Source organism: Staphylococcus sp. Z5-21 (genome assembly GCF_056529615.1).
On record NZ_CP096462.1, the window covers coordinates 1,557,130 to 1,672,472 of the forward strand.

General features: G+C 33.3%; 99 protein-coding genes, 1 pseudogene and 1 riboswitch (2 of these 101 only partly in view). Of the genes and pseudogenes, 9 read left to right on the top strand and 91 right to left on the bottom strand.

The genetic code is table 11. From position 1 onward, the window contains the following. The 20 genes from M1D64_RS07670 to ylqF form a co-directional block, all read right to left on the bottom strand. On the bottom strand, positions 1-1,834 hold the 5' end (the start) of the coding sequence (locus M1D64_RS07670; protein WP_069838010.1) for a PolC-type DNA polymerase III. Its footprint begins 2,483 nt before the window's first position; only the first 1,834 of its 4,317 coding nucleotides appear in the window; the start codon lies at positions 1,832-1,834; the stop codon falls past the left edge of the window. A gap of 406 nt (positions 1,835-2,240) precedes the next feature. Then, positions 2,241-3,941, bottom strand: a complete 1,701-nt coding sequence (locus M1D64_RS07675) for a proline--tRNA ligase (RefSeq protein ID WP_002483460.1) — start codon at positions 3,939-3,941, stop codon at positions 2,241-2,243. A 19-nt stretch (positions 3,942-3,960) separates the two neighbouring features. Then, the gene (gene rseP, locus M1D64_RS07680; RefSeq protein WP_037538541.1) at positions 3,961-5,247 is read right to left on the bottom strand and encodes an RIP metalloprotease RseP; all 1,287 of its coding nucleotides are present in this window, start codon (positions 5,245-5,247) and stop codon (positions 3,961-3,963) included. Positions 5,248-5,570: 323 nt separating this feature from the next. Further along, entirely contained in the window at positions 5,571-6,353 is a 783-nt protein-coding gene (locus M1D64_RS07685) for a phosphatidate cytidylyltransferase (protein WP_002483462.1), read from the bottom strand. A gap of 17 nt (positions 6,354-6,370) precedes the next feature. Further along, on the bottom strand, positions 6,371-7,135 hold the full coding sequence (locus M1D64_RS07690; protein WP_011303261.1) for an isoprenyl transferase: 765 nt from the start codon (positions 7,133-7,135) through the stop codon (positions 6,371-6,373). 229 nt (positions 7,136-7,364) lie between these two features. Continuing rightward, positions 7,365-7,919 carry a ribosome recycling factor gene (gene frr, locus M1D64_RS07695; RefSeq protein ID WP_002483464.1) on the bottom strand — a complete coding sequence of 185 codons (555 nt, stop codon included), beginning with the start codon at positions 7,917-7,919 and terminating at the stop codon, positions 7,365-7,367. 16 nt (positions 7,920-7,935) lie between these two features. Continuing rightward, a complete protein-coding gene (gene pyrH / locus M1D64_RS07700; RefSeq protein WP_002483465.1) occupies positions 7,936-8,658 on the bottom strand; it encodes a UMP kinase in 723 nt (240 codons plus the stop codon). A 134-nt stretch (positions 8,659-8,792) separates the two neighbouring features. After that, the gene (gene tsf / locus M1D64_RS07705) at positions 8,793-9,671 is read right to left on the bottom strand and encodes a translation elongation factor Ts (protein WP_037538543.1); all 879 of its coding nucleotides are present in this window, start codon (positions 9,669-9,671) and stop codon (positions 8,793-8,795) included. 93 nt (positions 9,672-9,764) lie between these two features. Further along, positions 9,765-10,553, bottom strand: coding sequence for a 30S ribosomal protein S2 (gene rpsB / locus M1D64_RS07710; protein ID WP_002483467.1), 789 nt, complete (start codon positions 10,551-10,553; stop codon positions 9,765-9,767). Between the two features lie 237 nt (positions 10,554-10,790). Continuing rightward, entirely contained in the window at positions 10,791-11,564 is a 774-nt protein-coding gene (gene codY, locus M1D64_RS07715; RefSeq protein WP_002483468.1) for a GTP-sensing pleiotropic transcriptional regulator CodY, read from the bottom strand. A 23-nt stretch (positions 11,565-11,587) separates the two neighbouring features. Next, the gene (gene hslU / locus M1D64_RS07720) at positions 11,588-13,000 is read right to left on the bottom strand and encodes an ATP-dependent protease ATPase subunit HslU (RefSeq protein WP_002483469.1); all 1,413 of its coding nucleotides are present in this window, start codon (positions 12,998-13,000) and stop codon (positions 11,588-11,590) included. Between the two features lie 112 nt (positions 13,001-13,112). Then, positions 13,113-13,655: an ATP-dependent protease subunit HslV gene (hslV, locus tag M1D64_RS07725; RefSeq protein WP_041080451.1), complete on the bottom strand. Its 543-nt coding sequence runs from the start codon at positions 13,653-13,655 to the stop codon at positions 13,113-13,115. A 3-nt stretch (positions 13,656-13,658) separates the two neighbouring features. Continuing rightward, on the bottom strand, positions 13,659-14,549 hold the full coding sequence (gene xerC, locus M1D64_RS07730; protein ID WP_037538546.1) for a tyrosine recombinase XerC: 891 nt from the start codon (positions 14,547-14,549) through the stop codon (positions 13,659-13,661). A 118-nt stretch (positions 14,550-14,667) separates the two neighbouring features. Next, positions 14,668-15,975, bottom strand: a complete 1,308-nt coding sequence (gene trmFO / locus M1D64_RS07735) for an FADH(2)-oxidizing methylenetetrahydrofolate--tRNA-(uracil(54)-C(5))-methyltransferase TrmFO (protein WP_041080450.1) — start codon at positions 15,973-15,975, stop codon at positions 14,668-14,670. 154 nt (positions 15,976-16,129) lie between these two features. Next, on the bottom strand, positions 16,130-18,196 hold the full coding sequence (gene topA / locus M1D64_RS07740; protein WP_002483473.1) for a type I DNA topoisomerase: 2,067 nt from the start codon (positions 18,194-18,196) through the stop codon (positions 16,130-16,132). 205 nt (positions 18,197-18,401) lie between these two features. After that, the gene (gene dprA, locus M1D64_RS07745) at positions 18,402-19,277 is read right to left on the bottom strand and encodes a DNA-processing protein DprA (protein ID WP_069821932.1); all 876 of its coding nucleotides are present in this window, start codon (positions 19,275-19,277) and stop codon (positions 18,402-18,404) included. A gap of 307 nt (positions 19,278-19,584) precedes the next feature. Continuing rightward, positions 19,585-20,490: a succinate--CoA ligase subunit alpha gene (gene sucD, locus M1D64_RS07750; protein WP_002483475.1), complete on the bottom strand. Its 906-nt coding sequence runs from the start codon at positions 20,488-20,490 to the stop codon at positions 19,585-19,587. Between the two features lie 21 nt (positions 20,491-20,511). Next, on the bottom strand, positions 20,512-21,678 hold the full coding sequence (gene sucC / locus M1D64_RS07755) for an ADP-forming succinate--CoA ligase subunit beta (protein WP_002483476.1): 1,167 nt from the start codon (positions 21,676-21,678) through the stop codon (positions 20,512-20,514). 107 nt (positions 21,679-21,785) lie between these two features. After that, the gene (locus M1D64_RS07760; RefSeq protein WP_037538550.1) at positions 21,786-22,556 is read right to left on the bottom strand and encodes a ribonuclease HII; all 771 of its coding nucleotides are present in this window, start codon (positions 22,554-22,556) and stop codon (positions 21,786-21,788) included. A 6-nt stretch (positions 22,557-22,562) separates the two neighbouring features. Then, on the bottom strand, positions 22,563-23,423 hold the full coding sequence (gene ylqF / locus M1D64_RS07765; protein WP_069795372.1) for a ribosome biogenesis GTPase YlqF: 861 nt from the start codon (positions 23,421-23,423) through the stop codon (positions 22,563-22,565). 367 nt (positions 23,424-23,790) lie between these two features. Between ylqF and M1D64_RS07770 the strand changes: the two genes are divergently transcribed. Both M1D64_RS07770 and M1D64_RS07775 read left to right on the top strand, forming a co-directional pair. Next, positions 23,791-26,370 carry a YfhO family protein gene (locus tag M1D64_RS07770; protein WP_129303516.1) on the top strand — a complete coding sequence of 860 codons (2,580 nt, stop codon included), beginning with the start codon at positions 23,791-23,793 and terminating at the stop codon, positions 26,368-26,370. Positions 26,371-26,412: 42 nt separating this feature from the next. After that, complete coding sequence (locus tag M1D64_RS07775; protein WP_129303515.1) at positions 26,413-29,034, top strand: YfhO family protein; 2,622 nt, start codon at positions 26,413-26,415, stop codon at positions 29,032-29,034. A 138-nt stretch (positions 29,035-29,172) separates the two neighbouring features. On the opposite strand, the gene rplS is transcribed toward M1D64_RS07775, so the two are convergent. The 4 genes from rplS to rpsP form a co-directional block, all read right to left on the bottom strand. After that, the gene (gene rplS, locus M1D64_RS07780; protein ID WP_002483481.1) at positions 29,173-29,523 is read right to left on the bottom strand and encodes a 50S ribosomal protein L19; all 351 of its coding nucleotides are present in this window, start codon (positions 29,521-29,523) and stop codon (positions 29,173-29,175) included. A gap of 103 nt (positions 29,524-29,626) precedes the next feature. Then, entirely contained in the window at positions 29,627-30,364 is a 738-nt protein-coding gene (trmD, locus tag M1D64_RS07785; RefSeq protein ID WP_115347418.1) for a tRNA (guanosine(37)-N1)-methyltransferase TrmD, read from the bottom strand. Continuing rightward, positions 30,364-30,870 (bottom strand): ribosome maturation factor RimM, encoded by a 507-nt coding sequence (rimM, locus tag M1D64_RS07790; protein WP_002483483.1) that lies wholly within the window; start codon positions 30,868-30,870, stop codon positions 30,364-30,366. The genes trmD and rimM overlap by 1 nt, the downstream gene beginning before the upstream one ends. 225 nt (positions 30,871-31,095) lie before the next feature. After that, complete coding sequence (rpsP, locus tag M1D64_RS07795) at positions 31,096-31,362, bottom strand: 30S ribosomal protein S16 (RefSeq protein WP_002483484.1); 267 nt, start codon at positions 31,360-31,362, stop codon at positions 31,096-31,098. A gap of 213 nt (positions 31,363-31,575) precedes the next feature. Beyond that, a riboswitch (TPP riboswitch) is annotated at positions 31,576-31,674 on the top strand. Positions 31,675-31,780: 106 nt separating this feature from the next. On the opposite strand from rpsP, the gene M1D64_RS07800 reads away from it, so the two are divergent. Beyond that, positions 31,781-32,533, top strand: coding sequence for a 3-oxoacyl-ACP reductase (locus M1D64_RS07800; RefSeq protein ID WP_041080443.1), 753 nt, complete (start codon positions 31,781-31,783; stop codon positions 32,531-32,533). Between the two features lie 21 nt (positions 32,534-32,554). After that, positions 32,555-33,853, top strand: a complete 1,299-nt coding sequence (locus M1D64_RS07805) for an LLM class flavin-dependent oxidoreductase (RefSeq protein WP_041080442.1) — start codon at positions 32,555-32,557, stop codon at positions 33,851-33,853. Positions 33,854-33,978: 125 nt separating this feature from the next. Here M1D64_RS07805 and ffh read toward each other — a convergent pair whose 3' ends face one another. The 10 genes from ffh to fapR form a co-directional block, all read right to left on the bottom strand. After that, complete coding sequence (ffh, locus tag M1D64_RS07810; RefSeq protein WP_041080441.1) at positions 33,979-35,346, bottom strand: signal recognition particle protein; 1,368 nt, start codon at positions 35,344-35,346, stop codon at positions 33,979-33,981. 28 nt (positions 35,347-35,374) lie between these two features. After that, positions 35,375-35,707 (bottom strand): putative DNA-binding protein, encoded by a 333-nt coding sequence (locus M1D64_RS07815; protein ID WP_011303280.1) that lies wholly within the window; start codon positions 35,705-35,707, stop codon positions 35,375-35,377. Then, positions 35,694-36,914, bottom strand: a complete 1,221-nt coding sequence (gene ftsY, locus M1D64_RS07820; protein WP_069825850.1) for a signal recognition particle-docking protein FtsY — start codon at positions 36,912-36,914, stop codon at positions 35,694-35,696. The genes M1D64_RS07815 and ftsY overlap by 14 nt, the downstream gene beginning before the upstream one ends. After that, entirely contained in the window at positions 36,911-40,480 is a 3,570-nt protein-coding gene (smc, locus tag M1D64_RS07825; protein WP_069825849.1) for a chromosome segregation protein SMC, read from the bottom strand. The genes ftsY and smc overlap by 4 nt, the downstream gene beginning before the upstream one ends. 244 nt (positions 40,481-40,724) lie before the next feature. Further along, on the bottom strand, positions 40,725-41,459 hold the full coding sequence (gene rnc / locus M1D64_RS07830; RefSeq protein WP_069825848.1) for a ribonuclease III: 735 nt from the start codon (positions 41,457-41,459) through the stop codon (positions 40,725-40,727). 227 nt (positions 41,460-41,686) lie between these two features. Beyond that, positions 41,687-41,920 (bottom strand): acyl carrier protein, encoded by a 234-nt coding sequence (locus M1D64_RS07835; RefSeq protein WP_002483492.1) that lies wholly within the window; start codon positions 41,918-41,920, stop codon positions 41,687-41,689. Between the two features lie 243 nt (positions 41,921-42,163). Further along, on the bottom strand, positions 42,164-42,898 hold the full coding sequence (fabG, locus tag M1D64_RS07840; RefSeq protein ID WP_002483493.1) for a 3-oxoacyl-[acyl-carrier-protein] reductase: 735 nt from the start codon (positions 42,896-42,898) through the stop codon (positions 42,164-42,166). Continuing rightward, entirely contained in the window at positions 42,891-43,817 is a 927-nt protein-coding gene (gene fabD / locus M1D64_RS07845; protein WP_069825847.1) for an ACP S-malonyltransferase, read from the bottom strand. Before fabD ends, fabG begins: the two co-directional genes overlap by 8 nt. Beyond that, positions 43,810-44,796: a phosphate acyltransferase PlsX gene (gene plsX / locus M1D64_RS07850; RefSeq protein ID WP_069825846.1), complete on the bottom strand. Its 987-nt coding sequence runs from the start codon at positions 44,794-44,796 to the stop codon at positions 43,810-43,812. The genes fabD and plsX overlap by 8 nt, the downstream gene beginning before the upstream one ends. Then, positions 44,789-45,358, bottom strand: coding sequence for a transcription factor FapR (gene fapR, locus M1D64_RS07855; protein WP_002483496.1), 570 nt, complete (start codon positions 45,356-45,358; stop codon positions 44,789-44,791). The genes plsX and fapR overlap by 8 nt, the downstream gene beginning before the upstream one ends. Positions 45,359-45,714: 356 nt before the next feature. Here fapR and M1D64_RS07860 point away from each other — a divergent pair, with 356 nt between their 5' ends. Then, the gene (locus tag M1D64_RS07860) at positions 45,715-47,277 is read left to right on the top strand and encodes a M4 family metallopeptidase (protein ID WP_041080434.1); all 1,563 of its coding nucleotides are present in this window, start codon (positions 45,715-45,717) and stop codon (positions 47,275-47,277) included. Positions 47,278-47,440: 163 nt separating this feature from the next. Here the strand turns inward: M1D64_RS07860 and recG are convergent, their stop codons facing one another. The 5 genes from recG to M1D64_RS07885 form a co-directional block, all read right to left on the bottom strand. Continuing rightward, on the bottom strand, positions 47,441-49,486 hold the full coding sequence (gene recG / locus M1D64_RS07865; protein ID WP_002483498.1) for an ATP-dependent DNA helicase RecG: 2,046 nt from the start codon (positions 49,484-49,486) through the stop codon (positions 47,441-47,443). Between the two features lie 2 nt (positions 49,487-49,488). Further along, on the bottom strand, positions 49,489-50,358 hold the full coding sequence (gene sdaAA / locus M1D64_RS07870; protein WP_041080433.1) for an L-serine ammonia-lyase, iron-sulfur-dependent, subunit alpha: 870 nt from the start codon (positions 50,356-50,358) through the stop codon (positions 49,489-49,491). A 12-nt stretch (positions 50,359-50,370) separates the two neighbouring features. Further along, positions 50,371-51,036, bottom strand: coding sequence for an L-serine ammonia-lyase, iron-sulfur-dependent subunit beta (gene sdaAB, locus M1D64_RS07875; RefSeq protein WP_002483500.1), 666 nt, complete (start codon positions 51,034-51,036; stop codon positions 50,371-50,373). Between the two features lie 333 nt (positions 51,037-51,369). Then, complete coding sequence (fakA, locus tag M1D64_RS07880) at positions 51,370-53,028, bottom strand: fatty acid kinase catalytic subunit FakA (RefSeq protein WP_002483501.1); 1,659 nt, start codon at positions 53,026-53,028, stop codon at positions 51,370-51,372. Positions 53,029-53,042: 14 nt separating this feature from the next. Then, a complete protein-coding gene (locus tag M1D64_RS07885) occupies positions 53,043-53,414 on the bottom strand; it encodes an Asp23/Gls24 family envelope stress response protein (protein WP_002483502.1) in 372 nt (123 codons plus the stop codon). A gap of 250 nt (positions 53,415-53,664) precedes the next feature. Between M1D64_RS07885 and rpmB the strand changes: the two genes are divergently transcribed. Then, the gene (rpmB, locus tag M1D64_RS07890; RefSeq protein WP_002483503.1) at positions 53,665-53,853 is read left to right on the top strand and encodes a 50S ribosomal protein L28; all 189 of its coding nucleotides are present in this window, start codon (positions 53,665-53,667) and stop codon (positions 53,851-53,853) included. Between the two features lie 98 nt (positions 53,854-53,951). On the opposite strand, the gene M1D64_RS07895 is transcribed toward rpmB, so the two are convergent. The 15 genes from M1D64_RS07895 to gmk form a co-directional block, all read right to left on the bottom strand. Then, on the bottom strand, positions 53,952-54,587 hold the full coding sequence (locus M1D64_RS07895; protein WP_037538558.1) for a thiamine diphosphokinase: 636 nt from the start codon (positions 54,585-54,587) through the stop codon (positions 53,952-53,954). A 5-nt stretch (positions 54,588-54,592) separates the two neighbouring features. Then, positions 54,593-55,237 (bottom strand): ribulose-phosphate 3-epimerase, encoded by a 645-nt coding sequence (rpe, locus tag M1D64_RS07900; protein ID WP_002483505.1) that lies wholly within the window; start codon positions 55,235-55,237, stop codon positions 54,593-54,595. Then, positions 55,238-56,113 (bottom strand): ribosome small subunit-dependent GTPase A, encoded by an 876-nt coding sequence (gene rsgA / locus M1D64_RS07905; protein WP_002483506.1) that lies wholly within the window; start codon positions 56,111-56,113, stop codon positions 55,238-55,240. It lies immediately after the preceding gene. Positions 56,114-56,399: 286 nt separating this feature from the next. Then, positions 56,400-58,454: a Stk1 family PASTA domain-containing Ser/Thr kinase gene (gene pknB, locus M1D64_RS07910; RefSeq protein ID WP_069838018.1), complete on the bottom strand. Its 2,055-nt coding sequence runs from the start codon at positions 58,452-58,454 to the stop codon at positions 56,400-56,402. Continuing rightward, a complete protein-coding gene (locus M1D64_RS07915) occupies positions 58,451-59,194 on the bottom strand; it encodes a Stp1/IreP family PP2C-type Ser/Thr phosphatase (RefSeq protein WP_002483508.1) in 744 nt (247 codons plus the stop codon). The genes pknB and M1D64_RS07915 overlap by 4 nt, the downstream gene beginning before the upstream one ends. Before the next feature lie 4 nt (positions 59,195-59,198). After that, on the bottom strand, positions 59,199-60,293 hold the full coding sequence (rlmN, locus tag M1D64_RS07920; protein ID WP_037538561.1) for a dual-specificity RNA methyltransferase RlmN: 1,095 nt from the start codon (positions 60,291-60,293) through the stop codon (positions 59,199-59,201). Positions 60,294-60,296: 3 nt separating this feature from the next. Then, entirely contained in the window at positions 60,297-61,604 is a 1,308-nt protein-coding gene (rsmB, locus tag M1D64_RS07925) for a 16S rRNA (cytosine(967)-C(5))-methyltransferase RsmB (RefSeq protein WP_232010403.1), read from the bottom strand. 2 nt (positions 61,605-61,606) lie between these two features. Further along, positions 61,607-62,539 (bottom strand): methionyl-tRNA formyltransferase, encoded by a 933-nt coding sequence (gene fmt / locus M1D64_RS07930; protein ID WP_002483511.1) that lies wholly within the window; start codon positions 62,537-62,539, stop codon positions 61,607-61,609. Then, positions 62,532-63,020 carry a peptide deformylase gene (locus tag M1D64_RS07935; protein ID WP_002483512.1) on the bottom strand — a complete coding sequence of 163 codons (489 nt, stop codon included), beginning with the start codon at positions 63,018-63,020 and terminating at the stop codon, positions 62,532-62,534. The genes fmt and M1D64_RS07935 overlap by 8 nt, the downstream gene beginning before the upstream one ends. Before the next feature lie 299 nt (positions 63,021-63,319). Next, the gene (locus tag M1D64_RS07940; RefSeq protein ID WP_069838020.1) at positions 63,320-64,015 is read right to left on the bottom strand and encodes a GNAT family N-acetyltransferase; all 696 of its coding nucleotides are present in this window, start codon (positions 64,013-64,015) and stop codon (positions 63,320-63,322) included. Next, on the bottom strand, positions 63,940-64,278 hold the full coding sequence (locus M1D64_RS07945) for a hypothetical protein (protein WP_228481169.1): 339 nt from the start codon (positions 64,276-64,278) through the stop codon (positions 63,940-63,942). Before M1D64_RS07945 ends, M1D64_RS07940 begins: the two co-directional genes overlap by 76 nt. Before the next feature lie 376 nt (positions 64,279-64,654). After that, positions 64,655-67,063, bottom strand: coding sequence for a primosomal protein N' (priA, locus tag M1D64_RS07950; protein ID WP_037538565.1), 2,409 nt, complete (start codon positions 67,061-67,063; stop codon positions 64,655-64,657). A gap of 1 nt (position 67,064) precedes the next feature. Continuing rightward, positions 67,065-68,273 carry a bifunctional phosphopantothenoylcysteine decarboxylase/phosphopantothenate--cysteine ligase CoaBC gene (coaBC, locus tag M1D64_RS07955; protein ID WP_041080427.1) on the bottom strand — a complete coding sequence of 403 codons (1,209 nt, stop codon included), beginning with the start codon at positions 68,271-68,273 and terminating at the stop codon, positions 67,065-67,067. A gap of 236 nt (positions 68,274-68,509) precedes the next feature. Then, positions 68,510-68,722: a DNA-directed RNA polymerase subunit omega gene (gene rpoZ, locus M1D64_RS07960; protein ID WP_002483517.1), complete on the bottom strand. Its 213-nt coding sequence runs from the start codon at positions 68,720-68,722 to the stop codon at positions 68,510-68,512. Continuing rightward, positions 68,722-69,345, bottom strand: coding sequence for a guanylate kinase (gene gmk / locus M1D64_RS07965; RefSeq protein WP_002483518.1), 624 nt, complete (start codon positions 69,343-69,345; stop codon positions 68,722-68,724). Before gmk ends, rpoZ begins: the two co-directional genes overlap by 1 nt. Positions 69,346-69,504: 159 nt before the next feature. Here gmk and M1D64_RS07970 point away from each other — a divergent pair, with 159 nt between their 5' ends. Continuing rightward, a complete protein-coding gene (locus M1D64_RS07970) occupies positions 69,505-71,202 on the top strand; it encodes an Rqc2 family fibronectin-binding protein (protein ID WP_011303305.1) in 1,698 nt (565 codons plus the stop codon). Between the two features lie 102 nt (positions 71,203-71,304). Here the strand turns inward: M1D64_RS07970 and M1D64_RS07975 are convergent, their stop codons facing one another. From M1D64_RS07975 to bshC, 31 genes and pseudogenes are all read right to left on the bottom strand, one after another. Continuing rightward, complete coding sequence (locus tag M1D64_RS07975) at positions 71,305-71,712, bottom strand: VOC family protein (protein ID WP_011303306.1); 408 nt, start codon at positions 71,710-71,712, stop codon at positions 71,305-71,307. A 92-nt stretch (positions 71,713-71,804) separates the two neighbouring features. Then, a complete protein-coding gene (locus tag M1D64_RS07980; protein ID WP_002483521.1) occupies positions 71,805-72,659 on the bottom strand; it encodes a YitT family protein in 855 nt (284 codons plus the stop codon). Between the two features lie 521 nt (positions 72,660-73,180). Beyond that, positions 73,181-73,366 (bottom strand): hypothetical protein, encoded by a 186-nt coding sequence (locus M1D64_RS07985; RefSeq protein ID WP_002483522.1) that lies wholly within the window; start codon positions 73,364-73,366, stop codon positions 73,181-73,183. 22 nt (positions 73,367-73,388) lie between these two features. Beyond that, the gene (pyrE, locus tag M1D64_RS07990) at positions 73,389-74,000 is read right to left on the bottom strand and encodes an orotate phosphoribosyltransferase (RefSeq protein ID WP_002483523.1); all 612 of its coding nucleotides are present in this window, start codon (positions 73,998-74,000) and stop codon (positions 73,389-73,391) included. 1 nt (position 74,001) lies between these two features. After that, positions 74,002-74,694, bottom strand: coding sequence for an orotidine-5'-phosphate decarboxylase (pyrF, locus tag M1D64_RS07995; RefSeq protein ID WP_002483524.1), 693 nt, complete (start codon positions 74,692-74,694; stop codon positions 74,002-74,004). A 97-nt stretch (positions 74,695-74,791) separates the two neighbouring features. Continuing rightward, on the bottom strand, positions 74,792-77,965 hold the full coding sequence (gene carB / locus M1D64_RS08000; protein ID WP_129303511.1) for a carbamoyl-phosphate synthase large subunit: 3,174 nt from the start codon (positions 77,963-77,965) through the stop codon (positions 74,792-74,794). Further along, positions 77,958-79,058, bottom strand: coding sequence for a carbamoyl phosphate synthase small subunit (locus M1D64_RS08005; RefSeq protein WP_002483526.1), 1,101 nt, complete (start codon positions 79,056-79,058; stop codon positions 77,958-77,960). The genes carB and M1D64_RS08005 overlap by 8 nt, the downstream gene beginning before the upstream one ends. After that, a complete protein-coding gene (locus M1D64_RS08010) occupies positions 79,058-80,332 on the bottom strand; it encodes a dihydroorotase (protein WP_069821924.1) in 1,275 nt (424 codons plus the stop codon). The genes M1D64_RS08005 and M1D64_RS08010 overlap by 1 nt, the downstream gene beginning before the upstream one ends. Next, entirely contained in the window at positions 80,329-81,231 is a 903-nt protein-coding gene (locus M1D64_RS08015; protein ID WP_069821923.1) for an aspartate carbamoyltransferase catalytic subunit, read from the bottom strand. Before M1D64_RS08015 ends, M1D64_RS08010 begins: the two co-directional genes overlap by 4 nt. Before the next feature lie 33 nt (positions 81,232-81,264). Then, positions 81,265-82,572: a uracil-xanthine permease family protein gene (locus M1D64_RS08020; RefSeq protein ID WP_002483529.1), complete on the bottom strand. Its 1,308-nt coding sequence runs from the start codon at positions 82,570-82,572 to the stop codon at positions 81,265-81,267. A 273-nt stretch (positions 82,573-82,845) separates the two neighbouring features. Further along, positions 82,846-83,373: a bifunctional pyr operon transcriptional regulator/uracil phosphoribosyltransferase PyrR gene (gene pyrR, locus M1D64_RS08025; protein WP_002483530.1), complete on the bottom strand. Its 528-nt coding sequence runs from the start codon at positions 83,371-83,373 to the stop codon at positions 82,846-82,848. Positions 83,374-83,857: 484 nt separating this feature from the next. Beyond that, positions 83,858-84,775 (bottom strand): RluA family pseudouridine synthase, encoded by a 918-nt coding sequence (locus M1D64_RS08030; RefSeq protein WP_002483531.1) that lies wholly within the window; start codon positions 84,773-84,775, stop codon positions 83,858-83,860. A gap of 12 nt (positions 84,776-84,787) precedes the next feature. Continuing rightward, a complete protein-coding gene (lspA, locus tag M1D64_RS08035) occupies positions 84,788-85,264 on the bottom strand; it encodes a signal peptidase II (RefSeq protein WP_011303317.1) in 477 nt (158 codons plus the stop codon). Between the two features lie 195 nt (positions 85,265-85,459). Further along, positions 85,460-86,254 carry a VOC family protein gene (locus M1D64_RS08040; protein ID WP_002483533.1) on the bottom strand — a complete coding sequence of 265 codons (795 nt, stop codon included), beginning with the start codon at positions 86,252-86,254 and terminating at the stop codon, positions 85,460-85,462. A 251-nt stretch (positions 86,255-86,505) separates the two neighbouring features. Beyond that, complete coding sequence (gene ileS, locus M1D64_RS08045; RefSeq protein WP_129303510.1) at positions 86,506-89,256, bottom strand: isoleucine--tRNA ligase; 2,751 nt, start codon at positions 89,254-89,256, stop codon at positions 86,506-86,508. A 242-nt stretch (positions 89,257-89,498) separates the two neighbouring features. Beyond that, entirely contained in the window at positions 89,499-90,101 is a 603-nt protein-coding gene (locus M1D64_RS08050; protein ID WP_069825833.1) for a DivIVA domain-containing protein, read from the bottom strand. A 139-nt stretch (positions 90,102-90,240) separates the two neighbouring features. After that, a complete protein-coding gene (locus M1D64_RS08055; RefSeq protein ID WP_046199697.1) occupies positions 90,241-91,071 on the bottom strand; it encodes a YlmH family RNA-binding protein in 831 nt (276 codons plus the stop codon). Between the two features lie 56 nt (positions 91,072-91,127). Beyond that, positions 91,128-91,418 (bottom strand): YggT family protein, encoded by a 291-nt coding sequence (locus M1D64_RS08060; RefSeq protein ID WP_002483537.1) that lies wholly within the window; start codon positions 91,416-91,418, stop codon positions 91,128-91,130. 13 nt (positions 91,419-91,431) lie between these two features. Further along, complete coding sequence (locus M1D64_RS08065; RefSeq protein ID WP_041080414.1) at positions 91,432-92,037, bottom strand: cell division protein SepF; 606 nt, start codon at positions 92,035-92,037, stop codon at positions 91,432-91,434. 5 nt (positions 92,038-92,042) lie between these two features. Continuing rightward, positions 92,043-92,717 (bottom strand): YggS family pyridoxal phosphate-dependent enzyme, encoded by a 675-nt coding sequence (locus M1D64_RS08070; protein WP_075339740.1) that lies wholly within the window; start codon positions 92,715-92,717, stop codon positions 92,043-92,045. 17 nt (positions 92,718-92,734) lie between these two features. Next, entirely contained in the window at positions 92,735-93,523 is a 789-nt protein-coding gene (pgeF, locus tag M1D64_RS08075; protein WP_041080412.1) for a peptidoglycan editing factor PgeF, read from the bottom strand. Positions 93,524-93,971: 448 nt separating this feature from the next. Then, positions 93,972-95,144 carry a cell division protein FtsZ gene (gene ftsZ / locus M1D64_RS08080; protein ID WP_002483541.1) on the bottom strand — a complete coding sequence of 391 codons (1,173 nt, stop codon included), beginning with the start codon at positions 95,142-95,144 and terminating at the stop codon, positions 93,972-93,974. Positions 95,145-95,173: 29 nt separating this feature from the next. Continuing rightward, the gene (ftsA, locus tag M1D64_RS08085; protein WP_037538572.1) at positions 95,174-96,604 is read right to left on the bottom strand and encodes a cell division protein FtsA; all 1,431 of its coding nucleotides are present in this window, start codon (positions 96,602-96,604) and stop codon (positions 95,174-95,176) included. Positions 96,605-96,708: 104 nt separating this feature from the next. Further along, positions 96,709-97,596, bottom strand: coding sequence for a cell division protein FtsQ/DivIB (locus M1D64_RS08090; protein WP_002483543.1), 888 nt, complete (start codon positions 97,594-97,596; stop codon positions 96,709-96,711). A gap of 15 nt (positions 97,597-97,611) precedes the next feature. Beyond that, on the bottom strand, positions 97,612-98,961 hold the full coding sequence (gene murD, locus M1D64_RS08095; RefSeq protein WP_002483544.1) for a UDP-N-acetylmuramoyl-L-alanine--D-glutamate ligase: 1,350 nt from the start codon (positions 98,959-98,961) through the stop codon (positions 97,612-97,614). A gap of 1 nt (position 98,962) precedes the next feature. Then, positions 98,963-99,928, bottom strand: coding sequence for a phospho-N-acetylmuramoyl-pentapeptide-transferase (mraY, locus tag M1D64_RS08100; protein ID WP_041080411.1), 966 nt, complete (start codon positions 99,926-99,928; stop codon positions 98,963-98,965). Between the two features lie 193 nt (positions 99,929-100,121). Next, a complete protein-coding gene (locus M1D64_RS08105) occupies positions 100,122-102,356 on the bottom strand; it encodes a penicillin-binding protein (RefSeq protein WP_041080410.1) in 2,235 nt (744 codons plus the stop codon). Continuing rightward, positions 102,337-102,729 carry a cell division protein FtsL gene (ftsL, locus tag M1D64_RS08110; protein ID WP_037538581.1) on the bottom strand — a complete coding sequence of 131 codons (393 nt, stop codon included), beginning with the start codon at positions 102,727-102,729 and terminating at the stop codon, positions 102,337-102,339. The genes M1D64_RS08105 and ftsL overlap by 20 nt, the downstream gene beginning before the upstream one ends. A gap of 14 nt (positions 102,730-102,743) precedes the next feature. Beyond that, positions 102,744-103,679 carry a 16S rRNA (cytosine(1402)-N(4))-methyltransferase RsmH gene (gene rsmH / locus M1D64_RS08115; RefSeq protein WP_069825831.1) on the bottom strand — a complete coding sequence of 312 codons (936 nt, stop codon included), beginning with the start codon at positions 103,677-103,679 and terminating at the stop codon, positions 102,744-102,746. A gap of 14 nt (positions 103,680-103,693) precedes the next feature. Next, positions 103,694-104,125 carry a division/cell wall cluster transcriptional repressor MraZ gene (mraZ, locus tag M1D64_RS08120; RefSeq protein WP_069825830.1) on the bottom strand — a complete coding sequence of 144 codons (432 nt, stop codon included), beginning with the start codon at positions 104,123-104,125 and terminating at the stop codon, positions 103,694-103,696. A 149-nt stretch (positions 104,126-104,274) separates the two neighbouring features. After that, positions 104,275-105,887, bottom strand: a pseudogene (gene bshC / locus M1D64_RS08125) (bacillithiol biosynthesis cysteine-adding enzyme BshC). 263 nt (positions 105,888-106,150) lie between these two features. Between bshC and M1D64_RS08130 the strand changes: the two are divergent. After that, on the top strand, positions 106,151-106,591 hold the full coding sequence (locus M1D64_RS08130; RefSeq protein ID WP_037538588.1) for an N-acetyltransferase: 441 nt from the start codon (positions 106,151-106,153) through the stop codon (positions 106,589-106,591). A gap of 114 nt (positions 106,592-106,705) precedes the next feature. On the opposite strand, the gene M1D64_RS08135 is transcribed toward M1D64_RS08130, so the two are convergent. From M1D64_RS08135 to M1D64_RS08150, 4 genes are all read right to left on the bottom strand, one after another. Then, complete coding sequence (locus M1D64_RS08135; RefSeq protein ID WP_041080405.1) at positions 106,706-107,389, bottom strand: YjjG family noncanonical pyrimidine nucleotidase; 684 nt, start codon at positions 107,387-107,389, stop codon at positions 106,706-106,708. A 134-nt stretch (positions 107,390-107,523) separates the two neighbouring features. After that, positions 107,524-107,658 carry a beta-class phenol-soluble modulin gene (locus tag M1D64_RS08140; RefSeq protein ID WP_002483553.1) on the bottom strand — a complete coding sequence of 45 codons (135 nt, stop codon included), beginning with the start codon at positions 107,656-107,658 and terminating at the stop codon, positions 107,524-107,526. Between the two features lie 597 nt (positions 107,659-108,255). Continuing rightward, a complete protein-coding gene (locus M1D64_RS08145) occupies positions 108,256-110,139 on the bottom strand; it encodes a glycosyltransferase family 2 protein (RefSeq protein WP_041080404.1) in 1,884 nt (627 codons plus the stop codon). A 277-nt stretch (positions 110,140-110,416) separates the two neighbouring features. After that, entirely contained in the window at positions 110,417-110,920 is a 504-nt protein-coding gene (locus M1D64_RS08150; RefSeq protein WP_002483555.1) for a DNA topology modulation protein, read from the bottom strand. Between the two features lie 636 nt (positions 110,921-111,556). Between M1D64_RS08150 and M1D64_RS08155 the strand changes: the two genes are divergently transcribed. Then, positions 111,557-111,925: a LysE family translocator gene (locus tag M1D64_RS08155; protein WP_239466228.1), complete on the top strand. Its 369-nt coding sequence runs from the start codon at positions 111,557-111,559 to the stop codon at positions 111,923-111,925. A gap of 558 nt (positions 111,926-112,483) precedes the next feature. On the opposite strand, the gene M1D64_RS08160 is transcribed toward M1D64_RS08155, so the two are convergent. Together M1D64_RS08160 and M1D64_RS08165 are read right to left on the bottom strand one after the other, a co-directional pair. After that, positions 112,484-115,015 carry a heavy metal translocating P-type ATPase gene (locus tag M1D64_RS08160; RefSeq protein WP_480977437.1) on the bottom strand — a complete coding sequence of 844 codons (2,532 nt, stop codon included), beginning with the start codon at positions 115,013-115,015 and terminating at the stop codon, positions 112,484-112,486. Positions 115,016-115,033: 18 nt separating this feature from the next. Further along, positions 115,034-115,343: the 3' portion of an ArsR/SmtB family transcription factor gene (locus M1D64_RS08165; protein ID WP_011303341.1), read on the bottom strand. The gene runs 5 nt beyond the window's last position; the window shows 310 of its 315 coding nt (coding positions 6-315); its start codon lies beyond the right edge, outside the window; the stop codon is at positions 115,034-115,036.

The following is a 115,343-nucleotide window of genomic DNA, read 5'->3' on the forward strand; positions in this document are numbered from 1 at the left end:
TTGGTCGTGCACGCTTATACGCATCTTCATTTGACAATGACGTATTGATATCTTGATGGTTGTGAACACCAAGCGCTTCTAGTTGCTTAAGCATTTTTATGAACATATAGGCCGTTGCTTCTGTATCATATATCGCTCTATGGTGTTGCGTTAATTCAACTCCGTATTTTTTAGCTAAGAAATTTAAGCCATGCTTACCATATTCTGTATTAATTGTTCTAGATAATTCTAATGTATCAATGACACCGTTCGTGGAAGCACCAATGCCAACGTGTTCATAGCCTGTATCGATGAAACCCATATCAAATGATGCATTATGCGCTACAAAAATGGCGTCGCCTACCCATGATTTAAACTCAGTGAGCACTTCTTCTATTTCAGGGGCATCTACTAACATGTCATCTGAAATATGCGTTAAGTTTTTAATTGTTTCTGACAATCGTTCATGAGGATTACTGAATCGTTCAAATTTATCAATAATTTCGCCATCTTTTACTTTAACAGCTGCAAGTTCAATAATTTTATCGTATTGATTTGAAAGTCCCGTTGTCTCAACGTCAAATACTACATAAGTAGCTGTTTTCAGGTCACAATCTTTTGGTTTATATGCGATTGGTACACCATCATCTACCAGCATACCTTCCATGCCATAAATCATTTTAATTCCTTTTTTTTCGGCAGCACTATGTGCATCTGGGAATGCTTGCACAACATTATGGTCTGTTACCGCAATGGCTTTATGTCCCCACTTCGCAGCTTGATCTACATAATCTGATATGTTTGGAATACCATCCATTTGACTCATTGACGTATGTAAATGGAATTCAACACGTTTGTCTTCAGCTTTATCTTGTTTTGTAGCTTTTTTTATTTCTTCGATATCTGACATCATCATAACTAGGTCACGTACAAATGTATCTTCCTCAATACGCCCTTGTGCACGAACCCATTTACCTACACTTAAAGCTTTAAAATGCGCTAAATCATCTTTATTTTTACGTGTGAACATTTTCAAGACAAGAGAATCTGTATAATCTGTTACTTTTAATTCTACAATATGACGCCCACTCTTCAATTCTTTTAAATTGATATCGAAAATAACACCTTCTACAGCAGCTTTAAATTCTTCTTCGATAATTGAGTCAATTTGACGTACATTTTCAACTTGGATTGGTTTACCAATTTGACATTTTGAAACATCACTTTCGTTATTGTCCTGTTGTTTTGCTTTTTCAGCCTTCATTTTCTCTAATTTTTCTGTTGCTTCACGCGCACTTTTCTCATCTTCTTCTTGAATATGTGCTTCTAATGACGCTAAATCCCCATGGTTAACTGCACTATCTGTTTCGAAAACGACTTTACTTATATTAAACCCACACTGTTGGTATGCTGCAATCAAACTACCATTACACGCTTTATCAAAGTGATCTCGTTCAACATCGTTTTGGCACATGACTTTTAATACATCACCTGACATAATTAAGCGTTTTTGTTTTAATTGTCCTTTTACTTTGGGTGATAATTTTGTTTGATCAATACAGTGGCTAAAATATTTTATTGCAAATTCATCTTGATTTGTTTTATCTTTTACCGTGAAATTACATTTTACATCTGCAATCGTTTTAAATTCTTCAATGATTGCACCTGTAAAAAGCAAATAATTTTCAATTGTTAAAAAATGTGGGAATGTAATTTGAAATACCCAAGTTCGATTTGATGTTTTGACATCAACACGTGTTAATTCACTATTTTCCAATATTTCTGAATCTAAATGCTCAGCAATTTTGATTTGGTCAGCTAGTATTTTAAATTTTTCCTCATTTGTCATTGCCATGACGATAACCACCTTACTATTAATTACACTACTTTTCTTATATATAGATACTTATATTTTATGACGGTGTATGTATGAATTTACATGTTCTATACTATAACGGAATATCTAAAAATTTCTATTAGTTCAACTTGTCGCACTATGATATTACTTTACATGAATAACAAAAGAGTCTGAGACACAAATAGATGTCTCAGACTTTTTTGTCAATTGGCAGTAGATGTAAAGTCTCACTCTTATACATGAGCTTCAATTCAAGTAATCATCTACCCTAGTCATAATTGTCAAGCTGGGACAATGAAACCTTTTGAAAAATTCGGTTTCTACCTATCTCCCATATTTATACTTTTTAACGCACAGTTTACTTTGTATATTATAACAAATTATCCTAGTTCCTGCTCTAAAATTAGATATTAGAATACAATGTGTTTACATAATTAATTAAATTATCCACATAGACCTCTTCACTTTCACCTGTATCACGACGTTTCACTTCTACTATACCCTCTGCTGCATTTTTACCAACAACCACACGCACTGGCAATCCAATTAAATCAGCATCATTAAATTTAACACCTGCACGTTCTTTACGATCGTCATATAAAACATCGTAGTTTTCTTTTAACTGGGTATATAATTGATCTGCTAATTCACGTTGATCATCTTTTTTAGGATTAATCGTAATTAAGTGTAAATCAAATGGTGTTACAGATTTTGGCCAAATGATGCCATTTTCATCATTGTTTTGTTCAACAATCGCACTTAATGTTCTTGATACGCCAATTCCATAACAACCCATTAATAGTGGCTGTGCTTTACCTTGATTATCTAAAAATGTTGCATTCATTGATTCAGAGTATTTCGTTCCTAATTTAAATACCTGTCCAACTTCAATGCCCTCTGCAAAGCGAGCTGGTCCGGAGCCATCTGATAATGGTTCACCTTCTAATATAAATCTAAAGTCTCCGAAAGCATCAACTTCGAAATCACGACCAATATTAGCATTTAATAAATGATAGCCATCTTCGTTTGCACCAACGACAATATTATTTAAATCTTGAATGAAATTATCGGCATAGACTTTAATCTCTTTATCAAAAACTGGACCTAGCGAGCCAGGTTTCGCACCTAAAAGATTAACAATTTCGTCTTCAGAAGCTAATTCAATATTATCCGTACCAAAGTATGCTTTTAACTTAATATCATTCAATTCATGGTGACCACGAACTAAGACCATAATAAATTCTCCATCTATTTTAAATACCATAGATTTAGTAATTTCGTCTAAGGGTTTGTCTAAGAATGTAGCCAGTTCTTGCGCAGTATGAATATTTGGTGTTTCTATTTTTGTTAATGGTTGTAAATCTTCATGTTTTTCATTGGCTTGATAGACTACTTCCGCTTTTTCAATATTTGCAGCATAGTCACTCTGTTCACTATACACAATCGTATCTTCGCCGATTTCACTTAGTGCCATAAATTCATGTGTGTGACTGCCACCAATTGCTCCTGAATCTGCAACAACTGGTCGCGCATTAATACCAACACGTTTAAATATGCGACCGTATGCGTTATACATGTCTTGATAAGATGCATCTAGAGAGTCCTCATCCGCATGGAACGAATAAGCATCTTTCATGATAAATTCTCTACCACGTAACAAACCGAAGCGTGGACGCTTTTCATCTCTGTATTTAGATTGTATTTGGAATAACGTAAGTGGTAATTGTTTGTATGACTTCAATTCATCTCTAACGATGGACGTTACAACTTCCTCATGTGTTGGTCCTAATGCAAATTCACGTCCGTTACGATCTTGTAAACGCATCAGTTCTGGACCGTAAGCACTCCAGCGACCTGACTCTTCCCATAATTCTGCTTGTTGTAATGCAGGCATTAAGATTTCAACCGCATCTATGCGTTCCATTTCTTCACGCACAATTGCTTCAATATTATTCAGTACGCGTGCAGCTAAAGGTAAATAACTATAGATCCCACTTGTACTTTGTTTAATTAAACCAGCTTTCAGTAATAAACGATGGCTCAGTGCTTCTGCTCCTGCTGGTACTTCTTTCATTGTTGGAATAAATACCTTTGATTGTTTCATTTAACTACCTCTCTCCCTTTTATAAGAAATAACGTTGAATATCGTTCCATGTCACTAAGACCATTATAATAAGTACAAAAACAGCACCAATCGCAATAATTGTTGTTTCGGCTTTCTTATTAACCGGTTTTCTAAATATCGCTTCATATATGACGAATAAAATACGGCCACCGTCTAGTGCAGGTATTGGTAACAAGTTCATTAAGCCTAGATTAACACTTAATAGTGCCGTCCAAGAAATTAAATTAATGATACCTGTTTTAACTACTGAATCCACAGTGTGATATATACCAACTGGTCCGTTTAGCATATCGAAAGAAAAATGACCAGTAAATATGCTGGCAATCATACTTACAATAGCTGTAAATATTAATTTACCCGCCTCTAGTGATCGTTCAACACCAGCTGCAATTGGTTTAAATATTGTATGTTCGGTACTTGCACTATAGCCTAATAAATATCTAGTTTGTGTATTAGTTTTCGTTACTTTTTGTTCTACTTTTTTAGGCTTGATATCCATCGTATGTGTTTTTCCATCACGTTCAACCGTAACTTCTGTCTTATTATCTTTAATATTTTTTACAACACTATCTATATCACCTTTATTTTCAATTTTTTTATCATCTAATTTAACAATTTTATCACCAGATTTAAGACCAGCTTGTTGTGCCGGTGAATCTTTCATGACTTCATCAATGCCATTTGTCGGTGTCCCTTGATAATACGCAAGACCGATAAATAATACCAATGTAAGTAAGAAGTTAAATAGTGGTCCAGCAAATAATGTTAAAAACTTTTGATAAGGCTTTTTATACGTGAATTGTCTATCTTTTGGTGCAATTTGAATTAAGCTACCATTTTCAACAAAATATGATTTTTTAGCAATATTATACCTATGACGTTCTTGATCATAAGGCGTTACACCTTCGATATACAAGCCATCTTTAAAATCACATTGTTTCACTTCTATCGCTTCAATTTGTTGGAATTTATGTTGGTCATCCAAAATGATATGTGTAATTTCATCTTTATCATTCAATTTTATTTTAACATGCATACCTGGTTGTACCGGCGGTTCTTCCAAACCATCACCAGCCATACGCACATAACCACCAACTGGTAATAGTCGTATCGTATATAATGTTTCATTTTTTCTAAAACTAAATATTTTAGGTCCCATACCAATAGCAAATTCTGGACACATAATTCCTGCGCGTTTAGCAAAAAACATATGCCCATATTCATGTACGGTTACGAGGACACCAAAAACAATGATAAAAGAAATAATTGTTACTAGAAAACTCAATTTGATACACCTCATATTTTCTTAATAAATTAACTGCATGTTGGATAACATGCAATGTGTCAGTAATGTATACTACCAACTTTAAGTTATAAAAGTATACCACAACTATACTTTGTCATACACGTAACTCTAATCATTTTTATTCAACAGTTATCAACATGCTAACTTATAAATATTGAAAATTTAATTTAGCATTGTGAAATCTTTCGACCTTGTCAAAAGGAGTTAAGAATATCATTAACTGTTATTAAATAACCAGTTATTTCAATCCATTAACTCCTTTCGCATTTTTATAAAATTATAAAAGTCATATCGTAAATGTATTATATTTGAATTAATAAAATATTTAATAATGGTAAGACAAACATAAAACTATCAAAACGATCTAAAATGCCACCGTGACCTGGTAAAATTCTTCCAGAATCTTTTACGCCAAAGTGACGCTTGAACCCTGACTCTACTAAGTCACCCAATTGACCAAACATGCTTAAAATAATCGTAATGATTAGCAATAACCATAGTGCGATATTGAAATCTACAAAGATCATCATTACTAGCGGTACGATTAAACTACAAATCAAACCACCTACAAAGCCTTCAACAGTTTTGTTAGGGCTAATGACTGGCCATAATTTGTGTTTACCCATCAATCTACCAAAAATATACGCACCTGTATCAGTTAACCAAACCACTAAAAACGCAAATAATATGTAATGTAAACCCTCTGAGCGTGTTTCATATAAATACATAAATCCGATACCTACATATGCGATGGACATTAGACAAAATGCCGCATCCATAAAGCTGAATCTATTTTTAGAAAGTACTGTATAACTTAATAAAATAAAACTCATTGCTATTAACGATTTTAATTGAAGGTCGTTAACCCAGCTCCCCGCGTCTTGAGGTAACATAATGATTAAAATACCTAATGCACTAATTATCCCTGGTATTGATAAGAACTTAATCATATTCATATTAAGCAATTCTTTTAAAGCGATGAATGCCAATAAATATGAAAATAGCATTAGAATAAGGCCACCCTTAAGTAAAACTGGGAGGAAAACGATAAGTGCTATAATTGCCGTTAAAGTTCTAACTTTCATACTATTCTCCTAACTATTTATAATCCACCAAATCGGCGCTGCCTTGATTGATAAATTTTAATACAATTTATTAATTCTTCTTTATCGAAATCTGGCCATAGCTTTTCATTGAAAATAAATTCACTGTAAGATACTTGCCAAATAAGGAAATTGCTTATTCTTTGTTCACCTGATGTTCTTATCAAAAGATCTGGGTCAGGATAGGCATGTGTCATCAAATGATCATCAATCATCTGTTCTGTAATGTCATCACTAGTTAATCCTTTAGCAGTTAGTTCATCATAGATTGTTTTCACACTGTTTAATATTTCAGCACGACCACCATAATTAATCGCGAAGATTAATTTTAAACCTGTATTATCTTTAGTATCTTCTTTGGCTTTAGCGATTGCTTTGAGTGTAGATGATGGCAAATATTCCATAAAACCAATTGTCTCGACTTTTACATTATTTTCTATCAACTCTGGTAGAAATGTTTTTAAAAAGTTAACTGGCAAGTTCATGATATAATTGACTTCATTTTCAGGTCTAGTCCAATTTTCTGTAGAAAATGCATACAATGTTAAATATTTAATTCCAATATCACTAGCAACTTTTGTGATTTTTTTAACTGTTTGCATACCTTGATAGTGACCTTTAATTCTAGGCAATTTTCTTTGTTTTGCCCAGCGACCATTACCGTCCATGATTATAGCAACATGTTCAGGTATGTTATGTAAGTCCAAGCCAAACTCTGATTGGATTGGCTGATTTTTATTTTTTTTAATTAACTTTTTAAACATGGTATTTCCTCCGAGCGTGATCATCTATGTTTATTATAATAGGTTCTAGATGCAATTATCTACCATTTTATCATACTAGATTGTTGCATTGAATAAACAAATAAAAAAACTGTACCAAAGTCTGATTTGATACAGTTCAGATAAGAATATGATTAGCCTCTTAATCAGCAACAATATAAGTTCAATTATATCGCCTTAATGATTGAAGCCATTATCATCATTACCATGTTTATACTGACATAATATCTTGTTCTTTTTCTTCTAACAATTTTTCAACTTCTTTAATTGAATCGTCAGTTAATTTTTGTACATCATCTGTTTGTGTTCTTAAATCATCTTCAGTGATGTCAGAATTTTTTTGTTGTTTTTTAAGCTCATCGTTTGAGTCACGACGCACATTTCTTACTGCAACTTTAGCGTCTTCGCCAATTTTTTTAACATCTTTAACAAGCTCTTTACGACGTTCTTCAGTTAATGCTGGTACACTGATACGGATAACTTCTCCATCACTTGAAGGATTAACACCTAAGTTAGCTGCATTGATTGCTTTTTCAATATTGCCAACTGATGATTTATCATATGGAGAAATGACTAATAAACGTGCTTCTGGCACACTAATACTAGCAAGTTGTTGAACTGGTGTTGGCGCACCGTAATAATCAACATTTACACCATTTAATAAGTTTGAATTCGCTCTACCAGCACTGATATTAGCTAATTCTCTTGAAAGATTGTCTATTGATTTTTGCATTTTTGATTTCGTTTCATTAATAATGTCACTCATAGTCATACACCTCTAATTATTTTGTAATCAATGTTCCTATTTTTTCACCCATGACAGCGCGTTTAATATTACCTTCTTCAGTTATTGAAAATACATTTAATGGAATATTATTATCCATGCAGAATGATGAAGCTGTTGAATCCATAACTTGTAAACCTTCTTGTAACATTTGGATATGCGTTAGGTGCTCATATTTGATTGCATTTGGATCTACTTTCGGATCAGCAGAATAAACACCGTCGACATTATTTTTGCCCATTAAGATAACATCAGCTTCAACTTCAGCTGCACGCAATGCTGCAGTTGTGTCAGTAGAGAAGTAAGGGTTACCTATACCGGCTGCAAAGATGACCACACGATTTTTTTCTAAATGTCTGATTGCACGACGACGAATATAAGGTTCTGCAACTTGTTTCATTTCTATTGAAGTTAAAACACGTGTGTCACATTCTAATTGTTCGAGGCTATCTTGTAAAGCTAATGCATTCATTACTGTAGCTAACATACCCATGTAGTCTGCTGTACCACGATCCATGCCTAAATCGCTACCAGTTTTACCTCTCCAAATATTACCGCCACCAACGATAACTGCAATTTCACAGTCCAATTTAGCTACTTCAGCTACTTGTTCTGCAATACTTTTGATTATAATTGGGTTAATTCCAAATCCATCGTCACCTGCGAGTGCTTCGCCACTTAATTTTAATACAACACGTTCGTATTTAGAAGTTTGAGCCATTGTCTTATCCTCTCTATTGTAAAAATATGTAAATTATACAAGTAAAGAAGACACAATAGGTCTTCCAATACAAAAGTGAATCTTTCATACGGAGCACAAAAGGTGTCTTCTTCCTTGTTTTAACTTATGAAAAATTATTTCATTTGTCCTTTAACTTCGTCAGCAAAGTTTTCTTCACGTTTTTCCATGCCTTCGCCTACTTCATAACGTACGAAGTCAACTAGTTTACCACCTTTAGATTTTAAGAAAGCTTCAACTGTTTGATCAGGATCTTTTACAAAGTTTTGGTCAACTGCACAAATTTCTTGTAGATATTTACGTAAACGACCTTCAACCATTTTTTCAACGATATTTTCTGGTTTACCTTCATTTAGAGCTTGTTGTTTTAAAACATCTCTTTCATGAGCGATTTCATCTTCGCTTACTTGTTCAGATGAAACATATTTAGGGTTGATTGCAGCAATGTGCATTGCAACATCTTTAGCTGCTTCAGCATCAGTAGAACCTTCAACTACAGTTAATACACCAATACGTCCACCCATGTGTAAATAAGCACCGAATGAATCGTTGTCTGTTTTAGTTCTAACAGCAAAACGACGGATACTTAATTTTTCACCGATAGTTGAGATAGCTTCTTTAACACGTTGGTCAACTGATTTACCATCTGGTAAGTTAGTTTCTAAAAGTGCTTCAACTGTTTCTGCTTTAGTATCTAATACTTGGATAGCAATTTCTTTCACTAATTGTTGGAAACCTTCATTACGAGCAACGAAGTCAGTTTCAGAATTGATTTCAACAATTGCTGCTTCGTTTCCTCTTTCTTCAACGTGTACTAAACCTTCTGCCGCAATACGGTCAGATTTTTTAGCAGCTTTAGCGATACCTTTTTCACGTAGGAAGTCTACCGCTTTATCGATGTCACCATCAGTTTCTGTTAACGCTTTTTTACAGTCCATCATACCAGCGCCAGTTTTTTCACGTAATTCTTTTACAAGTTTAGCTGAAATTGCCATTTCAAATTCCTCCATTATTTAATGAATTTTATTTTATTTATTTTAAAAAAAGGTGATAAGCTTCAATATCTTATCACCCATTTTACATTATTCTTAGTTTGATTCAACAGAAGTGTTTTCTTCAGTTGTTTCTGCTTCAGTAGCTTCTTTTGATTCATCTAAATCAATATTTTGTTCAGCTGCTACTTCTTCATTTGATACACCTTGTTGACCTTCTAAGATTGCATCTGCCATTTTACCAGTTAATAATTTAACGGCACGGATAGCATCATCGTTTGCAGGGATAACGTAATCAATTTCATCTGGATCACAGTTAGTATCTACAATACCAACGATTGGGATGTGTAATTTACGTGCTTCAGCAATTGCGTTGCGCTCTTTACGAGGGTCAACAACGAACAATGCTTGAGGCATAGATTTCATATCACGAATTCCGCCTAAGAATTTAATTAAACGGTCATATTCTTTTTTAAGTTCTACAACTTCTTTTTTAGGTAATACTTCGAATAAGCCATCTTCTTCCATTTTTTCAATTTCAGAGATACGTTTAATACGTTTAGAAATTGTTTTATAGTTAGTTAAGATTCCACCTAACCATCTTTGGTTTACATAGAATTGACCAGCACGTTCTGCTTCAGCTTTAACTGAATCTTGTGCTTGTTTTTTCGTACCAACGAATAAAACTTTTCCGCCATCTTCTGATACTTGTTTAATGAAGTTATAAGCTTCTTCTACTTTTTTCACTGTTTTTTGTAAATCGATAATGTAAATACCGTTTCTCTCAGTGAAAATGTATCTTTTCATTTTTGGGTTCCAACGGCGTGTTTGGTGACCGAAGTGAACACCTGCTTCTAGCAATTGTTTCATTGAAATTACTGCCATAATAAATTCCTCCTATTGGTTTATTACCTCCACAAAAAGCTCATATAAACACGACAATTAAATATCGCACCCTTTATACTTTAACTTTCTGTGTGTGTATTGGCTTCATAGCCGTCAATAAATATATCATATTTACCTATGCAAATCAATAGTTTTTGTCCATTAATTTACACATTATAAAGAACGACTAAGCCCATCTATTAGTCGTTCTCAATTAAGTCGTTACGCAATAAAATTTTATTTGATTCTTTCTAGTTCATCTAAGAACTTGTCTTTTTTAACTTTAATAAATGTACCCTTCATACCTAATGAACGAGATTCGATTACACCCGCACTTTCTAGTTTACGCAAGGCATTTACAATAACTGAACGTGTAATGCCGACTCTATCTGCAACTTTTGAAGCGATTAGTAAGCCTTCTTTACCACCTAGTTCTTCAAATATATGTTCAATCGCTTCACTTTCAGAATATGATAATGAGTTGATCGCCATACTAATAGCTGCTTTATCTCTTGCCTCTTGTTCTACTTCATTATGTTTTTCACGTAATATTTCCATACCGATAACTGTAGCTGCGTATTCACCTAATACCAAGTCGTTTTCAGAAAAATCTTCTGTCACACGTCCTAGAACTAATGTACCAAGTCTTTCGCCACCACCTAAAATTGGGAAAATTGTTGTTCTGCTATCACCGAATAAATCATTATTTTCAGGTGGGAAAACAGTTAGTACATTATCAATACCAATATTGGATTGTGTTTCTTTCACATCCATCAATTGATCTGTATATTCTACAGGGATATGTCTATTTTCTAACATTTCGATGATACGTTCATTTTTTAATAATTCATTTAAATTCGAACCTAAAATTTTACCTTTTCTTGAAACTATAAAAACATTTGTTATTGTCACACTACTTATCGTTTGTGCTACATCTTTAAAATCTACCGCAATACCTTTATGCTTTTGCAAAAGTGTATTTAATTCTCTCGTTTTTGATAATAAGCTCATATTCCTACTCCTTTATATTTATATTATAAAATAAATGCACTTAAATCTTTGTTTGTTGAAATTGATTTCAACTTATCATCAACATATTGTGGTGTAATATCTACAACCGCATCGGGCATACTTGGTGCTTCGAATGATAAATCTTCTAGCATTTTTTCAAGTATAGTATGCAATCGACGTGCACCAATGTTATCAGTATCTTGGTTTACTTGGAATGCAATTTCTGCTAATCGTTTAATTGCTTCATCTGTAAATTTAACCGTTACTTGTTCTGTTTGTAGTAACGCTTCATACTGTTTGATAAGTGATAATTTAGGTTCCGTCAAGATTCGAACAAAATCTTCAACTGAAAGACTTTCTAGTTCAACGCGAATTGGAAAACGGCCTTGCAACTCTGGAATTAAATCACTTGGTTTAGACACGTGGAATGCTCCAGCACCAATAAATAGCATATGTTCAGTGTTAACAGTACCATACTTTGTTTGAACCATGCTACCTTCAAGAATTGGTAATATATCTCTTTGAACACCTTGGCGAGATACATCTTGCCCTGAATTTTGATTATTTGTCGCAACCTTATCTATTTCATCAATAAATATAATGCCCATTTGTTCAGCTAATTCAATAGCTTCTTGGTTAGCTGTTTCTTGATCAATCAATTCATCAGCAAATTCATCAGTTAATATCTTACGTGCAGTTTTAACTGGAACTTCTCTTTCAACTTTTTTCTTAGGCATTAATTGGTTCATCATGTCTTGCATTTGTTGGTTTTGGTTCGTACCTAACATGCCCATAGCAGCTGGATCTTGTTCAACTTTTAAGCGTACCTTCTCATCTTCTAATTGACCATTTAATAATTGTTGCTTAATTTCTGCACGTTTCGTTTTCACTTCATCAGTAGGTGTTTCTTCTTCGTCATCATTATTTTGACCAAAATTAGGGATTGAACCACCAAATAAAGATTCCAATGGGTTATTACTGTTCGTATTGTTATTAGCTTTTTTCTTCATACTAGGTACTAACAATTTCACTAACTTTTCATTCGCTTTATCTTGGGCTTCATCTTGTACCAATGCCTTTTTTTGATCTTTTACAAGTCTAACAGCAACATCTACAAGGTCTCTAACCATGCTTTCTACATCACGTCCAACATAACCTACTTCTGTAAATTTAGTTGCTTCAACTTTAATAAATGGAGCGCCAACTACTCTAGCCATACGTCTTGCAATTTCCGTTTTACCTACACCCGTAGGTCCAATCATCAAAATATTTTTAGGTGCGACCTCTTGTTTTTCTTCTTCAGTTAATAGACTTCTTCTATATCTATTTCTTAATGCAATTGCAACCTTACGTTTAGCATCGTCTTGACCAACAATATATTCATTAAGTTTTGATACAATATCTCTAGGTGTTAATTTTATTCCATTTGTCTCCATATGATACGTTACCTCCATTAATTTTGTGCTTTAAAACAACTTATAATTTATACATGTTTACTATTGCCAATTAATTCTAAATTTAGACATTTTCATTAATTTATTTACTCAGCTATAAATTCTCAACTATAATTTGGTCATTTGTAAATACACAAATATCTGAAGCAACTTTCAAACTTTCATAAGCCATTTCGCTCGCAGACAAATGTGTTGCATTACGTTTTAGCGCTCTACCTGCACTTAACGCATAGTTACCACCTGATCCAATTGCAATCAAATTATCATCTGGTGCGATTACTTCTCCTGTACCGCTAACTACTAAGATTGATGTTTCATCCATTACAATCAACATAGCTTCTAGCTGACGTAATTGTTTATCGCCTCTCCACTCTTGTGCTAATTCCACTGCAGCTCTTTCTAAATTCCCACTAAATTGTTGTAATTTTGTTTCGAATTTTTCAAATAGAGTGAACGCATCTGCTACACTTCCAGCAAAACCAGCTAATACTTTATCATTATATAAACGTCTCACTTTTCTCGCTGTTTGTTTCATGATGACTTGTTCACCTAGAGTAACTTGACCATCTCCAGCCATTGCTGCATGTCCATTATGTTGTACTGCAAATATTGTTGTTGCATGTATAGATGTACTCATTATTTAATTCTCCTTTTTTGCACGAGGATGTGCATTTAAATATACTTTTCTTAATTGTTCATTTGTCACATGTGTATATCGACCAGTTGTTGACAGATTAACGTGACCGAGCAAAGATTGCACTGTTCTTAAATCTGCACCTTGGTTTAACATGTGTGTCGCAAATGTATGTCTAAGTTTATGAGGATGTATCTCTGTAACACCGGCCGTTCGTTTCACTACGTCGTTCAATACATAACGAACGCCACGTTCAGTGATAGGATCGCCTTTCATATTAACTAATAAATAATCGTGATCACTATTTAATTTAGGTTTGAATGACGCTAAATATCGTTCCATACTTTGTTTACAAAACTCGCCAAAGGGGATAAAACGTTCTTTGCCACCCTTACCTAATACCTTTACACCTGGCGACGTCATATCTATGTCTTGTTCTTTTATATGCACTAACTCTGAAACTCTAATACCAGTAGAATAAAGTAGTTCTAAGATTACCCTATCTCGCAAGCCTTTTTTTGCATCATTTTCAACCGTGTCAAATAATGCTTCCATTTCCTCTTCATAGAAAAAATGTGGTAAATAATGTTCTTTTTTCGGATGTACCAATTGTATGAACGGATTTACCACCGCTTCATCTTGTGTCATCCAATATTCATAAAAACTTCTCAGCGTAGAAATTTTACGTGAAACTGAGGTTCTTTTCAAGTTTTTTGAATATAAGTAACTGAGATAGTTCCTAGCATCTTTGTATTCAAACGCATTCAAATCTAAATGTTCTTGAGCTAAGAAAACATTAAATTGTTCTAAATCATCATGATAGGATTTTAAAGTGTGCTCTGAAAATTGTTTTTCTACTTTTAGCATATATAAATACGCTTGTTGGATTTTTTCCAATAAAAACCCCTCCATCAACATAAATTGTAGCATATTGATAGAGGGGTCTGCGAAAAATAACTATTAAATTGAGTAAAACTTTCAAAATTTTCGGAAAGAATTATAAAAATACAATATTTTATAGCGTTTGTTTATAATTATCTAAATATGTTAAAGCACGATCTGCTAATTTTTCATAACGTAATTTTTTATCTTTTAATTTCTTTTCCAATGTTGGTAGTAAACCAAAGTTAGCATTCATTGGTTGGAAGTTTTTTTCATTTTTGGCATGTGAAATATAATATGCCATGCTACCTATCATTGTTTCTCTAGGGAAAATGACTTCTCCCTTGTTAAGCATTTTATGTGCTACATTGATACCTGCAACGAGTCCACTAGCGGCACTCTCTACGTATCCTTCAACACCAGTCATTTGACCTGCGAAATAAAGTTCTTCTCTTCCTTTTAATTCATAAGTTTCAGTTAAAACATCAGGCGAATTGATGAATGTGTTACGGTGCATGACACCATATCTAACTATTTCAACATTTTCTAATCCTGGAATTAATCTGATGACATCTTTTTGAGCTCCCCATTTTAAATGTGTTTGGAAACCTACAATGTTGTATAGTGTTCCTGCAGCATCATCCTGGCGTAGTTGTACGACAGCATATGGTCTTTCGCCTGTTTTAGGATCTTCGAGACCCACGGGTTTCATTGGACCGAACAATAATGTTTTTCTACCACGTTCAGCCATTACTTCAAATGGCATACAACCTTCAAAGTATTTTTCTTTTTCAAATTCATTTACAGGTGCAACTTCAGCTTCCATGAGCGCATCGTAAAATGTATTAAACTCATCTTCTGTCATAGGACAATTCAAATATGCGGCTTCACCTTTATCATAGCGGGATTTCAAATACACTTTATTCATATCAATACTGTCTTTTTCAATAATTGGTGCCGCAGCGTCATAGAAATACAACTGATCTTTTCCAGTTGCCTCCACAATTTCGTTTGCTAACTTGTCTGTCGTTAGAGGACCTGTTGCAATAATCGTATATCCTTCAGGTATGCTATTAATTTCTTCATTTAAAACTGTGATATTTGGATGATTTTTTAATGTTTCAGTCACATAGCCAGCAAAATCATGTCGATCGACTGCTAGAGCGCCACCGGCAGGCACACGCGCTTTATCCGCTGCACTGATAATTAAAGAATCTAACTGTCTCATTTCTTCTTTAAGTACACCGACAGCATTTGTTAAAGCATTGCCTCGTAGTGAATTCGAACATACGAGTTCTGCAAATTTATCGGTATGATGTGCAGGTGTCTGTTTCACCGGCCTCATTTCTATAAGATTTACTTTTACGCCTCGTTGCGCTAATTGATATGCTGCTTCTGAACCAGCCAAACCAGCACCTACTACATTTACAACTTGAGTCATTCGATTTCCTCCCATAATTAAAAAGCAACTTAGACATCGTATCATAAATATAAATACATGCATCTACATTATATATATGTGTCATAAGTTGCTGTTATTGTTTAAACTATTTCTTTCATAAATACGATTGCAAGCGTAAATTCGCTATACTATATTACTTTTGCTCTTCTTCTTTGTAATCACAATTTGAACATACTACTTGGCTCTTACGTCCTTGTTTTTTCTCAACTAAGTAATGCTCACATTTAGGACAATCTCTTCCTATCGGTTTATCCCAAGTTACAAAATCACACTCTGGATATTTAGAACAACCATAAAAAATACGATTCTTTTTAGATTTACGTTCTACAACGTCGCCTTCTTTACACTTAGGACAAGTCACACCAATTGTCTTAACAATAGCTTTTGTATTTCGACAATCTGGGAAATTTGAACAAGCCATGAATTTACCATAACGACCCATTTTAATAACCATAGGTGAACCACAGACTTCACAGTCTTCACCAGCAGGTTCATCTTTTATTTCTATTTTTTCCATTTCTTCTTCTGCGCGTTCTACATCCTGTTTGAAACTACTGTAAAAATCTGAAATCACTTTTTTCCAGCCAATCTCACCATCGGCAACTTTATCCAATAATGTTTCCATGTTTACTGTAAAGTCAACATCGATAATTTCTGGGAAGTAATCTTTAACTTGTTCATGAACAATTTCGCCCAATTCAGTTGGCACAAAACGTTTACTTTCATTTTTCACATAATTTCTTTTCTGGATTGTATCGATTGTTGGTGCATATGTGGAAGGACGTCCAATTTTCAATTCTTCCATTGTTTTCACTAAACGCGCTTCAGTATAGCGTGGTGGTGGTTGAGTAAAATGTTGTGATGGTTCAATGTTCGTAGCTGTAACCATTTCACCTTCACCAATATTTGGTAATTTGTTATCTTTACCATCTTCACTGTCATCTTTGGTTTCAACATATAAAGTCATAAAACCTTTAAATTTGATTGTCTGTCCATTTGCTCGGAATTTGATGTCATTTTGCGTCAAATCCATTGCAACTGTATCTAAAATTGCAGGTGCCATTTGACTGGCAACAAAACGTTCCCAAATTAATTTATATAATCTATGTTGATCTCTAGTTAAGAAATTTTTCATTTCATTTGGTGTACGTAAAGTACTAGACGGTCTGATAGCTTCATGGGCATCTTGATCGCCTTGACCTTTTGATTTTCGATTAGATGTATAGTCATTACCATATGTTTCTTGAATGTAATTTTTCGCTTCTGATTTCGCTTGGTCTGAGATTCTTGTTGAATCTGTACGCATATAAGTGATTAAACCAACTGTACCTTGCTTTTTCAAATCTATACCTTCATATAGTTGTTGGGCTAACATCATTGTTTTACGTGCTTTGAAATTCAATTTACGAGCTGCTTCTTGTTGAAGTGTTGACGTTGTAAAAGGATTAGCTGGATAACGCGTTTTTTCCTTTTTAGTCACTTTAGTCACTTCAAACTGATCGCCATCTAACTGCGTAGTAATTTTTTCAACATCTGCTTTTTCAGTTAATTTAAATGGTTTATTTTTAAAATGAAGAAATTTAGCTGTGAATTTTGTTTTCTTATATCTAAATTCGCCTTCAATTTTCCAATATTCTTCTGGTTTGAAATTTCTAATTTCATTTTCACGATCTATAACTAGTCTTAATGCCACAGATTGTACACGACCAGCAGATAACCCTTTTTTAACTTTTTTCCATAATACAGGTGAGATATTATAACCGACTAAACGATCTAGAATACGTCGTGCTTGTTGCGCATCAACGAGTTCCATTTCGATGCCTCTTGGATGTTTAAAACTATCTTTTACTGCATCTTTTGTTATTTCATTAAACACTACTCTATTTTCTGTTGAATCTTCCAAGTTTAATATATTCGCTAAATGCCAAGCAATAGCTTCACCTTCACGGTCGGGGTCACTCGCTAAGAATACTTTTTTCGCTTTCTTAGCATGTTTTTTCAATTCTTTTACAACTGGACCTTTACCACGTATCGTAATATATTTGGGTTCATAATCATTTTCAGCATCTACACCCATTTGACTACGAGGCAAGTCTCTAACGTGCCCCATTGATGCGATTACTTTATATTTTTTACCTAAATATTTTTCAATGGTTTTAGCTTTTGCAGGCGATTCAACTATGACTAAATTTTCTGCCAAAGTAGTTACCCCCTTGCATTTTCTAATTACAAAGATAAATGATAAACGGTGTATTTTGTTTTTGTCAATGTTTTTAATTTTGACTTGATTAAATTTATACCGTTATTTCATCCCAAACTTTATCAATCAGCAGTATTTTTTCATATATTATTAAAAAACAAAGCGTTAAATAAAATCTGTTTTAAAGTTGTGTGTTATTTACTTTTCATATAATAAAATCTTCTAATATATCATCCGCATTCAATACAATTTTCGCACCTTCTTGAGCACTACGCAAATTGCCTAATGTCATTTTATTAAATATTGTACCAGGTAAGACATACACATCTCTATTTTGTTCTAATGCAAATCGCGTCGTGATACTTGTGCCACTATTTTCTGCAGATTCTGTGATAAAGATACCTTTAGAAAGTCCACTAATCAATCTATTCCTTTCTGGGAAATGGTATCTTTTGGGCTTTTCGAGAGGGAGATATTCACTTATAACTATTCCATCTTTTTCAATTTGCTGTCTTATCTCTTTAGTTTCTTTCGGATAATGATGCATATGTCCAAATCCTAATACCGCAATTGTAGGTAACTTAAATAACAAAGCATGTTGATGCGCCATCATATCTGCACCTTTTGCAAGCCCTGATATTATCGTCAAATGATGTTTTTTAAATGAAGGAAAAAATGTTTGAAGTGATTGCCATGTATATTGTGTCGCTTGTCTAGATCCAATAATAGCTAGGGTACGAGGAGATTGCATTAAAGTGAGCTTACCGCGATAAAATAGGATTAGGGGTGGATCATAAATTTCTCGCAATAACTGTGGATATAAACGGTGATTAATTGTTATGAAATGAACTTTCCATGCTTTTAATTGTTTGAATAGTACTTCAAAATTAGTTGTCACATATAATCGGTATACATTTTCATTTTTTGCAGTTATTTTTACTGTTCCCAAAAATTGTTTGAGTATGTATTGTTTATCTACCTTACTATATTTCATAAAAGAGGGAGAAAATCTTAATAATCGATGTATTTGTTGTGTAGATAGTCCAGCAAATCGAAGCTTTAAAAGGTCTAAATCGTTCATTTATCATACTCCTTTATATCTCATATTATACGATAAAATATATATGCTGCGTATTACAAAATTTTGTCAAATGATCGTAATAAGTCATATGATTTTAAAGAGTAATTTTAAATTTCTAAATTGACAACATCTGATGTTTCAATTGGAGATATTAATTTTATTTATCTTTAATTTAGCGGTCGCATTTCTACTATATAAAGTACTTTATCAAATGCATTTTTTTAATTTTAATATCGGCTCATACAACCTAAAAAAGCACAAACTCCGACATACTATCGGAATTTGCGCTGACTTTTAATAAATAAAATTATTTTACAGTCAATAATTGTTCATAGATGCCAGCTTCTTTAGCTGCATCAATTAAAGTTGTACCAATTTCAGAAGGTGTGTCTGCTGTTTTTACACCACAACTGTTAAGTGTTTTAATTTTCTCTTCTGCAGTTCCTTTACCACCTGAGATAATCGCACCAGCATGGCCCATACGTTTACCAGGAGGAGCTGTTTGACCGCCTACGAAGCCTACAACAGGTTTCGTCATATTAGCTTTAATCCATTCAGCAGCTTCTTCTTCTGCAGTACCCCCGATTTCACCAATCATAACGACAGCCTTAGTTTCATCATCTTCATTAAATGCTTTTAATACATCTATAAAGTTTGTACCATTAACTGGGTCGCCACCAATACCAACCGCAGTCGTTTGACCGATACCTTCTTCAGTTAATTGATGTACCGCTTCATATGTTAATGTACCAGAGCGTGATACAACGCCTACATGACCTTTTTTATGGATGTATCCTGGCATAATACCAATTTTACATTCATCAGCAGTAATGACACCTGGACAGTTAGGTCCTACTACACGTGTTTTCTTACCTTCTGAATAACGTTTTACTTTAACCATATCAATTACAGGAATATGTTCTGTGATACAAATAGCTAAATCTAGTTCAGCTTCGATACATTCTAAAATTGCATCAGCAGCAAATGGTGCTGGTACATAAATAACTGATACTGTTGCACCTGTTTCTTTTTGTGCTTCTTCAACTGTATTGAATACTGGAACGCCTTCAACAACTTGTCCGCCTTTACCTGGAGTTACCCCAGCAACAATTTGTGTACCATATTCAAGCATTTGTTTTGTATGGAAAAGGGCAGTTGACCCTGTGATACCTTGTACAATTACTTTTGTATTTTTATCAATAAATACGCTCATCTTCGTGCTCCCATCCTTTCCTTATGCTTCTTTAACAAGTTTTACGATTTTTTGTGCGCCTTCAGCCATTGTAGCTGCTGGTTCAATTGCTAATCCAGATTCTTTAAGAATTTCTTTACCTCTTTCAACATTTGTACCTTCTAAACGTACGACAAGTGGTAAAGTAAGCTCGACTTCTTTAACTGCAGCAACAATACCTTCAGCGATAATGTCACATTTCATAATGCCACCAAAGATATTTACAAAGATACCTTTTACATTTTCATCACCTAAGATAATTTTAAATGCTTCAGTAACTTTTTCTTTAGTTGCGCCGCCCCCTACGTCAAGGAAGTTAGCCGGATTACCGCCAAAGTGATTGATTGTATCCATAGTTGCCATTGCTAAACCAGCGCCGTTAACCATACAACCAATATCACCATCTAAAGCGATATATGATAAATCGTATTTAGAAGCTTCGGTTTCTTTTGGATCTTCTTCTTCTAAATCACGTAATTCTTGAATATCTTTATGTTTAAATAATGCGTTATCATCAAAATTAACTTTAGCATCTAATGCTAAAACTTCACCCTCACCCGTAGTAACAAGTGGGTTGATTTCAACGATTGAGCAATCTTTTTCGATGAAAACATTATAAAGTGATACTAAAAATTTAGCTGCTTTATTTATAGATTCTTTAGGAATATTAATGTTAAAAGCAATTCTTCTAGCTTGATATGGTGCCAATCCTACAACAGGATCAATTGTTTCTTTGAATATTTTTTCAGGTGTTTTAGCAGCAACCTCTTCAATTTCAGTACCGCCTTCTTCTGAAGCCATCAAAGTAACTCTATCTGTCGCACGATCGATGACAAAACCAACATAATATTCTTTTTGAATATCGCAGCCCTCTTCTATGTAAAGGCGTTTAATTTCTTTACCTTCTGGACCAGTTTGATGTGTAACAAGTGTTTTACCTAACAATTCTTTAGCATAAGTTTCAACTTCAGAAAGAGATTTAGCGATTTTAACACCGCCTGCTTTCCCTCTGCCCCCTGCGTGAATCTGTGCTTTAACCACGTAAACTTTTGAATCTAATTCTTTTGCTTTTTCTACTGCTTCTTCAGCAGTATATGCTACGCGTCCTTCTGGGACAGCAACGCCCATAGAACGAAATATTGCTTTACCTTGATACTCGTGGATATTCATTCTCCATCCTCCTGTTTCTTAGGTTAAGTTCATATTCAATTATAAGAAATGAAAGCGCTATTGTAAACTCATTTATCCTACTTAATCCAATTATTTTATTTTAACTATTAATTTACCAAAGATTTAATTGGTTCAAATGTTTTTCGATGTTCATTTAAAATGCCATATTTTTTAATTCCATCTAAATGTTGTTGCGTACCATATCCAACATTGTTTTCAAAACCATAACCTGGATATTTTCTACCTAAATCTCGCATATATTGATCTCTGTGTTCTTTAGCTAAGACACTAGCAGCAGCTATCGAAACACTTCTAGCGTCACCTTTAATTAAAGATGTTTGCGGTATATCAATATCCAATGTCATAGCATCTACAAGTAGATGTGTTGGTTTAATTCTCAATCCTTCAATCGCTCTGTGCATTGCTAATTTCGTTGCCTCATAAATATTTATTTCATCTATTTCTTCCACCGAAGCATATCCATATGCATAAGCATACACATCATTCAGTAATTGACCTTCGATTGAATGCCTTTGTTTTGCTGAAAGTTTTTTAGAATCATTTAACCCTGTGAAATGATGATTTTTATTTAAAATAACTGCACATGTAACAACTGGACCTACTAATGGACCACGCCCCACCTCATCTATACCACAAATAAGCGCGTCTGGATTTTCTGCTAAGATGCTATTTTCAAATTCTGTCATTTTCACATAATTATCTAATAACACTTGTTCTTTTTCTAATTGTTTACGTCTTTGTATCATTGCATTTTGCACACCTTTGCGTGCATCATTATTATATTCACTTCGCTCTAATTCACTTATTGACAGCATATGCTGTAACTTACTTTTAATGTCCTTTATCGTTTCGCTCATAATCCATTACACGTCCATTTCGGAAATAATATCAAATGTATACGTACCGATTTTAGCGTTTCTCACTTCGTGTATAATTAAATCTATGACCGCTTCGTAATCAATTTCATTACCTCGTCTTAACAATCCTCTTCTACGGCCTATCGCATCAAACCACTCTATATTTTCTGCTTCTTTTGAAACATCTATTTTATAGTGCTGTATTAAACCGTCATAATCATGTGCTTTCATAAAGTCTAACGCATAGATTGCCACTTCATCTAAGTGAACAATACTATCTTTGATTGCACCCGTAACACTTAGTTTTTTTCCAACCAATTGATCCTCAAATTTTGGCCATAATATACCTGGTGTGTCTAATAATTGTAGCGATTGACCTACTTTAATCCACTGTTGTTGCTTTGTAACACCAGGCGTGTTACCCGTTTTTGCAATTGATTTATTAGCTAATTTATTAATCAATGTTGATTTACCTACATTGGGTATCCCTACTATCATTGCTCTAATCGCACGTGGTTTTAATCCTTTTTGTTTTTCTTTTTCAAATTTTTCTTTGGTTGCTTTGATAGCAGTTTGTTCAACTTGTTTTAGACCTTTACCATGCTTCGCATCAATTGCAACTGGATAAAAGCCTTTTTCTTTAAAATATGATTCCCATTTCTCTAATTCTTTTAAATTTGCCATATCTTTTTTATTTAAAATAACGACTCTAGGCTTTTGTTGTATAACCTCATCAATCATTGGATTTCTAGAACTATAAGGTATGCGCGCATCTACAAGTTCAAATACAACATCTACTTTTTTTAATTGCTCTGAAACTTCTCTTTTTGCTTTGGCCATATGACCTGGATACCACTGAATTACCATATATCTCACCCTTCTATTACTTATGACTTTTATCAATTTTGTTTATTATTTTATTCGTTCATACCGTTTAGTTTGCTTTAGCATCATAACACGTTGGTGCATGTGTTATAAACAAATTAATTAGATAATCACTGTTCATTCTTAATTTTATAACAAAAAAAACAGCAAGTGCATGATATTTTCATTTTTATTTACAATACCAATAATTCATTAAACAATAACTTGAATTTCTAACCTTTCTTTGTAAAAATTAAAAACCTAACATTCAAAATTAAAATTTTTCTAAATAATAATAGTTATTTTTATCTAAATACTAAAAATGTAGATACAATAGAATTATATTAAACAAATAAATAGGAGATTGCCTATGAAACAAAAATTATTATATCTTTGTTTATTCGTAACATTGGCAGTCGTTGGCCATAGTTACATCATATATAGATTTATTCATGATGGTGTTTTATTCACGGGTCCTAATGATGGTATGGAACAAATGGTGCCGATACAAATGTATCTATTTGATAACTGGCATCATGGTAATTTCTTTTATGCTTCAGATTTTGGACTCGGTGGTGATTTTTTTAGTGACTTAAGCTATTACTTCTCCACAAATATTATTTTTATCATAAATGTGATTGTAATTGTTTTATTAAAGACGTTTATAACACTGGATACTACTCATATTATGTTTTGGATGACCAATGCACTCATTGTTTCTATTTTTAAATCTGCGCTTGCAATGCTTGCGACTTATCTATATGTCCGTTATATAGCTTTAAATAAAAAAATTGCCGTTCTAGCTGCGTTCATTTTTGTAATTTCACCAATCTATTTCAGGTTCACAGTATATTGGCCATTTTTCAGTGATGTTTTTATTTGGTTACCGTTGTTATTGTGGTCAATCGAACGTTTTTTAAAAAGTGGGAAGATTGGTTTCTTTATCATTATAGTAGCCATTACATTAATCAATAATTTTTATTTTGCATATTATCAATTATTAACTGGATTAATTTATTTAACTATCAGACTAGTGTTTAGACATCAAGCTGATATCATTCCTAGGTTCAAGTCTTTCATGTCTTTATTTATTGCATCAGTTATTGGATTAGGATGTAGTCTTCCATTCTTTTTCCCAGCAATTCAAAGTTTCTTTAATAATAGACGCACACCTTTTGACGGTAATGTAGATTTATTTGAGCCATTCAATCAAAATACCAATGTTTTTTATGATAATTATTTAATCGTAATATTATTTATCACTGGTCAGGCGTTATTATCATTCAAATTATACAAACATTATTATTTCAAATTATTTGCAATTTCTACGCTTATATTAATTTGTGCTAGTTTTGTTCCTTTTATCGATCAGATATTTAATGGCTTTTCAGCGCCACAAAAACGTTGGCATTATTTAATAGCATTTAATTCTGCAGTTTTAATTGGCTTATATGTAAAATATTTTCGGACAATTTCTATACCAAACTATATTTTTTCATCCGTTATCTCATTAAGTATTATTGGCTTAAGTGCATGGTATTATGATGATGTTGTAGCATGGGTTTGGTTCGCACCCATAGTGAGTTTAATTGGCTTTTTAATTCTATTAATCAATGAATCTCATATCAAACTTAAACTTACACATTTATTTGTTTTATCAATAATGATTTTAACAGTCTTAGTTTCTACTGTATTTATACGAAATCAAATTTATTTTGAAGACCATGTCAAACGTGCTAATGCTTATTTTGTGAATGCAAGCCTTTTTAACACACCATTACAACAGCAATTAGTTAAAGATATGAATACACATAAACTTGAAGATGAGCGCATAGATTGGCGTGTCAATGAACAAGACAATACGCCCATGTATCAACAATTTAAAGGACTAAGTATCTATTCTAGTATATTTGATCATCACATATTAGATTTTTACTATGATGAGCTAAAAATCAATATGCAAGAAGAATCAGTGAGTAGATATCAATCAACCAATGGGCGTCAAAATATGAGCAGTTTATTTTCTATTAAATATCTAATGGTCAAGCGCTATCAACATAATATTCCTGCATACTTCAAAAAGATTAAAAACGATGGTCAATATGAAATTTATGAAAACACTTTAAATTTACCATCTGTACGTGTTTCTAATAAAAAGTATAATTCAAATGATTTACATAACCCTATTGATAAAGAACATGCAATGATGGATGGCGTTATTTTAAATAATAAAGGTGCATCTTATACGGCAAAGGCACCAAATTTATTAAATCAAACTCGTATCACGTACAAAGATATAGATAACAAACGCAATCATCAAATACATGCTTCTAAAAACGATAGCCATGTACAAATTCATATACCTAAACATTTAAGACAACGTTATCATGACTTTTATTTAACGATTAAAGTCAAACGTGGTCTACCAGATAGTAATTTTTCAGTCCAAATAAATAACTATACAAATAACCGCTTGTACAACAATTCGACTTATCGAACAGGTGTGGATACACAACTTTATAGAACACAACCTGATAAAAATGGTAATATAAATGTTGGGCTAAGCCCAACAGGTAATTACTATCTAGATATTCAAAGTTTGCATGGTGAAAACTACAATCATTTAAAATCAGCATATGCAAAGCAAAATAACGATGGACATTATACAGATATTAAAAATGGCGTGAAGGTTAAGTTAGGTCCTCACGAAAAAGGAATCGCTACGATTAATATACCGTATCGTGAAGGCATGACTGCATATGTCGACAACAAAAAAATTAAACCATTAAATGTGAATTATATGATGACTGGCGTGCCAGTTTCAAAAGATAGCAAAGAAATCATAATCAAATATCGTCCAAAATATTGGTATACGGTTACTGCTATTTCAATTATTTTCATTATAGGATCGCTATCATGGTTTATGAGAAAGAGATATAAAAACAAATAAATTCATAATTTAAAAGGAGTTTGTCGGAGATGAGGTATAACCATGTTTCGTAAACTTTGGTCTCACAAAGTTTCAAGATTATTTTGTATTATAGCAATGGGCATTTTAGTTGCACTATTAACATTTACACCGTACATCTATCGATATATAACGCAAGGTAATGTATTTAGTGGATCAGGTGACGGTTTTAGGCAAATGATGCCCTTTCAAATGTACCTTTATGAACACTTTAGCCAATTCAAACAACTTTATGATCACTCATTTGGGCTAGGTGGCGATTATGTTAAAGACTTATCATATTATTATTCGACCTCACCTTTAACATGGATTAACTTCATTTTTGTTTGGTTTTCAGAGATTTTATTTAATAGTCATCCTAACCAAATAAGTTATTGGGCAAGCAATCAAATTATTGTTGCTTTTGTCAAAGGTGTTGTCACGTTTGTCATTTCATTTTACTTTTTTAAATATTTAAAATTTAAAAATTATGCTACGTTGCTTGCTGCAATGCTTTATGCTTCATCAACGACTGTGATTTATTTTAATTTCACTTGGTCGTATTACGGTGATTTACTTATTTTCCTTCCTTTATCATTACTAGGTGTTGAACGATTTTATAAAGAAAAGAAAATTGGTTTATTCATATTCGCCATTGCACTAACCTTATTTTCAAATTTTTATTTTAGTTATTACGAAGCGATTGTCCTCCTAGCATACGTCGCTTATAGGTTTATCTTTCTACATCCAACTGATTTGGTTTCTCGGAAACAACAACTTATTTTGATTCCTATTGCAGTTATTTTAAGTACTTTAATAGGCATCTGGGGCTTTTATACGGGCGTTACTTCATTTTTCAATAACGATCGAGTTAGTAACCCGTATTTTAAAATTCCACTGTTCACTGATTTCGCACGTCAAAAGCATTTTTTCACAAATGGTTTTTATATTACAGTGTCTATAATAACTGTGGTCGCTTTATTATCTTTTAAACTATACAAACATTATTATTATAGATTATTTGCAATTGCTACGTGGATCATGTTGATTGGGTCACTTACACCACATTTCGATAGCATGTTCAATGGATTTTCAACTCCAGAACGTAGATGGGTATACATATTTGCAATCATGTCTGCTGGCTTAATCGCCCTATTTATCCAGCACCTATCGGAATTAACTCTGAAACCCTATATCTTAACCTGCATTCCAGTATGTATCATCATGCTAGTCATGAATATTATCGTTACAGATCAAAAAATGTCATGGATGATTATTTGTTTCATACTTATGGTATTTATCGCTTTATTATTATTTAAGAAAAACTTATTACAAAATCATTGGTTTAAGGTATCCATAATAGTTTTATTTGTAATTCAACAAGCATTCATATTATCTAATGATTACTATAATAATGTGAAAAGATATGAATCTACAAAACAAGCCATACAGGACTCTGATTATCATAGCCCAGCTTTAGCCAAAAAAATAAATGCAATCAACCACCAGCAAGATGATCCATTACATCGTATCGATTATATGTCTCAATATGGATTAAATTCACCAATGATTTACCATTTTAATGGCATTGCTTTATATTCAAGTATTTTCGATGGCGATATTTTAAAATATTATGATAAAACACTACAAATCAATATGCATACAGATAAAAACAGCACGTATCGTTTATTATCTAATCGCGCCAACTTAATGGCTTTATGGCATGTAGAAGACCGTATTCGTCGGCCTGATGATTTAAATATGCCCTATGGATTTACACAGAAAGATATAGTTCATCATTCTAAAAAAGAATCATTTATACATTCAGTTAATCAAATCCATTATCCAAGTGCACACATTACAGATAAGGTTTATAATGCGAATGATTTAAAATCACCCTTAGATAAAGAACAAGCCATGCTACAAGGTGTCGTTTTTGACAATAATACAGAAGCCAATCAATCGTTCAAGCCGAATAAAAACTTATTATCCGATGCTTCTGCAACACTAAAAGATGCACATAGATTAGATAATCATCAACTGATTATAGAAAAAGACAATGGTGGTATAAGTTACCAATTGCCTTCGTCTATTGCTAATAAATATAAAGATATGTACGTTGAAATGGATGTTGAATTACTTTCTCCAGATAAGGAACATGACGTTGGTATTAACGAATACAATCAACATCGTAATGAGTTATCTTATAAATATAGACGTTTTGTAACACCAGTCACAATGAGGGTTAAAGCAAACGAAAAACTTAATCTTAAATTGTCTAAAGGTAAGTATCGAGTGAATGTTAAAGGCATATATGGCGAAGATTATCATACCTTGCGCCATGCATCTAGTTCATTAGACGCTGTTAAAGTCACACAACAACGTAATGGCTATACGATTCATAAGCATAAAAATGATGCAGGCTACTTAGTCTTGCCAATGGCGTATAGAGATGGGATGCAAGCCTATGAAGGAGATAAAAAAGTCACTGTAAAGCAAGGTAATGGTATAATGACTGTCATTCCTGTTGATAAAGGACAAGAAATAATCAAACTCAAATATGCACCACCTTACCATAAAACATTAATTATTTTGACGGTGATAGGTATCATCTCAAATATTATTTTTACAAAGCGCATTTCAAAATCTTCAAAAAGAGAAATTTAAGGACATATTTTTTTAGTCCCTATTTGGTCATATTAAAAGCCCACGACTTTGCCATTTACTAATCGTCGTGGGCTATATATTTAAATAAAAAAGCGATTCTCATAATGAGAACCGCTTTTTATATGCTTAATATGCTGATTAACGAATTTCTTTAATTCTAGCAGCTTTACCACGTAATTCACGTAGGTAGTATAATTTAGCACGACGAACTTTACCACGACGTGGAACTTCGATTTTTTCGATTTTTGGTGTGTGTAATGGGAAAGTACGTTCCACACCTACACCTGAAGAAATCTTACGAACAGTGAAAGTTTCTGAAATACCTCCACCACGGCGTTTGATTACTACACCTTCGAATACTTGGATACGTTCACGTGTACCTTCAATAATACGTACGTGCACTTTTAAAGTGTCACCTGGACGGAATGAAGGTAAATCTGTGCGTAATTGCGATTGAGTTACTGCTTCGATTAATTTGTGATTACTCATTATTTTTTCTCTCCTTCAACCTATGTTCTTGCCTCGACAAAATATAGCAGCGGATCATAGTGATTTTTCGTGTGTCGCACACTTAAAATATGTTAGCACATTGCTAGTCTTTTTTCAATTGCTTTTTGTATCTTTCTACAATATCTTTTTCTTCAACTGTCATTGGATACCGTTCTAATAAATCTGGTCGTTTTACAAATGTACGTAGAATTTTTTGTTCATGTCGCCATCGATCAATATGAGCATGATTACCTGAAAGTAATACATCCGGTACACTCATCCCTTTATATTCTCGTGGTCTTGTATATTGTGGGAATTCTAATAAGCCATCTTGGAATGAATCATCTTCATGAGATTGTTGGTTACCTAAAACACCTGGTAATAATCTCACTATGGCGTCTGTCATCACCATTGCAGGTAATTCGCCTCCCGTTAATACATAGTCTCCCATAGAAATCTCGTCTGTAACTAAGTGTTCACGTATTCTTTCGTCATAGCCTTCGTAATGACCACAAATAAACACTACATGTTCTGATTGGCTTAGTTCATTTGCTATCGCTTGTGTAAATGGTTTGCCTTGCGGACACATTAAAATCACTCTTGTGTCATCTGTTTTTTCAATACTTTTCATTGCATTAAAAATGGGTTCAGGCTTTAATACCATGCCTTGACCACCACCAAAAGGATAATCATCCACTTGATTATGTTTATTTTCTGCAAAATGTCTAAAATCAACTGTATTGACTGTTAACATATTTTTATCTTGTGCACGCTTTAAAATGGATTGGTTTAAAACACCATTAAACATTTCTGGAAATAAAGTTAGAAAATCAATCTTCATTAATCCAACAATCCTTCCATTGGTGTAATTTGAATACGTCTACCCTCTACATCAATATCCTTAACAACATCAGCGATATATGGAATCAAGTACTCTTTGTCACCTTTAACTACCCACACGTCATTTGCGCCTGTTTCGAAAATTTCTGTAACGCGTCCAATTGGTGTATCATCGTCATCAAATACAGTGCAACCAATGATATCTGAATAATAAAATTCATGTTCACCGAGTTCTATTTCTTCATGATCTCGTTCTTGCATAATGGTTTCACCTTTTAAATATTCAATATCATTAATATTATTAATGCCTTCAAATGTCAACATATGAAGACCTTTATGCATACGATAAGAAGCAATTGTGAATTCTAATGGCTCTTTATTTTTACGTTCAATAATTACAAGCTCCCCAGGCTGAAAGCGTGTTTCTGTAAAATCTGAATTTGATTTTACTTTTATTTCTCCTTTAATACCATGTGTATTAACAATTTTACCTATCTCTACCTTCATATACGTGCCTCCACTATTATTTATCTATTAAAATTGATTATGTATGCTATGATTTGTCTTATTATTATAACATGTGAAGTTATAAGCAGTGACACAAATACAATATTCATGTAATGACATTTTTAAAATATCAACTTGCTTATATTATTATCGATAATGTCTATAAAAAAAGAGTACCCTTCAAGGTACCCTTACAAATCATATATTTGTTTATTTGTCGAAATCCTATTTTTGATCGTCAAATTTCTTCAAGATGCCTTCTCTTGATAAGATATTATGAACTGTATCAGTTGGTTTCGCACCATTTTTTAACCATTTAAGTGCTAATTCTTCGTCGATTTTAACTTCAGCTGCATTCACATTGTTTGGGTTGTAAGTACCGATTTGTTCGATATTACGACCGTCACGTGGTGCACGAGCATCAGCTGCTACGATACGATAGAATGGATTTCTTTTTGAACCTAAACGTGTTAAACGTAATTTAACTGCCATTTATATTCGCTCCTTTTGTTTTCATAGTTTTTATTTTCTACAAGAAATAATAATAACAGTAATTCAATAATTTGTAAAGAGTTTCTTCTTTACCAATTTCATTATTACGCAAAATTCTTTTTCTACTTTAATTCTTGGGAAGCCACATCTCCTTAATCACCCTTAACTTGACATAATTCACTAAAAAATATACATTTAACTTAAATTACATAACAAATGCACTAGGGGTGTTTCTAACTGAGATGAGTCTGACTCAAACCCTTTGAACCTGATCTAGTTTAAACTAGCGGAGGAAAGTGTGAAGTCTAGCATATTTCAATATTTTGAAGTACTTTGATACATATGTCGATATTCATTATACACAACCTTCTTTCAGGAGCGTTGTGTATTTTTTTATAGAAAATAAGGAGTGTATAAAATGAAAAAAACTGTAATTGTAACTGGTAGCAGTCGAGGATTAGGTGCGACAATCGTGAACACATTGGCGCAACAAGGACATAACGTTGTCATAAACTATCACAACAGCAGACAAGCTGCACAACAACTTGTAGATGAAATTGGAACTCATCAATCAATCGCTATCCAAGCAGATGTTACAAAACGCAATGAAATAGACGCGTTAGTTGAGAAAGCTACGCAATATTTTGGTCACATAGATGCTATAGTCAATAATGCACTTGTTGGCTTTAAATTTGACCCTGTTCAACAACAAGCATTTGTTGACCTTACATGGGAGGATTATCAACAACAAATTGATGGTACATTGAAAGCTGCTTTTAATTTGTGTCAAAGTGTTATACCTCAATTCATCGAAAGACAAAATGGCCATATCATTTCAATTGGTACAAATTTATTTCAAAATCCTGTCGTCCCTTATCATGAATATACAACAGCTAAAGCTGGTTTGATTGGTTTTTCACGCAATTTAGCTGCAGAATTAGGTCAATATGGTATCACATCTAATGTCGTTTCTGGCGGCTTATTAAAGACAACGGATGCAAGTGCAAGTACCACTACTGAAGTATTCGATTTAATTGCTCAAACCACTCCAATAAAAAAGGTAACCGCACCACAAGATGTTGCTAATATGGTTGCATATCTCTTATCAGATGAAGCAAATGGCATCACAGGTCAAAATTTTACAGTCGACGGTGGCTTAACAATGAACTAATAAGGAGGACTGAGTCATTCAATGACACAAGCACAACATTTAAACATCGGTGTACTTATCTATGCTTGTGGCCATCATCAGGCTGCATGGCGTATGCCACATTCAAGCATTGAGCGTATTGGTGATATTACTTATTATCAATCATTAGCAAGAACTGCAGAACAAGGCTTATTTGATGCCATATTTTTTGCTGACAATCAATCTTTTCCAGCTAGTTCGAAAAGTGATATGCCTGCATTTTGGTTTGATCCCCTCGTTAATTTAGCAGCAATATCACAAGTTACACAACATGTGGGCCTAGTTGCTACGATATCTAGTACATTCTCCAATCCATTCACAGCTGCTAGACAACTACTCAGTCTAGACCATATGAGTCAAGGTCGTGCTGGTTGGAATTTAGTAACGTCAATGACTGATATGGAAGCTGCTAATCATAGTATGGACCATTTACCTGAACACGAGGAACGCTATAAAAAAGCAGATGAATTTGCACAAGTGATGAATCGTTTACTCGAATCATGGTCAGTGGATGACTTTTTACACGATAAAGAAGATAATAAGTTAATCAATCCATCAGCAATCAACGCTATTAATCATGAAGGAGAACATTTCAATGTCCGTGGACCTTTAACAACCCCAAGTAGCCCTCAAGAGAAACCCATTGCAATGCAAGCGGGCGCCTCCGATCCTGGTATCGCATTAGCAACTAAATATGCTGATGCAGTTTATGCTGTTGCTTGGAATTTCAATCAAGCTAGCGCTTTCAAGAACAAATTAAATCAAAAATTGATACAAGAAGGTAAGCCCATAGATAGTTTGAAAGTATTTCCTGGATTAGTTACATATGTCGGACAAACTTATGAAGAAGCTTATGCAAAAAAACAAAAACTCGATGAATCTTTAGAAGTTGATACCGCTTTAAATCAATTAGCCTTTTTTATTCGTCAAAATTGCCATAGCTGGGATTTGGATGAACCGGTACCACCATTATCACCTGTCGAATCTTTTAAAGGACCTAAAGGACGCTATCAAACTGTGCTAGAAATCATTAAAGATAAAAATCCAACATTACGTGAGTTATTAGGTTATTTAAGTGCTGGAGGTGGGCATTTAACACTCATCGGAACACCAAAGGATATTGTAGATGAAATGGAACGCTGGTTTGACGCGGGTGTTGCGGATGGTTTTAACTTAATGCCTCCAGAATTTCCAAATAGTTTAGAAGATTTTGTCGATGATGTTGTGCCTGAATTACAAAAACGTGGATTGTATCGTACTGAATACGAAGGTACAACATTTAGAGAAAATATTGGAATTTAATAGTGATTCAACATCGTACGCTTTCTATTAGTTTATAGATTGGATATAGCACAAAAAAAGTAGTAATCCACGACTCTGCTGTGGATTACTACTTTTTAATTATTACTCAATTTAAGAAACACATTTTAAAACGGTAAATTCATACCATTCATCATATTTTCCATCTGTTTACGTTTTCCTTTTTTACCTTTGCCGCCACCGGAAAATTGTTTCATCATTTTCTTCATATCATTGAATTGTTTCATCAATCTGTTAACTTCTTGAACTGAACGTCCTGAGCCTTTAGCGATACGTTTTTTTCGAGATACATTTAAAGTATCTGGATCGTTACGTTCACTTGGTGTCATGGATTGTATAATTGCTTTAATATGATCGATTTGCTTTTCATTCATATTAAGTTTATCGATACCTTTCATCTTGTTCATACCCGGTATCATTTTCATAATATCATCTAAAGGACCAAGATTTTTCACTTGATCAAGTTGTTCTAAAAAGTCATCTAAAGTGAAGGAAGACGTGCGCATTTTCTTTTCTAAATCTTTTGCTTTGTCTTCATCTACATCTTGTTGTGCTTTTTCTATTAGACTTAGTACGTCACCCATACCGAGAATGCGAGATGCCATACGTTCAGGGTGGAATGGTTCTAAACCGTCTAATTTTTCACTCATACCAACAAATTTAATTGGTTTTTGAGTTACGGATCTAATGGATAACGCAGCACCACCGCGCGTATCACCATCGAGTTTAGTTAGCGTTACACCAGATACCTCTAATTGTTCATCAAAGGATTGTGCAACATTAACTGCATCTTGACCTGTCATTGCATCCACGACAAGCATGATTTCATGAGGTTTTGTGATTTCTTTAACATCACTTAACTCTTGCATTAATGCTTCATCAACGTGTAAACGACCTGCTGTATCAATAATAACAAAGTCTAAATGTTCTTCTTTAGCATGCTTAATTGCATTTTCTACAATTTGCTGCGGTTTGACTTGGTCACCTTCGCTATAAACTGGTATATCAATCTGTTTACCAACTGTTTGCAATTGATCTATTGCAGCCGGACGATAAATATCAGCAGCTACCAGCATAGGTTTTTTATTGTATTTTTTACGCATTAATAATGCGAGTTTACCTGCAGTTGTTGTTTTTCCGGCACCTTGTAAACCAACCATCATCACAACAGTAGGTGGTTTATTTGCCATCGTAATTGTTGAATTTTCCCCACCCATTAATTGGGTAAGTTCTTCTTGAACAATTTTAATCACTTGTTGTCCAGGTGTTAATGATTTCATAACATCTGAACCTAAAGCTCTATCTGATACAGTTTTGACAAAATCCTTTACAACTTTAAAGTTAACATCGGCTTCTAATAATGCGAGTCTAACTTCACGCATCATTAGCTTAATGTCTGCTTCTGTCACTTTACCTTTACCACGGATTTTTTGCATCGTTCCTTGTAAACGATCGGATAATCCTTCAAATGCCATATCAAATACCCTCCTTTTTGTTCTCTAATTAATCTAAATCTTCAAGTGCTTGAATATATTTTTTTATTTGTTCTGGATCATTAATATGTTGTTTTATTTGTTCATATAAGTTCTGTCTTTGTTCAAAATTTCGATATAATCCCAATTTTTCCTCATAATCTTCCACTAAATCGCCAGTTCTTCTTATGTTATCATACACTGCTTGGCGACTCACATCAAATGTATTAGCTATCTCACTCAATGAATAGTCTTGCAGGTAAAATAATTCTAAATAATTTCTTTGCTTCTTAGTGAGCAAGGCTTGATAAAAATCAAACAAGTAATTCATACGAATTGTTTTTATTAAATCATTTTGACTCATCAGATTGACCTTCAATTTCGTTCGATTGTTCATCAGTTACATCATCGACTTCTTCTACATTTTGCTCTATCATATCAGCAAACAGACCATATACATAACTTTCAGGATTGAATGGTTGCAAGTCATCTAATTTTTCACCTAAGCCAACATATTTAACTGGTATGTGCAATTCATTACGTATCGCTAATACAATACCACCTTTAGCAGTTCCATCTAGTTTAGTTAACACAATCCCTGTTACATTAGTCACTTCTTTAAACGATTTAGCTTGTGATAAGGCATTTTGTCCAGTTGTTGCGTCTAAACATAACAGTACTTCATGTGGTGCTTCAGGTACTGCACGGCTGATAACACGTTTTACTTTTTCTAATTCATTCATCAGATTAGATTTGTTTTGTAGACGACCCGCTGTATCACAAATTAAAATATCAATGCCTTTACTTTTCGCTGCATTAATTGCATCGTACATCACAGCAGCAGGATCTGAACCTTCATTTTGACTCATAACATCAACGCCAACGCGTTCTCCCCATACTTTTAACTGTTGGATTGCGCCTGCTCTGAAAGTGTCACCTGCAGCAAGCATAACTTTTTTACCTTCAGCTTGGTAACGATGAGCCAACTTACCAATTGTAGTTGTTTTACCTACGCCATTTACACCAACCATTAAAATAACATTCAGACCTTCGTTTTCTATATTCATGACTTCTGAGTGTTCATCATCTTGATGGTATATTTCAACAATTTTTTCTACGATAACCTCACGTAAATCTTCTGTTTCGGATATATTACGTTTTTGTGCTTCTTCTCTTAATTCTTCAACTAACTGCATAACTGTATTAAAACCAACATCTGCAGTAATTAACATTTCTTCTAATGCTTCAAAGAATTCTTCATCTACTTTACGGTAACGTGCGATTAAGTTGTTTAGTTGTGCTTGGAAATTTTCTCTTGATTTTTCTAAACCTGCTCTAAATTTCGCACCTAATTGTTGTGCCTCTATCTCTTCAAAATCCTCTATAGAAATTAGACCATCATCATCAAAATCGGCTTCTTTTAATTTTTTAGGTTTTTTCTTTGGTTCGTCTTCTTTCGTTTGATCCGTATCTTGTTGTTCTAATTCAGGTAATTGCTCTAAATATTCTTGCTTATTTTCCGCTTCTGATGAAGAAGCAAATTTATCTTTTAACCGTTTGAAAAAGCTCATACTTGTTCCTCCTTAATGACTTCATCAATTGTATTTAAATTAACACTCACTAATTTAGATACGCCAGATTCTTGCATCGTCACACCATATAATCTATCTGAAAATTCCATTGTGCCTTTACGATGTGTAATAACTATAAATTGAGTCTGATCTGATAATTCTTTTAAGTATTGCGCGTAACGTATTACATTAGCTTCATCTAAAGCGGCTTCAACTTCATCTAAAATTACAAATGGTGCTGAGCGTACTTTAAGTATGGCAAATAATAATGCGATAGCACTTAGTGCTCTTTCCCCACCACTTAATAACGATAAGTGCTGTAGTTTTTTACCAGGTGGTTGCACAATAATATCCACACCCGCTGATAAATAATCATCATCAGTAAGGCGTAGTTCTGCTTGTCCGCCACCAAAAAGAGATTTAAACACATCAGCAAAGTGGCCTTGTACTGCATGGAACGTTTCTTTAAAACGATCTTTTACTTCTTGATCCATTTCATCAATCAATTGTTCTAAAGTTAATTTAGCTGCTCTTAAATCAGCACGTTGTTCATCTAAAAACGTATAGCGCGTATTAATTTCTTCAAATTGCTCAATTGCATTCAAATTAACAGGCCCTAGTTCTTCTATTGACATTTTTGTTAATTTTACTTTTTTACGTAATACATCAATCGCTTCATCTAATTCATATAATTCACTTGCACGTTCATAAGTTAAATGATAATCATCGCTCAAATGGTCAATCGCATGATTGATTAACACATCCAAACGTGACTGTTCTGCCTTGATATCTTGATAGCGATTTTCAATAGATAATATATCTTGGTTAGCCTCTTGAAGTTTTTGATCTGTCTCTTCAATTGTATCATTCAATTCTAGTCTGCGCGATTTAACGTCTTCTATATCAACAGTAAGTTTTTCTTTAGTAACCTTACTTTGTTCAATATGACTTTGAATCGTTTCAAATGCTTTTTCCCCAGTCATTTCATCTGAGTTAAATAATTTAATTTGCTCATCCAATTTTTCTTGTTGCTTCTCTACACTTTCCAATTGTTTAGTGATTTTTGTAAGAGATTGTTTTTGGGCATTTAAACGTTCTTTTACGACAGCTAAATCTGACTGTTTTTGATGTAATTGTTGTTGGGTTTGAGTGATGCTTGCTTTACCTTCTTTTGATAATTTAGTGTAAAGATTGATGTCTTCTTCAAGTTTAAGTAATTGCGCTTTAATTTGGTCAAGTATTTGTTTCTTTTCTGTTAACGTCTGCTTACTTGTTTCACTTTGATAACCATCATTTTTTTCGAATTCAAATTCTTCATGTTCATCTTTCAAATGTGCTTCACTTTTTCTCAAACGGTCTAATTCTAATTCAAAATCATGTAATCTTTGTTTTGCAGAATTATATTGTTGACTTGTTTCAAAATAATTTTCACTAATTTGATCTGACGCTTCTTTAATTGCTTGAAATTGCTTTTCGAATTCAATGGTTTGTTGTTGATAGTCTTCTAGTTGTGCTCGCATTTTAGCTAGATCATCTTTTTGTGCCAATATGCTTTTAGTTTTACGATCACCACCACCAGTCATCGATCCACCTGGGTTAACGATATCGCCCTCGAGCGTAACAATTCTAGTGCGATAACGAATTTTTCTTGCTAACTCATTTGCATTTTTTAATTCATCGACAATAATGGTGTTTCCTAATAAATTTTGTAATACATTCTGATAATCTGAATCGACTTGGATAGCCTCTGATGCAATATTAATGAATCCTTGGGACGTTTTTGCAGAATTTAAAATATCATTCACAATATGTCTTGGTTGTATCACATTTAATGGTAAAAAGGTCGCTCTACCCAATCCATTTTGTTTAAGATATTGAATCGCTTGTCTGCCATCTTTTTCAGAATCTACTATTACATGTTGTAAAGAGGCGCCTAAAGCTATTTCAATCGCTTTTGTTAAATCAGAAGGTACTTGAATAACTTCAGCAACTGCCCCTCGTATACCTGTAAGTTGTTTGTTTTTAGCTTTCAGAATATGCTTTACACCATTAAAAAAGTAACTATATTCTTCTTGTTGTGTTGCCGCACTATCAATACGAGACTTTAACTTTTCATTAAAACGATATGCTTGATGTAATTTTTCTTCATATTCACTACGTTGTTGTTTTAATTGTGTTAATTTACGTTCGTATTCATTCAATTGTTGTTCTGAGTTTTTCAGTTCTTTTTTCGTTGTTGTGCTTTGCTTTTCTGCCTCATTAATATCAGATTGAATATGCTTTAATTGTTCATACGCCTCTACTAACCTTGAATCTAAACGTGATTGTTTTGATTCATTTTCCTGTATCGTATGTTCTAAAAAGCGAATATCATTATTTACATCTGATTGTTCAGACATAAGTTGATAATATTCATCTTTAATGGTTTCAAGTTTTTCATCATGTTGTTCATCAGTAACATACAATTGTGATTCTAAATATTGTACTTTTTCATTTAATTCTTTTTGTTGGGCTTTTAATCTATCGATTTCTAACTGAACTTCTGTCTTCTCTTTATTTAAATTCTCAGCTTGATTTAATAGACTTTCTTGTTCTTCTTCAAAGCGTGCATTCGTTTCCGATTGATTTCTTTTTCGTTCTTCCAATACATTGAGCTGTCCTGTGAATTTTTCTACTTCTTCAGTTGCTTTGACCAACTCGAAATTTAATGACTCGATGCGTGTATCTAATTGTTGTCTTTCAGCTTTATATTTATTTAAAGATTGTGTATGTTGTACTTTTTCAGCATCCTTTGTTGCCTGCTGACTTTTTAAATGGTTTAAATTATCATCTAATTCATTAATATTGTCACTATATTGTTTTATATCATGGACCGTTACTAAGACGTCACTTTTTTCCATTTCTTTGGATAAGTGTTTGTATTCTTTTGCAATCGCGGCTTCTTCACGTAATGGTTCTACACGACCTTCTAAGTCATAAAGTATATCTTCTACGCGTGACAAATTATCTTCTGTTTGATCCAATTTTTGAACAGAAGTTGCTTTTCTTTTTTTATATTTTAAAACTCCAGCAGATTCTTCTAATATTTGCCTTCTATCTATAGGCTTAGCATTTAATATTTCGTCTACACGTCCTTGCGAAATAATACTGAACGCTTCTTTTCCTAACCCTGAATCTAAAAATAAATCAATGATATCTTTCAATCTTGCTCTATCATTATTCAAATAATATTCACTTTCGCCACTTCGATACAAACGACGTGTAACTGTTACTTCAGTTGAATCAACTTGTAACTTTCCAGAACTATTCTCTAATTTCAATTTTACTTCTGCATAATTTTGAGCTTTTCTATGCTCGGCGCCTGAAAATATAATATCTTCCATTTTGGCGCCACGTAATGATTTAGCTGACTGTTCACCTAACACCCATTTTATCGCATCAGTAATATTACTTTTACCGCTACCATTAGGTCCAACAATTGCTGTTACACCTTCATCAAATTGGACATTTGTATGTTCAGCAAATGACTTAAAACCAAAGGCATCTATAGATTTTAAATAAACCATACTATTCTCCTTTAAAATATTCCTGACTGTTCTACAGCACGGGAATGAAATGGCTAATTCATTTTAACTTCATTCGCCATTCATAACACTTATTCCATCTTATTATGATTAACTTAATTATTTAATCTTAGCTGTATATTTAAAAACGCAATTTTTCATTATATAAATGCTATGTCATCATTAATCATACTTATAACTATGATATTTCCATCTAGTGAATCATGATGTTTAAACGCATCCAATGTTAAGCGTTTTTATTTTTCAATATTTTATATGCACGTTCTGCAGCTTTTTGTTCAGATTCTTTTTTTGTTTTACCTTTGCCTTTTGCTACGGCATCTTCTTCTAGAATCACTTCAGAAGTAAAAAGACGATGGTGCGCCGGTCCTTCTTCATTTATCAGACGATATGTGACATCTCCCTTATTTTGTCTATGCACATATTCTTGAAATTGCGTCTTAAAGTCTACAACACCGTCCAATTCATCATCTTCCACATATGGGAAAATGATTTGTTCAGAAAATTGCCAGACTGCCTCTAATCCTTGGTCTAAATACAACGCTCCGACAAATGCTTCAAACGCATCGGATACAAGTGAAGGTCGTGTTCTACCACCTGTCTTTTCTTCGCCTTTACCTAATAAAATTAAATCGTTGAGCTGAATTTTATTCGCAAATATTACAAGTGAGGGCTCACAAACAATTGTTGCACGCATTTTAGTCAAATTACCTTCAGGCAATTCTGGGTATTTATCAAATAAATAGCGTGAAACCGTCAATTCTAATACCGCATCTCCTAAAAATTCTAATCGCTCATTGTGGTCAAGCCTGTTCATATTAAAGTCATTGATAAAGCTTGAATGAGAAAAAGCTTGTTGATATAAATCTACTCGGTTAAAATCTAAATTTAATTCTTGCATCTTTTTTTCAAACTTATTTTGGAATGTTTGTACCATTTCTTTCTTTTTTTGATTGGTCAATCTAGTTCCTCCTCAGAAATAGCGCTAGGATTCTGTATACCTTTATATTTTACGTGAAATCACATCAAAACTAAAGAAAAAACTGTTGTTTTTCGCATGTAAAACAGCGACAAGTCATGGATGTAATTAATATCGAAGGTACAAAAAATCATGCGTTAAGATTCATTGATTCTATCAAAAAAACAAAAAATCTGAGCCGTAATGACAACGACTCAGATATTTGTTTATTATTTTTCAATACTGTTGATAAATTTAACTGCGTCACCAACTGTGTTGATTTTTTCAGCTTCTTCATCAGGAATTTCAGTACCAAATTCATCTTCTAATTCCATAACTAATTCAGCGATATCAAGTGAGTCAGCGCCTAAATCATCTTTGAAAGATGCATCTTCAGTTACTTTTTCAGCGTCAACACCTAAACGGTCAACGATGATATCTTTTACTTTGTCGAAGTTTTCCACGTCGATTCACCTCCTTTAAAAGTCTATTGATAGACTTTTATATTTTCCCATTTTATCAATTGAAATACAAGTAGTATTTCAATTGATACACTAGAAATACACATAATCTACTAAATTTGACAATTATACCGTATCATGACGCATGTGTCAGACATCCAAAATGACATTTTACTTAAAAAATATAATCAGTCATACCACTATTGTTTAAAAGCTTGTAGCGATGATTATTTTTTCTAAATCAACTTACATGTACATGCCGCCATTGACATGAATCGTTTGTCCAGTAATATATTTTGCTTTCTCTGAAGCTAAAAACGCTACAGTATTGGCTATATCAGAATCTTCACCAAATTTAGCTAATGGAATTTGTTCTAACATTTGTGCTTTGAGTTCCTCACTTAAAGCATCTGTCATATCAGAAACAATAAAACCAGGTGCTACAGCATTCACTGTAATATTTCTAGAAGCTAACTCTCTAGCTGCTGATTTAGTCAATCCAATTACACCCGCTTTTGTAGCAACATAGTTAGCTTGTCCAGGATTACCTACTGCACCCACGACACTTGATAAGTTAATAATTGAGCCACTCTTTTGTCTTAACATTTGTGGTGTTACTTTTTGAATACAATTAAATACACCTTTTAAATTTGTATCAATGACATCGTCCCATTCTTGTTCTTTCATTCTCATTAATAAATTATCGCGTGTGATACCTGCATTATTAACAAGCACATCTACTGAACCAAATTGGCTAACGACTTCTTTAATCATCGCTTTAACTTCGTCACCATTTGCAACGTTTGCTTGAATTGCAAAAGCTTCAACGCCTTTAGCTTTGATTTCTTCCACAACAGCGTCTGCTTTTTCTTTATTTCCAGCATAGTTCACTGCAACTTTATAGCCTTCTTCCGCTAATTGTATAGCAATACTGCGTCCTATTCCTCTTGAAGCACCTGTAACCAATGCACTTTTAGTCATTTTCATTCCAACCTTTCACATCTTCTAATGTTTGAATTGAGGTAACTTTTACATTTTCATTAATTTTTCTAATTAATCCTGAAAGTACTTTACCAGGACCAATTTCGATGAAATGATCAACACCTTGTTCAATTAACCACTCTGTAGAATCAATAAATTGCACTGGTGAATATAATTGTTCAATCATATGCGCTTTAATTACATTTGCATCTGTTTCACCTTGTGCATGCACATTTTGTACAACCGGGAATTGAGCATCAGACCACTCAAACTGGTCAATAAAATCTGCAAAATCATCTTTGATAACTTGCATCATTGATGAATGGAATGGACCTGAAACTGCTAATGGCATTACACGTTTAGCACCTAGCGATTTCCCTTCTTCAACTAACTGATCAATCAATGATTTATGGCCAGATACAACAATTTGACCCGGTGAATTGATATTAGCTGGTTCAATAATTTCACTCTCTGTAGAAAGCTGTTTACAAATTGCGTCAACCGCTTCATAATCCAGTCCAAGTACGGCTGCCATACTACCCACACCATCTGGAAAGGCTTCTGCCATAAGTTGACCACGTTTTCTTACAATTTTTACTGCATCTTCAAATTTCAATACACCACTTGCAACTAAACTCACATATTCCCCCAGACTATGTCCCATAGTATAATCTGCATTTAAATCATTAAGGGCGTTTAATAAAGCTGAACTATGCGTTAATAAAGCTGGTTGCGTATTTTCTGTTTGGCCTAACTTTGCTTCTTTATCTGTAAACATCGTTTCTAAAATATCAAAATCCACAGCATTTTGGGCTTGATTTAAAATTGTAGTCGCTGCTTCATTATGTTCGTATAAATCATTCGCCATACCAACTTTTTGAGAACCTTGACCTGGAAAGATAATTGCCGTTTTACTCATTTTCTGTACCCACCGTTTCTTTCATTGTTTTCACAATTTCTTGTTCACCAGCAATTTTTGCCTGACGAATTGCAGAATAGAATGCTTTTGCACTTGAACTGCCATGTGCTTTTACTACCGTACCATTTAATCCTAACAATACTGAACCACCATATTCTGCATAATCCATTTTTGTCATTAAACCGTTCAAGTCTTTGCGTAAAATCAGTGCTGCCATTTTATTTTTAAAACTACTTAACAGTGTAGATTTAAACATTTTACCCATTGCTTTTGCAACACCTTCTAGATTTTTAAGAATCATATTACCTGTATAGCCATCAGTGACTACAACATCAGCAACATCATTCATTAAACCTTTCGCTTCGACATTACCTGTAAAGTTAAAATCATGTTGATCTTCCATTAAACGGTATGCTTTCTTAGTTAAACTATTACCTTTCGCTGCTTCTGTACCAATATTTAACAAGCTTACAGATGGTTCAGCAATACCTCTAATTTTTTGAGCGTAAATATTACCCAACTGAGCATATTGCAATAAATGTTCTGCTTTTGCATCAGCATTAGCACCTACATCCATAAATACAAAACCTTTACCTGATACAGTCGGTAGCGTAACAACCAATGCAGGTCGTTCTACACCTTTAATACGACCAACGATGAATAGTCCAGCAGACATCAGTGCGCCAGTATTACCAGCAGAAACACATCCATCGGCTTCACCCGACTTAACTGCTTCAGCCATACGCGCCATAGAGCTGTCTTTTTTACGTTTAATTGCTCTTACTGGTTCATCATCCATCGTGATAGATTCCGTACAGTGACGCACTTCTACACGATCATGTTCTAATGTACATTGCGATGATTCTCCAAATAAAATTATTTCTAAATCTTTAAAATCATTAACCGCTTTTTCAACAGCTTCCAAAACGATTCCAGGTGCATCATCTCCACCCATCATATCAATCGCTAATTTAACCATTTTGTTCATCCTCACTTGTATAATACATTTTGAAAGTTCCCTTAAAAACGAGCGTATCTTTTACATATGATCGCACTTTTATCGTATAAAATTTATCTGTAATTTCAATAGTTTGTGCATCAGCACGTACCGTTTCATTTAATTTTACTGTTTTTATAAATGTTACATTACTATCTCTTGTTAAAACAACTGGTTTATGTATCAGTGCCACACACAGGGAGTTTGCTTGTGCGAACAATACATGTCCTCTAGCAATTTTATTTCTAGTAAACACAGATTCTTCGTCTATTCTTATAATTGAAGTGGCAGTTTGATCAGGTTGTACATTGATTACATCCCCAATAATTTCACTACCTTCTATAGAGCGAATACTTTCGTAATTTTCTTTTGCAACAGTTTTAATGCGTGTTCTTAGCTCAGGAATATTTAAATGTGTACGATCAAGTCTAATCGTTTGAATACTCACCGAGAATAACACACTTAAATCTAAGTCAGTAATAAAAGGATTTTTCTCTATTTCTTTTTTTATTTCATTACGTCGTTCTTGTTTTTTTAATTTCATCGCATTCAAACTCCCATGTTTTTAGTACCAAGTCTTAAACATTCCTAACATATCATAACACTTTCTATTTCATTTGCTCAACAAAAAACATATGCTGTCGCTAAATTAAATTTGCTTTAGCATTAGCTCAGTTTAATAATAAGTTTTTTATATAGTATCAAAAAAACTCTTTTAACATTACTATTTTATTACAAATGTAACAATTAAAAGATTATTTGTAGTGCACTATTGAAATAAAAATATTTGGAACGTATAATTCAAAATAATTTAAAAGGGTGTGATATTTTATGTAAATAAATATTTATATGAAAAGCAATTGTTTCTAAAGCCAAAAGATTAATAATTAGGAGGATTACATGATGAAGAAATTGATTACCACAACACTCGTAACATGTTCACTGATATCTGTCACATCATTACAAGCACATGCGCAAGAAAACAATAGCATCAAACCAGAAAGTCTCAAGAAACCCATAAATACAAAAGTTCATAATAATCAAGATGTAAAAGCATATTTACAAAATAATGTATCAAAGATTATCAAGGAATCTAAAGAATCTGGAAATGCTAATGTTCAAGATAATGCATTTGAGCAATATGAAATTACAGATAAACAACAAGACGCTACTGGAATCACTCATTATACCTTGAAACCCAAAGTCAATGGTATAACTGCTGAAGATAGCGCATTAAAAGTTCATGTAAACAAACAAGGTGATGTCACTTTAATAAACGGTAGCATTGATAAACCAACTGTCAAGGTTGACAACGAAGTGAAAATTTCTGCAGTTGATGCTGAAAATAACGCATTTAAAGCTATAGGAAAAAACAAGGCAGATGTTAACAATATCAAAGGCTATGATATCGTAAATAAAAACAAATTAGATATTAACAGCGACAGTCAAAAACTTGTATACGATGTTGAATTAAACTATATTTCACCTAAGGCCGCTCATTGGAAAATTCAAGTCGATGCTAGCACTGGAGAAATATTGAATAAAGAAAATGTCATCAAAAATGCCTCAGCAACAGGAAAAGGTACAGGCGTGAACGATGATGAAAAGTCACCATTGAATTTAACAGAGAATAATGGTGAATACACATTAAAAGATACAACGCAAAATGCAGAAATGCATACACAAACTGCTAATAATATTACAGATGATTTTTCAGAAATCACAAACGATAGTAATAATTTCGACAAGGAAGAACACAAGGCTGGCGTAGATGCACATTATTATGCTAATGAAGTGTATAACTATTATTTAGATAAACATCATCGTGATAGTTATGATAACGCCGGAGGAAAGATTGACTCTGTCGTACACTATGATAAAGATTACAATAATGCTGCGTGGACAGGGCAATATATGATATACGGTGATGGTGATGGACAAACCTTCAAAGCATTATCAGGAGCCAATGATATCATCGCTCATGAAATAACACATGCCGTAACTGAGCGTACGTCTAACTTAAAATATCAAGATCAATCAGGCGCTTTGAATGAATCATTTTCAGATGTATTTGGGTATTTTGTAGATCCAGATGACTGGTTAATGGGTGAAGATGTATATACACCTGGAACTGAAGGAGATGGTCTTAGAAGCTTAAAAGACCCTGAAAGATATAATCAACCGGCACACATGGATCAATATCAATCAGGTAGTCAGGATAATGGTGGTGTACACACAAATAGTGGTATTCCTAACAAGGCTGCATATCTGACAATTAATGAAATTGGAAAAGATAAAGCTGAACAAATTTACTACCTTGCATTAACTCAATATCTGACGCAAAATTCAGAATTTTCAGATGCTAAAACAGCTTTAAAAGAAGCCGCAAATAAACTTTATGGTGATAATAGCGCTGAAGCTGACGCTATTGATAAGGCTTGGACAGAAGTTGGCGTAAATTAAAAAGCCTGTTAAATAATTAATTATCTAACAGACTCCCACAATAAATCATATTCTAACTTCGGATGGCATTCGTAAATAATTAAATTATTTACGAGTGTCATTTTTATTTAGAATATAATAGAAAGTATACAATGGATTTGCATGAAATACAAACCAACAATTTTTAATCAAAACTCATATACAATAAATTTTCTTCAATAAAAGATTTTAATATATTATATTGTGGTTCAAAGAAGACACCCGACTGTATTAATTCGGCGGCTTCATCTCTAGCAACTTCTAGCATTTTATAATCTTCCACTACATTTGCAACCAAGAAATCAGGTAAACCGCTCTGCTTTACACCAAAGAAATCGCCTGGCCCCCTCATTTCTAAATCACGTTCACTAAGTTCAAAGCCATCTGTAGTCTGGGTCATGATATTCATACGTTCAATACCTGTTTCTGTTTTCGGTGATGCGATTAATACACAGTAACTTTGTTGTTCACTTCTCCCCACTCGTCCACGCAATTGATGTAACGTAGACAAACCAAAACGATCAGCATCATATATCATCATAAACGTCGCATTTGGCACGTTCACACCTACTTCAACTACCGTTGTTGACACTAATATATCAATTTCATGATTGCTAAATCGTTGCATCACTTCATCTTTCTCATCTGAATGTAATTTACCATGAAGCAGACCAACCTTTTCAACTCCATAATATGATTGCAATGATTCATATAATTCAACAACATTTTGTACATCTTCAAGATGCTCTGAACTTTCAATCAGTGGGCAAATGACATAAGCTTGTCTACCCTTCTTCAGTTCTGAAGTCATTTGATTTAATACACTTTCATAAGCCTCATGCTTAGACCAAGAAGTGATGATTGGTTTTCTACCTTTAGGCAATTGTTTAATTGAAGAAACATCCATTTCACCGAATACTGAAATGGCTAATGTTCTTGGTATCGGCGTTGCTGTCATAAATAAGACATTGGTCATAGCACCTTTTTCTCTTAACAACTGTCGCTGATTAACACCAAAACGATGTTGTTCATCTGTAATAACAAGACCCACATTATTAAACTTAACATCATCCTGAATTAATGCATGTGTTCCAATGATACAATCAATTTCATTATTATTCAGTTGTTCTAATAACAGCTTCCGTTTTTTTCCTTTAACAGAGCCAGTCAATAAAGCCACGTTCATTCTATCACCAAATAGGTCAACTAAACTTTCTGCATGTTGCTCCGCTAATATTTCTGTCGGAACCATTAAAGCTGACTGATAGCCTGCTGTTTTCAAGGCATACATACAAATAGCAGCGACAACTGTTTTACCAGAACCTACATCGCCTTGTAATAAACGATGCATGCGAATGGGTGCTTTCAAATCTCTGAATATTTCATTCACGCTATGTTTCTGAGCGTCTGTTAATTCAAACGGTAGACTATCTATAAAATGTTTAACTAAATTAATATCATAGTCTACGTCAATTGCTTCATCTGATGTTTTTTCAAGACGATTCAACCACTGCATTCTTAATTCAAACATAAATAATTCTGTGAAAGCATATGTTCTACGTGCTTTCAGTAAAGATGCTTTATCAGTTGCAAAATGCAAAGCTTTAATTGTATCTTCTAAAGTTTCTAATTTGTATTTTTTTCTTAAGTCTTCAGAGAGCCATTCTTGAATCGTCACCTGATCTAGTACCTGTCTAATCATATCTCTTAAAGGCTTTTGTTTAATACCTTCTTTAATGCGATATACAGGTTCATATTGTCCGCTCTCATCCATTTGTTGGCTAAAAAACATTCTGTTACCGTTGATTTCTTGCTTTGCTCTATTCCATTTTCCTTTGACTGTTACGGTTCCATGTAATTCTATTTTCTTTTTTAAATAAGGCTGATTGAAAAATGTGCATTTCACAGCAATTTGGTCGACCATGATATGTACTGTTAATTTAGATTTATTACGACCAAAAAAAGCGACAGTTGGTGTTGAATAAACTTCACCCACCACTGTCACTATCGCTTGATCTTCAGCTTTATTTAAGTCAATTACAGTATTATCTTCGTAACGTGTTGGTAAATATAGAATTAAATCTTCAACAGTATGAATATTTAATTCATTCAATACTGCTAAGCGTTTCGGACCTAATCCTTTTATTTGAGATAATGGAAATGGACTTTCAATTAAATTGACTTTTGACATAATTAATCACCAAATATTTCTTGTTTTAGGCGCTGACCCGTAGGTGTACCTGCTAAACCTCCACGACCTGTTTCACGTAGAGCGGATGGCATCGTTTGACCGATTTTATACATTGCTTCAATCACTTCATCTGTAGGAATTCTTGAAGTCACACCTGCCAAAGCCATGTCCGCAGATACGATTGCGTTTGATGCACCTGCAGCATTTCTCTTAACACAAGGTACTTCTACTAAACCAGCTACTGGATCACATACTAAACCTAGCATATTTTTCAAACAAATTGCAAAAGCTTCAGCTGACTGTTGCGGCGTTCCACCTGCAAGTTCTACAGTTGCTCCAGCTGCCATCGCCGCAGCTGAACCGACTTCTGCTTGACAACCACCAGCAGCACCTGAAATAGATGCATTATTAGCAACAACAAAACCAAATGCACCTGAAGTTAATAAGAAATTTAACATATCTTTTCTTGATGGTTCTAAACGCGGTTTAAGACCAAATAACACGCCTGGTACAACACCTGCAGAACCTGCTGTAGGTGTTGCACAAATTTTCCCCATAGCTGCATTGACTTCATTTGTCGCAACAGCTTTACTAACTGCGTCTAACAAAGTTGGTCCTGCGAGTGATTTCCCCGTTTTCAAATATTCTTTAATTAGTACAGCATCTCCACCAGTGAGCCCTGTTGTAGATGTAACCCCTGCTAAACCTTCGTCTAAAGCATTCTCCATCGTTTGTAAGTTTTTGTCCATATGTGCATAAACATCTGCCTCAGATAGTCCTGTAACTTCCATTTCTTGTTCAAGCATAATTTCATGGATTTTTTTATTTTGCTCTTCACATATTTCTACTAATTCTTTCACACTTTTAAACATGCAATACCTCCATTAGGCGTCTCCCATGAGTGAAACCGTCACTACACCATCGACGTTTTTAATTTTCTCTATTATTTCATCATTCACTGCATCATCTAATTCACAAGTCATTAATGCTTGATCGCCTTTTTCCTTCCTAGATACTTGCATACTACCTACATTAATACTTGAGTCTCCCAGTATATTGGCTACACGACCAATAGTACCAAACGTATCTTTATGGAATACAAGTAATGCCGGGTAATTACCACTAATCGCGATATTGAATCCATTGATTGCTACTACTTCAATTTTTCCGCCACCAATTGAAACACCCTCAACGGATATTTCTTTGTCTCCATCACGCATATTAATAATAGCCGTGTTCGGATGTGATCTTTCTTCTGCCATTTCAATAAAGTTGACTTTCATCCCAGCTTCCTCAGCAGTTTCCAAACTTGTTTGTATACGATCATCATCAGTATCGTAGCCTAACAAGCCACCGACTAAAGCAACATCAGTGCCATGTCCTTTATATGTTTCCATAAATGAACCATAAAGATATATATCAGCTTGTTTCGGTAATTGATTAAATAAGTCTCTAGCTACTAAACCAATTCTCACTGCGCCTGCAGTATGAGAAGACGAAGGGCCTACCATTGTAGGACCAATTATATCGAAGACTGTTTTATATTTCATAATTATACCCCACTCTTATTTTTAATGTTTCTAAAGTGTTGCGCTTTCATTCTTAAACATCTTGTTTATTATAACAAGTTCAATAAACATTATAAACCAAAACTGGTTGTATTGTTCTTATTAAATGCAAAATTAAATTGCTGACAACCTTAAAATCATTTAAAAAATGTCATTATTTCAAAAAAATATGGAAGTAAGAATTAATCAAATTTTAAAATCTGATTTTCTCACTCCCATCTGTAACATGACTGATATAGTCGATGTTTTTCCTTTTGAAGTCATATACTATTGTATAAATGATACTCTTTTAAGATTCTAATGCTGTGATTTATATTATTCTACAGAAAACAAATATTGATAAACAGGTTGTTGACCATCATGTTGTTCTAATTCAACGTCTGGATATGTTGCTTCCATCCAATCTTCAATGTCTGAAGTAACTGTTTTATCAGCATCCATACCAACGATCATCGTAATGATTTCACTATCTTCATTAATCATTTCTGCCATTAATCCCTTAACCGTTTCAAATTGATCAGCATGACTTGTTACAATTTTATCCTCAATCAAGCCCATAAATGCGTCTTTTTTAATTTCAACACCATCAATTTTAGTATCTCTCACAGCGTATGTCACTGAACCAGAACGTACTGCTTCTAAAGATTCCACCATTCTTGATTTATTAGATTCGAGTGAATCAGTTTCATCATAATTAAATAACGCAGCAATGCCTTGTGGTATTGATTTGGTCGGAATGACTATAGTATCAGCTTCTACAATTTCAGCAGCTTGTTCACTAGCCATTAGAATGTTTTTATTATTAGGTAAAATGATTGCACGTTTACATTGTGATTGTTCAATAATCTTGACAATATCTTCTGTTGATGGATTCATTGTTTGTCCACCACTAATCATGTGTGTCGCACCCATTGACTTGAAAATCTCTGAAATACCTTCACCCATGGAGATTGCAATGACTGCAGTGTCGACTGCCTGCGTTTCTTCTGTAGATGTTGCTTTGCCACCGTCATGTTCTTTTTTCACAACTTCACGATGTTGTTCACGCATATTTTCGACTTTTAACTTAATTAATTCACCATACTGTTGACCATAGTTAAATACGTCACCTGGTTTTTCTGTATGCACATGTACTTTAACAATTTCCTCATCGTTGATAACTAATAAAGAATCCCCAAACTGGCTCATGTCTTCTCTAAAACTCTGCTCATCAAAGGTTTTTTTATTTTTTCCAAAACGAACCATCATTTCAGTACAATAGCCATAAACGATATCTTCCGTATTAATTACGCCATGAAAATCATGTTCTTCATTAACTAAAGACTCTTTATTTAATTTTGGTGACTGTGCAGATACCGTTTCACCTTTTAATGCTTTTAAAAATCCAGCGTAAACAATAGCTAAGCCTTTACCTCCACTATCTACAACACCGACTTCTTTTAATACTGGTAATAAATTCGGTGTGTTTTCAAGTGAGACTTCTGCTTCTTCGAGAATGTAAGCCATTAATTCAATACAATCGTCGGTTTCTTCTGCCTTTTGTATAGCTGCATCAGCTGCATCTCTTGCTACTGTTAAAATCGTTCCCTCAACTGGTTTCATGATTGCTTTATACGCTGTATCTACACCTGCTTTAAAACTTTCAGCAAATTGTTTAGCATTAATTGTTTCATATGTTTCTAAACTTTTACTAAACCCTCTAAATAATTGTGACAAAATCACACCAGAGTTCCCTCTAGCACCCATCAATAAACCTTTAGAAAATGTCTTACCTAGTTCACCAATTTGTTGAGATAAATTGTTTTCGACTGCTTCTCTCCCTGATGTCATCGTCAAATTCATATTCGTCCCAGTATCTCCATCTGGTACTGGATAAACGTTCAATGAATCAACTAAGTCTGCATGATTTGATAAATTTTGCGCCCCTTGTATAATCATCTCGGCAAATAATTTACCATCTATTTTGCTTACCATTGCGTAATGTCCTCCTAGTTTTTCGTGCCATTATTAATGCGCACACCTTGTACAAATATATTGATTGAATTTACTTTTATTTTTAATGTTTGTTCTAATGTATATTTTACAGTTGATTGTACATTGCTAGCTACTTCAGATATTTTTGTTCCAAAGCTTACAATAATGTACATATCTACATCAACAACGCCATTATCTTCTCGTACAATGATACCTTTAGCATAATTTTCATGTCCGAGTATTTCTGCAATGCCATCTCTAACTTGTTGTCTAGAAGCCATGCCTACAATTCCATAACATTCTACTGCTTTACTACCCACAACTGAAGATATTACTTCGTTTGAAATGTCTATACTACCGTAATCATTTGTGATTTCTAATGTCATAAAATGGGCCTCCTAAGTTTATGGTTATATCATAATCGCCAATAATAAACAATGCGTCTTGATTATCTTATTAAAAAAATACTATATTTATCCACAGTTTACAATTATACCATAATTTAATATTAACAAAAGTATTATTCATGTAAACGAAAAATTTTTCTCGTTTTATTGCTATCTATACTTATTTGTGGTACATTATTCAAGTATGTAGTAGATACGTGTATTTATATTTATTAAAGGAGGTACTTTCATGGGCAAACAATGTTTCGTAACAGGTCGTAAAGCTTCAACTGGAAACAATCGTTCTCACGCTTTAAATTCTTCTAAAAGAAGATGGAATGCTAACCTTCAAAAAGTTAGAATTCTTGTAGACGGAAAACCTAAAAAAGTTTGGGTTTCTGCACGTGCTTTAAAATCTGGTAAAGTAACTAGAGTTTAATAAATATAATGCACGAAAAGACCAATCCTTATGTGGAGGATTGGTCTTTTTTTATTTCATTTTCTTTTAGATATCAGCGTATATTTAAAAATCCTCATTTAATCTTTACTTCGAATCATCAATACACTGCCTTCAATTATTTCTATATTCCCACAAGATTGACTTAATTCATTTGAAATAGTAAGCGTTGAACCAAGTTTCAGTGTTTCATTTTGTAAGTTATATTTAAAGCCTTTCAATGAAATTACAGTTGGATAGATGACTGGTATAAATGAAATATATGGAAATTGTTCACTATATGTCACATTAAACTGACCTTTTTGTATAAATTGAATTTCATTTGTGTCATCTATTAATTTAATGTTGATATTCATTTTTGTATATTCCGGTTTTTCCAGTATTTGTAAGGCGCCCATGAAATGATCTAGTCTACCGCCCGTCGCACCATAAACATCAATATTTCGATAGCCACGCTTTACTGCTTGATCAATGCCTAAAGCTAAATCTGTGTCATCTTTTTCAGAATTATAAGGATTTATCTCTATCTGTTGTTGTATAAAGTTCCTCTCTGAATCAGAAATAGAATCGAAATCACCGACTGCAAATTGAGGTGTAATCCCAGATTCTAGCAAGATCAAGGTGCCTCTATCTATACCAATCCAATGTTCATGTTTATGTTCCACTAAAATATGCTTGGGCAAATTTCTATTGCCACATAATAAATTGGCTTTCATCTATGTCAACCTTTCAATGTGTTAGTTACCGTTTGATATTCATCGTGTTTAAAAAAGTATGACCCTGCAACTAACATTGTCGCACCATGGTTAACTACAGTTTCAACAGTGTTATTGTTAATACCACCATCTACTTCAATATCAAAGTTTAAGCCTTGCGCTTTTTTGATTTCAGATAATTGATCCAGTTTTTCTACGCAATCATTTATAAATGTTTGACCACCAAAACCAGGGTTTACTGTCATAACCAATACATAATCTACCATTTTTAATACCGGACGAATTGAATCAACTGGCGTCCCAGGATTAATCACCACACCAGCTTTTACATTTTTATTCTTAATTTGTTCAATCACTCTGTGAATATGGGGTGTTGCTTCAACATGTACTGAAATCATATCAGCGCCATGCTCAGCAAATAATTCAACATATTTTTCAGGTTCTTCTATCATAAGATGCACATCAATAGGTAAATCTGTACCTTTACGTACTGAATCCAATATAGGTAGTCCGATTGAAATGTTAGGTACAAATTGTCCATCCATGACGTCAAAATGTACCCCATCAACGCCTGCCTTTTCTAAAGCAGTTAACTCTTGTTGTAAATTCAAAAAATCTGCTGATAATAATGATGGATATAATTTTGCCACTTAATATCTTTCCTTTCTATTTGAAATTTCTTTAAATAGCTGTAAATAATGATCGTATCTAAACTGGGCAATATTGCCATTTTCCAATTCAGCTTTAACATTACATTTCGGTTCATTAATATGGTTACAATCTCTGAACTTACATGTCGCACTATATTCATGTATTTCCATGAAATAATTTTTGATTTCATCTTTTTGTATATGATCATAATCCAAAGCACTAAAGCCTGGCGTATCTGCTATAAAGCCTTTAGCTCTCTCAAACAATTCAACATGACGTGTTGTATGACGACCACGATTTAACGCTTTAGAAATGTGTTGTGTTTCAATCTCTATATTAGGAAAATATTTATTCAATAACGTTGATTTACCAACACCTGATTGACCACTCAACACAGCTAAACCATCACCCCAACTTGAAAAGACTTGTTCAATATCTTCATTAATACTTATGAATTGTGTTTTATAGCTCATATTCTCATAAACTTCTAGCAATTTTTCAATATCGTGTTGTTTTTCCAAAGATGTCAAATCTTTTTTAGTTACAAGAATACGCGGACGCATATGATAAGAATGCGCAATTACTAAAAACCTATCTAGTAACTGTGTAGAAAAATCTGGTTCTACAGCACTCATTACAAGAATGAGATGGTCGACATTACTAACAGGCGGTCGCTTTATTTCATTTTTTCGTTCATGTACATGATGTATATAACCTTCCGTTACATTTTCTACTTCAAAATCAACGACATCACCTACAATAGGTGAAAATTTATTTTTTCTAAAAAGGCCACGTGGTTTTGTATCATACATTTCACCGTCTACATCAACTCGGTAAACACCACTGATTGATTTTATGATGCGTCCTGTTTTCACTTAGGCACCCCTCTTTTAAATACTTTTACCATTTATATTATAGCAAAGCATTTTTGATTTAAATATGATTTGAAACGATTTCGGCTAAATTTTCAGTTGTAAATATCGATAACGATACTTTTCCACTTAATTATTCTATGAATGAAATTGAGATAATAAATTAAAAGCACCAATTTAATCCAAATTCGACTAAATTGGTGCTCATTTTATATCTTCTATTTGTGGTTCGCTAGAGCTTTCGCTCTTGCATAAGCGACACTATGCTCTCTTCGCTCGCTAAGTGTCGCTAAAAATCATAAGGTATATCTTTATCAGCAACAACTTTACCATCTACACGAACGGTATAACCAGCCGTTTTACCTTTTTCTATTGTCATCGGTATTTTAATGGTTTTATTGTCTTTTATTTTAAATGTTTGTGAAGGTGATGTCCCTTCGCCATTTTTGTCTCTTACAAACACTTTTACTTCTTGGCTGTCGTCATCTTTACCAGTATATTGAACTTCATACGTTTCTGTATAATCTTTAGTCGCTGGTTCATCATCTTTAGATTCTTTGTCATCTTTATCTTTATCGTCAGCGTCTTTTTCCTCATCTTCTTTATGATCATCAGATTTTGGAGCGCCTTTTGAAACGGTGAATTCAATTGTTGAACCTTCGTCTATTTCTTCATCTTTTGGTGATTGGCTGATAACATTATCTTTTTTAACTTTCTTGTCCTCAGTTTCCTGAGTGACAACTACCTTGAATCCTTTTGCCTCTAACTCTGATTTTGCCGTTTTAAAAGCTTTATTCTCATAGTCATCAACGTAAACTTGTTTTGTCCCTAAAGATTCAGTAAGCTCTATATTACTATCATTCACTTTCACTTTATCTCCAGGATTCACATTTTGTGATTCAATTAAACCTTTAGCGATATTTTGTTTCGTGTACGCTTGTTTCACTTTTGAATCTTTGATGCCTAAATCTTTTAATTTATCTAAAGCTTCGGATTTTGTCATACCAAATAAATTTGGCATTTCCGTCAATTCAGGTCCTTTAGATAAAACAATGTCAACTTTACTTTGTTGTTCTAAACGATCCCCTTTCTCAGGCGTCGTTTTTATAATTTTATTCTCTGGATATTTATCACTATATTCACGCGATATATTACCCATTTGTAATTTATTTTCTTTTAAAATATGTTCTGCTTCTTTTTCTGTCTTACCTGATAAATCTGGTGTTTCTAAATATTTATTTCCAAACATACCCATTGCCATGAATCCAAATAAACCAAACAGCAATAAGACGATTATAAGTGTATAGAAAAACTTCTTTTTCTTTGTACGCTTTTTTTGTGGTACCTCATAAATATGTTCTTCACTTGATTGAAATTGTTGTTGATTGACGATAGGAATCTGCATTGTTTCTTTTATGTTTTTTCCTTTATCTTCATCTCTCGTCTGGTTGACAATATCTGATTTATTTATAGGAATTGTCTTGGTATTCTCCTCAACGGATTGATACCTCGCTTCATTCTCACGATTTTCAGACAATACATTTTCTAAATCACTTTGCATATCTCTTACTGATTGGTAACGCACCGTCTTATCTTTTTCCGTTGCTTTCAGTACAACATTACTTAGTGCTTGAGGTACATCCGAGCGTTCATCAGTAATATTAGGCATAGGATCTTGGATATGCTTAATTGCAATACTTACTGCTGTTTCTCCAGAAAACGGTGGTTTACCAATAAGCATTTCATACAATACAACACCAATTGAATAAATATCGGTACCATTATCTGTCGATTCACCACGTGCTTGTTCGGGTGATAAATATTGAACTGTACCTAATACATGGTTCGTTTGTGTCATTGTTGTTTCGCTTAGAGCTTTCGCAATACCAAAATCTAAAATCTTCAAAGTCTGGTGCTTATCTATTAAAATATTTTGTGGTTTAATATCACGGTGTACGATTTTAGTATCATGAGCATGTTTAATTCCATTAATAATTTGATTGGTAAAGTTGAGTGCTGTTGTGGTCTCCAAAGGTTGGTTTTTTTGAATGTATTCAGATAATGTCGGTCCTTCTATATATTCCATTACTAAATAGAAATTATCATCATCTTCCGTAACATCAAACACGTTCACTATATTTTTATGTGATAGTTGTGTTAAATTATGTACTTCTCTTTCGAAACGTTTAATAGTTTCTTCTTTCTCACCAGCAGGAATCCTAATTGCTTTGATCGCTACTTTACGATTGAGAATTGTGTCTTCGGCAAGATAGACAGTACTCATTCCGCCACCACCGAGTTTTTTAATGACCTCGTAGCGCTCACTTATTATTTTGCCTATCATACTTTATCACCTTCAATCTCAGCCAATACAATACTTACATTGTCATTCGTATCTTCAGATAGTGCAAGTTCTATTAAGTCTTGACCGTGTGTCTCTAATTCTTTCGCTTGTACCAATGTTTCTTGAATTTGATGGTTACGTACAAAATCGGTTAAACCATCAGAATTTAACATTAAATAATCATAGAAATTCGTTTTTTTCACAAATATATCTGGCGTCACTAACTTATCAGTCCCCATCACTTTGGTAATGATATTTCGTTGAGGATGATTAAATGCTTGTTCAGCAGTAATTTGCCCAATCATCATGAGATGATTAACAAACGAATGATCATTCGTAATTTGTTCAATCTCTCTACTATTCACTAAATAAGCTCGTGAATCACCAATATTTGCGACTACAATATAGTTATCAAATACTAAAGCACAGACACAAGTTGTACCCATACCCTTATATTCTGGGTTTTCTACTGACATTTCATATAACTCACGATTAATAGCTTTTAAAGTTGTTCTCAACCAATTTTCAGCTTGATCAGCTTCGATAAGATTTTCCACTTCAAAACGACGTTGAAGCTCATCAGTGACAAATTGGCTCGCAACTTCTCCTGCTAGGTGACCACCCATACCATCACAAAGCACTAATAGCTGTTGCTCTGTACGATTATAAAATACGCCACCTGCATCTTCATTTTTATCACGGTATCGACCCGTGTCAGTAAAAAATTGTGCTTTTAGCATGTCCCTACCTCGTTTCTACTTTTCGTTCCTTAGCTCTTAATTGACCACAAGCAGCGTCAATATCGGCACCTTGTTCACGTCTAATTGTTGCATTTATCCCTAAACGCTTCAATTCTTTTTCAAATTTAAAGATATCTTCTTTAGGTGTCTTCACATAATTTCTTTCTGGTACGTGATTCACTGGTATTAAGTTAACATGGCAATTCAATTTTTGAATTAAATGCGCTAATTCCCTAGCATGTTCAATTTGGTCGTTGACGCCACCAAATAAACCATATTCAAAAGTAATACGTCTATTTGTTTTTTCTTGATAATAATGAATAGCTTCCATTAATTTTTCTACATTATATGCTCTATTTATCGGCATCAAACGTGATCGAATTTCATCATTTGCACCGTGTAAGCTAACCGCAAAATTAATTTGAATATCTTCATCAGCGAAATCGTATATTCTTGGAATAATTCCTGAAGTTGACACTGTAATATGACGCGCTCCAATATTTAGTCCATTATCATCATTAACAATTTTTAAGAAATCCATCATTTCATCATAGTTTTCAAATGGTTCTCCAATACCCATGATAACGATTTGTGATACACGCTCTTCTGTTTCATCTAAAGCTTTTTGAACTGTTAATACTTGAGAAACAATTTCTCCAGCTTCTAAGTTACGTTTTAAACCGCCTAATGTAGAAGCGCAAAACGTACAACCAATACGGCAACCAACCTGTGTGGTTACACAAACAGAATTCCCGTATTCATGTCTCATAAGGACCGTTTCAATTGTATAACCATCTTGTAATTCAAATAAAAACTTAATTGTACCGTCTTTACTTTCTTGTTTTACAACTGTTGTCATGGTTGTCATTGTAAAATTATCTTTAAGTACTTCTCTTAATTCTTTAGATAAATTTGTCATATCATCAATGTCATCGACGCGTTTTTCGTAAAGCCACTCAAAAATTTGTTTCGCTCTGAATTTTTGCTGACCATTTTGTACCAACCAATCTTGCATCTCATCGTATCTTAATGAATAAATTGATTGCTTTTCAAAATTGGGAAGAAACTTATTTTTTTTCTTCTTTTCTGCAGTTATCATATTTTAATTTTCCTTTCTTCTTATCCTAGTTATGAAAAAGCCATCAGAGTTAAAATCTTGAGGTAAAATTTGCATCGTTTTTACTTTTTCTCCAGTTATTGGATGTTCAAATTGATCGAATTCAAAATCTTTATTTTCTTTTAAAAATGTATATACAACATTTTCATTTTCCATTTGCTCAATCGTACAAGTTGAATAAATCATTGTACCACCAGGTTTCACATTATATTTCACATTATTTAAGATTTCCAATTGAATTTCAACCAAAGATTCAATTGCATGTTGCGATTGTTCATATTTTATTTCTGGTTTATGTCTTAAAACACCTAAACCACTACATGGCGCATCTACTAAAATCTTATCATACACTTTATCATATTTTTCAGTTGCATCGTGTTCAAATGCAGAAATGTTAGATAAACGTAATTTTCTTATATTAAAATCTATTAAATCTATTTTATGTTCATGAATGTCCGTCGCATCAACCTGTCCAGTACCATTTAATATTTCAGCAATATGACAAGCTTTTCCACCAGGTGCACTACAAGCATCTAAAACTTGGTCACCTTCTTTTAATGCCATTAATTCACCAATAAACATTGAACTCTTATCTTGAATAGATATCAGTCCATCTTTAAACATACGAGATTCAATAATTGACTTACCACTAATATGTAGACAAGTTTCGATTTCTCTATCTTGTTCTACAATATAATCATCATCAGTGAGTCTTCTAATAGCATCGTCTACTGAAATACGAGTTAAGTTAACACGTACGGTTGTAGTTACTTTATCTAAAAATGATTGCGCAATTGTTTCTGTTTTTTCAATACCAAAATGCGTTGTCCAGTGATCAACCAACCATTTGGGTAAACTGTATTCGATCGCGATACGTTTTTTGTCATCTGTAATTTCAGTAAAATCTGGTAAGTCACTGCGCATAATATTTCTTAGTATACCGTTCACAACATTACCATTATGCGGACCGCCTTTATATTTAGCAATTTCAACGGCTTCATTAATAATCGCGTGTTCAGGTATTTTATCTAAATAGACATATTGATAAATACTCATCCAAAGTAACTGTCTGACCCAACCTTTTAACTTTGTTTGAACAAAAGGTTTCAGCAAATAATCTAAAGTATATTTTCTTTTTAACGTGCCATATACTAATTCTGTATATAATCCTTTATCTGCTCTATTTAATTCATTATTTGATAACACATCATTAATGATGATGTTACTATAGGCTTTATCATTTATAATATCTTGAATGGTTTCAAATGCTAACGCTCGCACATTTGTTTCTATTGTCATGTTAGTACCTTCCCAACAAGTGAAGTTTGCACGCCACTTAAGTAGTTTGCAGTTAACATACGTTTTTTCCCTGCAACTTGAATATCTGTTAATGCAATTGCATCGTCGGAACCTGTCGCAACGATGATTGCTTTTTTCGTTGTTTCAATAATTGTACCTGGTTCACCTGTTTTACCTTTTTCAATTCGGGATGCATATACTTTCATGTTACCATCATCCATAACTGTATAAGCTACTGGCCATGGTGACAGACCTCTTATATGGTTGTAAATAACTTCAGCCGATTGGTACCAATCAATCTTTTCCTGTTCTCTACTTATATTAGTAGCAAAACTAGCTTCACTTTCATTCTGTGTAATGCGGTTATTTGTACCATTAATAATAGAAGGTAAAGTCTCTTTTAATAATTCTGCACCTAAAAAGCTCAATTTATCATGCATGGTACCGACATCATCTTGGTGCTCAATTTCTATTGCTTGTTGAGAAATGATATCTCCTGCATCTAATTTCTTAACCATATACATTATAGAAATACCTGTTTCTGTTTGACCATCCATGATAGCTTGATGAATCGGCGCTCCACCTCTATATTTAGGTAATAACGACGCGTGGACATTGATTGCCCCTAACTTTGGCGCATTTAATAATGATTCAGGCAATATTTGCCCAAAGGCTGCAGTTACGATTAAATCTGCTTCTAAGTCAATAAGTTGTTCTAACTCTGATGATTGGGCTAATTTTTCTGGTTGATATACTGGTAAACCGTGCTTAATTGCAACTTCTTTCACTGGTGGAGGTGTTAAAACACGTTTTCTACCCACTGGTCTGTCTGGTTGCGTGACTACTGCAATCACATCATGTTCAGCAATTAACATTTCTAGCACTTTTGTTGAAAAATCTGGTGTTCCCATAAAAATGACTTTACTCATTATCAAAATACGCCTCCATTTCACTTTCACTTAAAAATTTCTCTACACGTTCAGTAAACAATCTTCCTTCAAAATGATCTATCATATGTAAAATCATTCTCGCGATATCATCATATGCAGTCATCTCAACTTCATTACCTTTTTTATCATTACTCTTAACGACAATCATTTTACTTCTTTCCACTTCACCATAAACATTAGGTATACTGATAGACCCTTCTAAATCAGTCACTTTTGTATCCGATTCACTTATAATTTGAGGATTAATCAGTTGTAACAATCCATCCATTTCCATATCTATCATCGCTACTTTTTGTGCAACACCTATCTGCGGCGCACATATCGCAGATGCTTCAACATCATACATTGTATCTTCTAAATCTAACAATAATTGTTCTAAATTTTCATCAAATTTTGTCACATCCGGTATAGGCTTATTAAGAATAGGGTGTTTGCTTGTTACAAGTTGTTTGATTGTCATATCGATTTCTCCTCATAAAAATTCATCATATTATTATAACTTATTTTAGTGGAAATTGCACCATTCATTGAAAGAATACTTTACTGAACATATTGAGTAAGTAGTAGGATAAGTCTTCATTCAATCTATATTCATAAAATATAAAAAGTGCAGAAATAGATATCTGCTCATATTTAAATGGGCTTTTTATCTATACTGCACTTTAAAACGATGTTCATAGTATACAAGACATATTTCAAACCTTTACATTTTTCATTATATATTGAGCATTGATCGTTCTTTAAGCTTATTGTTTTTCATCAATCTAGAATCGTTAACCGATTCACTTGATTACCAAGTTCATCGAAATTTTGTGCTGCTAACCAACTTTCAAATTTAAGTTTATTTTGCTGCCACTCTTTATCAATCATTGCTAACCAATATGTGTCACGATTACGATTTTTATACACTTTATGATTTCTAAAAATACCTTCAAATTTAAACCCTAGCCGTTGGGCTGCTTTAATAGACGGTTCATTTAAAGCATCACATTTACATTCATATCTTCTATAACCTAATGTTTGAAATACATAATTGGCTAATAAAAATTGCACTTCCGTGGCAATACGTGTTTGTTTCATGACATTAGCGTAATGTATATGACCAACTTCAATTGAACCATTATGGCGATCAATTCTGAGTAAAGATAAAATGCCCACTGCTTCAGATGTTTCTTTATCAATAATGGCGAAAAAATACGGATCAGTAGAATTGATTTTCTTATCTATATAATTTTCAAATGCTTGAAAGTCGTGAGGTTGCTCATCAGGTAAATATGTCCAATTCGGCGCATCCGCTTCATCAGAAAAATAATTAAATAAATCTTGAATATGACATTGCGCTAACTTTTCTAATCTGCAATATTGCCCTTCTAAAACTTTCACATTGGGTAAATGAGCTTGTTTAAACTCATTTTGTTCTTCACCAATGGGTTGCTTAAACTCATTATATCGCACATGAACACTCCTTTTTTCCCTAAAGCATAAACTAACGTTACTATACTAAAGTAAATCTTCCGCAGTCGTAATAAAAAAACAGCTAATATTTTAGCGTCATTTTGATTGAGTGTTAATTGTTGTTGTTCAATTTGCTTAATCATCTCTGGATTTAATACGATATCGTAAAGGGACGTAATTCTGTTTGACAACTCATTGATACTTAATCCAATTGCTTTTCTATTTCGAATTAAACTCATAGGCGTACTACTTAGATTAGACATAAAAAGATATTGATCTCATTTCTCACTTAGTCGGTTGCTTTTCTTAATCGTTATTGTCGTTCTCAATACGTACTCTAATCATTTATGCGTGACTCGTTACTCTTTAATATAACTTTAATTAATATTAAATGCAAAAAATGTAGCAAATTATTTTTTATAAATTTTAATAAATATTAGTTAATTGTTAAGATTATATCCATAGCGCCATCACTATACTTCATATTTATATCTAACTTTTATGTTTTTTTGTCCAAAAAAAAAAGAACAAACTATTTTAATGGCTAATCATTTACCTAGCAAAACAATTTGTTCTTTTTTCTAATATTTTTATACAAAAGTCAGTATACATTAGCTTCGTTATATAACGTGCTTAATATTACATCATCATCTGCGGTGCGATATCTATTTTCAAAGATAATTTTTCTTTTAAATATTGATCATGATAATAATCGTCTAAATATTTTAATGCTTCGTGTAATGCAGGTTCTCGTTTATATTTCACTAATATTTGAAAGCGATATTCGTTATTGATTCTTGATAATGCGGCCGGAGATGGGCCAAGTACAAGTGCTTTGTCTGTTAAATGTTGCAGTAATATTTTATGAATATGCTTGGATGCTTCCATAACTTTTTTCATTTCTTTATGCGCAATAGTAAAATTAATTAAAAAGAAATACGGTGGGTACTTTCCAATTTTCCTATAATTCATTTCTTTTTGGAAAAAGGCTGTGTAATCATTCTCTTGGACATCTTTAATAGCATAATGATCTGGATTGTATGTTTGAATAAGCACCTGTCCTTCTTTTTCATGACGACCAGCTCGACCAGCAACTTGCGTTAACAATTGGTATGTTCGCTCACTTGCTCTAAAGTCTGGCAAATTCAACATTGTGTCAGCATTCAAAACACCTACTAACGTAATATTAGGAAAATCCAATCCTTTAGCAATCATTTGTGTCCCTAACAAGATATCCCCTTTTCCTGAACCAAAATCATTTAATAACTTTTCATGAGCACCTTTTCTAGAAGTAGTATCCACGTCCATCCGTATAATACGAGCCTCTTGAAACGCTTCTTGTAAAAGTTCTTCAACTCTCTGTGTGCCAGTACCCATTTGTCTAATATGCTCACTTTCACAATTAGGACATTGATTAGGTGGTACTTCTTGATGACCACAATAATGACATTTCAATTGATCTGTTGATTTGTGATAAGTCAATGAAATATCACAGTTCGGACACTGTGGAACATGCCCACAATCTCTACACAACATAAATGAAGCATAACCGCGTCGATTTAAAAAGAGTACAATTTGTTCCTGATTATCTAAGCGTTGTTGTATTGCATCTCGTAATTGATTAGAGAACATAGAGCGATTTCCAGAGTTCAATTCTTCTCTCATATCTACAATTTCTACCTCAGGTAAAGCTTGTTGATTAACTCTGTTAGGTAACGATAGTAACTCATATACACCCTTTTCAGCTCGTGCAAATGATTCTAAACTTGGTGTCGCGCTGCCTAATATTAAAGGACATTGATGATACTCACTACGCCATTGCGCGATATCTCTTGCATGATATCTAGGATAATCTTCTTGCTTATACGAAGATTCATGTTCTTCATCTATAATAATCATCCCTAAATTTTTAAATGGTGCAAAGACGCTTGAACGTGCACCTACGCTCACACGTGCTTTACCGTCTCTAATCTTTTGCCATTCATCATAGCGTTCACCTTTGGATAATCCAGAATGTAGTACAGCAACTTCGTCTCCAAATCTACGTTTAAATCTTAATACCATTTGTGGTGTTAAGGCAATTTCTGGAACTAACATCATTGCTTGTCTATTAAGATTTAGTACTTCTTCAATTGTTTGTAAATACACTTCTGTTTTGCCTGATCCTGTCACACCATGCAATAAATAGGTACATTGTTCATGAGCATGTATCTTTTCTGATATGGCTTCAAATGCACGTTGTTGGTCTGAAGTCAGATGTTGTTTCACATCTTGTTCAAAGACCCTAGTCTCAAATGGATCACGTTCAACGACAGCATCATATTTTTCAACAAAGCCCTTGCGAATTAATGTATCTACACTAGATTTTGAATAACCCATTGCTTCTATCTCTTTAAGTAAAACGATGCGATGTTGTTCATCTAATAAAAAGGCATATAATTCATATTGCTTCTTAGATTTTTCTAATGAATTTAGCACACTATCATAGTTAAATCCTTCAACAACACATATGGCACGTTGTTTTTTCTTATTTACATTTTGTGATAGTAAGGTTACTTCAGATACAATACCTTGTTTTAATAATGGCGCAATTTGTGTTAAATCATCATTTTGCTGTGCTGCTTTAAATGCATAGTGTCCTGATGAGTCAAATTTCCCTGCTAAAGTTTCAGGCAGTGCATTCGTATCTTCAATAGAAAAGACCTTGGTATATTTTGCTTTAATTGCACTTGGCAGCATAACTTCAAGCATTGAAATACGTTTTGTAACGAAGTAATTGTTATACCACTCAGTAAATTGAATTAATTCTTCAGTCAATTCGGGTTTTATATCTTGAATTTCTTTAATTTCTTTTAATTTTTTTATATCTATATTGCTATCAGGCTGGTCTGTTATCTTCATAACATAACCTTGAATTGTTCTTGGTCCAAATGGAACAATGACACGCATACCTATTTGAATCATTGATTGTAACCTTATAGGAATTATATAATCAAATGTAAAATCAACACTCTTAGAAGGTATATCAACAATTACTTTTGCTATCATTTTATTTCCACCTTGTTTCTAAACTATTCAATATATGCTCAGCTAATTCGACTTTTTTGTGTTTGCCTAAAGGTATAGCGTCTCCATTTTTATAATACATCGTATAATCATTGTCATCGGAACTAAAGCCAATCGTACGGTCTCCAACATTATTCGCAATAATCACATCTGCATTTTTATTATGCAATTTTTTTTGTGCATAAGCTTCAATATTTTGTGTTTCTGCTGCAAATCCAACTAAGTATTGTGATTCTTTATGTTCTCCTAAATATTTCAAAATATCTGGTGTACGTTTAAATTCTACAGATAAAGTACCATCTTGTTTTTTTAATTTATGATCCAACATTTCTACTGGCGCATAATCTGACACGGCAGCAGCTTTAAAAACGATATCTTGTTTAGCAAAACGACTTCGAACCGCTTCGAACATTTCTTCTGCACTTTGTACGTGTACTACATCAACATGCTTCGGTGGTGTTAAATGTGTCGGTCCTGAAACTAAAGTAACTTCTGCACCTCGTTTAGCTAAAGATTCAGCAAGCGCGTATCCAATCTTACCTGAAGATCGATTTGATAAAAAACGAACTGGATCTAATTCTTCTACAGTGGGTCCAGCAGTAATTAATACATGTTTACCAATAAAGCTACTTGATGCTGGCACAGCTTTTTGTTTTATGTCATTAAAGTATTGCTTTATGCGCTCTACAATTTGTAAAGGTTCTTCCATACGCCCCTTCGCTACATATCCACATGCTAAAAAACCTTCTCCAGGTTCTAAAAAATAGTAACCATCTGAACTTAAAGTCGCTAAATTATGTTGTGTCCTCTTATTTTCATACATATGCACGTTCATTGCAGGTGCAATAAATTTAGGCGTTTCAGTTGCTAACAACGTTGACGTAACCATATCATCTGCAATGCCATTTGCTAATTTAGCAATTGTATTTGCAGTTGCTGGCGCTACGATAATTGCGTCTGCCCAATCACCCAGCGCAACATGTTGAATTTCTTGAGGATTTTGCTCTATAAATGTACTCGTATAAACGGGATTTCTCCCAATAGCTTGGAATGCTAGTGGGGTAACAAATTCCTGAGCATGATCAGTAAGCATGACCCTGACATCAAATCCAGCCTGCGTCAGTTTACTCGTTAAATCAATTGCTTTATATGCAGCTATACCACCTGTAACAGCAAGTAATATTCGTTTCATTATATAGTCATTCTCCTTCGATTGAATTAGATCAGACGTGGGTGACGTCTCTTATAATTGAAAATCAAAATGTATGTCCCTCATAATTAAATTAACTTTTCGATTACTGTTCATTATACACAATTTATCAGTTAAATAAAAAAAGCACACCTTGCGACTGCATGGTGTGCACTTGAAAGATATTCATTTAATAACACATAGATGGCTATATAAAATTCAATATCTAGGCTTTTTAATTAATACGTTTTTAAGAATAGTTCGTCTGGGAAAACTTCACCGTCAGCAATTTCTTCTAAAGCTTTACCAACAGGTTTTTCTGAAATGTATTTTGTTAATAATGCACTTTCAGGTTTCTCGTCTATTTCACGCGCACGTTTTGCAGCTGTAGTTGCAATTAAATATTTTGAATTAATTTTTGATGTTAATTGGTTTAATGGTGGTTGTAACATTATTTTTTTGCCTCCAGTATCATTTTTCTATATTTTGCTTCTATACGTTCTCTCTTCAAATGTTCAGCTTCAACAATAGATTGAATACGTTGCTTAGCTAACTCAACTTCGTCATTAACTACAACATAATCATATAAATTCATCATTTCCACTTCTTTACGAGCTTCATGCACTCGGCTTTGAATTTTTTCACTGGATTCTGTACCACGACCTACTAAGCGCTCACGTAAATGATCTAAACTTGGTGGCGCAAGAAAAATAAACAATGCATCTGGGAACTTTTTACGTACCTGTTTTGCACCTTCTACTTCAATTTCTAAAAATACATCGTGCCCACGATCCATAGTGTCTTTAACGTATTGCACAGGCGTCCCATAATAATTTCCTACGTACTCTGCATATTCTATAAATTGATCTTGTTTTATTAACTCTTCAAACTCTGATTTTGCTTTGAAGAAATAATCAACACCATCGACTTCACCCTGACGCTTATCACGTGTCGTCATCGAAATAGAATATTTATAAGATGTGGACGGGTCATCAAATATTTTCTTTCTAACTGTACCTTTCCCAACGCCAGAAGGTCCAGATAGTACAATCAACAAACCTTTCTCATTATCCATGACTTACTACCTCTCTAAACTATTCTTCTATTATTAAACTATGATACCACAATTTTCATTTAGTTGTATAGCGTCCAACAGCACAAACTTTGGTCATGACCATTTCTTTATGCCATGTTACAATATGATGAATGACTAAAAATAAGGTGGCTGATAGTAATGGCATATGATGGTTTATTTACAAGAAAAATGGTGGAATCGTTACAATTTCTTGTAGACGGAAGAATCCATAAAATAAATCAACCAGAAAACGACACGCTTCTTGTCGTTATTCGACAAAACCGAAAAAATCATCAGCTTCTACTTTCTATTCATCCTAGCTTTGCTAGAATGCATTTAACAAATAAAAAATATGATAATCCATTTGATCCACCCATGTTTGCACGCGTTTTCCGTAAACATATAGAAGGTGGTATCGTTAAAGCAGTAAGACAAATTGGGAATGATAGACGTGTAGAAATTGATGTTCAAAGCAAAGATGAAATTGGAGATACAATATATAGAACTATAATTTTAGAAATTATGGGTAAACACAGTAACTTAATATTAGTTGATGATCAGCGTAAAATCATTGAAGGCTTTAAGCATTTAACACCGAATACCAATCAATATCGCACAGTAATGCCTGGCTTTCAATATGAAACACCACCAACTCAAAATAAAATTAATCCTTTTGAAATAACTGGTAATAAAGTCATACAATATATCGATTTCAATAAGGGCAAAATTGCACGTCAACTTCTTGATCATTTCGAAGGCTTTAGTCCATTAATTACAAATGAAATTGTGAATCGCAAACGATTTATGACAAATGATACGTTACCAGAAGCATTTGATGAAGTCATCAATGAAATTAACCATACACCTACACCCGTTTTTCATAAAAATCACGAGACGGGTAAAGAAGATTTTTACTTTATGAAATTAAATCAATTTTATGATGATGTAACAGAATATGACTCATTACATGATTTATTAGACCGTTATTATGATGCACGTGGAGAGCGAGAGCGTGTAAAACAACGTGCAAATGATTTAGTGAAATTTGTACAACAACAATTGCATAAATTTCAAAATAAATTAAATAAATTGATTGATGAACAAGAAGGTACAAAAGAAAAAGAATTACAACAATTGTATGGGGAACTTATCACTGCTAACATTTATCGTATTAAACAAGGTGACAAATCGGTCACAGCCTTAAATTATTACACTGGTGAAGAAGTCACTATACCGCTTAACCCTACAAAGGCACCAGCAGTGAATGCACAAAATTATTACAAACAGTATAATAAATTAAAGACAAGAGAACATGAATTGCACCATCAAATCGATTTAACCAAAGAAAACATTAATTATTTTGAAAGTATAGAACAACAACTTGCTCATATTTCAGTCAATGATATTGATGACATTCGCGATGAATTAGCCGAGCAAGGGTATATGAAACAACGTAAACAGAGTAAGAAGAAAAAGAAACAAACTATGCAGTTACAAGAATACGTATCTACAGATGGAGATACAATCATGGTTGGTAAAAACAATAAACAAAATGATTATTTAACGAATAAATTAGCTAAGAAACATCAACTTTGGTTCCATACGAAAGATATTCCCGGATCACATGTCGTCATATTAAGTGATGATCCGAGTGAAGAAACAATTAAAGAAGCGGCCATGTTATCTGGTTACTTCTCAAAAGCAGGTAGTTCAGCTCAAATTCCAGTTGACTTTACTGAAATTAAACACGTGCATAAGCCTTCAGGTGCAAAACCAGGTTTTGTAACTTATGATAACCAAAAAACACTTTATGCAACACCCGATTATGATCACATTCAAAAAATGAAAGTAAAGTAAATACGATATAATATTACGGTTGTATCCTATAACAAACAAAAGCGGGACGATGAGATCAATTTTAGAAATGTTGATTTCATCGTCCCGCTTCTATATTAGTATTTAATTTTTCTCAGGTAAGGCTAATTGGAAATTAACACCAAACTTATCTTGAATCCATGCAAATTCTCTAAAAGGTGGCATTTCTGTTTTTGGCATTAAAATGGCGCCACCACTTTTCAGTTTACTAAATAATCTCTCCATTTCAATTGCGCTATCAACTGTCACGTATAATGACATTGCAGGGTTCATCTCAATATCTACCCCATTCATATTATCAATTGCCATAAATACTTGATCTTTTAATCTAAAAATGGCATGTTGAACAGCGCCTGTTGGTTCTTCATCACTTTCACTATATCTTACCAACGCTAATATTTCAGCGTCCTCAAATGTATTAACATATAAATTAATAGCTTCTTCTGCATTGCCGTTAAACATCAGAAAAGTTGTTATCTTAGGTATTGCCATTATTCTACCTCCTAAACCTTTATACACTTTAGAATAAAAGATATACTATCAAAAATCGAATTTATGCATTTTATGTTCGTAAATTTCTAAATTTAAGATAAGTTAATAAATCCATTACCAAGTACGTCACGTACATCATGAATCACTAAAAATGCATTTTCGTCTTCTTCATTTACTAACTTTTTAACTCTTGTTACTTGTGATTGTGGCACAACAACGTATAACATGCTTGTCTCATGTTTACCATAACCACCTTTACCGTTTAGTATCGTAGAGCCTCTACCTGTGAAACTGTTGATTTTATCACTAATCGTTTCGTTTTTACTAGAAATGACTGTAACTGCCTTTTTGGGATTAAAACCTTCAATTATAAATGAGGTTGCACGCTCAGTAATGAAAATCATTATAATTGTAAATAGCACGTTCGTGAGTGGCAATACAAATAAAAATGATAGTACGACTAAACCATCTAATACAAAAATACCCTGTGCTGTTTTAATATCAAAATACTTATTAAGCATTTTTGCAATAACTGATGTACCACCTATAACACCACCGGATGCAATAACTAACCCAATGCCCACACCGACTAGTACACCACCAAACGTTGCATTAATTACAAAATTATCTACCCCTGTCTTCCAATGTTCAGTTAAATCTAAAAATATAGAAATGGAAGTATTAGCGACCACAGTATAAATAGCCGTTCTTGTGCTTAAAAATTTCCAGCCAACAATAATGACGAGGGTATTAATAATTAAAGATGTAAGTGCTGGTGACCAACCGAAAGCGTACTTAAGCGCTAATGACATGCCGACGGTGCCACCATCACCTAAATTTGACCCTAGAATAAAGCAATTGACTGCAATAGCACTAATAAAAGAACCAATAAGACAAATGATCATATCTTTTGTATTGTTTTTAAGTAACTGTCGAATTTTTTGCATACAAGTCCCCTCTTACCAAAATATCAAAGCTTTAATATCTTATTTTTACAATTTATTTTAAAATAAGTATATAGATCTTAAATACATAGTTTATAAATCATTTGATACTTTAATAATTTTTTTTAGTAAACTAAGCATATCATATGAATATACTTATTAACTGTTATACTTAAACTAATAGCTTTTTCTTTTACCATTTTAACTTCTATAGTTAAAATGAAATTAAATTACATTGGAGGTAATGTTCATGTCTTTTTATATTATTCCTTTACTTATTGCAGCACTTGTATTACTTGTAGGCTATATCATCATTAAAATAATGATCCGCTAATACGCTATTAAAAAATTTATAACGTACGGGGCACCTATAATTGAAATCAACAATTCATGATAATCAATATAAATGTTGTTCCCATTCTTATTTCAAATAGGGCTAATCAAACTTATTTAATAAAATAAATTTGGTTAGCCCCTACTTATTTGACATGTTGTTAACTTAAATCGTCTATTCGCTTGGCTTATTATTTAATATGCCCTTTTTGCTTTATAGTTGATTTAGATTTTTTATATATATTTTCTTCTGATTTTTGCTTTAACATTTCGTAATCAATATCTGATGTGTTTTGGTCTCTATAATCTTCATTTTTATTCAAAAATTTATTCAAATGTGCGAAATGATTATAAGCTTCTTTCGGGTCTTTTGTCATAACATCCCCTCCACTTAGTATATTATGACAAGTTGTCTCTCCAATCAACTAAAGACCTAATATCATTATCAGAAATTTCTCCATTTTCTTTTGCAACATCAATTAATTCATTGTAATTGCTTAATGTATAAAATGGCATTTGCGCTTGTTTGAATTGTTCATCTGCTTTTTTTAAACCGTAAGTAAAGATAGCTACGACACCAATAACATCTGCCCCCGCTTCTCTTAAAGCTTCGACTGCGGTAATTGATGAACCACCCGTTGAAATTAAATCTTCAATAACAACTACTTTTTTTCCTTTACTTAAAGCACCTTCAATTTGATTTTGTTTGCCATGACTCTTACTTTTAGAACGAACATAATTCATCGGTAAAGCTAATTTTTCAGAAACATACGCAGCATGGGGTATACCAGCTGTGGCAGTACCTGAAACTATTTCCACGTCTCCAAAATATGTTTCGATTAAGTCACACAGTCCATCTCTAATATGTTGACGTACTTCTGGATATCCAAGTGTTACACGATTATCACAATAAATTGGTGATTTTATACCAGAACTCCAAGTAAATGGATCATTCGGGGATAGTGATACTGCTTCAATTTCTAATAATGCTTTTGCAATTGCTTTAGCCATATTAACCTAACCAACTTTCTTTGATTTTATGATAACTTGCTACTGGGTTTTCACTTTTGGTGATTGGTCTTCCAACAACAATATGTGTTGAACCTAATTCTTTAGCATCTTCTGGTGTTGTAATACGTTTTTGGTCGTCTGAACTAGCATCTTTTGGTCTGATACCAGGTGTTACCTTTAAAAAGTCATTACCTAATTCATTTTTCACTAATTCTGCTTCTAGTGGTGAACATACGATGCCATCCAAACCTGATGATTGTGCTAAAGTTGCATAGTTCAAAACAGCCTCCTCAATTGAAGTTTGAATGTTTTGTTCCTTGTGCAACATCGTTTCAGTTGTTGACGTCAATTGAGTAACTGCAATTAATTTAATATCGGGGTTGTGTTTTTGCAAACCGTTCAAGGCTTGTTTCATCATTTCTGTACCACCTGCCGCATGCACATTCACAAGATCGATATTTAATTTGCTTAAGCCTTCCATTGCTTTGCCAACCGTATTAGGAATATCATGCAATTTTAAATCAAGAAAAATGTCATGTCCTCTATCCTTTATTGAAGCAATCAGTTGAGGTCCAGTTTGATAAAAGAGTTCCATTCCAATTTTCACGAATAGTGGTTCATTAAATTGGTCTAAAAACTGATCTACAGCTTCTGTTGAATCAAAATCTAAAGCAATAATTGGCAAGTTTTTCATCTAGCTCTACATCCTAACCTTTTTTATTTCATCTTATCTAATCCATCACAAAGTCAATGATTGTTCATTGTTGTGACATTTCTCTCCTTATTCATTACTACATATTTTTCATTGTAAATGTCATGCTTTCAATTACACGTGTTAATGCAACAACCGTATCTAATGATGTTAGACAAGGCACGCCATTTTCTACGGAGGCGCGTCTAATTTGGAAACCATCTCGTTCGAATTCTTTACCTTTGGTCATCGTATTCACAACGATTTGTACTTCTCCATTTTGTATACGCGTCAGTAAATCATCTTCGCCACCAATTTTTCCTACTACTTCTGAAGGTATATTATTCTCGGCTAATTTTCGTGCAGTACCTTGTGTTGCTAAGATTCTATATCCTACTTCATTTAATCGTTGTGCAATAGAGACAATTTCATCTTTATCTTTATCGCTGACTGTCATCAAGACCGTACCATGATCTTTAACTTCCATCCCACTAGCTGTTAAACCTTTAAACAGTGCTTTTTCCATAGTTGCATCTTTACCCATCACTTCACCTGTTGACTTCATTTCAGGTCCTAACGTGATGTCGACGTTTTTCAATTTGTTAAAGCTAAATACGGGTGCTTTCACAAAGACACCTTCTGTATACGGTTGGATGCCTGGTTGATATCCTAAGTCCACTAGCTTGTCACCTATGATTGCACGCATAGCTAACTGTGCCATTTGAATATTCGTAATCTTGCTTAAAAATGGTACTGTACGACTCGAACGTGGATTCACTTCTAATACATATACACCATCATGCGCAATTACAAATTGAATGTTAATTAAACCAACAATGTTTAAGCCTTTTGCTAAACGAATCGTAAAGTCTTCTAATGTTGTCATTTCTTCTTGCGTTAACGTTTGTGGTGGATAAACAGCAATGGAATCACCTGAATGGACTCCCGCTCTTTCAATATGTTCCATAATACCTGGTATAATCACTGTTTCACCATCAGAAATCGCATCTATTTCAATCTCTTTACCTGTCAAATATCTATCGACTAATACCGGATGGTCTGGACTTGCTTTAACTGCTTGATTCATATAGTCTTCTAATTCTGCATCACTATTAACGATTTCCATAGCGCGACCACCTAATACATAAGAAGGTCTGACGACGACTGGATAGCCAATACTGCGTGCATTTTCTAATGCTTCTTGTGGTGACGTTGCAGTTTTACCATTAGGTTGTGGTACATCAATCGTGTGTAATAACGCTTCAAACTCTTTACGGTCTTCTGCTCTATTTAAATCTTCTAATGATGTTCCTAAAATCTTCACGTCATGTTTCGCTAGTTTATCGGCTAAGTTAATGGCCGTTTGCCCACCAAACTGTACAACGGCACCTTTAGGTTGCTCTAAATCTATAATGTTCATGACATCTTCTTCAGTTAATGGTTCAAAGTATAATTTATCCGAAATAGAAAAGTCGGTCGAAACAGTTTCTGGATTGTTATTAACTATAATCGCTTCGTATCCCGCTTGTTGAATCGCCCATACAGCATGTACAGTGGCGTAATCAAATTCTACACCTTGTCCAATTCTAATAGGTCCTGAACCTAAGACAAGAATTTTTTCTTTCTCTGTGACTACAGATTCATTTTCATATTCATACGTGCCGTAATAATAAGGCGTAGCAGATTCAAATTCTGCAGCACATGTATCTACCATTTTATACACTGGTATAATGCCGTTTTGTTGTCTTAAATCGTACACTTCTTCTTCTGTCATATCGAATCGATGTGCGATTACTCTATCACTAAAACCGTAATTTTTTGCGAATTTTAAATAATCAATGTCACCTTTATTTGATTTCAAATCGTGTTCAATATCTATGATGTGTTGGAATTTATTTAAGAAGAAGTAATCTATTTTTGTCATTTCATGTATTTCTTCTAATGTAGTACCTCTGCGAATTGCCTCACCTATAAAGAATAAACGTTCATCATCTTGGTCTTGAATACGTTCTTTAATATAACCTAAATCAAATGTTTCACCATTAGGTAATCCTAAGTGATGTACACCATATTCTAAGGAACGAATTGCTTTTAGTAGTGATTCTTCATATGTTCTACCAATTGCCATTACTTCACCAGTTGCTTTCATTTGAGTTCCTAAGACACGTTCTCCTTTTTCGAATTTATCAAATGGGAAACGAGGAATTTTAGAAATTACATAATCTAAAGTTGGCTCAAATGCTGCATAGGATGTTTCTGTTATCGGATTTAACATTTCATCTAGTGTTAAACCAATAGAGATTTTAGCTGCTAATTTAGCAATCGGATAGCCCGTTGCTTTTGAAGCTAATGCAGATGATCTTGAAACACGTGGATTCACTTCAATAATATAATAATCTAATGAGTGTGGGTCTAATGCTAATTGCACATTACATCCACCTTCTATACCGAGCGCTCGAATAACTTTCAATGATACATCACGTAACATTTGATACTCTACATCTGATAGTGTTTGGCTTGGTGCAACAACGATTGAATCACCTGTATGTATGCCGACAGGGTCAATATTTTCCATATTACAAACTACGATTGCGTTATCGTTTTTATCACGCATAACCTCATATTCTATTTCTTTAAATCCTGCAATTGATTTTTCAATTAGACATTGTGTTGCCGGACTATAATGTAGACCGTTTGTTACAATTTCTTTGAATTCTGCATCATTGTGACAAATACCGCCACCTGTGCCACCCATTGTGAATGCAGGTCTAACGATGAGTGGATAACCCACTTCTTCTTTAAAAGCAAAAGCTTGTTCAACTGTATTAACGATATCACTTTCAGGAACTGGTACGCCTAAATCGTTCATAAGTGTTCTAAATAACTCTCTATCTTCCGCTTGTTGAATTGATTCCAATTCAGTACCTAATAGTTTTACATTATTCGCTTCTAGTTCACCACTATCATGCAACTGAATCGCCATATTCAAACCAGTTTGGCCACCAAGTGTAGGTAATAATGCATCTGGTTGTTCTTTACGTATAATACGTGTGATGAAGTCATGTGTTAAAGGCTCAATATAAACTTTATCTGCAATTTCGTTATCCGTCATAATTGTTGCAGGATTGGAATTCACTAAAATGACGCGGTATCCTTCTTCTTTTAACGCAAGACAAGCTTGAGTTCCAGCATAATCAAACTCTGCAGCTTGACCGATAATAATTGGTCCTGATCCTATTACTAAAATGGTTTCTATATCTTGACGTTTAGGCATTATTTGTAAGCTCCTTTGTTTTATATTCATTTATCATGTCTATAAATTCATCGAATAAGTAGTTTGAATCTGATGGTCCTGGACATGCTTCTGGATGATATTGTACTGAAAAAGCTGGTAATGATTTATGTCTCAAGCCCTCAACCGTATCATCATTAATTGCAATATGTGTCACTTCTAGGTCAGTATTTTTTAGAGATGCTTTGTCAATGGCATAACCATGATTTTGACTTGTTAAAGCTATCTTTCCGGTTTTTAAATCTTTAACCGGATGGTTAGCCCCTCTATGACCAAATTTCATCTTAAATGACGTAGCACCTTGTGATAATGCAAATAATTGATGTCCTAAACAAATACCAAAAAATGGTATTTTCCCTAAAATGCCTTTAATCATTTCAACAGCTACATGGACTTCTTCAGGGTCACCTGGGCCATTTGACAGCATAACACCATCAGGTGACATACGAATAATCGCTTCTGCTGAAGTGTCATAAGGCACTACAGTTACATTACAACCACGCGCGTTTAATTCTCTAACTATGTTTTGTTTTTTTCCAAAATCTACTAGTACGACGCTAAGTCCATAACCTGTAGAAACATATGGTGATTTAGTAGAAACAGTTGTGACTTCATTTCGCGGCAATTCAACGGATTGCAGCTTTGCAATCATTGAATCAATTTCACTTTTTTCATCTGTAAAACCTGCTTTTAATACACCATGGTTTCTTATTTTACGTGTAATGCTACGTGTATCTACACCTGAAATACCTGGTATATCATATTCTTGTAATACTTCATGGAATGTCTTTTGCTTTCTGAAATTACTTGGTTGGCGACTCGCTTCTTTCACTACAACACCATTTAACGTTGGAACAAGTGCTTCAAAATCATCTCTGTTAATACCATAATTACCAATCAATGGATAAGTAAATGTAATAATTTGACCAGTATATGATGGATCTGAAATTGTTTCTTGATAACCAGTCATAGCTGTGTTAAATACAATTTCACCTAATGTTAATTGATCTGAACCTATTGGATAACCTTCATAATATGAACCATCTTCTAATACGAGATAACGTTTTTTCAACATTATTTTTCCTCCTCAAATTTAACTTCGCCTTCAACCATTGTTAATACGGGTGTACCGTAAACTTTGTAACCGATAAATGGTGTATTGGTTCCTTTAGATGCAAAATCTTCTGCTTTAATTTCGCTTTCTTCTTCTAAGTTAATGACTGTTAAATCTGCTAAATAACCTTCTTCCAATCTTCCAAAAGGTAAATCAAATGTTTGTGCAGGTTTGATTGTTAAATAATCTACCAATTGTTGAAGTGTCCAATCTCCATTTTTAACGAAATGAGTGTATAGTAATGGGAACGCTGTTTCACTTCCAACTATACCAAATGGTGCTTTCGTCATTGGCTGATTCTTTTCTTCTGCTGCATGTGGTGCATGATCCGTAGCTATACAATCAATCGTGCCATCTAATAAACCTTCTAATAATGCCTCTCTATCCTCTTTACTTCTTAAAGGCGGGTTCATTTTATAAATAGCATCATCACCTGGTACATCATCTTCTGTTAATAATAAATGGTGTGGTGTGACTTCAGCAGTTACATGAATGCCTGCCTTTTTAGCATCTCTAATTGTTCTGACACTTTCCTTTGTAGATACGTGACATACATGATAATGTGCGCCTGCTGCTTCTGCCAGTAAAACATCTCTCGCGATTTGTACTGCTTCACATATATTTGGAATACCTGGTATACCTAACGCTTCACTACGCTGACCTTCGTGCATCGCTCCGCCGTATATTAAACTGTTATCTTCACAATGTGCAACAACTGCTTTATTTACTTTTGCAGCCGCTTGCATAGCTTCGTACATCATGCTAGCTTGTTGTACACCAACACCATCATCTGTAAATGCGAATGCACCGTTGTTAGCAAGTGTTTCAAAATCCACGTGTTCTTTCCCAGCCTGTCTAACTGTGATTGCTGCATATGGCAATACTCTTACTTGTGCATTTTCTTCAATTAATTGGTTTAAGCGATTCAGATTTTCTTCTGAATCAGGCACAGGTTTCGTATTCGGCATTGGACATACTGTAGTAAATCCACCTCTCGCCGCTGCTTTCGTACCCGTTTCTATTGTTTCTTTGTGTTCACCGCCTGGTTCACGTAAATGGACATGGACATCAACTAATCCTGGCGAAACGAATTGTCCTTTAACGTCTATGACTTCAGTCTCTGATGTATCATCAATGTGTGGTGCGATTTTTTTAATATGTTGTCCCTCAATTAAAATCGATACCGTCGTTAATTCAGCATTTTTTAAGATTTTTGCATTTGTTAATAATTTCATTTTGCTGTTGCCCCTTCCGTTTGTAAGATATGATCTATAACTGCCATACGTATATACATACCATTTTCCATTTGTTTAAAAATACGTGATTTCAGTGCTTCTACTAATGTATCTTCAATTTCTACACCGCGATTTACTGGTGCAGGATGCATGATAATTGCTCGATCTTTCAATAAATCATAACGTGATTGCGTTAAACCAAAATTTTCATGATATTGACTCACTTCAAAGCTAGTAACTTCACTATCCTCATGTCTCTCGTGTTGGACTCTTAACAACATGACAATATCGATTCGATCGATCACTTCATCAATATCAACATAAGGTGCTTCTAATGTTTCATCTTTCCATTCATTTGGACTAGAGAACATGACATGCGCACCTAATGCTGTTAGACTTTGGTAATTACTTTTCGCTACACGTGAGTTCTTGACATCACCACAGATAAGTACATTCAAACCTTCAAAAGTCTTGTATTCTTCATAAATTGTCATGAGGTCTAGTAAACTTTGTGTCGGATGTTGTCCGCTACCATCTCCAGCATTGATGATAGGTATATTTAAATGCTTTAATTCATCATAATAAGTTGTTTGTGAATGTCGAATAACTAACACATTGGCGCCAATTTGTTCCAGCGTTTTACAAGTATCATACAATGATTCACCTTTTTGAACGGATGATGTACTTGTCTCAAAATCTATTAACTTTAGTCCTAATTTTTGTTCCGCTACTAAAAAACTACTTTTTGTACGTGTGGAATTTTCAAAGAATAGATTAGCGACAAATTTATCTTCAAAACATCCTGGCTGCGCGTTACCATTTTTAAAAGCGCTCGCACGTTGTATTAGATCGTAAATTTCAGTCGTATTTAAGTATTCCATTGAAAGTAAATTATCCATTTTTATTCAGCTCCCTCATCATCAGAATTTCTTTTAATTATTGGTTGGTGCTGTTTTAGGTAAAATCAAGTTAAGTATAATACCTGCTAACGCTGCTAATGCCATACCTTCTATTTCTAAGTTAATCCCTAATCCATTTAAATTGAATACTAGATTGCCAATACCAATAACAAGTATGACCGATGCAATGACTAGGTTTCTATTGCTCGCAAAATCTACTTCACTTTCCACTAACATCCTCAAACCACTTGCTGCGATAATGCCAAATAACAGGATGGATACCCCACCCATGACTGGGGTTGGTATAGATGAAACCAGTGCTGTAAATTTCCCGACAAATCCTAAAATGATTGCAATGACTGCTGCACCACCAATCACATAAACACTATAAATTTTTGTGATTGCTAAAACGCCGATATTTTCACCATATGTTGTACTTGGAGGACCACCGATAATACTTGCAAACATCGTTGAAACACCATCACCAATGATTGATTTGTCTAAGCCTGGATCCTTGAAAAAATTACGTCCTACAATCTTATTGATAACCATTTGGTGCCCGATATGTTCACTTACCGTCACAAATACAATAGGTATCAAGACGAGTATGAGTCCTAGATGAAACGAAGGTGTATAATCTTTAAATGGTATGTAGACTTCTGGAAACTGTAGCCATTTCGCTTTAGCAATCGGTGCAAAGTTGACTAATCCCATACAAGCCGAAACGATGTAACCTGTTATGATTCCTATTAGAACAGGAATGAGTGATAAGAATCCTTTAAAATAACCTTGAACAATGATTGTTACTAATAACGTAATCATAGCTACAATCAAGTAACTTAAGTTGTAACCTTTCATGTCCCCTGAGTTCTCAAACATGGCCATATTAACTGCTGTTGGTGCTAAACTCAATCCTATGACCATAATCACTGGTCCTACAACAACAGGTGGCAAAAGATGCATAAGCCAGCCCGTACCACTCAATCTAATTGCTAAGCCTATTAATACGTACATCACGCCGCTCATAAAGAGTGCCATCAGCATATCACCAAGGCTATGAGAATTTAACCCTGTTATAATCGGTGTGATAAATGCAAAGCTCGATCCTAAATATGCTGGTATCTTAGCTTTTGTTATTAGGATATAAAGCAATGTTCCTATACCTGATGCTAAAAGCGCTGATGATATGGGTAATCCAGTTAAAAATGGTACAAGTACGGTCGAACCAAACATTGCGAATAAATGCTGTGTACTTAAAAATGCCCACTGTCCAATTTTTGGTTTATCTTGTACATCTAATACTGGCTTGACTGTCCGTTCAAACATTGTTTCATTTTCCATGGTTATGCTTCCTCTCATAAAAAAATCTCTTTACATTAAATTCATGTAAAGAGACTAAAAAGTATATTATCTAATTTACTCATGCACATATAAAAAGTTATGTAACTTCTATAATATTAATGTGCTTTAAAAATAAAGTTAGATAATTGAAGAGGTTGTTTCATTAATTGTTTAATTTATAAACGGATGTATTACAATAAAACATTTATCGATATTATTGCATCCGTTTAACCCTCTTCCCTTTTTCAGTCTCTCGTACCGAATTAAAAGGTGTTATTCAATTACAACTGCATTTCTTTCATCTATTTCTTCTAAATATACTGAAACATCTTCTTCCTTGGCTGTCGGGATATTTTTACCTACAAAGTCAGCTCTTATTGGTAACTCTCTATGCCCTCTATCTACTAGTGTCGCTAGCCCAATCTTCTTCGGCCTAGCATACTGTAACACTGCATCTAGTGACGCTCTTACAGTTCTACCAGTATATAAGACATCATCGATAATAATGACTACTTGATTAGTAATGTTTACATCAATTTCATATGATCTTTCATCTACTTGATTTATCGTTTGTTTCAAATCATCTCTAAATTGTGTTATATCGATTGTACCTGTAGGCACAGCAATTTCATCAATTTGCTCAATTTTTTGTTGAATTCTTCTTGCTAAAAATGCGCCACGTGTCTTAATACCTAATAAGATTAAATTATCAGTACCTTTATTATATTCTAAAATTTCGTGTGCAATACGTGTCACAGTACGTTGAATTGCCGCTTCATCCATAATAATGCGTTCTGACATCTTAGGCACCTACCTTTTAAAATGATGATGATATAAAGAAAACCTCATGTCTTTATTAAGACATGAGGTTTGTTAAAGTGTATGACAAACGTATAAGAGACATATGCTTTCTTATCCAAGCTGATTTCTCTTTACAGTGTTTTTACTAACGACTGTATCTTCCGTTGCGTTATATGATACTAACTACAACAGGTATTTTTCTCAAATGAGAAAAATATTGTTTGTCTACCTTTAATAAATACATGTCTTCGAAGCCTCTCTGGACTTACAATTAAAGACGTACGCTCTTTATTAAACTGTCACCATACTACCATGAAACGCATTCACTTGCAAGCCACTTAAGAAATAAACACAGTAGTGAGACAGAAAACGGTATGCTTGTTTCAATTTAAAATGTGTATCTTTAGTGGAAATGACAGTGTGATTAATTAAAAATTAGGCACTATGAATGTTTAATAATCCATTTTATAAAATTTTATCATTTTTATTTATCACTTCTACGTAATTCTGATAATAACTGTTCAAAATCTTCAGGTAATGCAGTTGATTTTTCAATATACTCATGTGTAACTGGATGTTCAAAGCCAATAATTCCAGCGTGTAGCGCTTGGCCACCTATATCTAATGTTTTTTTAGGGCCATATTTGGGGTCACCAACTAATGGATAACCAATATATTTCATATGCACACGGATTTGGTGGGTACGTCCGGTTTCTAATTGACACTCTATTAATGTGTATTTATTAAAATGTTCTAAAACATTAAAATGTGTAACCGCCTCTTTACCATCATCCACAACATCCATAGATTGACGATCGTTTTTATTTCTACCAATCGGCGCATCAACAGTACCATAATCATGAGGAATATTACCATGTACCAAAGCGACATATTTACGTGTCACGGTTTTATTAACGAGTTGATCAACTAAACTACGATGTGCCACATCATTTTTAGCAACCATGAGTAAGCCTGAGGTATCTTTATCAATACGATGTACAATACCTGGACGTATTTCACCATTAATACCTGATAAATTTTTCATTTGATACATTAGACCATTCACTAATGTACCGGTATAATGACCTGCAGATGGATGCACAACCATACCTTTAGGTTTATATACAATCGCTACATCATCATCTTCATAATAAATATCTAAATTTAAATTTTCTGGTTGAATATCCGCTTCAACGGTTTCTTTTTCGGTTACAACAATGTGATCATTCATTTTTGTCTTATAATTAGATTTAATGACCTGATCGTTTACTTTTACTAGAGAAGCTTTAATCCAGTCTTGAATTTGTGTACGTGACCACTCCGAATGATATTCAGGTAGTAATTTATCGATACGTTGGCCTGTATCTTCTGGATTTTCAATCTTAAACTCATGTATATCCATACAATATCTCTCCTATTCTTCTTTCTTCATATCTGTTAGCAAAGCGATAATAATTAATAAAACGCCTATCGTTAAACTTGAGTCAGCTACATTAAATATTGGAAAATTATATCCAAAGATATATGTATCTACAAAGTCTACAACTTCTCCATGTAACACACGATCGATGAAGTTCCCTAATGCACCAGCAAACAATAAACTAATTGCGATTTGCATCAATAAATTGTTTTTCGCTTCTTTAATATAAAATACGATGAGTACAACCAGTATAATGATTGTGATAATAAAGAAAAAACTCATCTTTCCACTTAAAATTCCCCAAGCTGCACCATCATTACGATGCGAAGTTATATTTAAAAAGTTGGGAATAACTTCAAATGAATCTCCCACTTTCATTGAACTAGCAATAATAAATTTTGTGATTTGATCTAATACTAATATAATGATTGTTATGAATAAAGAAATACCAATATAGTACTGACGTTTCATGTCCGTACCTCCTATTCTACGTTCAGTCGCTTTTACAACAACTCTCATTATATCCTACTCAAACTTATAAAAAAAGTTACAGTTTCATTATCTGTAAAAAAAACTACATTTCCTATACGAAATTTTGACGTTTAAAATTATACCGATGCAATCAGGAAATTTCTAACTATGCTTTTCATTTTTTATTTCGCTTCTTTATATCACTTTGTAGAAATTGAATCTAAATTGAATCCCATCGGGTCCAGTTAAGCGTTTATGAGTCGATTCAGGATAATGGTAATCTACACAAGCCAAACCATAGGTACGTTCATTTTCAATACGTTTGATACTAGAGTACCAATTATTCACAACGATATGCTGATGATAACCATTTGATGATAAATATACTGAATGATTGGTTTCTAAAGCGGATGGTTCTAAACCAAAAAATCGCTTGTAATATAATTTAATACGTTTTAACTCTATTGTCTTTAGATTAATATAACCAATAATACTTTCATCTGGAATGCCTTGCCACTTTTCATTTGATACATAAGTCAATAGATGTGGCACATTAATCGGTTGGGTCTCTAATACAACTTGTCCATTTTCAAAAGACCAATCTTCCATTGGATTATCGACATAGAATTCAAGTCCATTGCCTTCAGGATCCTCTAGAAAAATTGAGGTAGCCGTTTCGTGTTCACCGCCGTTAACTGGAATTGTATATTCACTTAACTGTACAAGTAAATCTGCTAAGTCTGTCTTTGAAGGTAACTTTATAGCTAAATGAAATAAGCCAGCTTCCGATGTTAATGGCTCTCTCCCCATATTTATTTGATTTAATGTTAAAAAATGATTCATATTTCCTATTTCATAATGAACAATAGATAGTGATTCATTCACTACATTCAATCCTAATATGTCTTGATAAAAATGCTTCATTGATTCTTTATCTCTTACATTTAATGTGATGCCATTTACAAAATGCGCACTTTGATTATGAAACATGACAAACACCTTTCCAAATGCCAATTTCTTATTCATTAAAATGACACTTTACGTTTAATTTTTATCTATCTACCTATGCTAATTCATACGTCCTTCATTATTGATATTACTGTACATCCGCGCCATTAGCTTTTTATTTTCACTAAATTATAACAACAATTATTGCCATAAGAAAAGGTTACTTAATTTGCTTAATGCAAATATAAGTAACCTTTGAACTTATTGAATCATTTTTACTTACTTTCTAATTCTTATACAAGTGTTTTTACAACTGCTTGACAACGAGGACATAAGTTATCTAATTCACCTACTGAACCTAATTCCTCACTATAATTCCAACAACGTTCACATTTTTCTCCATGAGCATGTTCGATACGGATATCACCATGTTGATATGCAACACCGTCATCTACTTTATCGACAACTTCAGCTTGAGAAGTGATAAATAGTTGTTGTAAATCTTTGAATTGTTGTAAGAATGTCGTCGCATCGAAGTTTTCATTAGAGCCAATCACAACTTTTGCTTCGAGTGATTTACCGATTACTTTTTCATTACGTGCAACTTCTAATGCACGGTTAACATCATCACGTAAGTTCATAAATGTATTCCATCTATCAACAAACGCTTGATCAATTTCTACGCGCTCTGGCATATTTGTTAAATGTACACTCTCTTCTTCTACGTGTGGAATATGAGACCAAACTTCTTCAGCAGTATGAACTAAGATCGGTGCAAGTAGTTTTGTCATATCTACTACAATTTGGTATAACACCGTTTGCATGCTGCGACGTTTGTGTGAATCACGTTCTTCAATATATAGAATATCTTTACCATAATCTAGATAGAAATTACTTAATTCCACATTGATAAAGTTTTGAACTTCTTGGTAAATATCTAAATAATCATAGTTATCATAGTGATCTAATGTGTTTGCAGTAAATTCACGTAATCTATTTAATATATATTTATCTACTTCTAGTAAATCTTTTTCTGCGATAGCGTCTGTGGCAGGGTTATAATCACTCACATTTCCTAGCATAAATCTTAGCGTATTTCTAATCTTACGATATACATCAGAAGATTGTTTTAAGATTTCATCAGATATACGAACATCTGCTAAATAATCTACACTACTTACCCATAGACGTGCAATGTCTGCACCTTTTTGTTTAACGATTTGATCAGGAACAATCACATTTCCTAATGATTTACTCATTTTTTTACCTTCGCCATCCATGACAAAGCCATGAGAAAGTAACATTTTATATGGTGATTGTCCCCTTGTAGCTACAGAAGTTGTTATTGAAGAGTTAAACCAACCACGATACTGGTCACTACCTTCAAGATATAAATCTGCAGGATATGATAATTCTGGACGTGCCTCTAATACACCGCGGTGTGAAGAACCTGAATCAAACCATACATCCATGATATCCGTTTCTTTTGTGAATTCGCCGTTAGGGCTACCAGGATGTGTAAAACCTTCTGGCAGTAAATCTTTCGCTTCACGTTCAAACCAAATATTTGAACCATTTGCTTCAAATAAATCTGCAACATGGTTTACGGTCTCACTTGTCATGATGATGTCACCATTTTCTGCATAAAATACTGGTAATGGCACACCCCATACACGTTGGCGAGAAATAACCCATTCTCCACGATCACGAATCATATTATAGATACGTGTTTTACCCCAATCAACTTTGAATTGCGTATCGTCTATTGCACTTAAGATGTCCTCACGTACTTTATCAATAGAAGCAAACCATTGTGGTGTCGCTCTAAAGATCACTGGTTTCTTAGTACGCCAATCATGAGGGTAACTATGTGTAATAAATTCTAATTTTAATAATGAGCCATCTTCTTTTAATAAATCTGTGATTTCTTTGTTTGCTTTATCATAGAACATGCCTTCAAATTGACCTGCTTCATCAGTGAACACACCTTTATCATCAACAGGACTGATAACAGGTAAATTGTATTTTTGACCAACAATATAGTCATCTTCACCATGACCTGGTGCTGTGTGTACACAACCCGTACCTGCATCAGTAGTTACGTGTAACCCGTTGATAACTAATGATTCACGATCAAAGAATGGATGTTGCGCTTTAATGTACTCTAAGTCTTTACCTTTGAATTCTTTTTCTAATTCTAAAGTATCTTCGTCCCAATCTAGCGCTTCAGCCACATCACTCGCTAAATCTTTACCGATAATATATTTTTTGCCGTTAACATTATATTGACCATAAGTTAAATCTGGGTGTACTGTAATGGCAACATTTGAAGGTAAAGTCCATGGTGTTGTTGTCCAGATGATGAATTGTGCATCGTCATCTACAATACCTTTACCATCTATAACATCAAAAGCTACATAAATAGACGGTGAACGTTTATCTTGATATTCAATTTCAGCTTCAGCTAATGACGATTCACTTGATGGTGACCAATAAACAGGTTTTTTACCTTTATAAATTAATCCTTTGTCTGCCATTTCACCAAACAAACGAATTTGAGCTGCTTCATATTCAGCTTTAAGCGTAATGTATGGATTATTAAAATCACCTTTCACACCTAAACGTTTAAAATCTTTTTTCTGGTTGTCGATTTGTTCTAATGCAAATGCTTCACATTTTTTTCTAAATTCAGCGATTGATAGTTCTTTACGTTTAACGCCCTTTTTAGTCAATGCTTGTTCAATTGGAAGACCATGTGTATCCCAACCTGGAACGTATGGTGCATAGTAACCACGCATGGATTTATATCTCGTAATAATATCTTTAAGAATTTTATTTAAGGCATGGCCCATGTGTAAATTACCATTCGCATACGGTGGTCCATCATGTAAAATAAATGACGGATTACCTTCATTTTTATCTAATACTTTTTGATAAATATTTTTGGCATCCCATTCTTCTTGTATTTTTGGCTCTTTATTTGGCAAACCTCCACGCATTGGGAAATCTGTTTTTGGCATTAACAACGTATCTTTATAATCCATTTTCAATACACTCCTTCTTCCGATTTTCTAAGTTAGTTCATTTTATACAATAAAAGAACCCTAAGTTCAATTAACAGGGACGATATTGACCGCGTTACCACCCTGGTTAACTCAACTTAGAGTTCTCTCATTTATGTTATATAAGTTGTGACAACAGTGATATTAGAAACGCACATATGAAAGGCTCTCACTATTCCTAACTCGCTTTGATATGTGTTTCGTTTCAAACGTGTCTGTTATCCTTATGCTTTATTCGAATCATCATTTGATTGTGCAGTATTATCTGCTTCTGCTTTTGCTTTCATAGCTTTTTCTTCTTCAGTTAAATCCTTTTCATTCAAATGATTAATATTTTCTTGAGTCACTTGTTCAGAATCCAAATCATAATTTAATAAGTAATCCCAATCTTCACTTTTAAGTAAATCTAATTGTGCTTCAACTAGCATACGGAAACGCGATCTGAAAATTTTTGATTGACGTTTCATATCTTCTGTTTGGAAAGATAAGCGACGTGCTTTTTCCACACCATCATTAACAATTTTATCCGCTTCTGCTTTTGCTTTTGCTACTGTTGCTTCTGCTTCTTTTGTAGCAGCTGCTTTAGTTTCCTCACCAGCATGTTTTGCTTGAATTAAAGCATCACTTACGGATTGATGTACATCCTTGTAAGATTGAATATTTGTTTCTTTATCTTCAATGACTTTTTCTAACTGAGCTTTGTCTTCTTTTAGACGTTCAATTTCATTACTTAATTGTTCTAAATAGTCTTCAACTTCTTTAGGTTCAAACCCACTTTTTACTTGAGTAAATGTTTTGTTTTTTATTTCACTTGGTGTAAAAGGCATACATGATCCTCCTTCTATAATACACTATTATCAGCTTTGATTAAATAAGATAAATAGTGTTTTTCCTACAATATTCTTTTATAATATATCATTTAGTTAATTGTGCAAAGTGTTTATATTCGCTTTCATAAACTTCATATTATTTAAACAGCGTTTTATATGAAATGCGTATTTTATCTTTTTTTGTTTTACCACCAATATCAGTAATCATCGCTCTTCCAAATCCTTGGATAGACAACAAATCCCCACTATCTAGTTGGAAATCTGCAGCATCAATCACTGTATGGTTGACTTTAACACGCTTTTTATCAATAAGTTGCTTAGCTATCGAGCGTGATTTACGTACCATCTCTTTTAATACGACATCTAATCTTAAACCACTAACAGTCGTTTCAAAAGATTGCCAATGCTCTTTTGATTGTATCATATCTTTTATAGGAATAGAATTAAGTTTAACTGAAGCACCTTTGATTTTAGTTAATTCCAATATAATATAAGATTCTAATTGTTTTGTCAAAGTAAATTGAATTCGATCATCTACAACAATGTCACCTAGTTGATCTCTTTCAATACCTAAAGACATGATTGTACCCAATATGTGTTGGTGCTGTAATGTTACAAATTTTTGAGGATAATCTATTTCAATTAATACAATTTCAAATGCCTCTGCATCTGGTTGAAAATAACTTGGCGCAATCATCGCTCTTTTTCTTTCCGCGAATGGCCCACCATAAAATGTAACTTCTAAATCTTCAAAACTGCCAGCCACCACATTCATAATATACTGACCACGTGGATCTAAAAATGGCGTTAAAATAGGCGAATATTGATCATTAGCCCGATTACATTTATCTATAAGTTGATCTATTAATTCATGCTCTTCTTTTCTGAAATGCTGATATATATCTATGACGCTCACCCCAAATACAAGACAAAGCACCTCGCGTCTATGAACGTAGGTGCTTATCATTTATTTTATACGTAGTTTTTTAAATTCACTCTAAATATTAATTATTGCTTTAATCATTACATTAATTTACTCAAAATAAGATTGAAGATACTTGCCAATCCACTTCTGAATAATACAAGTACAATGATGGCAACAATTGACGAAATATCAATCATTCCGAGCGGCGGAATAATCTTACGGAATTGTTCTAAAAATGGTTCATAAATTTTGGCTAAAAATTGACCAAATCTGTTTTCTCGTGCATTTGGAATCCACGACATAAAGAAATAAACAATCATTCCATAATAATAAATTTGAACCAAGAATAAAATAAAATTAAATATATTTGCTAATAAACCTATATCCATTTATTTTTAACCTCTATTCACCTTGGTATTCCATATTTTCTATTTGATCCGTGATACTGCCAGCAACTTCAACATTGTCTGGTGTACATAAGAATATATCTGATCCGACGCGTTGGATGTCTCCACCAATCGCATATACAGTACCACTTAAAAAGTCTATGATGCGTTTAGCTGATACTTTATCGATACGTTGTAAGTTAACTAATGTTGCACGACGATTTTTTAATTCGTCAGCTATATCTTGTGTATCTGAAAAAACACGTGGTTCAAATAAACACATTTTAGAACTTTCTTGTGTAAAATCATAATTTTCTTGCTCTTGATTATTCATATTCACAACGTTCCTAGCATTATTTTTTGATGTAGTGTTATTCATTTGATACTTCCTTTCACCCGATGATTGTTGTAATCTAGTTGACTGCTTTTTGGGCACGGATTGAATCGATCTCAGTCTTTCTGAATTCACATTTCTAGGTTGTTCTGTAAATTGATTTTGAGACTGCGCTTGTTGTTTAGGTTGTTGTCTTTCTTGTTGCTCATTTTCTTCTGGTGGTGCTTCTAATTCGTCATCTTCCTCTTCAACCACGAAAAATCCACTAAATAAATCTTTTAAAGCCACGGGGCTCACTCCTCTTTTCCTACAAGTTTAGTCCCAATTCTCACAAATGATGCACCTTCTTCAGCCGCTAAATGGAAATCATTACTCATTCCCATTGACAACTCAGTACATGGTGCATAATTTAAATTGAGCGCTTTAATTTCATCTCTTTTTAATTTTAATAATTGAAATAAACGTTTAATATATGACTCATCGTCAGTTAATGGCGCCATAGTCATAAGTCCTATAATTTCTATATTTTCATATTGCTTTAATTCTTTTATAAATGTTTCTACTTCAGATAATGAAACACCTTGTTTCGATGATTCACCTGAAACATTGACTTGAACAAAACACTTAATTTTATGTTCAGCACGTTTATTGATTTCTTTTGCCAATTTTAACCGATCCAACGCGTGAAAATAATCTATTTCATTGATAACATCTTTAACTTTTCGTGTTTGCAATGAACCAATAAAGTGCATCACAACATCATCTGGTAAAGCTGCTTTCTTTTGTTGAAAGCCTTCTAAACGATTTTCACCGAAATGTCTAATGCCAGCATTATATGCATCATTAGCTCGGTCTATTGTAACATACTTTGTCACTACTATCACGTCTGGCTTCGTTGTAATATTACCTTTTTTACAATGTGTTTCAATTTGTTCATTTATTTTTTCTAAATTATATTGTACATCCAACTTTAAACACCTCTTCATTATTGACCAATAAATGCTAACATTCTACCTGTGTTCCCCTTTTCAACTCGATAGGAAAAGAACAAAGATAAATCTTCAGATGTCGCATAATTTGTTATATATATATTATCTTTGGGGACACCCGCATTTTCAAGTAATAATGCATTGGCGCGTTTTAAATCAATACCATGTCTGTCTGTGCCTCTAGTATCAATATATTGGTTGATATCAATGGGAAGCGTTTCAAATTTTGATTTAATATCATCATTAATTTCATATGATGTCGAAGTAGCAGGTCCAATAACAACATTTAAATCATTTAAGTCAAAATCAATATTTGAGATTAATGCATTCACGATTTGTCCAACCGTGCCTCTCCAACCAGCATGCGCCAGTCCAATAAAATGATGTTTTTCACTGTAAAAATATATTGGGACACAATCTGCATAGCACATTGTAAGTAATAGATTGGGTTCATAAGTATATAGTGCATCTACACCATGCAATGCATCATTTAAGGCATCAATATTTGTTCCTTTATCGTTGCTAGTTACTTTAACAACTTTGTTTTCATGTGTTTGGATAGGGAAGACCCATTGTTCTCTTGGAAATCCAATAACTGTTGCAAGCATTTCTTGATGTTTCGTAATGTTTTGCTGAGAATCATCAATATATCTTGCCATATTAAACGCATTTTGAGGATATGGACTTAAACCGTCTTCTCTTGTTGTTATACCCAGTTTTACATTTATTAATTGTTTATCCTCATATTCCAAGATATGACGCTTTTTAATAAATTTATCTTGCATCACAACGAACCTCCATTAATTTATATTATTCAATTTTAATATTATGAATCAACATGCCCTTCCAAAATAATGGCTAGTTTCAACTTTCTGCTTATCTGAAAAACATTTGTCATTCACATTACAGACACACTTTAATTATAATAAAATATCTCTATTTATACTAGCATTTGTAAATCTATGAGTAGATCCATTTGTAATTAGAAGCCGAGACTCATTTTATTTTCTTTAAATTTGAAAAAGAAACAGTAAGAAAACGGATTACCTGAGCTAAAGCTCATGTATAAGAACTACTATTATTCATAAATGAAAAAGTAGTTCTGAAAAGTAGTTCTATAAAGTAGTTCTATGGATAAGCGATACTTTATCATATCAGAAAAGAGCCTGAAGCATTGTTTATGCCTCAGACTCAACTTTTATTTATAATCATATATTACAAAAAGATTTTAAATTAACGTCTAGTTCTTCTTGAACGTCTTTCTTCTCTATTTCTAATAAAGCTTGGAATGTCATCTTCATTCGTAGTATGTGCTCTACCTTCACTAGCACTATCTGATGATTGAGACGCATTCGTTGTGTTTGAAGCGAATGTGTCTTCTTTAGTTGTATTGCTGCTTGTAGCACTGCTTCCAAATCCTGTGTTTGAAGCTTTGCGACCTTGTGATGAAGGTTTATCTTCAAAACCAGTTGCGATTACTGTTACAACAATTTCATCTTGTAGTTCAGGATTAATTACAGTACCAAATATCATATTAACATCTTCGTCAGCTGCATCTTGTACGATGTCTGCTGCTTCTTGAGCTTCGAATAATGATAATGATTCTCCACCTGTAATATTCATAAGCACACCTTGTGCACCAACGATTGAAGTTTCTAATAATGGTGATGAAATTGCTTTTTTAGCAGCTTCAACAGCACGATTTTCGCCAGAAGAAACACCGATACCCATTAATGCTGAACCTTGGTTAGACATAATTGTTTTAACGTCTGCAAAGTCAAGGTTAACTTCACCTGATACTGCGATTAAATCAGAAATACCTTGAACACCTTGGCGTAATACATTATCGGCTTCTTTAAATGCTTCCATCATAGGTGTTGATTTATCAACGATATCTAATAAACGGTCATTAGGAATAACAATTAATGTATCAACAGCAGCTTTCATAGCTTCTACACCTGCTGCAGCTTGAGTTTGACGCTTACGACCTTCAAAACCAAATGGACGTGTTACAACACCAACTGTTAACGCACCCATTTCTTTAGCAATTTTAGCTACTACAGGTGCTGCACCAGTACCTGTACCGCCACCCATACCAGCAGTTACAAATACCATATCTGCACCTTGGATTGCATCTTCGATTTGTTCACGTGATTCTTCAGCTGCTTTTTTACCAATTTCAGGGTTAGCGCCAGCGCCTAAACCACGAGTTAATTTTTCACCAATTTGGATTTTTGACTCAGCTTTAGATAAGTTTAAAGCTTGTCCATCCGTATTAATAGAAATAAACTCAACATTATTCATACCATGGTCAATCATACGGTTTACAGCGTTATTACCGCCGCCCCCTACACCGATGACTTTTAACGTCGCTAAATGATTAAATCCTTGTTCAAATTCTAACATTTATATTTCCTCCTAGTTTTAATGGCCAATCAATCGAATAGAGATTTCATAAGTTTTTTAAATTTACCTTCTTCTTTTTCCTGAGGTTTACGTTCTTCATCGTGGTCGACATTTACTTCATCGTCGTATACCTCTGGTTCTTCTTCATCAACAACAGGTTCTTTTGTTCGAGTTGATTCTGAAGAAGTAGCTTGAAGTTCATCATCTTGCTTGTTCGATTTTTTCTTGAACCAATCAAATCCACTTGATTTTGTACTGTGTTCTCTTTCATCAGATTCGATGACTTCCTCTTCGAATTCTTCACTGTCATGATTACTAATTGTAACATAATCTAGCAATTCGTCGAAAGTAATGCTACTAGAAATTGTTGAAATTGCTGATGAGAATTCAGGCTTTCTAATTCCCATTTGTGATGGTGTATGAATTCTAACTTTCTCACTCACCATATCTTGCAACAATTCTTTGACTCCTAATAAATTAGCCGAACCACCAGTAACTACGAAACCGCCGTTTACTTTTGTAAGTCCTAAGTCTTGTAAAACCTCAAATACATTGAAGAAAATATCTTCAACTCGTGCTTCGATAATATCTGCTAAATCTTTTTGAGTAAATTGAACATCTTCTTCGCTATCTACTTGATCAACAGTAAAGATATCTTGATCCGATGCAGATTCAAAGAAAGCGTGTCCATATTGGTGTTTAACTTTTTCAGCAGTCTCAAATGAAGTATTTAACCCTTTGGCTATATCTTCAGTAATATCACGACCTGCCATTTCTAAAGCATCTGCATCAACTAATTCTCCACGTTCATAAAACGCAAGTTGTGTGATGTCTTCACCAATATCAATTACACAAGCACCTAATTCTTTTTCAGTAGCAGAAAGCACTGAGCCATAATTATATGCGTCAGAATAAACATCTAGTACATCTACTCCACAAGACTCAACACATTTAATCATATTAATTAAAATTGATTTTTGAATTGCGATGACGCCTGCTTCAACTTTCAAACTATGTCTTGCAATCAGTTCTTTTGGATCAGAAACTTCATTTTCGCCATCAACAACAAATTTAATTGGAAATGCGTTAATAATTTCAGTTTCTGGTACATCATTTTTGTCTCTAATACTTTCAAGCACACTTTCAATGTGCGTACCATTTAATTCAGTATCTTCATAAAATTCTATTTCATTAGACTCATCAAATACTTCTGTTCCGATTATTGGAAGTTTTAAAAAGACTTCCTTTATATCTACTCCTGAAGCAATAGAGGCTTTTTTGATTGTATCTTTTATCGCTTGTTTCGCAATATCGAAGTCATCAATAAGACCATTTTTAATCCCACTTGTGTAGGTCTGTCCTGTACCTATCACATTTATTCCGTTGTGAAATTTTTCGCCCACTATTGTTTTAACACTTGATGAACCGATATCTATACTTACATAATAATGCTCTTCCATAGATAGGCACCTCCTGACAATCACTTATTCAAGTTCACACTATTAACAGTTTACAATACGTTTTAACGCTTGTGAACTATAAACACATGTATTTGTCTAAATTTTTAATTATTTTCGTTTGACTTATCTGCAATTCTATTTAATGCACTTTGCAACTCATCTTTTGCTTCATTTTCTTCGCTTGTTTTTTTCTGTACATTTTGCTCACTCGTAGATTTTGTACTACCTCCATCACTATATGGAATAAATGATGCACCTACTGATAAATCAATATACCCTGATTTTTTCAAGTTACCAGATTCATCACGTTCTAAGGATTGCGACATTTGTGGATAATACTTCATTTTATTAGTAATTGTATTTAAATTACCTACTATTTGTATTTCATCTGTTGTAAATAATTTGATTTGGCTTTGCGCATTTTCTTGAGGATCGTATTTAATTTCTGCAATCATGCTTCTCACATTTGCTGGCATGCTTGATAATTCATGAATAATTTTTTCTTTTTTATCTTTTTCGAACCCTTCAAGAATTGGACCATCATCCGTCGCATTTCCATCATAATTCTTTAACTCTGATCCATCTTCTAAAATTGGCACATAATTATCTTTCTTTTGAACCATCGCAACGATTTGCTTTTCAGTCACTTTAACGGATAGTTTATTTGGAAAAACTTTTTTAACTTCTGCACTTTTGATAAGCTCATTGTCTTCTAAATTGTTTTTAGCTTTTGTAGTACTATACGTATACATTCGTGAACTGCTTTTTACATTAATAGCTTTATCTATCGTACTTTTAGAAACATTATCGTTTCCAGCTATCTTCACACTATTAACTTTGCTTAAGGGTGTAAACATATAAATCAAGATTAAAATGATGATGAATAACAAAACACCAAATATTGAATATTGAATTTGTTTCTGTCTTTTTCGTCGTTTTGCTCTTTTTTCTTTCAAATAATCCGAATCAAATTCTTTTACTTTATCAGCCATTCATTTTCACACCCTTTAAAAAGAAGGTAAATTTGCTTGGAAACTTTTAATGAACTTATTTCCTCGCTCTTCAAAAGTATTGTATTGATCCCAACTTGCGCAAGCCGGAGAAAGTAACACAACATCGTTTGGCTCTATAACTGACTGAATTTTATCAACAGCATCTTGCACGTCGTTTGCTGTAATTACATACTTTCCTTGACTTTCACCTAATTTGATAAATTTTTCTTTCGTTTCACCGAAAGCGACCATCATTCTGACATTTTTCATATGAGGAATTAATTCATCAAAATCATTTCCTCTATCTAAGCCACCACATAACCAAATTATTGGTTGTTTAAACGAATCCAATGCAAATTGTGTCGCAAGTGTATTCGTCGCTTTAGAGTCATTATAATATTTATTTGTTTTATTCGTGCCAATATATTGTAATCTATGCTCAATGCCAGAAAAAGAAGTCAAACTATCAATGATGGCTTTAACGGATATACCTGAAAGCAGCGCAGCCAATACAGCAGCAAGAATATTTTCTAAATTATGCTCTCCTGGTAATACTAAATCGTCTTTATGGATAATTCTAAAACCTTTGAAAACGATGTAGTCATCTTTAACATATATCCCATCAACTTCTTGTTGTGTTGAAAAATAATACGTTTTTGCTCTTAGTGTCTCTGATTCAATTAAATGGCGTTGATGATAATTACATATTAAATAATCATTTTCAGTTTGGTTTTTATAAATTTGCTTTTTGGCATTTTGATAATTGTCTAAAGTTTCATGATAGTCTAAATGCGCAGAATAGATATTTGTAATAATAGCAATGTGAGGTTTATATTGATCAATTCCTAATAACTGGAATGATGATAATTCAGTCACTAAGTAATCGTCAGCAGTCACTTCTTGTGCTACTTTAGAAGCCACATAGCCAATGTTACCAGACAATTTCCCAGTCACTCTACTTTTTTGGAACATATCTCCAATTAATGAAGTCACAGTTGTTTTACCATTTGTACCCGTTACACCTATAATTGGTGCTTCCGATATTAAGTAACTCAATTCAACTTCAGTTAAAATAGTTAAACCTTTTTCAACAGCCGCTTCTATCAAAGGTACTGTATAAGGAATCCCCGGATTTTTCACAATAATGGGATGACTATCCAGTAAAGACAATGGATGTTCTCCACCAATGACTTTAATACCCTCATTTTCTAAATCAATTGCATGTGCATCCTGACTTAAATCTTTACCATCATTCACAATCACATTTGCGCCAAGTTTATTTAATAATTTCGCTGCCTCATAGCCACTTTTTGCTAGTCCAATGACTAAAACATTTTTATTTTCTAATCCTCTATATTTAAGCATGTTAACTCACTCCAATCCATAAACCAATTAGTCCTGTAATTAGACCGACTGTCCAAAATACCGTTACTACTTTAGTTTCATTCCAACCGACAAGTTCGAAATGGTGATGTAAAGGTGACATTTTGAAAATACGTTTACCTGTTAATTTAAATGATGTTACTTGTATCATCACTGATAATGTTTCAGCTACGAATACAAATCCAATAAATATCAATGAAAGTTCTTGGTTTAACATAATAGAAATCGTAGCAAAGATACCACCTAAGGCTAAACTACCTGTGTCACCCATAAATACTTTTGCAGGGTTTAAGTTAAATGGTAAGAATCCTAATAATGCAAAAATCATGATAATACAGAATAAACCAATAGATGTTGCACCTTGGAAATAAGCCATAATTGCATACATTACGAAACCAATAATTGATAGTCCAGTTGCTAAACCATCTAAGCCATCTGTTAAATTAACTGCATTTGAAAAACCAACTTGCCAAAAAACTATGAAAATTACATACGCAATTGACAAAGGAATTTCAAAATTGATAAATGGTATATGAATTCCTGTTGAAAAGTCCGTTAAATTAAACACTTGGCTCAATATAAAGAATATAACTGCTATCGCGATTTGAGCTAAGAACTTTTGTTTACTAGTTAAGCCTTGGTTATTTTTCTTTACAACAATAATGTAATCATCTATAAAGCCAATCAAACCAAATCCAATTGTTACAAATAACAATAAAATAATAGGATTAGAATTATCTATAAAAATAATCGCTAAAATTGAAGTTATGATGATACTAATTAGGAAAGTGAGTCCACCCATTGTTGGTGTACCTGTTTTTTTCATGTGACTCTGAGGACCTTCTTCTCGGATGCTTTGCCCAAATTTCATCCTTTTCAGTGTCGGTATTAATACTGGGACTAATATAAATGTGATTAAAAGTGCGATGATTGCGAGTAGATAAACCATATTATGCTCCTTTATATACTTAATTAATTGGATTATGTCGTTATGCTGAGTGTTTAAAACTATGTATAGAGGTCATAGGCGAACATTCCACAGTGTTGACTCCACTTTAAAATATTCGCACTATTGTTTAAAACCTCAATTTAGTACAAAGGTATGCATGATAATATCAATGTAATACCGTATTCGTTATGTGCTATGAATCTTTACTATCTTTCGAATCTTTTTCACTATCTTGCTTCTCTGAGGACTGACCATCAATAGCTTCTGAAGATAAAGTTACTTCAATCTTATCATTTTTGCTTACTTTCTGACCTTTGGTTGTTGATTGTTGTGAAACAAATCCACTACCTTTAGTCGTTATCTTCACATTCGCAAGATTTTCAAATGCTACCACTTCTTCTTTTGTCCAACCTGACATATCTGGCATTGTTATATCGCCATCAGTGAGTAACAAGACTTTACTGTTTGGTAATACTTTTTTATTTGCAGTTACCGATTGTTTTGTAATTTTCTCACCGTCACCAATAACGATTGGTTCTAACGATTTGCTATTCATTTTATCTTGCGCTTTTTGAGTTTCTTGACCTTCAACTTCAGGCACTTCACTATATTTAACATCTGACTTGTCTTTAGATTCTTTATCTCCAACATTTAGATATTTCAATGTGTTTTCCATAATTGGTTTGAACGCCTTACTGACACCCATTTCGTATGCCTCTTGATCATTTTTTTGAGCTAAACTCATACCAGCATAAACAATCACTTCTGGATCATCTTTAGGTGCATCACCAATAAAGCTAACAAAATAAGGATTTTCTCCATTAACATAACCACCGTTATCTGAGTCAGCTACTTGTGCGGTACCTGTTTTACCAGCTACATCATAACCATCAATTTGATAATTTTTCGCGTGACTATCCTCACTATTAACTACTTTATCTAATTCAGTACGAACTTTTTTAGCAGTATCTTTAGTTATCGGTTTGCCTGCATATTCTTTCTTACCTTTGAAGAAAGTATCTTTGCTTACTGGATTTGAAATACTGTTAACATACCATGGTTTCAACATATTACCATCATTAAAGAATGCTGATTGTGCTCTTAGCATTTGCACTGGGGTAACTGTTGTAGATTGACCAAAGGCAGATGTTTTCTGTTGAGCTTCATTATCCCAAGCAATGCCGCCTGTAGCTTCACCGTCAAACATACCATTTGTCGACTTACCGAAACCAAATTTCTCGTACCAATCCTTCATTTTATCTGCACCTACTAAATCTTGCAAATGCATCATTAATGTATTTGAAGAATAAGTGAAACCAAGCGACATTGGGATTTTACCCCAACCCACTTTATTCCAGTCAGAAATTTTTGAACCCATTACTTCTCTTGGTTCAGCTGTATATTTTTTATCTGGATCAAATTTACCCTCTTGAATAGCTGCTGCTAAACCATATGATTTAAAAGTAGACCCCGGTTCATACGTATTTTGATACAAGTCGTTTGCCCATTTTTTACCAAAATCTTTACCAGTTTCAGGATTAAAAGTTGGTCTTTGGCTATACGCCAATATCTCTCCAGTATGTGCGTCCATCACTACTGCAAATAAATCTTTTGGTTTGTAATGTTCTACCATGCCATCCAATGCTTCTTCAACGAATACTTGAATATTCGAATCGAGTGTAAGATGAACATCATCACCGCGTTTAGGTGTTTGCTCTTTCTTAGTATTTGGCGCTATATATCCCCAAATATCATGAATATAAGATAATGCACCTTTTTGACCAGATAAATAACTATTAAAAACTTTCTCTACGCCCATAGCACCTTTTAATTCTCCATTGTCTGGATTCTTTTGTGCCATACCGATTAAATGAGACGCAAAGTTTCCATTAGGATAAAATCTTTCGGTTTCAGGATATAGTGTGATACCTGGAAGTTTCATTTTTTCTATTTTTTCTTTTTCTTGATAAGTCAAATCTGTACCTTTTTGACCAAATTCAACTTGGAAAGCTTTTTTATTATTTAATTTATCTTCAATTTCTTTAGCCGACATATCAACAACGGTAGCTAATTTTTTCGCAGTTTTCTTTTTGTCAGTTACATGTTTAGGTTTATCGCTACCTTCACTTGCTTTTTTATCAACAATTGCAACTACTTTATACCGTTCAACATCTTCAGCTAATACCTTGCCGTTTCGATCGTAAATTTTCCCTCGTTCTGGTTGTTCTTGGGTGTTTACTAAGTATTTCTCATTTGCCTTCATTATTAAGTCTTCACCAGAAGAATGTCCGGTCAACATAATATATGAATATCTTAAAACCAACGTAAAAAAGAGCAGTCCGAATCCAAGGATGAGTAGGACTGCCCCTATTTTACTTTGTTTTATTTGAAATTTGGGTTTTTTAAATCTAATTTTTCGCTTCGCCATTATTACGCACTACCTTTACATTGTCGTTCTTAAGGCTCATTCCTTCGTTTTTAGCCTTATCGTAAATGCGTTCATATGAAGAGTTCTTTTTAATTTCAGATTCTATTGCGCTGTTTTCACTTGATTGTTTTTCGATTTTTGTATCTAAATCTGCAATTTTTCCTCGAGTATCATACGCATCCATTTTTAAAGATAGCATATATATACTTATTAAAGCAATTACTGTTATTAGTCCTATGTATAACATCTTCTCAAACTTTGTAAGTTGAACTACTACCTTGCGTTTTACGGTTTTGGTCTGGGTCGACGGTGGCGACTCAGGTATTTGTGTCTCTATGTCGTTATAAGGTTGATATATCTTTTCTACTGCCACTCAACATTCACTCCTTATTTTAATATTTCTGCAACACGTAACTTCGCACTACGCGCTCGATTATTTTCTTCAAGATCTTCGTCAGTTGCGATAATAGGTTTACGGTTAACGCGTTTCAATTTAGGTGTGTATGCTTCAGGTATTACTGGTAATCCCCTTGGTACATCTGGCCCCTTTTCGTACTCTTGAAACATTTGTTTACATAACCGATCTTCCAATGAATGGAATGTGATGACTGAAATTCTACCATTCACTTTTACTGCATCAATTGCTTGTTCTAATGAATCTTCAAATGCCGATAATTCGTCATTTACAGCAATTCTAATTGCTTGGAATATTCTTTTAGCTGGATGTCCACCTTTACGTCTTGCTTTAGCTGGAATACCTTCTTTAATAACATCTACAAGTTCTAATGTCGTTTCGATTGGCTTTTGCTCTCTATTTTGTTCTATGCGTCGGGCAATTTGTTTAGAGAATTTTTCCTCGCCATAACGATGAAATATTCTGACTAATTTTTCGAATTCCCATTCATTTACTACTTCGAAAGCAGATAATAATTGTGTTTGATCCATACGCATGTCCAGTTTTGCATCATGATGGTAACTAAAACCTCGCTCAGGAACGTCCAGTTGCGGACTAGAAACACCAAGGTCGTAATAAATACCATCTACTTTTTCAATATTCAGATCATTTAAAATTTCAGTTATTTTTCTAAAGTTGTTATGGACGAAGGTCACTTTATGTAAGTGTTCTTTCAATACTTCTTTTGCGTTTTCTATAGCTGTTGTATCTTGATCTATCGCAATAAGTCTACCTTCGTCTCCGAGTTGATTTAATAAATAGAGTGCGTGGCCTGCTCCACCTAATGTACAGTCGACATACACGCCATCTTCCTTAATATTTAAATAATCAATGGTCTCTTTAAGCATTACACTGACATGATGAAACAATTTAGCACCTCCATTTAAAAATCAAAATCAATTAAGTCTTCAGCAATATCTTCAAAACTTTCTTCAGATTCATCATAGAAACTGCTCCAAGTTTCTCTGTCCCAAATCTCAATGCGATTTGAAACCCCTATTACTGTACATTCCTTACTTAAGTTCGCGTATTGGCGTAAATTTTGTGGAATATTAATACGCCCTTGTTTATCTAACTCAACTTCAACAGCACCAGAGAAGAACATACGCATAAATTTACGTGCGTCTTTTTTAGTCATTGGTAATGTCTTCATCTTCTCTTCGATGAGTTGCCATTCTTCTAAAGTGTAGCCAAACAAACATTTATCAAGGCCGCGAGTGATTATAAAACGCTCATTTAAGTCATAGCGAAACTTGGATGGAACGATCATACGTCCTTTTGTATCCAATTGGTGCTCGTATTCTCCCATGAACATTTATAATCACCTCACCTTCTCATATATATAATTTACCACATCTCACCACTATCCTCCACTAATTATACAGATTTAACTAATTTTTCTTAAAAAGCGTAAAAAAATACCCGATTCATCAATTTGATGAATCGGGTAAATCCCTTTCATATCTAAGGTTTAACAATAATATGATCAAATGTATAAGAAAGTGGGGGATAGGTGGAGGGACTGAACACATCTATCCCAAAATCGTTCATTATTTGAAGTGGGTTCCAAATTCTTTCTTGCAATCCGCCCATCGGATGAAGTGTTTCACTTAATTCTTTAAAGTGCTTCATACTTATTTCATTTTCTCTTTCAATATTCAATAAATACCTATTAATTAGATACTCATATTGTTTTTGGTGTATATGATTGTTTTTCTCTACTAATAACTGGTTATCATTATTACCAGCAACTTCAGTTAGTAGTGATTGATACAATTTTTCTTGTTGCACCTTAATTTCTTCCACTTTATCAACAAATGTTTGAGATGCTTGCGCACGTATGAATTTTTCCTTATCTTTTTCAATACCTTGTTCTATAATCGAACGCTGTTTTAATTGATATTGACTAAGTAATTTTTCAATTCGTGGATACAAGTAACTAATTCTTAATCGTGGTAATACAATTGGCATCGATACATCCAATGTATTAAAAACTTCACTCAGTTCCGTCCAATATTTAATTTCACTTGGACCACCAATAAAAGCAACTGTATTAAATAACCATTCTTCCATTATTGGTCGTGTGACTACGTTATTTGAAAAACGTTCTGGTTCAACTTCAAGTATTTGTAATAATTCCTCTTTAGTCATGTATTTATCTGATTTACTTAGGTAAAATTGATTATCTTTAAAAGTAAGTAACTGTCTCATGTTATCTTCATGTAAAAATAAATGTACATTCGTATCAGTCTGTATCATTTGTTCTAATCCACTAGCAATCGTGTTTTGTTGATTATTTCTAAATGATGCATCTACATCTTGATGATGTTCAATAATTTTTTGGATAAATGGTTGTTCTAATTACGTAATTCAGTATTGTTTGCGTCAATCAATAATAAACCATATGCTTTAAACACTTCGTTCAACAACGCTTTAAACATATCCGTCCAGCTATCATACTGATCAATAATCTTCGTACACATTTCAATCAGTTGCTTAGAATGTGTTGTTTCATTCATTTCTTTAAAAAATAGTTTCAACGCGTCTTTTAATTGCGCTTTATCAGGATAATATGTTGAGACGCTTGCTTCAGGTGGCGTCATTGTATGATATTTTATTTTTTGTAATTTTGCATTTTGAGCATTATAGGCATAAGTATGATTTACTTCATCAAAATCATGATCTTCACCAGCAATCCAAAATACTGGTATTACATTTGTATTATAGTCTTTTGAGAGTTTTTCACTCATCGTTATAATAGAAAATATTTTATGAAAAGTATATAAAGGCCCACCAAACAATCCAGCTTGTTGTCCACCTATGATGACTTTTGCGCCTTCGCTTAATAATGAAATATTTTGCAATTGCTTCTCTGTTAATGTTAAGTCGCTCATGTAATTTTTAATAACTTGAGCTAATGCCACTTCTCTGCCATTATTCGGCATTGATAAACGTTCACTATAGCTCTTTTCTTGCATAGCATCAAAGTGATAAAACTGTCCTATTTTTGAATCACTATCTTTAATTTTAGAAATAAATTGATCTTTTTCATTAAGTTTTGTAATCATACAATCCATGCGTAATTCTCCTTATGATACTCTATTCCTAATTAGTATAAAGTTTATATACATCATTGACAATTTAACGGCTTATAATTTTCAAATTTTTAATAACCTATATAATAAGTACACACTTGGATCACTGCATTTTTCAAAAAACTTCAGTATCTATTTTTTATAAATATAAACAACTATACATATATGTTTAAACTATCGTTTTTGTGAAAAAACAATAAAAATAAGGTATAATAGAATAAATGATAACAAAGGGGGAAGATGCGATGAGTAGTGTAAAGCGTCTTGATATAAATTATAAAACAGACGAACTATTCGAAGATTTCAGAAACTTCGGTAATAAAGATTTGTATTTAGTAGATGAACTTCGAGGAGAAATGATTGATGCAAGTTCAGATTCACCTTTCTATGGTATTTATGTAGGTGATCGTTTAGGGGCTCGAATGGCACTATATCGTAAAGGTGAAGTTGAGGAAACTCATTTCCCGGGCTTTGATGATTATAACGTGATTTGGAAATTAGAAGTGCTACGTGATTTTCAAGATCGTGGTTACGGTACATCTTTATTAGATTTTGCCAAAGATCAAGGCTTACCAATCAAAGTCATCGCACGAAATCAATCTAAAGATTTTTTCATTAAACAAGGTTTTACAGATTTAGAAGAAACAAATAGAGATGGTCATGATGTTTTAGTTTGGACTCCATAATCAAACGGGTCCTAATAAAATGAAAAGTGCCCTTCAAAGCAATCATTAAAAAATGAAAACTTTGAAGGGCATTTTATATGACTTGAATTCGTTTAGTAATAATTAAATTAACGGTTAAACATACGCGATTACTTCTTTTAACGAATTCACTACATAATCTGGTTTAATTTCCGTATCATTTATTTTATTTCTTGGATTAAACCAACATGTCTCGATATTCGCATTTTTCCCACCTAAAATATCAGAAGACATAGAATCACCTATAATCATTGCGTAACCTCGTTTATCTTCACCTATCTTATTAAATACGTAATCAAAAAATTCAGGCATCGGTTTTTGGTATCCTGTTTGTTCAGAAACAAAAATATCTTTAAACCAATGGCCTATCTTCGTTTTTTCAATTCGTCTTTCTTGTGTTTCTAAAACACCATTAGTCACTATATACAAATCGTGATGTTCTTTTAATTGTTTTAAAGTTTCAATTGTTTGATCAAAATGTTTAATCGGTGCATTCGCAAGTTCATCTCTAAAGATTTGATCAGCTAACTTACCATCTATCTTCATTTGATGTAAATGAAAGTATGCCTCAAAACGTTTACTTAAAACTTCATCTTTAGTTAATTCATTCTTTTGAAAAGCATCCCAATGTGCCTGATTTATTTTTTTAAATGTATGCAAATCATTTTGATTGGTCTTTATTTGAAATTGTTGTGTCATTTCATAAAATGCATATGCTTCTGCATCATCAAAATCCACCAATGTGTCATCAAAATCTATAAGTAAACTTTTCGTTCTCATTTTGTCACCCTCTAGTACGCTTAAATATATTTATTTCAAATATATCATATTCTTTAATTTCTCCATATTATTCTTATATAACACAAAAATGGCCAAGGTTATCACCCTGACCATTGTTTATGATATTAATAATACTAGAATCCGAATAATTTTGATAATACGCCTACACCGTTTTCTACGATGCTTACGATACTTGTACCTAATTTCGCGCCGTCTCCAGCGATGCCTGCTTGTACAGTGTTTTTGATTGCTTCGAATAAACCTTCCATTATAAACACCCCTCGATAAAAAATTAGATGATTATGACTTTTTTAATGTAGTGAACGATATTTACAAAATCTTATTTCGTCTAGCTATCGTTCGATATATATACTATAAGATATGACGTGATTTAATTGTGCGATTTTTCTTACTTAGTCATAAATTGGCTTTAACTGTCCTTTTATCTCAAATTCAAAACAGTATCGCATGCCTAACTATATTATATGCAATTTAATATTGCGAAATTAAATAAACAAAATATTTCTTTTGAGTTTGTTTAGTATTTTAAAGTATGAAATTGAATATTACTTTCATGATCTAACCGCAAAATGGATGCTAATTTAAAAAGTATGATAAATAGAGGCCATAAAGTAAAATGCCATGCCCTAATCAATGCAGTATAAGCACATCAACAGCAATGTGTTTTAGAGATTAATCATTATTTACAAAAAAAAGACTAAGCACATAAAAAATGTCTTAGTCTTTTTAGCCAGTTAGTGAATGGCTAGATGGAACTATGAAATCGTTATTGACCATTCGATTTCTGTCGCTCGCTTTGTTTTTTTACTTTTCGTTTTATGGACCAAATTTAAATCTCTTGGATCTTAACTTTCCTCTACAAAATCACGATTAGCAGTGATAAATGTATCTTTAAAAGTTTTGAGTCTTGGCGTCCCCTTAGGTGATAATACAATTTTTTGAATATCTACATGATCGCTAACAGATAATACATTCACTGCTTCTCCATCGAATTTTCTGTTTGAGTATTCCTTACATTTTTTCAAGATGTTAACGCTTCGAGGTTGATTATAAATATATTGGGCTTGTTTCGATTTATTAACTGCTTGTATAAATTGCTTATTTGCAGTTAAATAGTGACCTTTTTCTGTCTGAAGTCTTGGTGTCCCGTTTCGCGTATATACCAATGATTTAATATTTATTAATTCCCCCATTTCAATGGTTATTTGAGCAGGTTGTTTAAATTCAACATCATCATACAGTTTGGCTTGTTTCACAAGAGAAACCGCTTTAGGTTTATATGTTAAATATTTATTATCGTCCACTTTTTTGGACTTCGGTTTTGTTGTTGATATGAACTCTGCTTTAAATCCTTGTCTTTTAAGATTTATAGTAGTATTTGCATTGGGTAAGTTCATATTGACGTTTACGAATTTATAACCATCGTAAATAATACTAATATTGAAATCAAAATCACATTGCTTCAAATCATCAGTCCTAAAATAAATATATTGATTTTTTTCCTCAAATTCTACATCTATTGTATTGATTTCATTATTAAGTTCAGTCATTACAACCTTGTTAATTACCTTTTTATCATCTTTATATAAACGAACGACCTCTTTCATTTCATTATCGATAAAGTGTGTGCCTTCATAAACTGCGAAAAGGGGTTCTTTGATAGGTAACGCTTCTGTTAAATTATCAGACATTAAAAAATATATTTGGTTATCTTTAACATACTTTTTAGCGTTTCCACCTTGTATAACCAATTTTATGAAATCACATAATTCCTGATATGACTCATGTTTTAAAAAGTGATAGATATTTCTAAATTTATCATTTAATAAATAGTATTCTAAATTTTTACTATGAGTTTCTAGCGTGCGCTCCATCTGATTAAACAAATCATAAAACGCTTGCTTATCTTCAGCATTTAAAAATCGCTTGTTATTAAATAAACGCGACATAAAATCCATTTCAATAATTCTACTAATCGCTTGATATTCAGCGTTTTCAGGAATATCTAATTTTAGTACTTCTTCTAAAACAGATAAGTTTAATTGTGTTTTCTCAATAATGCTCGTTTCGCCGACTAAAGATTGGTTATAAGAATAACGGTTAACATGATATACCGGACTCGGATTCATCGACGCCGTTTGACATCTTGAGATCGCATCTATAAAAAATAACTTATCTTCTCCATACTTCATATGTTTGAATTTTATATTATTATCTAAAATAATTTGACGTTTTATGATTTTTCCAGGTGGACCTACAGCTCTAAATATACGTTCAATTTCATAAGGAACTAAATAATTGGCGACTTTATACGAGCTAAACCTACCTAATTTTTTAATTGCTTTTTCAGTATGTTTAACACTTTGACCAAATGCAACATCTGAATGATGATCCACTGCTTGATTTAATAATGTTGGCAATCCTTCTGCGTCTAACCAATCATCGGCATCCAAAAACGTAATATACTCACCTTGCGCATTGTTTATCCCTACATTTCTAGGTTCCGAAGGGCTCCCTGTATTTTCATTTAATTTAATCAATTTAATAAAATTGTATTTAGCCACAAATTCTTCTATTATTTCTAAAGACTGATCATTAGAACAATCATCTACAAAAATTGCTTCAATGGCTTCTTTATTTATATTTAAATTATTAATAGACTCTACACATGATTCTAAAAATAACTCTTTGTTGTATACAGGTACTATGATAGATAGCAATTTCTTCATTGCATGAATCCCCTTTTAAATAAATTCTGTTTGATACTTATATATGGTAATGCTAAATGTTTTCTAACACTTTTATAATCTAAGTTGTAGATATAATTGAATACTTAAAAATTAATTTTTGAGAAAGTCTTATCTTACGTTAACATACAATAACCATATACTACACATATAATCATTAAATATATTATAGGAATATATTTAATAGAAAAATCAATATTTCAACCTTCTAAGTATAAGATGAAAAATCTGGAATTTTAATCATATTGCGTCATATAAATTAACAATTCCTCAAAAAATTTCGAATTTGCTTTTGACCCTTCAATACAAATACATGTTTATGGTTACTTTGCATTTTAATTTTTTCTAGCACTTGTGGTTTTCTATCAATTGGATAGCGCCAAATATATTTTAAGAATGTGAAAGTTAATCTTTCTTCACAACCTTCTCTCATATCTATACGTGTTTTTCCTATATTTGAAAGATATCTTTTAAACACTCTGTAAAAACAAACGACTCTAGGTAAATCTATAAAAATGATTGTATCTGCTTCATTAATTCTTTCATCAAATAGCGCTGAATAATTGCCATCAATTATCCATTTATTATTTTGAATCAATTGCTTATGTATCTTAATTTGTTCATCATAATGCATCATCTGCCAATTTGGTTTCCAAAAATACATATCTAAATGATAAACAGGGACTTTAAGTATCTTTGATAATTGACGTGAAAACGTTGATTTTCCTGATCCAGAAGACCCAACAACCATTACCTTATCCATCGTTCTACCTCCATTTAACTATGTTGAAAGTTATAGACATTATGATATGAGTGGTAAGTAACGTTAAGCATATACGATTAAGCATATATTGTGAATCATTTTGTAGAATATGATACTAAATATCACTGTAATGGAAACAATAGCCAAACACTAAATCTGTATATTTTACGTTTATTAGAACGTAGAGCCTTTGAATATTTTTTATTGTTTCTCTGTCCTTACTATTTCCAACCAACCATTTCGCCCATTTTCGCAATTTAAAAAACAGCTAACTATTTATTTGAATGAGTTGTTAATTTATTTGATTTTGCATATTATTAAATTAACATGAAAACAAGGTGTAACTCATTTCTAAAATTCAATATAAGGGGGAATTTCATATGAATCATTGGATTAACTTTATTATTATGTCATTACTCATACTTATCGTACCGGGGCCTAGTTTTTTTGCAGTTATAAAAAACAGTACACATGGTGGCATTTAAAGCGGTATTTCCACAACATTAGGTATCGCCAGTGCCCATTTAATTTACGCTACATTAGCAACACTTGGACTTATTTTTATACTCGTAAGTTCACAAACTATATTTTTATTAATCAAAATATTAGGTGCAGCCTTACATTATTTATCTTGGTTTGAAAAACATACTGAATGCGCACAAATTTGAGTATGATAAATCAGATGGCTTAAATACAGAAAAACCCGATTTATTTAAGTCATATAAACAAGGATTCATCACTATGATTTTAAATCCAAAAGCAATTCTATTTTATATTAGTATATTACCTCAATTTATAAACCATCAAAGTAACCAAAGTATCCAAGTAGCAATATTTTCAATCCTATTTATAATAACTGTAATCACATGGTTTAGTTTATGTACTTTGGTCTTTAATTACATAAAAATCATCTTTGAAAAACCTAAGGTTAAAATGTGTTTCGATTATATCGTTGGTACAACTTTAATTGCATTATCCCTCAAGATATTAACTACAAAACATTAAATGATTACAATATCTTTTTGTTAATTACTTTTTGGTTATTGCGAGTCTTATATATAAATAAATGTCTTAGAGTCAAAATAGCTTAACTTATAAACAATTTAAAAACTCATAGTAGATTGTCCACTAAGTATTTTCATATATATGACCACACTATGATTTATGTGTTCAATGAATTACTAAAATATTATAAAACTGCTTGCTTATATAATTTGTTGATATTTTTGTGTTGTTTTAATTTGTATATTGAAAAAAGGGCAACACACATAAGTTTATCGCCCAATTGAGCCCGTTAAAAAGACGGTTCCTGAAATTTATAGTTAAAAAATAACCATCAACCTGCCAAATAAACCACTACCGTCAAAGTAGACACCTTAAATATAAAATTAATTATTTAGATACGTTCCAGAGTTTGGCAATAATTTGTGAAATTACAGAACGTATCTTTTATTTTTATAATAATTTCACTTAATATAGAAGTAAATACAAAAGCTAGAACAGCATTTACTGTTCTAGCTTTTGTATTAGTTAATATTATTTCATTCAAACTGTTGGACAAACTTATAATAAATTGTTTTTCTTAGTTCTTAATAAGCGCAATGAATTTAGTATAACTAATATCGCTGCGCCAGTGTCGCTTAATACGGCTAACCAAAGTGTTAGTAACCCAGGGAATACTAAGATAAAAGCAATCATTTTAATAATAATAGAGAAATATATATTTTGTTTAATTATATTCTTAGCTTTGTTACTAATAGTGATAGTGTCTGTTAGTTGATGTACATTATCTGACATTAATACAACATCTGCTGTTTCCATTGCAGTATCTGAACCAATACCGCCCATTGCAATACCAACTTCGCTTTGTGCTAAAGCAGGGGCATCATTGATACCATCACCAATCATTCCTACACGATAGCCTTTGCTTTGTAAATCTTTGATAGCTGATAATTTATCTTCAGGCATTAACTCAGCATAAACCTCTTTGATACCTGAAAGTTGCGCTATTTTATGTGCAGTTCCTTTATTATCACCTGTAAGCATTATAGTATTTTTAATATTACTTCCATTTAATTGTTGTAATGTTTGCTTAATATCCGACCTTAATGGGTCTTCAACAGTAATAAAACCATGGATTTTATCTGCTGTTGCAATAATAATAACTGTATATCCTTGTTGCTCATATGAATATATTTCTTCTTTATAATTTACAATATTTTCATTTATAGATTCGATTAACTTTATGTTTCCTGCATAAATAATATTATGGTCAATTTTACCTTTAATACCTCGTCCAACAATATTTTCAAAATCAGTAACATCGTATGTTATAGATTTAAATTGTGATACATAATCAACAATTGCATTGCTAATTGGATGCGTTGAGTATGATTCTAAACTTAGCGCAATATTCAAAAACATTTCTTTGTCAGATTCGATTGTTTTAATTTCTGAAACTTTTGGGCGTCCTTCAGTCAGCGTTCCAGTTTTATCAAAAGTTAAAGCTGAAAGTGTACCTAAAGCTTCCAAATGGTTGCCACCTTTGATAAGTACACCTTTTTTTGCTGCGCTACCAATCCCAGTAACAATAGCTACAGGAGTCGAAATAACTAGTGCACACGGACATGCTATGACAAGTAGTTCAAGTCCTTTATAAAACCATTCTCCCCATGTTCCTAAAGAAAAAATAGGAGGGATTACCATTACTAATAATGCTAATATGAATACAATGGGTGTATAAATTTCAGAAAACCGGTCGATAAAAGCTTGTGTAGGTGCTTTGTTTTCTTGTGCTTCTTCAACCATATGAATGATTTTAGACAGTGTGGTATCTTTAACTAATCTTGAAACACGTATTTTTAAAGTCCCGTTTTCATTAATAGAACCTGCATAAGCTTCTTCATTTATCGTTTTGTCTACAGGAATAGATTCACCAGTTATAGGTGCCTGATTTAAGCTTGAATATCCTTCTATAATCGTACCATCTAGTGGTACTCGATCTCCTGGTTTTACAAGTAAAATTTCTCCAATACTAATATCTTTTAAGTTTTTTGAAATTATCCCCGTCTCTGTTACAACGTTTGCTTCTGCTGGTGTAATATCCATTAACGATTGAATAGAATTTCTTGTTTTATCTATAGAAATAGTTTGTAATAAAGTGCCAATAGTAAATAGTAAAACGACGATTGCGCCTTCAAAAAACTCACCAATTAATATGGCACCAATAACAGCTACAGACATTAAAACATTCATATCTAAACTCTTAGATTTAATAGCATAATAGGCACTTTTTAAGGGTTTTATACCACTGACTACAATAGCTATGATATACATCAAATTAGTTATCCAAATGGGTAGTGATACCATAGATGAAACAATACCAAGGATAAGAAATAGTGTTGATATAATAGGCTTACTAAACAAACGCCACTTTGTATTATTATTTTTATTACTGGATTGTAATGTAGCAGAATAACCGATTTTAGAAACTTCTTTTTCAATATTTTTAGTTTGATTGCCTTCAAAATCAATCTGCATTTTTCCAGTTGAAAAACTAACTTGTGTGTCATTTACATAGGGTAAATTGTTCAAATGTTTTTCAATACTTTTAGCACAACTACCACAATCCATACCTTCTATTGAAAATTTTGTATAGTTTTGATTGCTATCATTTTCTTCGATACCATAACCCAATTTTTTTAATGTTTGAGTCACTTGATTAATACTACTTTGAGATTTTAGTCCAACGCTTAATTTACTTGTAGAAAAATTAACTTTAGGATTAGTTACATCGTCTAAAGGTCTTAACGCTTTTTCAATGGTTATTGCACATGAACTACAATCCATACCTGTTACTTTAAAATTATAATTTGAAAATGGGGTGGCTACTTCATCGTCTTCTTCAGAACTATTACTCATAGCATTACAAGAAATGTTATGAGTTGAATCGATGCTTTCACCGTTATTTGTACAGCATTCGTCATTTTGATTTGCTACCTTAGGCTCATTACTACAACACTTATTTTCGTTAACTGAGTTACTTGTACAACAAGTATTAGATTCAGCTTTATTATTACAGCAATTAGTACTCATTTAAGTCATCTTCTTTCGTTATATAGTATGATACTGGCAACTTTGAATATCATCTTCAGTATTTTCAACTACAGAATCAATAAGTTTAAGCAGTTCTAAAATTTGATTGTTTTTTATTTGGTAATAAACGTATTTACCTTCTTGTCTAGAATTAACCAAACCACACCCTTTGAGACAAGATAAATGTTGAGAAATACTAGATTGACTTATTTGAGATTGTTTAACAATCTCATTGACAGTCATTTCTTTCGATTTAAGTAGCTCTAATATCATCAAACGTACTTTATTAGAAAGACCATGTATAAAATGTGCTTTTAACTCAATATCA

Coding starts and splice junctions, on each gene's coding strand:
- rpoZ (WP_002483517.1), bottom strand. CDS start 68,722: ATGTTACAACCACCATTAAACCAATTAACATCAAAAATTAATTCAAAA.
- fakA (WP_002483501.1), bottom strand. CDS start 53,028: ATGGTAAGCAAAATAGATGGTAAATTATTTGCCGAGATGATTATACAA.
- M1D64_RS08055 (WP_046199697.1), bottom strand. CDS start 91,071: ATGATAAGCACCTACGTTCATAGACGCGAGGTGCTTTGTCTTGTATTT.
- ftsY (WP_069825850.1), bottom strand. CDS start 36,914: ATGAGCTTTTTCAAACGGTTAAAAGATAAATTTGCTTCTTCATCAGAA.
- lspA (WP_011303317.1), bottom strand. CDS start 85,264: ATGAAACGTCAGTACTATATTGGTATTTCTTTATTCATAACAATCATT.
- rpsB (WP_002483467.1), bottom strand. CDS start 10,553: ATGGCAGTAATTTCAATGAAACAATTGCTAGAAGCAGGTGTTCACTTC.
- pknB (WP_069838018.1), bottom strand. CDS start 58,454: ATGATAGGCAAAATAATAAGTGAGCGCTACGAGGTCATTAAAAAACTC.
- M1D64_RS07775 (WP_129303515.1), top strand. CDS start 26,413: ATGTTTCGTAAACTTTGGTCTCACAAAGTTTCAAGATTATTTTGTATT.
- ileS (WP_129303510.1), bottom strand. CDS start 89,256: ATGGATTATAAAGATACGTTGTTAATGCCAAAAACAGATTTCCCAATG.
- trmD (WP_115347418.1), bottom strand. CDS start 30,364: ATGAAGATTGATTTTCTAACTTTATTTCCAGAAATGTTTAATGGTGTT.
- tsf (WP_037538543.1), bottom strand. CDS start 9,671: ATGGCAATTTCAGCTAAACTTGTAAAAGAATTACGTGAAAAAACTGGC.
- M1D64_RS07800 (WP_041080443.1), top strand. CDS start 31,781: ATGAAAAAAACTGTAATTGTAACTGGTAGCAGTCGAGGATTAGGTGCG.
- trmFO (WP_041080450.1), bottom strand. CDS start 15,975: ATGACTCAAGTTGTAAATGTAGTAGGTGCTGGTTTGGCTGGTTCAGAA.
- rimM (WP_002483483.1), bottom strand. CDS start 30,870: ATGAAGGTAGAGATAGGTAAAATTGTTAATACACATGGTATTAAAGGA.
- M1D64_RS07685 (WP_002483462.1), bottom strand. CDS start 6,353: ATGAAAGTTAGAACTTTAACGGCAATTATAGCACTTATCGTTTTCCTC.
- M1D64_RS08145 (WP_041080404.1), bottom strand. CDS start 110,139: ATGAAGAAATTGCTATCTATCATAGTACCTGTATACAACAAAGAGTTA.
- mraZ (WP_069825830.1), bottom strand. CDS start 104,125: ATGTTCATGGGAGAATACGAGCACCAATTGGATACAAAAGGACGTATG.
- M1D64_RS07805 (WP_041080442.1), top strand. CDS start 32,555: ATGACACAAGCACAACATTTAAACATCGGTGTACTTATCTATGCTTGT.
- M1D64_RS08130 (WP_037538588.1), top strand. CDS start 106,151: ATGAGTAGTGTAAAGCGTCTTGATATAAATTATAAAACAGACGAACTA.
- pgeF (WP_041080412.1), bottom strand. CDS start 93,523: ATGCAAGATAAATTTATTAAAAAGCGTCATATCTTGGAATATGAGGAT.
- rplS (WP_002483481.1), bottom strand. CDS start 29,523: ATGAGTAATCACAAATTAATCGAAGCAGTAACTCAATCGCAATTACGC.
- pyrF (WP_002483524.1), bottom strand. CDS start 74,694: ATGAAAAACTTGCCAATTATTGCTTTAGATTTTGATTCAACAGAAGCT.
- M1D64_RS07690 (WP_011303261.1), bottom strand. CDS start 7,135: ATGTTTAAAAAGTTAATTAAAAAAAATAAAAATCAGCCAATCCAATCA.
- fabD (WP_069825847.1), bottom strand. CDS start 43,817: ATGAGTAAAACGGCAATTATCTTTCCAGGTCAAGGTTCTCAAAAAGTT.
- M1D64_RS07945 (WP_228481169.1), bottom strand. CDS start 64,278: ATGTCTAATCTAAGTAGTACGCCTATGAGTTTAATTCGAAATAGAAAA.
- mraY (WP_041080411.1), bottom strand. CDS start 99,928: ATGGTTTATCTACTCGCAATCATCGCACTTTTAATCACATTTATATTA.
- recG (WP_002483498.1), bottom strand. CDS start 49,486: ATGTCAAAAGTCAATTTAATTGAAAGTCCATTTCCATTATCTCAAATA.
- M1D64_RS08160 (WP_480977437.1), bottom strand. CDS start 115,015: ATGAGTACTAATTGCTGTAATAATAAAGCTGAATCTAATACTTGTTGT.
- M1D64_RS08040 (WP_002483533.1), bottom strand. CDS start 86,254: ATGTTTCATAATCAAAGTGCGCATTTTGTAAATGGCATCACATTAAAT.
- M1D64_RS08020 (WP_002483529.1), bottom strand. CDS start 82,572: ATGGAAAATGAAACAATGTTTGAACGGACAGTCAAGCCAGTATTAGAT.
- gmk (WP_002483518.1), bottom strand. CDS start 69,345: ATGGATAATGAGAAAGGTTTGTTGATTGTACTATCTGGACCTTCTGGC.
- hslV (WP_041080451.1), bottom strand. CDS start 13,655: ATGAGTACATCTATACATGCAACAACAATATTTGCAGTACAACATAAT.
- M1D64_RS08010 (WP_069821924.1), bottom strand. CDS start 80,332: ATGAAATTATTAACAAATGCAAAAATCTTAAAAAATGCTGAATTAACG.
- murD (WP_002483544.1), bottom strand. CDS start 98,961: ATGCTTAAATATAGAGGATTAGAAAATAAAAATGTTTTAGTCATTGGA.
- ftsZ (WP_002483541.1), bottom strand. CDS start 95,144: ATGTTAGAATTTGAACAAGGATTTAATCATTTAGCGACGTTAAAAGTC.
- M1D64_RS08060 (WP_002483537.1), bottom strand. CDS start 91,418: ATGGATATAGGTTTATTAGCAAATATATTTAATTTTATTTTATTCTTG.
- M1D64_RS07975 (WP_011303306.1), bottom strand. CDS start 71,712: ATGGCAATACCTAAGATAACAACTTTTCTGATGTTTAACGGCAATGCA.
- sdaAB (WP_002483500.1), bottom strand. CDS start 51,036: ATGAAATATAAAACAGTCTTCGATATAATTGGTCCTACAATGGTAGGC.
- priA (WP_037538565.1), bottom strand. CDS start 67,063: ATGATAGCAAAAGTAATTGTTGATATACCTTCTAAGAGTGTTGATTTT.
- M1D64_RS08090 (WP_002483543.1), bottom strand. CDS start 97,596: ATGGCTGATAAAGTAAAAGAATTTGATTCGGATTATTTGAAAGAAAAA.
- M1D64_RS08005 (WP_002483526.1), bottom strand. CDS start 79,058: ATGTTGAAAAAACGTTATCTCGTATTAGAAGATGGTTCATATTATGAA.
- coaBC (WP_041080427.1), bottom strand. CDS start 68,273: ATGAAACGAATATTACTTGCTGTTACAGGTGGTATAGCTGCATATAAA.
- fabG (WP_002483493.1), bottom strand. CDS start 42,898: ATGACTAAAAGTGCATTGGTTACAGGTGCTTCAAGAGGAATAGGACGC.
- M1D64_RS08030 (WP_002483531.1), bottom strand. CDS start 84,775: ATGGATATACATGAGTTTAAGATTGAAAATCCAGAAGATACAGGCCAA.
- M1D64_RS08135 (WP_041080405.1), bottom strand. CDS start 107,389: ATGAGAACGAAAAGTTTACTTATAGATTTTGATGACACATTGGTGGAT.
- M1D64_RS07815 (WP_011303280.1), bottom strand. CDS start 35,707: ATGAGTCAAAATGATTTAATAAAAACAATTCGTATGAATTACTTGTTT.
- hslU (WP_002483469.1), bottom strand. CDS start 13,000: ATGGAGACAAATGGAATAAAATTAACACCTAGAGATATTGTATCAAAA.
- fmt (WP_002483511.1), bottom strand. CDS start 62,539: ATGAGTAAAGTCATTTTTATGGGAACACCAGATTTTTCAACAAAAGTG.
- fapR (WP_002483496.1), bottom strand. CDS start 45,358: ATGAAATTAAAAAAACAAGAACGACGTAATGAAATAAAAAAAGAAATA.
- M1D64_RS08050 (WP_069825833.1), bottom strand. CDS start 90,101: ATGCCTTTTACACCAAGTGAAATAAAAAACAAAACATTTACTCAAGTA.
- M1D64_RS07935 (WP_002483512.1), bottom strand. CDS start 63,020: ATGACAATCAAACAACTTGTAACAAGCAAACACCCTATTCTTAATAAG.
- rlmN (WP_037538561.1), bottom strand. CDS start 60,293: ATGATAACTGCAGAAAAGAAGAAAAAAAATAAGTTTCTTCCCAATTTT.
- M1D64_RS08105 (WP_041080410.1), bottom strand. CDS start 102,356: ATGGCGAAGCGAAAAATTAGATTTAAAAAACCCAAATTTCAAATAAAA.
- M1D64_RS07980 (WP_002483521.1), bottom strand. CDS start 72,659: ATGCAAAAAATTCGACAGTTACTTAAAAACAATACAAAAGATATGATC.
- dprA (WP_069821932.1), bottom strand. CDS start 19,277: ATGAACGATTTAGACCTTTTAAAGCTTCGATTTGCTGGACTATCTACA.
- ftsA (WP_037538572.1), bottom strand. CDS start 96,604: ATGGAAGAGCATTATTATGTAAGTATAGATATCGGTTCATCAAGTGTT.
- sucD (WP_002483475.1), bottom strand. CDS start 20,490: ATGAGCGTATTTATTGATAAAAATACAAAAGTAATTGTACAAGGTATC.
- M1D64_RS07770 (WP_129303516.1), top strand. CDS start 23,791: ATGAAACAAAAATTATTATATCTTTGTTTATTCGTAACATTGGCAGTC.
- M1D64_RS07860 (WP_041080434.1), top strand. CDS start 45,715: ATGATGAAGAAATTGATTACCACAACACTCGTAACATGTTCACTGATA.
- M1D64_RS07760 (WP_037538550.1), bottom strand. CDS start 22,556: ATGAGCGAAACGATAAAGGACATTAAAAGTAAGTTACAGCATATGCTG.
- pyrH (WP_002483465.1), bottom strand. CDS start 8,658: ATGGCTCAAACTTCTAAATACGAACGTGTTGTATTAAAATTAAGTGGC.
- M1D64_RS08140 (WP_002483553.1), bottom strand. CDS start 107,658: ATGGAAGGTTTATTCGAAGCAATCAAAAACACTGTACAAGCAGGCATC.
- M1D64_RS07970 (WP_011303305.1), top strand. CDS start 69,505: ATGGCATATGATGGTTTATTTACAAGAAAAATGGTGGAATCGTTACAA.
- sucC (WP_002483476.1), bottom strand. CDS start 21,678: ATGAATATCCACGAGTATCAAGGTAAAGCAATATTTCGTTCTATGGGC.
- carB (WP_129303511.1), bottom strand. CDS start 77,965: ATGCCTAAACGTCAAGATATAGAAACCATTTTAGTAATAGGATCAGGA.
- pyrE (WP_002483523.1), bottom strand. CDS start 74,000: ATGGCTAAAGCAATTGCAAAAGCATTATTAGAAATTGAAGCAGTATCA.
- M1D64_RS07675 (WP_002483460.1), bottom strand. CDS start 3,941: ATGAAACAATCAAAGGTATTTATTCCAACAATGAAAGAAGTACCAGCA.
- ylqF (WP_069795372.1), bottom strand. CDS start 23,423: ATGGTAATTCAGTGGTATCCAGGTCATATGGCCAAAGCAAAAAGAGAA.
- M1D64_RS07885 (WP_002483502.1), bottom strand. CDS start 53,414: ATGACATTAGAAATCACAAATGATTACGGTAGTATAGACATTTCAAAC.
- M1D64_RS08150 (WP_002483555.1), bottom strand. CDS start 110,920: ATGGATAAGGTAATGGTTGTTGGGTCTTCTGGATCAGGAAAATCAACG.
- codY (WP_002483468.1), bottom strand. CDS start 11,564: ATGAGCTTATTATCAAAAACGAGAGAATTAAATACACTTTTGCAAAAG.
- rpmB (WP_002483503.1), top strand. CDS start 53,665: ATGGGCAAACAATGTTTCGTAACAGGTCGTAAAGCTTCAACTGGAAAC.
- frr (WP_002483464.1), bottom strand. CDS start 7,919: ATGAGTGACATTATTAATGAAACGAAATCAAAAATGCAAAAATCAATA.
- smc (WP_069825849.1), bottom strand. CDS start 40,480: ATGGTTTATTTAAAATCTATAGATGCCTTTGGTTTTAAGTCATTTGCT.
- M1D64_RS07895 (WP_037538558.1), bottom strand. CDS start 54,587: ATGAAAGCCAATTTATTATGTGGCAATAGAAATTTGCCCAAGCATATT.
- sdaAA (WP_041080433.1), bottom strand. CDS start 50,358: ATGTTTAAAAGTGTGAAAGAATTAGTAGAAATATGTGAAGAGCAAAAT.
- rpsP (WP_002483484.1), bottom strand. CDS start 31,362: ATGGCAGTTAAATTACGTTTAACACGTTTAGGTTCAAAAAGAAATCCA.
- plsX (WP_069825846.1), bottom strand. CDS start 44,796: ATGGTTAAATTAGCGATTGATATGATGGGTGGAGATGATGCACCTGGA.
- pyrR (WP_002483530.1), bottom strand. CDS start 83,373: ATGTCAGAACGCATTATTATGGATGAAGCGGCAATTCAACGTACTGTG.
- ffh (WP_041080441.1), bottom strand. CDS start 35,346: ATGGCATTTGAAGGATTATCCGATCGTTTACAAGGAACGATGCAAAAA.
- M1D64_RS07985 (WP_002483522.1), bottom strand. CDS start 73,366: ATGACAAAAGACCCGAAAGAAGCTTATAATCATTTCGCACATTTGAAT.
- M1D64_RS08015 (WP_069821923.1), bottom strand. CDS start 81,231: ATGGATAATTTACTTTCAATGGAATACTTAAATACGACTGAAATTTAC.
- M1D64_RS07915 (WP_002483508.1), bottom strand. CDS start 59,194: ATGCTAAAAGCACAATTTTTTACTGACACGGGTCGATACCGTGATAAA.